This window comes from Anaerotruncus massiliensis (ex Togo et al. 2026) (assembly GCF_900199635.1).
Classification (GTDB): domain Bacteria; phylum Bacillota; class Clostridia; order Oscillospirales; family Ruminococcaceae; genus Anaerotruncus; species Anaerotruncus massiliensis.
In genome coordinates this window covers 1,291,017-1,405,730 of record NZ_LT962687.1, presented here as the reverse complement: position 1 = coordinate 1,405,730, position 114,714 = coordinate 1,291,017, and the positions used below count along the sequence as shown (strand labels likewise).

101 protein-coding genes and 1 pseudogene (2 of these 102 running past the window's edge) are annotated in these 114,714 nt (G+C 63.8%); 44 read left to right on the top strand and 58 right to left on the bottom strand.

The features are described 5' to 3' along the window. The 7 genes in view from cbiE to cbiD are tightly spaced (at most 22 nt apart) and all read right to left on the bottom strand, a layout consistent with a single transcriptional unit that may run on beyond the window. Nucleotides 1–1,172, bottom strand: the 5' portion of a protein-coding gene (gene cbiE, locus C1A13_RS07060) for a precorrin-6y C5,15-methyltransferase (decarboxylating) subunit CbiE (RefSeq protein WP_101550507.1). 22 nt of this gene lie to the left of the window's left edge; the window shows 1,172 of its 1,194 coding nt (coding positions 1–1,172); its start codon is at nucleotides 1,170–1,172; its stop codon lies beyond the left edge, outside the window. A gap of 22 nt (nucleotides 1,173–1,194) precedes the next feature. Continuing rightward, complete coding sequence (gene cobK, locus C1A13_RS07055) at nucleotides 1,195–2,442, bottom strand: precorrin-6A reductase (protein ID WP_101550505.1); 1,248 nt, start codon at nucleotides 2,440–2,442, stop codon at nucleotides 1,195–1,197. After that, nucleotides 2,435–3,166: a precorrin-3B C(17)-methyltransferase gene (gene cobJ, locus C1A13_RS07050; RefSeq protein ID WP_101550503.1), complete on the bottom strand. Its 732-nt coding sequence runs from the start codon at nucleotides 3,164–3,166 to the stop codon at nucleotides 2,435–2,437. Before cobJ ends, cobK begins: the two co-directional genes overlap by 8 nt. Continuing rightward, the gene (locus C1A13_RS07045) at nucleotides 3,163–4,197 is read right to left on the bottom strand and encodes a cobalt-precorrin 5A hydrolase (protein ID WP_101550501.1); all 1,035 of its coding nucleotides are present in this window, start codon (nucleotides 4,195–4,197) and stop codon (nucleotides 3,163–3,165) included. The genes cobJ and C1A13_RS07045 overlap by 4 nt, the downstream gene beginning before the upstream one ends. Next, a complete protein-coding gene (gene cobM, locus C1A13_RS07040) occupies nucleotides 4,194–4,949 on the bottom strand; it encodes a precorrin-4 C(11)-methyltransferase (protein WP_101550499.1) in 756 nt (251 codons plus the stop codon). The genes C1A13_RS07045 and cobM overlap by 4 nt, the downstream gene beginning before the upstream one ends. A 7-nt stretch (nucleotides 4,950–4,956) precedes the next feature. Beyond that, a complete protein-coding gene (gene cobI, locus C1A13_RS07035; protein WP_101550498.1) occupies nucleotides 4,957–5,643 on the bottom strand; it encodes a precorrin-2 C(20)-methyltransferase in 687 nt (228 codons plus the stop codon). Next, entirely contained in the window at nucleotides 5,640–6,782 is a 1,143-nt protein-coding gene (gene cbiD, locus C1A13_RS07030) for a cobalt-precorrin-5B (C(1))-methyltransferase CbiD (RefSeq protein WP_101550495.1), read from the bottom strand. The genes cobI and cbiD overlap by 4 nt, the downstream gene beginning before the upstream one ends. A 172-nt stretch (nucleotides 6,783–6,954) precedes the next feature. Here cbiD and C1A13_RS07025 point away from each other — a divergent pair, with 172 nt between their 5' ends. The 9 genes from C1A13_RS07025 to C1A13_RS06985 all read left to right on the top strand — a co-directional run bounded on the left by C1A13_RS07025 (nucleotide 6,955) and on the right by C1A13_RS06985 (nucleotide 14,743). Beyond that, nucleotides 6,955–7,443: an amidase domain-containing protein gene (locus tag C1A13_RS07025; RefSeq protein WP_101550493.1), complete on the top strand. Its 489-nt coding sequence runs from the start codon at nucleotides 6,955–6,957 to the stop codon at nucleotides 7,441–7,443. 140 nt (nucleotides 7,444–7,583) lie between these two features. Then, on the top strand, nucleotides 7,584–7,955 hold the full coding sequence (locus C1A13_RS07020) for a GntR family transcriptional regulator (protein WP_101550491.1): 372 nt from the start codon (nucleotides 7,584–7,586) through the stop codon (nucleotides 7,953–7,955). Continuing rightward, nucleotides 7,956–8,657, top strand: coding sequence for an ABC transporter ATP-binding protein (locus tag C1A13_RS07015; RefSeq protein WP_101550489.1), 702 nt, complete (start codon nucleotides 7,956–7,958; stop codon nucleotides 8,655–8,657). Beyond that, nucleotides 8,651–9,481, top strand: coding sequence for a hypothetical protein (locus tag C1A13_RS07010; RefSeq protein ID WP_101550487.1), 831 nt, complete (start codon nucleotides 8,651–8,653; stop codon nucleotides 9,479–9,481). Before C1A13_RS07015 ends, C1A13_RS07010 begins: the two co-directional genes overlap by 7 nt. A 248-nt stretch (nucleotides 9,482–9,729) precedes the next feature. Continuing rightward, entirely contained in the window at nucleotides 9,730–10,263 is a 534-nt protein-coding gene (locus C1A13_RS07005) for a DUF6323 family protein (RefSeq protein WP_101550485.1), read from the top strand. Then, entirely contained in the window at nucleotides 10,242–11,582 is a 1,341-nt protein-coding gene (locus C1A13_RS07000) for a DUF6179 domain-containing protein (RefSeq protein WP_101550483.1), read from the top strand. Before C1A13_RS07005 ends, C1A13_RS07000 begins: the two co-directional genes overlap by 22 nt. A gap of 156 nt (nucleotides 11,583–11,738) precedes the next feature. Continuing rightward, nucleotides 11,739–11,918 carry a hypothetical protein gene (locus C1A13_RS06995; RefSeq protein ID WP_101550481.1) on the top strand — a complete coding sequence of 60 codons (180 nt, stop codon included), beginning with the start codon at nucleotides 11,739–11,741 and terminating at the stop codon, nucleotides 11,916–11,918. A 207-nt stretch (nucleotides 11,919–12,125) separates the two neighbouring features. Next, on the top strand, nucleotides 12,126–13,316 hold the full coding sequence (locus tag C1A13_RS06990; RefSeq protein ID WP_101550479.1) for a coenzyme F420-0:L-glutamate ligase: 1,191 nt from the start codon (nucleotides 12,126–12,128) through the stop codon (nucleotides 13,314–13,316). 269 nt (nucleotides 13,317–13,585) lie between these two features. Beyond that, nucleotides 13,586–14,743 (top strand): ribose-phosphate pyrophosphokinase, encoded by a 1,158-nt coding sequence (locus C1A13_RS06985; RefSeq protein WP_101550477.1) that lies wholly within the window; start codon nucleotides 13,586–13,588, stop codon nucleotides 14,741–14,743. Between the two features lie 65 nt (nucleotides 14,744–14,808). Here C1A13_RS06985 and C1A13_RS06980 read toward each other — a convergent pair whose 3' ends face one another. After that, nucleotides 14,809–15,915: a DUF362 domain-containing protein gene (locus C1A13_RS06980; RefSeq protein WP_101550475.1), complete on the bottom strand. Its 1,107-nt coding sequence runs from the start codon at nucleotides 15,913–15,915 to the stop codon at nucleotides 14,809–14,811. Nucleotides 15,916–16,141: 226 nt separating this feature from the next. On the opposite strand from C1A13_RS06980, the gene C1A13_RS06975 reads away from it, so the two are divergent. Continuing rightward, on the top strand, nucleotides 16,142–17,452 hold the full coding sequence (locus C1A13_RS06975) for a cation:proton antiporter (RefSeq protein ID WP_101550473.1): 1,311 nt from the start codon (nucleotides 16,142–16,144) through the stop codon (nucleotides 17,450–17,452). 104 nt (nucleotides 17,453–17,556) lie between these two features. Continuing rightward, on the top strand, nucleotides 17,557–17,730 hold the full coding sequence (locus tag C1A13_RS14885; protein ID WP_172439204.1) for a hypothetical protein: 174 nt from the start codon (nucleotides 17,557–17,559) through the stop codon (nucleotides 17,728–17,730). 56 nt (nucleotides 17,731–17,786) lie between these two features. Here C1A13_RS14885 and C1A13_RS06970 read toward each other — a convergent pair whose 3' ends face one another. The 6 genes from C1A13_RS06970 to C1A13_RS14880 form a co-directional block, all read right to left on the bottom strand. Further along, nucleotides 17,787–17,966: a hypothetical protein gene (locus C1A13_RS06970; RefSeq protein WP_101550471.1), complete on the bottom strand. Its 180-nt coding sequence runs from the start codon at nucleotides 17,964–17,966 to the stop codon at nucleotides 17,787–17,789. Between the two features lie 98 nt (nucleotides 17,967–18,064). After that, nucleotides 18,065–19,003, bottom strand: coding sequence for a class II fructose-1,6-bisphosphate aldolase (fba, locus tag C1A13_RS06965; RefSeq protein ID WP_101550469.1), 939 nt, complete (start codon nucleotides 19,001–19,003; stop codon nucleotides 18,065–18,067). A 115-nt stretch (nucleotides 19,004–19,118) separates the two neighbouring features. Then, nucleotides 19,119–20,402: an ABC transporter permease gene (locus C1A13_RS06960; RefSeq protein ID WP_101550467.1), complete on the bottom strand. Its 1,284-nt coding sequence runs from the start codon at nucleotides 20,400–20,402 to the stop codon at nucleotides 19,119–19,121. Further along, nucleotides 20,389–21,138 (bottom strand): ABC transporter ATP-binding protein, encoded by a 750-nt coding sequence (locus C1A13_RS06955; protein WP_276870264.1) that lies wholly within the window; start codon nucleotides 21,136–21,138, stop codon nucleotides 20,389–20,391. The genes C1A13_RS06960 and C1A13_RS06955 overlap by 14 nt, the downstream gene beginning before the upstream one ends. 2 nt (nucleotides 21,139–21,140) lie before the next feature. Then, nucleotides 21,141–22,823 (bottom strand): efflux RND transporter periplasmic adaptor subunit, encoded by a 1,683-nt coding sequence (locus C1A13_RS06950; protein WP_101550465.1) that lies wholly within the window; start codon nucleotides 22,821–22,823, stop codon nucleotides 21,141–21,143. 401 nt (nucleotides 22,824–23,224) lie between these two features. Further along, nucleotides 23,225–24,844, bottom strand: coding sequence for a hypothetical protein (locus C1A13_RS14880; RefSeq protein WP_172439203.1), 1,620 nt, complete (start codon nucleotides 24,842–24,844; stop codon nucleotides 23,225–23,227). 515 nt (nucleotides 24,845–25,359) lie between these two features. Here C1A13_RS14880 and C1A13_RS06940 point away from each other — a divergent pair. The 9 genes from C1A13_RS06940 (at nucleotide 25,360) to C1A13_RS06900 (ending at nucleotide 34,064) form a co-directional block, all read left to right on the top strand. Continuing rightward, nucleotides 25,360–25,668, top strand: a complete 309-nt coding sequence (locus tag C1A13_RS06940; RefSeq protein WP_172439202.1) for a hypothetical protein — start codon at nucleotides 25,360–25,362, stop codon at nucleotides 25,666–25,668. A 40-nt stretch (nucleotides 25,669–25,708) separates the two neighbouring features. Then, complete coding sequence (locus C1A13_RS06935; RefSeq protein ID WP_101550459.1) at nucleotides 25,709–27,721, top strand: V-type ATP synthase subunit I; 2,013 nt, start codon at nucleotides 25,709–25,711, stop codon at nucleotides 27,719–27,721. 1 nt (nucleotide 27,722) lies between these two features. Next, nucleotides 27,723–28,205 (top strand): V-type ATP synthase subunit K, encoded by a 483-nt coding sequence (locus C1A13_RS06930; protein WP_101550457.1) that lies wholly within the window; start codon nucleotides 27,723–27,725, stop codon nucleotides 28,203–28,205. A 46-nt stretch (nucleotides 28,206–28,251) separates the two neighbouring features. Further along, a complete protein-coding gene (locus C1A13_RS06925) occupies nucleotides 28,252–28,836 on the top strand; it encodes a V-type ATP synthase subunit E (protein ID WP_101550455.1) in 585 nt (194 codons plus the stop codon). A gap of 22 nt (nucleotides 28,837–28,858) precedes the next feature. Next, nucleotides 28,859–29,830, top strand: coding sequence for a V-type ATPase subunit (locus tag C1A13_RS06920; protein ID WP_101550453.1), 972 nt, complete (start codon nucleotides 28,859–28,861; stop codon nucleotides 29,828–29,830). Continuing rightward, nucleotides 29,823–30,143: a V-type ATP synthase subunit F gene (locus C1A13_RS06915; protein WP_101550451.1), complete on the top strand. Its 321-nt coding sequence runs from the start codon at nucleotides 29,823–29,825 to the stop codon at nucleotides 30,141–30,143. The genes C1A13_RS06920 and C1A13_RS06915 overlap by 8 nt, the downstream gene beginning before the upstream one ends. A 79-nt stretch (nucleotides 30,144–30,222) precedes the next feature. Continuing rightward, nucleotides 30,223–31,998, top strand: coding sequence for a V-type ATP synthase subunit A (locus tag C1A13_RS06910; protein ID WP_101550449.1), 1,776 nt, complete (start codon nucleotides 30,223–30,225; stop codon nucleotides 31,996–31,998). Then, nucleotides 31,998–33,377, top strand: a complete 1,380-nt coding sequence (locus tag C1A13_RS06905) for a V-type ATP synthase subunit B (RefSeq protein WP_101550447.1) — start codon at nucleotides 31,998–32,000, stop codon at nucleotides 33,375–33,377. Before C1A13_RS06910 ends, C1A13_RS06905 begins: the two co-directional genes overlap by 1 nt. A gap of 6 nt (nucleotides 33,378–33,383) precedes the next feature. Beyond that, nucleotides 33,384–34,064 carry a V-type ATP synthase subunit D gene (locus C1A13_RS06900; protein ID WP_101550445.1) on the top strand — a complete coding sequence of 227 codons (681 nt, stop codon included), beginning with the start codon at nucleotides 33,384–33,386 and terminating at the stop codon, nucleotides 34,062–34,064. Nucleotides 34,065–34,172: 108 nt separating this feature from the next. Here C1A13_RS06900 and C1A13_RS06895 read toward each other — a convergent pair whose 3' ends face one another. Continuing rightward, on the bottom strand, nucleotides 34,173–34,514 hold the full coding sequence (locus C1A13_RS06895; RefSeq protein WP_101550443.1) for a hypothetical protein: 342 nt from the start codon (nucleotides 34,512–34,514) through the stop codon (nucleotides 34,173–34,175). Nucleotides 34,515–34,698: 184 nt separating this feature from the next. Here C1A13_RS06895 and htpG point away from each other — a divergent pair, with 184 nt between their 5' ends. The 3 genes from htpG (at nucleotide 34,699) to C1A13_RS06880 (ending at nucleotide 39,064) form a co-directional block, all read left to right on the top strand. After that, complete coding sequence (htpG, locus tag C1A13_RS06890; RefSeq protein WP_101550441.1) at nucleotides 34,699–36,603, top strand: molecular chaperone HtpG; 1,905 nt, start codon at nucleotides 34,699–34,701, stop codon at nucleotides 36,601–36,603. 133 nt (nucleotides 36,604–36,736) lie between these two features. Beyond that, nucleotides 36,737–38,077, top strand: coding sequence for an MATE family efflux transporter (locus C1A13_RS06885; protein ID WP_101550439.1), 1,341 nt, complete (start codon nucleotides 36,737–36,739; stop codon nucleotides 38,075–38,077). A gap of 42 nt (nucleotides 38,078–38,119) precedes the next feature. Then, entirely contained in the window at nucleotides 38,120–39,064 is a 945-nt protein-coding gene (locus tag C1A13_RS06880; protein WP_101550438.1) for an L-lactate dehydrogenase, read from the top strand. Between the two features lie 35 nt (nucleotides 39,065–39,099). Here the strand turns inward: C1A13_RS06880 and feoB are convergent, their stop codons facing one another. Next, complete coding sequence (feoB, locus tag C1A13_RS06875) at nucleotides 39,100–41,244, bottom strand: ferrous iron transport protein B (RefSeq protein WP_101550436.1); 2,145 nt, start codon at nucleotides 41,242–41,244, stop codon at nucleotides 39,100–39,102. A 25-nt stretch (nucleotides 41,245–41,269) separates the two neighbouring features. Further along, nucleotides 41,270–41,509: a FeoA family protein gene (locus C1A13_RS06870; protein WP_101550434.1), complete on the bottom strand. Its 240-nt coding sequence runs from the start codon at nucleotides 41,507–41,509 to the stop codon at nucleotides 41,270–41,272. Between the two features lie 177 nt (nucleotides 41,510–41,686). On the opposite strand from C1A13_RS06870, the gene C1A13_RS06865 reads away from it, so the two are divergent. Next, the gene (locus C1A13_RS06865; protein WP_146021697.1) at nucleotides 41,687–42,865 is read left to right on the top strand and encodes a PstS family phosphate ABC transporter substrate-binding protein; all 1,179 of its coding nucleotides are present in this window, start codon (nucleotides 41,687–41,689) and stop codon (nucleotides 42,863–42,865) included. 43 nt (nucleotides 42,866–42,908) lie between these two features. On the opposite strand, the gene C1A13_RS06860 is transcribed toward C1A13_RS06865, so the two are convergent. The 3 genes from C1A13_RS06860 to C1A13_RS06850 form a co-directional block, all read right to left on the bottom strand. Next, entirely contained in the window at nucleotides 42,909–43,721 is an 813-nt protein-coding gene (locus C1A13_RS06860; RefSeq protein ID WP_101550430.1) for a TIGR03915 family putative DNA repair protein, read from the bottom strand. Next, nucleotides 43,700–45,010: a putative DNA modification/repair radical SAM protein gene (locus C1A13_RS06855; protein ID WP_101550428.1), complete on the bottom strand. Its 1,311-nt coding sequence runs from the start codon at nucleotides 45,008–45,010 to the stop codon at nucleotides 43,700–43,702. Before C1A13_RS06855 ends, C1A13_RS06860 begins: the two co-directional genes overlap by 22 nt. A 75-nt stretch (nucleotides 45,011–45,085) precedes the next feature. Then, nucleotides 45,086–45,586, bottom strand: coding sequence for an N-acetyltransferase (locus tag C1A13_RS06850; protein WP_101550426.1), 501 nt, complete (start codon nucleotides 45,584–45,586; stop codon nucleotides 45,086–45,088). 142 nt (nucleotides 45,587–45,728) lie between these two features. Here C1A13_RS06850 and C1A13_RS06845 point away from each other — a divergent pair, with 142 nt between their 5' ends. The 3 genes from C1A13_RS06845 (at nucleotide 45,729) to C1A13_RS06835 (ending at nucleotide 49,366) form a co-directional block, all read left to right on the top strand. Beyond that, nucleotides 45,729–46,994, top strand: coding sequence for a Sapep family Mn(2+)-dependent dipeptidase (locus C1A13_RS06845; protein ID WP_101550424.1), 1,266 nt, complete (start codon nucleotides 45,729–45,731; stop codon nucleotides 46,992–46,994). Between the two features lie 97 nt (nucleotides 46,995–47,091). Next, a complete protein-coding gene (locus tag C1A13_RS06840; protein ID WP_101550422.1) occupies nucleotides 47,092–49,026 on the top strand; it encodes an OPT family oligopeptide transporter in 1,935 nt (644 codons plus the stop codon). Next, the gene (locus C1A13_RS06835) at nucleotides 49,013–49,366 is read left to right on the top strand and encodes a PqqD family protein (RefSeq protein WP_101550420.1); all 354 of its coding nucleotides are present in this window, start codon (nucleotides 49,013–49,015) and stop codon (nucleotides 49,364–49,366) included. Before C1A13_RS06840 ends, C1A13_RS06835 begins: the two co-directional genes overlap by 14 nt. A gap of 78 nt (nucleotides 49,367–49,444) precedes the next feature. Here C1A13_RS06835 and C1A13_RS06830 read toward each other — a convergent pair whose 3' ends face one another. Together C1A13_RS06830 and C1A13_RS06825 are read right to left on the bottom strand one after the other, a co-directional pair. Continuing rightward, complete coding sequence (locus C1A13_RS06830; protein WP_101550418.1) at nucleotides 49,445–49,900, bottom strand: threonine/serine exporter family protein; 456 nt, start codon at nucleotides 49,898–49,900, stop codon at nucleotides 49,445–49,447. Nucleotides 49,901–49,912: 12 nt separating this feature from the next. Then, the gene (locus tag C1A13_RS06825) at nucleotides 49,913–50,668 is read right to left on the bottom strand and encodes a threonine/serine exporter family protein (protein ID WP_172439201.1); all 756 of its coding nucleotides are present in this window, start codon (nucleotides 50,666–50,668) and stop codon (nucleotides 49,913–49,915) included. A 350-nt stretch (nucleotides 50,669–51,018) separates the two neighbouring features. On the opposite strand from C1A13_RS06825, the gene C1A13_RS06820 reads away from it, so the two are divergent. From C1A13_RS06820 to C1A13_RS06810, 4 genes and pseudogenes are all read left to right on the top strand, one after another. Beyond that, nucleotides 51,019–51,282 (top strand): hypothetical protein, encoded by a 264-nt coding sequence (locus C1A13_RS06820; RefSeq protein WP_101550414.1) that lies wholly within the window; start codon nucleotides 51,019–51,021, stop codon nucleotides 51,280–51,282. Further along, nucleotides 51,224–51,871 (top strand): annotated as a pseudogene (locus C1A13_RS15255) (InlB B-repeat-containing protein); the annotation flags it as partial. The gene C1A13_RS06820 and the pseudogene C1A13_RS15255, both read left to right, overlap by 59 nt. Before the next feature lie 381 nt (nucleotides 51,872–52,252). Then, a complete protein-coding gene (locus tag C1A13_RS15105) occupies nucleotides 52,253–53,980 on the top strand; it encodes an InlB B-repeat-containing protein (RefSeq protein ID WP_242970827.1) in 1,728 nt (575 codons plus the stop codon). A 151-nt stretch (nucleotides 53,981–54,131) separates the two neighbouring features. Continuing rightward, nucleotides 54,132–54,689 (top strand): hypothetical protein, encoded by a 558-nt coding sequence (locus C1A13_RS06810; protein WP_101550410.1) that lies wholly within the window; start codon nucleotides 54,132–54,134, stop codon nucleotides 54,687–54,689. A gap of 118 nt (nucleotides 54,690–54,807) precedes the next feature. On the opposite strand, the gene ptsP is transcribed toward C1A13_RS06810, so the two are convergent. The 3 genes from ptsP to nagB are packed head-to-tail and all read right to left on the bottom strand — an operon-like array spanning nucleotide 54,808 to nucleotide 58,370. Then, nucleotides 54,808–56,472, bottom strand: coding sequence for a phosphoenolpyruvate--protein phosphotransferase (gene ptsP, locus C1A13_RS06805; protein WP_101550407.1), 1,665 nt, complete (start codon nucleotides 56,470–56,472; stop codon nucleotides 54,808–54,810). Nucleotides 56,473–56,503: 31 nt separating this feature from the next. Next, nucleotides 56,504–57,607, bottom strand: coding sequence for an N-acetylglucosamine-6-phosphate deacetylase (gene nagA / locus C1A13_RS06800; protein WP_101550405.1), 1,104 nt, complete (start codon nucleotides 57,605–57,607; stop codon nucleotides 56,504–56,506). Between the two features lie 31 nt (nucleotides 57,608–57,638). Further along, nucleotides 57,639–58,370 (bottom strand): glucosamine-6-phosphate deaminase, encoded by a 732-nt coding sequence (gene nagB / locus C1A13_RS06795; RefSeq protein ID WP_101550403.1) that lies wholly within the window; start codon nucleotides 58,368–58,370, stop codon nucleotides 57,639–57,641. Between the two features lie 348 nt (nucleotides 58,371–58,718). Here nagB and C1A13_RS06790 point away from each other — a divergent pair, with 348 nt between their 5' ends. The 7 genes from C1A13_RS06790 to C1A13_RS06765 all read left to right on the top strand — a co-directional run bounded on the left by C1A13_RS06790 (nucleotide 58,719) and on the right by C1A13_RS06765 (nucleotide 63,335). Beyond that, entirely contained in the window at nucleotides 58,719–58,976 is a 258-nt protein-coding gene (locus tag C1A13_RS06790; protein WP_101550401.1) for an HPr family phosphocarrier protein, read from the top strand. Between the two features lie 71 nt (nucleotides 58,977–59,047). Further along, entirely contained in the window at nucleotides 59,048–59,875 is an 828-nt protein-coding gene (locus C1A13_RS06785) for a PRD domain-containing protein (protein ID WP_101550399.1), read from the top strand. Nucleotides 59,876–59,944: 69 nt separating this feature from the next. Then, on the top strand, nucleotides 59,945–61,432 hold the full coding sequence (gene nagE, locus C1A13_RS06780) for an N-acetylglucosamine-specific PTS transporter subunit IIBC (RefSeq protein WP_101550397.1): 1,488 nt from the start codon (nucleotides 59,945–59,947) through the stop codon (nucleotides 61,430–61,432). A gap of 110 nt (nucleotides 61,433–61,542) precedes the next feature. Further along, the gene (locus tag C1A13_RS06775) at nucleotides 61,543–62,019 is read left to right on the top strand and encodes a PTS sugar transporter subunit IIA (protein ID WP_101550395.1); all 477 of its coding nucleotides are present in this window, start codon (nucleotides 61,543–61,545) and stop codon (nucleotides 62,017–62,019) included. 29 nt (nucleotides 62,020–62,048) lie between these two features. Continuing rightward, entirely contained in the window at nucleotides 62,049–62,798 is a 750-nt protein-coding gene (locus tag C1A13_RS06770; protein WP_101550393.1) for a copper homeostasis protein CutC, read from the top strand. 116 nt (nucleotides 62,799–62,914) lie between these two features. Then, complete coding sequence (locus C1A13_RS14875; RefSeq protein WP_158595569.1) at nucleotides 62,915–63,082, top strand: hypothetical protein; 168 nt, start codon at nucleotides 62,915–62,917, stop codon at nucleotides 63,080–63,082. A 61-nt stretch (nucleotides 63,083–63,143) separates the two neighbouring features. Further along, a complete protein-coding gene (locus tag C1A13_RS06765; RefSeq protein WP_121586242.1) occupies nucleotides 63,144–63,335 on the top strand; it encodes a hypothetical protein in 192 nt (63 codons plus the stop codon). A 150-nt stretch (nucleotides 63,336–63,485) separates the two neighbouring features. Here the strand turns inward: C1A13_RS06765 and C1A13_RS06760 are convergent, their stop codons facing one another. Further along, a complete protein-coding gene (locus C1A13_RS06760) occupies nucleotides 63,486–64,466 on the bottom strand; it encodes a Gfo/Idh/MocA family protein (RefSeq protein WP_101550389.1) in 981 nt (326 codons plus the stop codon). 159 nt (nucleotides 64,467–64,625) lie between these two features. Here C1A13_RS06760 and C1A13_RS06755 point away from each other — a divergent pair, with 159 nt between their 5' ends. Beyond that, entirely contained in the window at nucleotides 64,626–65,528 is a 903-nt protein-coding gene (locus C1A13_RS06755; RefSeq protein WP_101550387.1) for a LysR substrate-binding domain-containing protein, read from the top strand. A gap of 60 nt (nucleotides 65,529–65,588) precedes the next feature. Here C1A13_RS06755 and asrC read toward each other — a convergent pair whose 3' ends face one another. The 16 genes from asrC to C1A13_RS06675 form a co-directional block, all read right to left on the bottom strand. Next, nucleotides 65,589–66,623, bottom strand: coding sequence for a sulfite reductase subunit C (gene asrC, locus C1A13_RS06750; protein ID WP_101550385.1), 1,035 nt, complete (start codon nucleotides 66,621–66,623; stop codon nucleotides 65,589–65,591). Nucleotides 66,624–66,638: 15 nt separating this feature from the next. Further along, on the bottom strand, nucleotides 66,639–67,430 hold the full coding sequence (gene asrB / locus C1A13_RS06745) for an anaerobic sulfite reductase subunit AsrB (protein WP_101550383.1): 792 nt from the start codon (nucleotides 67,428–67,430) through the stop codon (nucleotides 66,639–66,641). A 16-nt stretch (nucleotides 67,431–67,446) separates the two neighbouring features. Continuing rightward, nucleotides 67,447–68,481 (bottom strand): anaerobic sulfite reductase subunit AsrA, encoded by a 1,035-nt coding sequence (gene asrA, locus C1A13_RS06740; protein WP_101550381.1) that lies wholly within the window; start codon nucleotides 68,479–68,481, stop codon nucleotides 67,447–67,449. Between the two features lie 178 nt (nucleotides 68,482–68,659). Then, complete coding sequence (gene hemL, locus C1A13_RS06735; protein WP_101550378.1) at nucleotides 68,660–69,934, bottom strand: glutamate-1-semialdehyde 2,1-aminomutase; 1,275 nt, start codon at nucleotides 69,932–69,934, stop codon at nucleotides 68,660–68,662. Further along, nucleotides 69,934–70,917, bottom strand: coding sequence for a porphobilinogen synthase (gene hemB, locus C1A13_RS06730; RefSeq protein WP_101550376.1), 984 nt, complete (start codon nucleotides 70,915–70,917; stop codon nucleotides 69,934–69,936). Before hemB ends, hemL begins: the two co-directional genes overlap by 1 nt. Beyond that, nucleotides 70,904–72,424 (bottom strand): uroporphyrinogen-III C-methyltransferase, encoded by a 1,521-nt coding sequence (gene cobA / locus C1A13_RS06725; protein WP_101550374.1) that lies wholly within the window; start codon nucleotides 72,422–72,424, stop codon nucleotides 70,904–70,906. The genes hemB and cobA overlap by 14 nt, the downstream gene beginning before the upstream one ends. Then, on the bottom strand, nucleotides 72,421–73,305 hold the full coding sequence (gene hemC, locus C1A13_RS06720; RefSeq protein ID WP_101550372.1) for a hydroxymethylbilane synthase: 885 nt from the start codon (nucleotides 73,303–73,305) through the stop codon (nucleotides 72,421–72,423). Before hemC ends, cobA begins: the two co-directional genes overlap by 4 nt. Further along, a complete protein-coding gene (locus tag C1A13_RS06715) occupies nucleotides 73,292–75,046 on the bottom strand; it encodes an NAD(P)-dependent oxidoreductase (RefSeq protein ID WP_146021696.1) in 1,755 nt (584 codons plus the stop codon). The genes hemC and C1A13_RS06715 overlap by 14 nt, the downstream gene beginning before the upstream one ends. 270 nt (nucleotides 75,047–75,316) lie before the next feature. Further along, on the bottom strand, nucleotides 75,317–76,288 hold the full coding sequence (locus C1A13_RS06710) for a carbohydrate kinase family protein (RefSeq protein ID WP_172439199.1): 972 nt from the start codon (nucleotides 76,286–76,288) through the stop codon (nucleotides 75,317–75,319). Nucleotides 76,289–76,321: 33 nt separating this feature from the next. Next, the gene (locus C1A13_RS06705) at nucleotides 76,322–77,170 is read right to left on the bottom strand and encodes a nucleoside phosphorylase (RefSeq protein WP_101550365.1); all 849 of its coding nucleotides are present in this window, start codon (nucleotides 77,168–77,170) and stop codon (nucleotides 76,322–76,324) included. A 27-nt stretch (nucleotides 77,171–77,197) separates the two neighbouring features. Beyond that, nucleotides 77,198–78,130, bottom strand: coding sequence for a pseudouridine-5'-phosphate glycosidase (locus C1A13_RS06700; protein ID WP_101550363.1), 933 nt, complete (start codon nucleotides 78,128–78,130; stop codon nucleotides 77,198–77,200). 6 nt (nucleotides 78,131–78,136) lie between these two features. Continuing rightward, nucleotides 78,137–79,111, bottom strand: coding sequence for an ABC transporter permease (locus C1A13_RS06695; RefSeq protein WP_242970826.1), 975 nt, complete (start codon nucleotides 79,109–79,111; stop codon nucleotides 78,137–78,139). Further along, nucleotides 79,108–80,613: a sugar ABC transporter ATP-binding protein gene (locus tag C1A13_RS06690; RefSeq protein ID WP_101550361.1), complete on the bottom strand. Its 1,506-nt coding sequence runs from the start codon at nucleotides 80,611–80,613 to the stop codon at nucleotides 79,108–79,110. The genes C1A13_RS06695 and C1A13_RS06690 overlap by 4 nt, the downstream gene beginning before the upstream one ends. Nucleotides 80,614–80,694: 81 nt before the next feature. Continuing rightward, on the bottom strand, nucleotides 80,695–81,735 hold the full coding sequence (locus C1A13_RS06685) for a sugar ABC transporter substrate-binding protein (protein WP_101550359.1): 1,041 nt from the start codon (nucleotides 81,733–81,735) through the stop codon (nucleotides 80,695–80,697). Nucleotides 81,736–81,870: 135 nt separating this feature from the next. Then, complete coding sequence (locus tag C1A13_RS06680; RefSeq protein WP_101550357.1) at nucleotides 81,871–82,989, bottom strand: PfkB family carbohydrate kinase; 1,119 nt, start codon at nucleotides 82,987–82,989, stop codon at nucleotides 81,871–81,873. Nucleotides 82,990–83,264: 275 nt separating this feature from the next. Further along, nucleotides 83,265–83,960 (bottom strand): ATP-binding protein, encoded by a 696-nt coding sequence (locus C1A13_RS06675; RefSeq protein WP_101550355.1) that lies wholly within the window; start codon nucleotides 83,958–83,960, stop codon nucleotides 83,265–83,267. Nucleotides 83,961–84,129: 169 nt separating this feature from the next. Here C1A13_RS06675 and rhaB point away from each other — a divergent pair, with 169 nt between their 5' ends. After that, entirely contained in the window at nucleotides 84,130–85,542 is a 1,413-nt protein-coding gene (rhaB, locus tag C1A13_RS06670; protein WP_101550353.1) for a rhamnulokinase, read from the top strand. Beyond that, the gene (locus C1A13_RS06665) at nucleotides 85,529–86,779 is read left to right on the top strand and encodes an L-rhamnose isomerase (RefSeq protein ID WP_101550351.1); all 1,251 of its coding nucleotides are present in this window, start codon (nucleotides 85,529–85,531) and stop codon (nucleotides 86,777–86,779) included. Before rhaB ends, C1A13_RS06665 begins: the two co-directional genes overlap by 14 nt. Nucleotides 86,780–86,874: 95 nt before the next feature. Here the strand turns inward: C1A13_RS06665 and C1A13_RS06660 are convergent, their stop codons facing one another. Further along, nucleotides 86,875–87,858, bottom strand: coding sequence for an AraC family transcriptional regulator (locus tag C1A13_RS06660; protein WP_101550349.1), 984 nt, complete (start codon nucleotides 87,856–87,858; stop codon nucleotides 86,875–86,877). A gap of 20 nt (nucleotides 87,859–87,878) precedes the next feature. Continuing rightward, complete coding sequence (locus tag C1A13_RS06655) at nucleotides 87,879–89,393, bottom strand: response regulator transcription factor (protein WP_101550347.1); 1,515 nt, start codon at nucleotides 89,391–89,393, stop codon at nucleotides 87,879–87,881. 177 nt (nucleotides 89,394–89,570) lie between these two features. On the opposite strand from C1A13_RS06655, the gene C1A13_RS06650 reads away from it, so the two are divergent. Then, on the top strand, nucleotides 89,571–90,605 hold the full coding sequence (locus C1A13_RS06650; protein WP_101550345.1) for a substrate-binding domain-containing protein: 1,035 nt from the start codon (nucleotides 89,571–89,573) through the stop codon (nucleotides 90,603–90,605). A gap of 109 nt (nucleotides 90,606–90,714) precedes the next feature. On the opposite strand, the gene C1A13_RS06645 is transcribed toward C1A13_RS06650, so the two are convergent. The 5 genes from C1A13_RS06645 to C1A13_RS06625 form a co-directional block, all read right to left on the bottom strand. Beyond that, nucleotides 90,715–91,764 carry a substrate-binding domain-containing protein gene (locus tag C1A13_RS06645; RefSeq protein WP_158595566.1) on the bottom strand — a complete coding sequence of 350 codons (1,050 nt, stop codon included), beginning with the start codon at nucleotides 91,762–91,764 and terminating at the stop codon, nucleotides 90,715–90,717. Nucleotides 91,765–91,870: 106 nt separating this feature from the next. Continuing rightward, on the bottom strand, nucleotides 91,871–92,872 hold the full coding sequence (locus C1A13_RS06640; protein WP_101550342.1) for an ABC transporter permease: 1,002 nt from the start codon (nucleotides 92,870–92,872) through the stop codon (nucleotides 91,871–91,873). Continuing rightward, on the bottom strand, nucleotides 92,872–93,831 hold the full coding sequence (locus C1A13_RS06635; protein WP_101550340.1) for an ABC transporter permease: 960 nt from the start codon (nucleotides 93,829–93,831) through the stop codon (nucleotides 92,872–92,874). Before C1A13_RS06635 ends, C1A13_RS06640 begins: the two co-directional genes overlap by 1 nt. Further along, entirely contained in the window at nucleotides 93,828–95,333 is a 1,506-nt protein-coding gene (locus tag C1A13_RS06630; RefSeq protein WP_101550338.1) for a sugar ABC transporter ATP-binding protein, read from the bottom strand. Before C1A13_RS06630 ends, C1A13_RS06635 begins: the two co-directional genes overlap by 4 nt. 203 nt (nucleotides 95,334–95,536) lie before the next feature. Continuing rightward, nucleotides 95,537–97,270, bottom strand: coding sequence for a sensor histidine kinase (locus C1A13_RS06625; RefSeq protein ID WP_101550335.1), 1,734 nt, complete (start codon nucleotides 97,268–97,270; stop codon nucleotides 95,537–95,539). 230 nt (nucleotides 97,271–97,500) lie between these two features. Here C1A13_RS06625 and C1A13_RS06620 point away from each other — a divergent pair, with 230 nt between their 5' ends. After that, a complete protein-coding gene (locus C1A13_RS06620) occupies nucleotides 97,501–101,733 on the top strand; it encodes an InlB B-repeat-containing protein (RefSeq protein ID WP_101550333.1) in 4,233 nt (1,410 codons plus the stop codon). Nucleotides 101,734–101,869: 136 nt separating this feature from the next. Beyond that, entirely contained in the window at nucleotides 101,870–102,751 is an 882-nt protein-coding gene (locus C1A13_RS06615) for a hypothetical protein (protein WP_101550331.1), read from the top strand. Between the two features lie 69 nt (nucleotides 102,752–102,820). Here C1A13_RS06615 and C1A13_RS06610 read toward each other — a convergent pair whose 3' ends face one another. The 9 genes from C1A13_RS06610 to C1A13_RS06570 form a co-directional block, all read right to left on the bottom strand. Next, entirely contained in the window at nucleotides 102,821–106,150 is a 3,330-nt protein-coding gene (locus C1A13_RS06610; protein ID WP_242970825.1) for an ATP-binding protein, read from the bottom strand. Nucleotides 106,151–106,269: 119 nt separating this feature from the next. Next, entirely contained in the window at nucleotides 106,270–106,848 is a 579-nt protein-coding gene (locus C1A13_RS06605) for a sugar O-acetyltransferase (protein ID WP_101550329.1), read from the bottom strand. A 139-nt stretch (nucleotides 106,849–106,987) separates the two neighbouring features. Further along, the gene (locus C1A13_RS06600) at nucleotides 106,988–107,527 is read right to left on the bottom strand and encodes a hypothetical protein (RefSeq protein WP_101550327.1); all 540 of its coding nucleotides are present in this window, start codon (nucleotides 107,525–107,527) and stop codon (nucleotides 106,988–106,990) included. Further along, nucleotides 107,527–107,766, bottom strand: coding sequence for a bactofilin family protein (locus C1A13_RS06595; RefSeq protein ID WP_172439198.1), 240 nt, complete (start codon nucleotides 107,764–107,766; stop codon nucleotides 107,527–107,529). The genes C1A13_RS06600 and C1A13_RS06595 overlap by 1 nt, the downstream gene beginning before the upstream one ends. Nucleotides 107,767–107,942: 176 nt before the next feature. Beyond that, the gene (locus C1A13_RS06590) at nucleotides 107,943–109,400 is read right to left on the bottom strand and encodes a hypothetical protein (RefSeq protein ID WP_101550323.1); all 1,458 of its coding nucleotides are present in this window, start codon (nucleotides 109,398–109,400) and stop codon (nucleotides 107,943–107,945) included. Between the two features lie 26 nt (nucleotides 109,401–109,426). Continuing rightward, nucleotides 109,427–110,653, bottom strand: a complete 1,227-nt coding sequence (locus C1A13_RS06585; RefSeq protein ID WP_101550321.1) for a hypothetical protein — start codon at nucleotides 110,651–110,653, stop codon at nucleotides 109,427–109,429. Between the two features lie 69 nt (nucleotides 110,654–110,722). Then, complete coding sequence (locus C1A13_RS06580) at nucleotides 110,723–112,984, bottom strand: InlB B-repeat-containing protein (RefSeq protein ID WP_101550319.1); 2,262 nt, start codon at nucleotides 112,982–112,984, stop codon at nucleotides 110,723–110,725. 445 nt (nucleotides 112,985–113,429) lie between these two features. Then, complete coding sequence (locus C1A13_RS06575) at nucleotides 113,430–114,281, bottom strand: tyrosine-type recombinase/integrase (protein ID WP_101550317.1); 852 nt, start codon at nucleotides 114,279–114,281, stop codon at nucleotides 113,430–113,432. A gap of 264 nt (nucleotides 114,282–114,545) precedes the next feature. Beyond that, nucleotides 114,546–114,714, bottom strand: the 3' end of a protein-coding gene (locus C1A13_RS06570) for a hypothetical protein (RefSeq protein WP_101550315.1). 2,750 nt of this gene lie beyond the right edge of the window; only the last 169 of its 2,919 coding nucleotides appear in the window; its start codon lies off the right edge, out of view; its stop codon occupies nucleotides 114,546–114,548.

Here is a 114,714-nt window from a genome sequence, read left to right as displayed (position 1 = left end):
AGGACCCACACGGGGTTCTGGGCCTGCATCATGTGGTAATGCCCGGCTTCCCGCACGCGGGAGACCGAAAGCTGCACCGCGTCGGGCTCCCTCAGGGAAAGCCGCCCGAAGCAGCCGAGCGCCTCCGTGACCGTCTCGAGCGTGACGGCGTTCACGACGATCCGCGCGCCGGGATTTTTTTCGAGCGCCGCGCCGACGATCTCCGCGAGGTTCCCCGACGAGCCGCCGACGAAGACGGCGTCGGGCGCGGGAAGCTCCCCCAGTACGCCGGGCGCGCTCCCCGCCACCGGGCGCAGGTTCCAAAGGCCGAATTTCGCGCGGTTTTGTTCGATCAGCGCGAGCGCATCCGGCTCCCGTTCGACGGCATAGACCGCGCCTTCCCCGAGCACCCGCGCGATCTCGACGCTCACCGAGCCGGTGCCGGCGCCCACGTCCCAGACGGTCATCCCCCGCCGCAGGCGCAGCTTCGCGACCGAGACGGCGCGGACCTCCTCTTTGGTCATCGGCGTCCCGCCGCGCAAAAACGCGCCGTCCGGCAGGCCATGGGCCGCCGGAAGCGGCCGCGCGTCCGGGTTCCGTACCAGCATGACGCTCAGCGGGTCGAACGCCCGTCCCGCGAGCTCCGCCGCGTTCCCGCCCGTGACGCGCTCGTCCGGGTAGGAGAGCCGTTCGCCGACCTCCACCCGCACCGCGCCGAGCCCGGCTTCCCGAAGCCGGGCGCAGAGCGCGCCGGGGCTGTTTTCGCCGCCCGTCAGCGCGAACACCTTGGGGCTGGACGCGGCGATCCCGCAGAAGTCGCAGTCGCGTCCATGCAGGCTCACGACCCGCGCGTCGTCCCACGCGGTCCCCAGCCGCGCGCAGAAATACTGCAAGCTGGAGATTCCCGGAAGAAATCGGATTTCGGCCTCCGGCAGCAGGGCCCCGAGGCTTCGCGCCGCGCTGTAAAACCCGACGTCCCCCGAGACAAGCACGCCCGCGGGGCCCTCGTGCGCGCGGACCGCCTCGGCCATCCGCGCGGGCGAGGAGGCCTCTATTTTCTGCGCGGCGCCGGGAAACGCCTCCAGCAGACGCCGCGCGCCGACGAGCACCCGGCAGCTTTTCGCCGCGTCCAGCGCCTCCCCCGTCAGCAGGGCGGGATTCCCCACGCCCATCCCGATCACGTAAACTTTCACCGCGTTCCCCTCCTCTCGCCGTTCATTCCCGATGGTCCGCCTCCGGACCGGGCAGGATCTGGTCCAGCCGCCCGGAAAGCTCCCGCGCGATCTCCCGCGCGCGCTTCTTTTCGTCCACGCCCGCCGACACGCCGACGACCACGCCGCCGCGCCGCAGCAGGGCGGGCAGATAAAAATCGCACAGCTCGGGCGAACCGGGCACGTCGGCGGGAATCCCCGCCGCGCGCGCCTCCTCACAGATCGCCTGGTCGACGTCGGGGTTGTCGGTCGCGGCGATCACGATCCGGCATCCCGCGCAGTCCCCCTTCATGTAGGCGCGCCGCACGATCTGCACGCCGAGCGACTCGAGCTCGGCGGACGGCTGCGGCGTGATCACCACAAGCCCCGGACAGAAGGGCAGCAGCGCGGCAGCGCTCGAGAGGGCGGCCGCACCGCCCCCGAAGAGCGCGATCTTGCAGTTCGACAGCCTGGAGAAGAGCGGGAAATACGCCGCAGGTTCCGCTTCCGCGTCCGCCGGCCGCAGGGCAAAGTCGCGGGTGAGCGCCTCCACCGCGTCCTCGTAGGGCAGACCGCTCTCCTCGCGCGGCCTGCCGATCACGACGGCCACCGCGCCCGCGTCCCGCGCCGCGCCGAGCTTTTCGGAAAAACCGCCCGCGTCGCCCGACTCCTTGGTCACCAGGATCGACGCGCCGATCTGACGCATCGTGGCCCCGTTCATCTCGCGGGAGAAGGGCCCCTGCATCGCAATGACGTTCTGCACCCGGAAACCCAGAGCGAGGCACCGCTGCACCGATTCGACGGTCGGCAGCACCCGCGGGTAGATGCGCTCCTGGTAACCCGGCACCCGCACGAACGCGTCCAGCTCCTTGCTGCCGGTGGTGAGCAGCACCTTGCCCGTCGTGGCGGCGAGCACCTCCGCCGCGCGCTCGGCGCTCTCGACATAGACGCAGCCCTCAGGCGTGTTCGACGGCCGGGAGAGACGCAGGTACCGGGTATCGGTCGCCGCGCAGGCGGCGCGGATATTTTCGGTCGCAAGGGCGGCATAGGGGTGGGTCGCGTCGACCACGCAGTCAAACCGCAGCGATTGAAGCAGGGAGGCCATTCCCTCCGCGTCCAGTCGCTCGGCAAAGACCTGCACCCCCTCGGGGAGCAGGGTCTTTCCATATTCGGTGGCGACCCCCGCGCAGACGTTCGTCCCCTCGCACCGGCTGAGAAACTCCACCAGCCGCCTGCCCTCGGTGGTCCCGGCAAACACAAAGAAATTAGGCATCCCGGTACCCCCTCGGCGTCACCATGCCGCCGCTCAGTTTCTTGGTCTGGGAGTTGCCGACAAACACGGTCGTGAACATATCCGCCTGCGCCTCCCGCAGCTCCCCAAGGGTCAGCACGCGGGCGGACTCCCCCGCCCGCCCCGCGTTGCGCACAAGCCCCGCGACCGTTTCGGGCGCACGGCTGCGCAGCAGGATGTCGCACGCGCGCCGCAGGTAGCCGGCGCGGCGGCGGCTCGCCGGGTTGTAAAGGCAGATGCAGAAGTCCGCTCTGCCCGCCGCGTCGAGCCGCCGTTCAATCAGCTCCCACGGGGTGAGCAGGTCGCTGAGCGAGATGACCGCAAAGTCGTGGATGAGCGGCGCGCCGAGCAGCGCCGCGCCGCTGCACGCGGCCGTCACGCCCGGCACCACCTCGATGTCGATGGGGTCGTACCCCTGTGCGAGCTCGTAGACGAGCCCCGCCATGCCGTAGACCCCGGCGTCCCCGCTCGACACCACCGCGACGGTCCTGCCCCCGCAGGCCGCCTCCAGCGCCATGCGGCAGCGCTCCACCTCCCCGCGCATCGCGGTGGCGAGGAACGCCTTTTCCGGGTAACGGGCGCGGATGAGGTCGACATAGGCCGTGTAGCCCACGATGACCTCGCTCTCTTCGAGCGCCGCGCGCGCGCGGCCGGTCATATTCTGTTCGTCGCCGGGGCCCAGCCCCACGACATAGAGCTTTTTCATCCTGTTTCCTCCCCGAACCCGCAGGTCCAGCGGTCCACCGCGGCAGCGGCCGTCACGCCGCCCGCAGCATGTTTTTTCATGATGACGCGCCCTTCCCGCGACGCGTAAAGCGCCGCGCGTTCGCAGACGTTGTCCACGCCCACCGTCCCGCGCACGAACTCCGACGGTGTGAACTCCCCCTCGAGGGCGGAAAGCGCCTCCGCGGAGGCGGCCGCGAGCGGCAGGCCGTACCTTTCGCAGAACGCCAGGATACAGGGTTCCTCCGCCTTGCGGTCGATCGTCGCGAGCTGGCGGACCGCCGCGAGCGGAATCCTGGCATCGCCGAGCGCCTCGAGGATTTCCCGCTCGAACATTTCCGCGGAAATGCCCCTGCGGCAGCCGGCCCCGACCGTCACGACGCGCGGAAAGGCGTGCAGGGTGCGCAGAAAGGGCTCCTTTGCCGCGTCGAGCGTGACGCAGATTCCCAGCGCGGCGGAGCCGTCCGCCAGCCCAGCGGGAAGCGCGCCCGCAACGGGAAAGTCGCACGCGAAGCCGACCGTCTCTCCGGCAAGCAGCGCTGCCGAAACCTCCTTGGCGAGCGCCCGCTCACCGAGATGGAGCGAACGCTCCGCCGCCCACACATCCACGGCGAAAATCCCGGCGAGGTCAGTGGCGGTGGAGACGACCGGCGTTCCGCCGGCCGCATCGGCGACCCTGGCCGCCAATGCGTTCGCTCCCCCGGCGTGCCCCGACAGCAGCGCCACGGCGTATTTTCCCCGTTCGTCGACCGCGACGACCGCCGGGTCGGTCAATTTGTCCCTGACGAAGGGCGCGACCGCACGCACCGCGATGCCGCACGCGCCGACAAACACGATGCCGCCGGCGTGGGAAAACGCCCTTTCCGTCCAGTCGCGCAGGCTCCGTCCGGGGTCCCCCGCGCGCCCGAAAACCGCGACCTCGGGCGGGGGGCTCCCCGCGTCCGCGAGAGCTTTCGCCAGCCGGTTCGCCAGCTCCGCGCCCCGTCCGGTAAACGCCGCGATCGCGAGCTTCATTGTTCCGCCTCCCGAAAGCCGTGGGAAAAGGCGGGGTCGTAGAGCTTTGAGCGGTCGTACTGTTCACCGAGGAACTCCCCGACGAGGATGAGCGCCATACGGGAAATGCCGTTTTCCTCCGCCATCGCGGGCAGGTCTCCGACCGTGCCGGCCACGCATTTTTCATCCGGCCACGAGGCCTTGTAGACGATCGCGGCGGGCGTGTCCTCCCGGTATCCGCCCGCGAGCAGCCGCTCCCGCAGCGCGGGCAGCAGGCCCGCGCTCAAGAAGACCACCATCGTCGCGCCATGGGCGGCGAAGGAGGCGATCTCCTCCCGTTCGGGCACCGGCGTGCGGCCCGCCATCCGGGTGATGACGACCGACTGGGAGACGCCGGGCAGCGTATATTCCACGCCGAGCGCAGCCGCCGCGCCGCTGAAGGCGCTGACCCCCGGCGTCACGTCATAGGGGATGCCCGCTTCCTTCAGCAGGTCGATCTGCTCCCGGATTGCGCCGTAGAGCGCGGGGTCGCCCGTGTGCAGGCGCACCGTCGTCTTCCCGCCGGCCTCGGCGGCCCGCATGACCGCGAACACCTCTTCCAAAGTCATCCCGGCGCTGTCATGGATTTCACAGTCCGGCTTGACAGCCCCGAGCAGGGCGGGGTTCACAAGGGAACCCGCATAGATTACGACATCCGCCTCGGACAGCAGCCGGTGTCCCCGCAGGGTGATCAGGTCGGGCGCGCCGCAGCCCGCCCCCACAAAATGCACCATCAGGCCGTCACTCCTTTACCACGATGATCGAAAGGTAACCCGCGTCCTCGGGCGCGTCGGCAAGCGAGCGGTAGGCCCGTTCGCCGGAAAGCCCGCAACGCTCGACCATCCGGGCGTCAACGCCGCGCCCGGCGAGCAGCCGCCGCACCTCCCCGAAGTACTTCCCCGATTTCATCAGCACCTTGGTCCCCGGCAGGCCGAGCGCCTCCTCCAAGCCCTCGTAGGGCGCGGGGATGATGTGCAGGGGCTTTGCCGCGTCGGTGAGCGGCTCCCCCAGACGGGCGGCCGCCGCGCAGAAGGAGGGCACCCCGGCAATCATCTCCACCGGAAAGCCCATTGCCTTTACACGCTCATGCAGGTAGCCGTAGGTGGAATAGACGGTCACGTCCCCGATCGTCAGGAAAGCGACGTCCCTTCCCGCGCGCAGATACGCCGCCAATGACTCCACCGCGGCGGCGCGGGCGGCCTCGAGCCTGTCCGGGTCGCGCGTCATCGGCATCGAAAGCTCGACGAGCTCCTTTTTGCCGAGTTCGGGCACCGCGTTTTCCGCGATCCCAAGCGCGACCCGCTCCGCGCCGTCCGACGAGCGCGGCACCGCGATCACGCCGCAGGCGCGGATCACCTCCACCGCCCGGACGGTAATGAGCCCCGGGTCGCCCGGCCCGACGCTCACGCCATAGAGTGTCCCGTTCATTTTGCCGCCTCCGTTTCCCTCAGCCGTTCCAGCATTTCTGCCGCTCCCCCGCTCTGCCCCAGGATTCCCCGCGCGTTGGTGTAGATCACCAGTTCCGCCAGAAGCTCCCCGGCGCGCCGTTTGACCTGCTTTTCCGCCCGTTCCGTCACCGAACGCATCACCGGGGACAGAAGCCCCGCCGCGTCCAGCAGGTCGGCCGCCGCGTCGGTCGTGGCGCAGCCGAACAGTTCCCCGATCAGCGCCGAATCCGCACCGGCCAGCGCGGCGTGCGCCGCCAAAATCTCCATGCGCGCGTCTGCGACGCGGGAGTGCGTCTGGAAGATGCCGCCCGCGAGCTTCACGAACTTGCCGAGATGACCGACAAGCAGCACCCCCTCAAAGCCGAGGACGGCGGCGCAGTCGAGCGTCTCGCCTACGAAGTTGCTGCAGAGCACCGCGCGGGAAGCCCTCAATCCGAGCGCGTCCCGCGAGAAGTTCTCCCCATAGCTGCCGGGGGTCACGAGCACGGGGCCGTTTCCCGCCGCGCGAAGCACCTTCAGCTCGGCCCGGATCGTATCCACGAGCGCCGCCTCGCTCATCGGCTCGACAATGCCCGTCGTCCCGAGGATCGAGATCCCCCCTTCGATCCCAAGCCGCGGATTGTAGGTCCGCGCCGCGATTTCGGCCCCGCCGGGGACCGAAATCACGACCGCTGCCCCGGCACGGCAGCCGCGCTCTTCGAGCGCGCCGCGCACTTCGTGCGCGATCATCAGCCGCGGGACGCGGTTGATGGCTGCCGCGCCCACCGGCTGCTCGAGGCCCGCGCGGGTGACCCGCCCGACCCCCTCGCCGCCGTCGACCACGATCTCCTCCCCGCCGAGGCGCACCTCGGCGCAGACGAGCGCGCCGTCGGTCGCGTCGATATCGTCGCCCGCGTCCTTGCGCACGGCGCACCGGGCAAAGCCCTGTCCCAGCACGCAGCCCTCCACCGGCAGGTCGAGCCGGACGCCCTCCGGCGTCCCGATCTCCACCCGCGCGGGGGCCTCCCCCGCCAGCAGGGCGATGGCGGCGGCCTTCGCCGCCGCCGCCGCGCAGGAACCGGTCGTATAGCCGCACCGCAGGCGTTTCCCGCCGCTCAGCACATATCGGTCGAAGCCCACGGCGCGTCCCTCCTTTTTCAATCGGCCCGGAACATCAAAAAAACCATCCGGCGGCAGCTTGCTTTCGGATGGCACGGTCCTGCCAACTGGATGCGTTTCGTCGTTTAAATTTTAAAGGAATCCCGGCAAAAAGTCAACTGCATATACTGTACCATGGAAAGGAGCGATCCCTATGCCCACCCAGATCCCCTACGACCGGTCCAAGGCCGCCGCCTATGCCGAAAAATGGGCGTTTTCCCGCAATCCGCGCTACATCAGCTTCGACGGCATGGGCGGCGACTGTACCAGCTTCGTCTCCCAGTGCCTCTACGCGGGCACGGGCGTCATGAATTTCACCCGCGATACCGGCTGGTACTACAATTCCGCCTCCGACCGCGCCGCCGCCTGGAGCGGCGTGCCCTATCTCTACCGCTTTCTGACGGGCAACCGCTCGGTCGGGCCCTACGGCCGGGCGGCGGCGCTCGAGGAGCTGGAGCGGGGAGATCTCATCCAGCTCGGCGACGCGTCGGACAAATGGTACCACTCCCTCTTTGTGACGGAAGTCACAGGGGACGACATCCTCGTGTCCACCCACACCTTCGACGCCTACCGCCGCCCCCTCTCAAGCTATGTCTACGCGCAGGCGCGCGGCATCCATATCGAGGGGGCGCGCCGCTGGTGAGCGCTTCCCCCGGAACCCCGCCCCGTTTTCGCGGGGCGGGGTTCTTCTTTTTCCAAATTAGGGGTTGACAAATTGGAAATGGTATCGTATTATTGTGTTAGGTTATTAATACAATTCTATCGGGACAGGAGCTGAACACAATGACGTGGGAGCTGAAAAATGACCGCCCGATCTATGCGCAGCTGATCGAACAGATCAAGCTGCGCATTATCTCCGGATTCTACCGCCCGGGAGAACGCCTGCCCTCCGTTCGGGACATGGCCGCCGAAGCGGCCGTAAACCCCAACACGATGCAGCGGGCGCTCTCCGAGCTGGAACGGGACGGGCTGCTCTATACCCAGCGCACGAGCGGCCGGTTCATCACGGAGGATACGGGGCTGATCGAGGCGGCAAAAAAAGCCCTCGCACAGGAACAGATCGACGCCTTTTTCCAAAAAATGCGCGCGCTCGGATTCACCACGCCCCAGACGGTGGCGCTTGTGGAATCCGCTGCGGCCGAGGAGGTAAGATAAGTGGACACCATACTGGAATGCCATGGGCTCACCAAGTTCTACGGAAGCGGAGTCTGTGCGCTCAATCAAATCAACCTGAACGTCGGGCGCGGCCGGATCGTCGGCCTGCTCGGGCCCAACGGCAGCGGCAAAAGCACCTTTATGAAGCTCGCGTACGGCCTGCTGACCCCCTCCCTCGGAGATCTCTCGATCGCGGGTTTCCCGGTCGGGCCGGACACCAAGGAGGTCGTCTCCTACCTGCCGGAACGCACCTACCTCAACGACTGGATGAAGGTCCGCGACCTGATCGCCTTCTTCCGGGATTTCTACACAAATTTCAACGAGGCCAAGGCGTATGACATGCTCAGCCGCCTGAACATCAACCCCAACGACCGGCTCAAGACGATGTCCAAGGGCACCAAGGAGAAGGTCCAGCTGATCCTCGTCATGAGCCGGGAGGCCCAGCTCTACCTGCTCGACGAGCCGATCGGCGGCGTCGACCCCGCGGCGCGCGACTACATCCTGAACACCATCCTGGGCAACTACAATGAAAACGCGACGATCATCATCTCCACCCACCTCATCACCGATATCGAGCAGGTGCTGGAGGACGTCATTTTCATCAGCCGCGGCGAGATCATCATGGTTTCCTCGGTCGATCAGATCCGCGAGGAAAAGGGCATGTCGGTCGACGCGCTCTTCCGGGAGGTATTCAGATGCTGAAAAAACTGCTCAAATACGAAATCCGCGCCACCGCGCGGCTCTTCCTGCCGGTGTTCGGCGCGATCCTGCTCCTTGCGATCCTCAACAACATCTTTTTCAACTTCAACGACATCCCCGACTTCGCGGCCGTGCTGACCATGATGCTCTACGTCATCCTCATCATCGCGCTCTTCGTGCTCGTCTATGTCGTCATGATCCAGCGGTTCTACAAGAACCTCCTGCGCGACGAGGGCTACCTCATGTTCACCCTGCCCGTCCGGACCTGGCAGCTGATCGCCAGCAAGCTGATCGTCTCGATCATGTGGCTGGCCATCTGCACCTTCGTCACCGTCCTGTCGGTCTTCATCATGGCGTTCAGCCTAGATCTGCTTCGGGAGATCCCCGAATTCCTCCGCCAGTTGTCCGATTTCCTGGCGCACTATGTCGGCATCAGCGAGGTCACCCTCTTCTTCGAGTTCGTCTTCCTGATGCTCATCGGCACGATCGGCAGCGTGCTCATGATCTACGCCGCCATCTCGATCGGCCATCTCGTCGGCAAGCACCGGGTGCTCACCGCCTTCGGCGCCTATATCGGGCTGAGCATCGTCGAGCAGATCATCACCAACCTCTATTTTTCCCTGGTCGGGCGCATCTACGACCATACGATCCCCTACGGCAGCTACGGGGCCTACCAGTTCGGCTACGGGGCCTACGATTTCGCGCGGGAATTCGTCGGCGCGATGCATATGATCGTGATCCCGACCCTCATCATCACGGTCATCTTCTCGGTCGTCTACTTTATCCTGACCAACTACATCCTCTCCCACAGGCTCAACCTCGAATGATCTCCCCCTCTCACAAGAAGCGCCGCATCCGGTGGATGCGGCGCTTCTTCAGTTTGCGGCCCTTCCGCCCGGCAGATGTCCGCCCAAAAGGCGATAAAAACAGCCGGGCGGCTGCTTGACATCCCGCCCGGCTTGTGTTATGATAGTCTTTGTTGAATTTTTCTGAAAAATCATAAATTTTTCCTTCTACACCATAGCACACTCCCCGGGTTTTGTCAAGTACCAATCTGTAAAAGGAGCTGAATGGCATGAGCGGACTTCTCTCCCTACTCAGCCGGCAGGACGACGCGCTGATCCGCCGCGACGCCGACGAACTGCTTCGACTCAACGACCTCACCCGCCCCTACGGCCTGTCGCTGACCCACGAAGACGCCGTCGCGCTGCTCAAGGTACGGACCGACGCGCTTAAAAACAGCCGCCGCATCGAGGTGGGCCCCGGCGTGCTCGAAAAGCTCGCCGAAGCGTTCTGCGATTCCGCCTACGTCGACGGGCAGAACTATGCCGACACCCTCTGCGCGCTGACCGAGCTCTTCTACTACCTCAAAAACGACACGCTCGATTCCCTGCCCGACGACGAGCTGATCGCCGTGATGAAGCAGTGCTTTGACGGCGACTGCGAGGGTTCGCTCGAACTGCTCGCGGGACGCGACATGGAAACGATGGCGCGCAACGTGCGCGCCTACGGCAGCGTCGAGGCGCCCCTTGAAACGGACAAGCCCGCCGGGGAGGCCGGCGATTACGCGGTGGAGGAGGACGAACAGTGGAGAACCGTTCGCTTTTAAGCGGAACCCCGCTCGACGGGATCGATTACGGCGTCTACACCGCCTCGCTCATGCGGCGGGCGGCGGGCGCGGGCCTGCTGGACGAACGCGCGCTGGCCGCGATGCAGGAGGGGCTGCTGGGGCTCCTCCGGTCGCAGATCGAGGAGATTACGCGCGGCGAGAGCAGCTCCGTCCCCGCGGAGACCGCCGACCAGCTGATGGACGATATCGGCTACTGCATCGACGTGGCGCTCAAACACGCTCCGACCCCGCAGGAGAGCCTCGCGCTGCTCCGGGAACACTCGATGGACGCGCTCTACCGGATGGGGACCGGGCTTCTGGACCGGGAGGAGCGCGCCTGCGAAGGCCTGCTCTCCCGGGTGCGCGCGACCCGCACCCCCACCGTCAACGAGGGCTACCGGATTTTGCTCGACGTCACCTTCCCCCAGTACCTGCGGGACTGGAAGGTCCGCAGGCACCCGGGCGACTTCGTCGTGCTCACCGAGTACCCGCTCGCGCGGGAGGTCTCCGCGAGCGGGATCTTCGGCGTGCGCGAGCGGCTCGAGTCGCTCGCGCTGGAGAACCGCTTCTGCGGCCGGTTCGCGCCGGTGCTGGACGGCCTGCTGCGCGGCTGGGCGCGCCAAAACCGCACCTCCCCCGCCGAGGCCTATGTGAACCTCTTTACGATCACGCTCCAAAACCTGCTGCTCGCCCGCCTGCTCGGCCGGGAGGACGCGGCGCTCGGCGCCGGGGAACGCGCCGGGCTGGAGGAGCGGCTTCGCCCCCTCGCCGCCGAACAGCGCGCGGCGCTGCTGCTGCGGGCCGCGGAAGGCCTGATCGATTCCTGCGCCTTTGAAAACGCCCGCCTCAACGATTATATCCGCGAGGGGGCCGCGCGTTTCGCCGGGGAAGTCAACCGCGCGGGCGGCGCGCTCACCCCCTTCGCTGTCGTCGCGGAGGAGGACGCGCCGCTCCTCTTCATCGATGGGGAACGCCTTGACAACGACGCGTTCAGCGCTGTCGCCGACGAGGTGCTCCTCTGCGACGACGCCGCGCGCAAGGCGCGGATCATCCGGGAGGAGCTGCGCAGCCTCGACGACCTCTGCGACCTGCTCGGCGCAGGGTGCGTCTTCGACGACGAATACGCGGAAATCTTTTCCTCCTTTGACGAGGCGACCGCCGCCCTGCTGCTCGGCCGGATCCGGGCGGTGTGGGAGGAGAGGGCGCTGCGCCCGCTCGACGAAATCGAATGGCAGGAGGCGTTCGCCGATTGGTTCAACCGGCTCGGCGCCGATTGCCGGGAACGCATCCGCGCCCTGTCCAAAACGCTCGCCGGTTGAACCGGCGGGCGTTTTTGTCTTTTTTGCGACAATCGGACTTCCGAATTTTACATAATACGCTGAAATTTCCCTGATATTACTTGTTCTGGAATCCAAAGCGTGCTATACTGACACTCCTGCTCTGCGCACAAAATGGAGGAAAGGAAGTGTCAGGCGATGCATTACGTCATCCGGATCCAACGGCAGGGCGACAGCCGCTATCTCTTCAACACGCGGATTCTTCTGAACGATATCGCGCTTGCCAAGCCCTTCTCCACCACCAATATGGCCAGGCGTTACTTCAGAAAGTCGGATTTTTGCGGCGAAGAATTCAGCGTGGTGCAGGTGGAGCCCTGACGGGCCGCTGAAAAGGACGGTTGATTCCGTCCTTTTTGTTTTTTTGGCGGGAGGCGCAAATTTTTTTCCGCTTTTTTGCAGAATCATTGTATCTTACGGCGAATTCCTGTATAATGGGGATTAAGGTACGGCCTTCCCGCAGGGAGGGCCGCCGCGCCGTTCCGGCGTGCAAACCGGCGGATCAGCCGCCATCGGAGGGATTCACTCATGTCAAGAATGATCGGTACCACTGTCCGGGGCGTGCGCGCCCCGATTATCCGGCCGGGGGACGACCTCGCGCAGATCGTCACCGATTCCGTGCTCGAAGCCGCCGCAAGCGAGGGCTTTTCCTTCCACGACCGCGACGTCGTGGGCGTGACCGAGGCGGTCGTCGCCAAGGCGCAGGGCAACTACGCCTCCACCGACGACATCGCGGAGGACGTCCGATCCAAATTCGGCGACCACCCCATCGGCGTGATCTTCCCCATCCTCAGCCGCAACCGGTTCGCCATCTGCCTGCGCGGCATCGCGCGCGGCGCGAAAAAGATTGTGCTGATGTTCAGCTATCCGAGCGACGAGGTGGGCAACACCCTCGTTTCGGAGGAAAAGCTCGAAGCCGCCGGGGTCAACCCGTGGGCCGACGTGCTCGACGAGAAGCGCTACCGCGCGCTCTTCGGGGAGAATAAGCACCTGTTCACCGGCGTGGACTACGTCGAATACTACGCCTCCCTCATCCGCGAGGAGGGGGCCGACGTGGAAATTATCTTCGCAAACCGTCCCACCGCCGTCCTCGACCATACGAAGCACGTCCTCTGCTGCGACATCCACACCCGCGAGCGCACCAAGCGCCTTCTGCGCGCGGCGGGCGCCGAGACGGTCTACGGCCTCGACGACATCCTCTCCGCCCCTGTCAACGAAAGCGGCTTCAACGCCGATTACGGCCTGCTCGGCAGCAACAAGTCGACCGAGAGCCGCGTCAAGCTCTTCCCGCGCGACTGCGCCGCCTTCGCGCACGACCTGCAGCGCAAGCTGAGCGAGGCGACCGGCAGGCAGATCGAGGCGCTCGTCTACGGCGACGGCGCCTTCCGCGACCCGGTGGGCAAGATCTGGGAGCTCGCGGACCCGGTCGTCAGCCCTGGATTCACCGAGGGGCTCAGCGGCCTGCCCAACGAGGTCAAGCTCAAATACCTCGCGGACAACCAATTCCGCGACCTCTCGGGCAGCGAGCTCAAGCAGGCCGTCTCCGAGTACATCCGCAACAAAAAGGCCGACCTCAAGGGCACGATGGAGACGCAGGGCACCACTCCCCGCCGCCTGACCGACCTGATCGGCAGCCTGTGCGACCTGACGAGCGGCAGCGGAGACAAGGGCACGCCCATCGTCCTCATCCAGGGATATTTCGACAATTTCGCCGACTAGAAAAAACCGGCCGGGACCGCACGTGCGGTCCCGGCCTTTTTCTTCCTTTAAAGCGGCGCATGACGGCAACGGACAAATCTCTCCCGAGCAGAGATCGAAATTTGTAGATATTACCCATTTTTTAGATTCTGGGATGAAAAGCGTATACAATCCTGAAACGATCATGTATAATCAAATTGTATTTTTTCGACCCGATTTTGCATAATTCGGGCCGCAGATAAGGATCGGCGGTCCCTTTGGGGACCGCGGAACGAAAAGGAGCGTTATGAATGGCAGGGCAGATTGATGCGGAAGACATCTTCCGGTCGGGTGACCGGGTGGCGGAACTTGGGCTGATCAGCCTGACCGGCGCGCGCGAGCTGACCGAGAAGATCGACGCGCACCTCGTGAAATGGGCGGAGGGCAGCCCCCTTTACAAGGAAAGCTACATCGTCGAAAGCGAATGTCCCCGTTTTTCCTCCGGCGACGGCAAGGGCCTTATCAAGTCGACCATCCGCGGGGACGACCTTTTCTTCATCGTGGACGTCGGCAACTACAGCTGCAGCTATAACATCTTCGGACACCAGAACTCCATGTCCCCCGACGACCATTTTCAGGACCTGAAGCGGCTGATCCAGGCCGCCAGCGGCAAGGCGCACCGCATCACGGTCATCATGCCGATGCTCTACGGCAGCCGCCAGCACCGCCGCAACTACCGGGAGTCGCTCGACTGCGCCGTGGCGCTCCAGGAGCTCCAGAACATGGGCGTCTCCAACATCGTCACCTTCGACGCGCACGACCCGCGCGTGCAGAACGCGGTCCCCCTCATGGGCTTCGACAACGTCTCCCCCTCCTACCAGGTCCTCAAATGCCTGCTGCGCAGCATCCCGGACATCCGGCTCGACCGCGAGCACCTGATGGTCGTCAGCCCCGATGAGGGCGCGATGAGCCGTAACATGTACTACGCCTCCGTGCTCGGCATCGACCTGGGCATGTTCTACAAGCGCCGCGACTACGCCCGCGTCGTCAACGGCCGCAACCCCATCGTGGCGCACGAGTATCTCGGCAACTCCCTCGAGGGCAAGGACGTCTTCATCGCGGACGACATCATCTCGTCGGGCGAGTCGATGCTCGAGGTCGCGCGCGAGCTGAAAAAGCGCAACGCTTCCCGCATCTTCGCCTACGCCGCCTACGCGATCTTTACCAACGGCCTCGACGAGTTCGACCGGGCCTACGAGGAGGGGCTCCTCTCCGGCGTGTTCGGCACCAACCTCACCTACCGTTCTCCCGAGCTGCTCTCGCGCGAGTGGTTCCACGAGGTCGACGTCTCCAAGTATATCGCCTACTTCATCGCCGCGATCAACCACGACATGTCGGTCAGCGCGATCATCGACCCGCACGAGAAAATCCGCCAGCTGCTTCTCAAGCGCGGCTACCGCGCCCAGTGACGGCGGCCTCCCCGGCTTCACGAAACAATAAAAGCCTCCCGCAGTATGCGGGAGGCTTTTTCCTGTTATTCGATCTCGACCAGCTCGTATTCCGCGCTTCCCATCCCCATTTTGACGGCCTGCTCGATGCCGACCCGCCAGTTGGTGTCGGGGTGCAGCGCATGGAAGTGGTCCTTTTCTTCCGCGCCCCGCCTGGCAAGCAGGCTGTCGGGAAGGACCGGCTGCCCGTTGACCGCGTCGGCGCAGGCGGTGTCGAGCGCCACCGGGTCGAAGGAGGCGAAGATGCCCACGTCGGGCACGATCGGCACGTCGTTTTCAGGGTGGCAGTCGCAGAAGGGGGACACGTCGAGCACCAGGCTGACGTGGAAGCCCGGACGGTCCTTGACGACCGCCCAAGCGTACTCGGACATCTTCCTGTTGAGGATGTCGAACGCCTCGTCCTGCGCGGCCTGCACCGCGTCGGCCGGGCAGACGCCGATGCAGCGCCCGCAGCCGACGCACTTGTCGTGGTCGATCTGCGCCTTTTTTCCGGGGAAGGAGATCGCGCCGTGCGCGCAGTTCTTAAAGCACATGCCGCAGCTGACGCAGAGGCTCCGGTCGACGAACGGCTTGCCCGCCGAGTGCATTTCCATCTTGCCCGCGCGGGAACCGCAGCCCATGCCGAGGTTTTTGATCGCGCCGCCGATTCCGGTGCACTCGTGCGCCTTGAAGTGGGTGAGGCTGATGACGATGTCCGCGTCCATCACCGCGCGGCCGATCTTCGCCTCCTTCACATATTCCCCGTCGATCGGGACGATCTGCTCGTCGGTGCCCTTGAGCCCGTCCCCGATCAAAATCTGGCAGCCGGTCGAAAAGGGGGTGTAGCCGTTTTCATAGGCCGCCTCGATGTGGTCGAGCGCGTTCTTGCGCCGCCCGACATATAGGGTGTTGCAGTCGGTCAAAAACGGCTTGCCGCCGTTTTCCCTGACGATGTCCGCGATCACCTTGGAGAAGTTCGGGCGCAGGAACGCGAGGTTGCCCGGCTCCCCGAAGTGGATCTTGATCGCCGTGTATTTGTTCTTGAAATCGATCGAATCGATCCCCGCGGCCTTGACGAGCCTGCGGAGCTTTTGCAGCAGGTTCTCCTCAAGCGTGGTGTGCAGATTGGTATAATAGACCTTTGAGGGTTTCATTCAGCCTTTTCTTCCCTTCCATATTTTTCTTATCACACTATAACATATCCGGCGCGCGATGAAAAGAGGGCTTCCGCAATTCATCGACAAATTAGCCAAATTCATCCGCGATGTTATACATTTCTTGACCAGATTTCATGTTGCAAATTGCCTCCGCAAGGACTATACTGGGTGATGTTTTTTAAAAATCGCCCGGGAGGGCTCTTGTGGAAGGGAGGGGATTCCCGTGGAATCCTACAATTTTTTATTCAGCGTGGCGATCATCCTGCTGAGCACCAAGCTGCTCGGCATCCTGACCAAGCGGATCGCCATGCCGCAGGTGGTCGGCGCCCTGCTCGCGGGGCTGGTGCTCGGCCCTGCCATGCTCGGCGTCCTGCATGAGACCGCCTTCCTGGACCAGTGCGCCGAGATCGGCGTCATCGTCCTGATGTTCACCGCCGGGCTTGAAACCGACATCGCCGAGCTCAAGCGGTCGGGGCGCGCCTCCTTCGTCATCGCGCTGTGCGGCGTGCTCGTCCCGCTCGCCGGCGGATTCCTGCTTTCCTGGTTCTTCAACCGCGGCGGCGAAAATTTTTTGCAGAACCTCTTCATCGGCGTCATCCTGACGGCGACCTCCGTGAGCATCACCGTGGAAACGCTCAAGGAGATGGGCAAGCTCTCCACCCGTTCCGGCAACGCGATCCTCGGCGCGGCTCTCATCGACGACATCCTCGGCATCATCGCGCTGACCCTTATCACGAGCGTCTCCGACCCGAGCGTCAACATCGTGGCCGTGCTCGTCAAGATCGTCGCGTTCTTCGCGCTGAGCCTCGCCGTCGGCGTCCTGCTGCACAAGCTGATCGAAAAATGGATGACCGGGCATGACGACAAGCGCCGCTACGCGGTGATCTCCTTCGCCTTCTGCCTGCTCTACGCCTTTGCGGCCGAACGGTTTTTCGGCGTGGCGGACATCACCGGCGCCTATATCGCCGGGCTCATCATCTCCAACACCACCAAGGTCACCTATGTCGCCACCCGCTTTGAGACGGTATCCTACATGCTGCTCTCCCCCATCTTCTTCGCAAGCATCGGCACCAAGGTGGTCCTGCCGCAGATGAGCACGGCGATCGTTCTCTTCTCCGTCCTGCTCGTGCTCTGGTCGATCGTCTCCAAGGTGGTCGGCTGCGGGCTCGGCGCGAAGCTCTGCCGCTATTCCAATGAGGAGTGCAGGCGCATCGGCGTGGGCATGATCTCCCGCGGAGAGGTCGCGCTCATCGTCGCGAACAAGGGGATCTCCTCCGGACTGATGAAGCAGGACTTCTTCGGCCCGGTCGTGATCATGGTGGTCGTGACGACCATCGTCACGCCGGTCCTGCTCAAGCTGGTCTACCGCGAAAAGGAGAAAACCTACAGCGATCTCGCCACCAGCCCGCTCGTCGAGCAGTACGAGGAGATCAAGGACTTCGATCTCGCGGTGCAGCGGATGATCGACATCAACGACAACCTCCGCGAAAAGGGCAAGCGGCGCGAAGAGCGCGAAACCGCCTCCAAAAAATAACAGCTGACAAAAAAGGCCGGGCATGCGCCCGGCCTTTTTCCTATCCAGAAATTGCTCACATGGAATCGCAAATTCCGCGCAAGCTATCTGCGGAGGTGATTTTCATGCAGGATTATCCGAACTTCTTTTCGTTCGGGTTCGGCGCGGACGTGACGATGGCCGGCTATTTCGACGCGCTCCCGCTGGAGGTGAAGCTCGCGATCAACGAGCATGCCGGCGAGATCCACTCGATTGAGGACATGCGCCGGTTCGCCCAGCGGATGATGGCCGAAGGGTAGCGCCGGCTTTCCATAGATCAAAGCGGCGGGGCGGGCGCCCCGCCGCTTCCTTTCCCTCAGCGGGGCAGCGGGCGGCCGTATGGATCGGTGCGGAAATACTCCTGCTCCTCAAAGATGCTCCGCGGCCCCCTCTGAAAGGCGTGCACGCCGGGGGTATTGATATTGGTCGGCCAGTTGCGCCCGTGGTGCCGCATCGGGGTCTGGACCGGACGCGGACCGTAATAGTACGAAGCCATGCGCTCACCTCCTGCCCCATCCTATGCGCGCCGGGCGCGCCCTGACGCAAAAAAGCCCGGCGGACGCCGTCCGCCGGGCTTTTCCGGGTGAAAACCGCTTACGCCTTTCCGGCGCAGCCGAGCACTTCAGTGATCTTGTGGGAGACCATCTCCTTGACCGCGGTGCGCGCCGGGGTCAGGTACTGGCGCGGGTCGAAGTGGCTGGGGTTCTCCGCCATGTACTTGCGGATGGCGGCGGTCATCGCCACGCGCACGTCCGAATCGATGTTGATCTTGCAGACCGCCATCGTGGCCGCCTGGCGCAGCATCTCCTCGGGGATGCCGATCGCGTCGGGCATCGCGCCGCCGAACTGGTTGATGACCTTTACGAGGTCCTGCGGAACGGAGGAAGCGCCGTGCAGGACGATCGGGAAGCCGGGCAGGCGGCGGCTGACCTCTTCGAGGATGTCGAAGCGCAGCTGCGGCTTCTGGCCGGGCTTGAACTTGAAAGCGCCGTGGCTGGTGCCGATGGCGATGGCCAGCGAGTCGACGCCCGTCTTGCTGACGAACTCCTCGACCTCGGCGGGGTTGGTGAACTGCGCGTCGTCCGCCGCGACGTTGACGGCGTCCTCGATGCCGGCGAGCTTGCCCAGCTCGGCCTCGACCACGACGCCGCGCGCGTGGGCGTATTCGACGACCTTGCGGGTCTCGGCGATGTTGTCCTCGAAGGCGCGGGAGCTGCCGTCGATCATGACCGAGGTGAACCCGCCGTCGATGCAGGATTTGCAGATCTCAAAATCCGCGCCGTGATCGAGGTGCAGCGCGATGGGGATTTCGGGGCAGTCGACCACGGCGGCCTCGACCAGCTTGACCAGGTAGGCGTGCTTGGCGTATTTGCGCGCGCCCGCTGAAACCTGAAGGATGACCGGCGCTTTCAGCTCGGAAGCGGCCTCGGTGATCCCCTGGACGATCTCCATGTTGTTGACGTTGAACGCGCCGACCGCGTATCCGCCCTCATAGGCTTTCTTGAACATTTCGGTGGTAGTGACCAACGGCATAAAAAAACAGCTCCTTCCAAAATATCGGGTTGCCTGAACATCTCTATTATACCATGTTGTCCGACCGGCGCAATTCCAAAAAGGACGGGCTTTTGCCCGTCCTTTTTGGTAAGTTTTATTCGTAGCGCAGCGCCTCGATCGGGTCGAGCTTCGCCGCCTTGTTCGCGGGATAATATCCGAAGAAGACGCCGATCGCCATCGAGAAGGTGACGGCCACCAGCACGACGACCGGCGAGGGCCAGCTCGGCGCGCCGAGCACCACCGAACCGAGCCGTCCGAGCGTGGTTCCGAGCAAAACGCCGATGACGCCGCCGATCAGGCAGATGATCATCGATTCGACGATGAACTGCACGCGGATGGCGCTGTTCTTGGCGCCGAGCGCCTTGCGGGTGCCGATCTCGCGGGTCCGCTCGGTCACCGACACGAGCATGATGTTCATGACGCCGATGCCGCCCACCAGCAGGGAGATCGCCGCGATGACCGAAACCGCCATCTTCATCGTGCCCAGGGTGGCCGTCATCTGGCCGATCATGCTGTCCATGTTCTGGGACTCGATTTTCACATATTTGTTGTCCCGGTAGAAGGAGCGGTTGATATACTCCGTGGAACGGTCCGCGAAGTCCTGCACGTCCACGCCCGCTTTCGCCTTGACCTGCACGGCATAGTAGCCGTCGACGTTCTTGGCCTCCGCGCCGCCGTCCTTGGCGATCTGCTTGGCCACCCCCACGGGGATAAACATCTGCCGGCTGGTGTCCCCCGCCATGCTCGCCATCATGCCGGAGATCTGGTAGTCATAGACCCCCACGACGTTGAAGGTATAGAGCCCCGCGGTGAGCCGCACTTTAATTTCCTGCCCAAGCGCCTGCTGCGGGGAGACGCCGGGCATCAGCTTTTCAAGCATGCCCTTGGAGACCACCGCCACGTACTTTTCCCCGCTGACCTCCCGGTCGTTGAGGTCGTGCCCGGCGATCGGGGTGATGTTCTGGATGCCCAGGGCATCGGCGTTGACGCCGTAAACCCATGCGTCGGTCTGGCGGCGGCCCACCTGCGCCCGGCCGTTGCCCGCGTTGACGGTGACGGCCCAGTTTTCGATCTCGTCGGCAAACCGTTCTGTGTAGAGGCTGAGGATGTCGTCATTCAAATAGTCTTCCGCTTCATAGCTGCGGTTATAATTTAAAGCCCCGTTTTCATCCGGTTTGTCGGACAGGAAGAGCTGAAAGGAATTCGCGCCCATGTCGTTGAAGACGGCGGTGACCGAATTGGTCATCGCGTCGCCGACGGTAACGATCGTGATGACCGAGCCGATACCGATGATGATGCCGAGCATCGTGAGCAGCGCGCGCATCTTGTTGGCGCGCAGGCCCGCGACCGCCAGGGAAATGTTTTCAAACAGCTGCACGCGGCATCCCCCCTTTCTCGGTACGGATGATCCGCCCGTCGCTGATCGTAACGATCCGTTCGGTTTCGGCGGCAAGCTCGGGGTTGTGGGTGATCAGCACGATCGTTTTCCCCTCCTCCCGGTGCAGGCGGTGAAAGAGGTCCATGACCATATGGCCCGTCTGGGTGTCGAGCGCGCCGGTCGGCTCGTCCGCCAGGATGATCGCCGGATCGTTGGCCATCGCGCGCGCGATGGCCACGCGCTGTTTCTGTCCGCCCGACAGCTCGCTGGGCTGGTGCTTCATCCGGTCCGCCATGCCGACGATGTCGAGCAGTTCCTTCGCGCGGCGGCTGCGGGCCGAAGCGCCCATGCCCGAATAGAGCATCGGAAGCTCGACGTTGCGCAACGCCGAGGTGCGCGGGATGAGGTTGAAGGTCTGGAAGACGAACCCGATCTTGCAGTTGCGGATCTCCGAAAGCATGTTGTCGGGCACGTCGCGCATCGGCACCCCGTCGAGGGTGTAGCTTCCTTCGGTCGGCCGGTCGAGCGCGCCGATGATGTTCATCAGCGTCGACTTGCCGGAACCGGAAGCGCCGACGATCGAAACGAATTCCCCGCGGCCGACCTGCAGGTCGATGCCCTTGAGGATTTCCAGCTCATTGGGCTGGCCGATGTAAAAGCGCTTGTAGATCCCCTGCATGTCAATGATCAGGCTGCCGTCCGGCATGGGGCTCCAGGCAAGTTTTTCGTCGCTCATGCTCAGCCCTCCATCACGGCGCCCGCGGGAGCCGCGCCGCCCATGCCGGCCGCCAGCGTGACGGGCATGCCGGGAATGACCGTGCTCGCGTCGGAGAGCACCTGGTCGCCGTCCGCAAGGCCGTCGGAAGAAATTTCGAGGTAGAAGTCGGTCTCCATGCCGGTGGTCACGGGAACGGCGGTCGCGATCATCGCGCCCTCCTCGTTCGGTTTGGCGACATAGACCACGCTCTGGCCCTGCGCGTCGGTGCCCACCGCCTCAAACGGGACGGCCCAGACGTTCTCCTTCTTCTGCGTGACGATGTTGAGGCGGACGTTCATGCCGACGCGCAGCCCGGTGGAAGCCGGATCGTTGATCGAGACCTCCGTCTCGAACTCAACGCCGCCATCCGTCCTGGTGGAGCCGTCCGACGCCTTGACCGCCGTCGGGTAGATGCGCCCGACCGTCCCCTCGAAGACCTCCTCGCCGGTCGCGTCCGACTTGATCTCGGTGGGCATCCCCTCCTGGACCGTCGCGACGTCGTACTCCTTGAGTGCGGTCTTGATGACCAGGTCGTCGGTGTTCTCGACCACAAAGAGCAGCCCCGCCGCCGGGACCCCCTCCTTGGCGTAGACCGCCGTCACCGTGCCGGAGATCGGAGCGGTAACCGTCGACTCGCTGAGATCCTTTTGCAGCTTTTTGAGCGAGATCTGCTGGGAGGTGAGGTCGCCGTCGATCTCCTGCCCCTTGATGCTTGTTTCGAGGTTGTCGAGATTGCGGTTGACGCTGTTTTCAATCGCGTTTTTGTTGGCGAGCGCGTTCTCATAAGCGATGCGCGCGGAGCGGTACTCCTTGCTGTAGCTGCTCAGGTCGCCGCCGTACTCGTTGTCGTTCTTCTGCCACTCCTTGAGCGCCTCATCGTAAGCCTTCTCCGAACGGTCAAGCTCATCGATGACGTCCTGCGGGATCGGGGTGCCGTTATCCTTGTGTTCCCGCTCGGCGATCTGGTATTTCTTTTCCGCGTCCTGGTATTCGTTGCGCGCGCGGTTGAGTTTTTTCTCAAGGTTGTTCATGACATCGTCCGCGTACTCGAGATCATCCTTGTGCTCGTTGAGGTCGCGGCGCGCATCGTTCAGGTTCTGCTGCGCACTGCGCAGGGCGTTCTCCGCCGCGATCAGCTCCGCGTCCACGTTGTTGGAGATGTCGCTCTTGGCATCCTCGAGCTTCTTCTGCGCGTTTTCCATCGCGTACTGGTTCTGGCGGGAAATCTTGCTGATGACCGCCTGCTGTTCCGCGATCGACAGCTCGAGATCGGAGGTGTCGAGCTGGGCGAGCAGGTCGCCCGCCTCCACGTGGTCCCCGACCTTTACCGCAACGGTGTTCACCGTGCTGTTGAGGGTCGTATGTACATAGGAAGCCTCCGCGCTTTCCACCGTGCCGGTCAGGCTGATGCTGTTGACCAGCTCGGTCTTCTGCAAGGCGGTGGACATGACCGGAGCCATCGCCGGCGCGCTCGCAAACAGGAACTTCCATCCGATCGCACCGACCACCACGACCGCCACCACTGCGATGGCAATCCGCTTCTTATGGGATTTGCGCTTGGTGAAGCGTGCGATGTCCTGATTCACCCCGGCGGTCGAATTCGGCGCCTCCTGTTCCGCGCCCGCCGCGGCAGATTCCGGATTTTTCTTTTTTATCCCAAGCATTCCTCATAACTCCTTCGTTCAAGAATCTTTTTCCGCCGGGCGCCCGCCCGGCTGCCATGAAACTCCGTTGATACAAACGACATTCCCCGCCGTTTGGATTCAGACATGTGAAATTATTTCCGCCTATTGTATTAACATAACGGTACAATAATACAGTATTGCTAAAAAAATGTCAACATCTATTTCACACAAAAAGAGCATACCGGACGGTTCTTACTGATTTTGCAACAGTTTTCTTACAATTCTCTTACTTTTTCACACAAAAAGCGGAGCGGCCCGCGCAGATGCGCGGACCGCTCCATGCTATAGGGGGTGAGGGTGTGAAGATGTCATTCTAAATTCCGGACCCCGGACTCTGTCTTCAATATAGCACAAACTTGCGGAAAGTCAACTGTTTTCGCCTATCTTCCCCTCCTGCGCCGCGCTCCCCAGATGGCGAGCGTCAGCACGCAGGAGAGCAGGGCCGCCGCCGCCACCGCGGCCGCCGCGAATAACGCCAGCCCGAAGGGGTTCTCCTCGCCGCCGGTCGGCTCCTGCGGCTTGGCGGGCTGCTCCTCGGAGGATGCGGGCGGGTCGTCCTCCTCCGCCGCGATCTCCACGTCCGGAAGCGGCTCCTCCTCAGGGGGCTCGGACACGCTCACGGCGGATTCTGCCGGGGCGGAAGACGCGGCCGGAGGCGCGTAAACGGGCGCGGCCGGGACGTAAGCCGCCGGCGGCCGGGCCACGGGGGGCGCCGCCGGAACGGCGGGAGCCGCCTCACCGGAGGCGGGCGGATCGTCGAAGCGGTCCCCCCGCTCATAGAGGGAAAGCAGATTGTTCATCGTGTAGTAGTCGCGCGAAACGGGGATGGAGACGACCTCCTCCCCCCGGATCGTAACGCTGTCCCCGCGCGAGGGGCTCAGCACCAGCATGACACGGCGGCCTTTCAGTTCCCGCAGCAGGTCGGCGGGGATCTCGGTGCGGGCGCCGATGTTGACGCGCAGGCGGTCGCCCTCCTTCGCGTCGTGGACCGCGTCGATCACCGGCTCCCAAAAGGAGGTGACGACGTAATCCCGGCCGGTGTTCCGGGAACGATAACGGTACCAGTCGTCGTCATCATCGTCATCGTCGTCCCGGCCGGAGGAGCGCTCCCGGTAGAGGCGGAACCGGCCGAGGGTGCTGGTCGTAAAGGCGAGATAGTCGCGCGAAACGCTCGCGGAGATCTCCCCGTCCGTGCTTTTCAGGTAGTAATCGCGGGAACTGCTGATATTGCCGGGAAGTGCGACGTATATGACGATCGGCGCGGGCAGTGAGGCGGAGCCGCCGTCCACCTCCAGTTCAAACTGGAGCACCGAGCTGCCCGACGGCTTCTGCTGGTAGAGCTTCACCGTGCGGTTCCCCCCGGTGGCGGCCGCCACGCCGTAGGCGTGGGAACCGCGCGGGATGCGGTTGCTCGAAACGCCGTCGTCGCGCACGTCGACCGTCGTCTCATGGGTGTACCCGAAGCGCTTGCAGTACTCCGCGTCGAGCTTTTCGAGCGTCGACCGGGAGAGCCTGTCCTGCTCGCGGCCGCTGAGCGCGCGCATCGCCTCGGCGATGCGGCGGACCTCGTCGTCCGACCGATCGGCGATGCCGCGGACCGCGTCGGTAATCGCGGACGCGGTGTCGTAGGCGGGGTCGGGTGATTCCTTCGGCATAACGGTGACGGCGACCGCCTGCCGCGCTTCTGAATAAACCTTCCCGTTTTGCTCGGCAGGCTCCGGCGTAAAGATGACCGTATAAGATCCGGAATCCGCTTGCGTAAGAGATTGATCATAGGGGACTCCGGGCGCCCAGGCAAAACGACCCAGCACGGTATCATTCCCGTCCCTCGCGGTGAACGCGATATCCGCGAGCTTGTTCCCCTCCTCCAGCGTCTTTTCCGTCGGAGAAACGGCCGGTTCGACCGCATCCTCCGCGAACGCGGGCAGCCCCGCGCACGCGAACAGCAGGGCCAGCACGGCGGCCAGCCACCGGTACCCTATGCGTCGGCCTCTGATCATCCCGTCTCCCCCGATCTGTCCATACAGATTGCGAAAACCGTCTCGTTTTCCGACAATCCGGTAAATCTGTCTAATTACGGCCCCGGCGCGGCATGCTATGATTGACGCGGGCCGCCTTCTACCGCCATTTTACTACGGATTCCCTTCCCGTTCAACCCCAAACGGTTTTTTCTTCCATTGTGTTTCTGCAAAATAATAAATTATTATTTTTCACAAAATTACTTCCGATAACACCTTGATTCTGTTGCCTTTATATAGTACAATATCAGTATGTTTTTTCCTTTTTTATTGTAATAATGTGGCCAACGGGCTGGGAAATGCCCGATCGCGTGCCAGCGGCCCAATTTGTGGAAAGATAATAAAAAATTATCGTATTTTTTCTCCAGCGGGCCGCGCTTTGTTGATTCTTCCTAAAAAAGGCGGTATACTATACAAGATATCCCAACGACGTTTACCCGGCCATGGGGCCTTCCATACACGGATCAAGTAAAATCAGATAAGTGGGTGGTGATACTATGGAACAGGAGACCATTCGGGCTGTCCGCGAAGCGGAGCTTGCAGCCGAACAGATCGAACAGGAGGCGGCACGCCAACGGGAGGAGATTCTCTCGCGCGCGAAAGCCGACGCCGCCGAAGCGGTCGGCCAGGCGGTCGCCGGGGCGAAAGCCGCGGCGGACGCGGCGCTTGCCGAAGCAAAGCAACAGGGCGAAGCCATGCAGAGCGAGGCGCTCGAATCCGTCAAGAAGGAAATCGCTTCGCTGCGCGCCAGCGCGGATGCAAAGGGGGCCGAGGTCCGTCGCCTGATTCTCTCCGAGCTGATCTGATCCCCCTGCCCAATTTCATGAAAAAGGAGGCATCCGTTTCATGGCGGTGCTGCAGATGCAGCGCATCAGCATATGCGCGCTGAAAAAAGACCGCAAATCCATTCTTGAAACCCTGCAGCGGCGCGGCGTCGTCGAAATCTCCGACCTGGCCCTGCAGGACAGCGTCTTTGAAAAAGCCGACACCTCCGCCGTCCGATCTCAGTTCGAGAAGGACCTCTCCGCCGTCAATCAGGCTCTGGAGGTGCTCGACGCCTATTCCCCCGTCAAGTCCTCCCTGCTTTCCTCGCTCGAGGGGCGCGGGCCGCTGACCGCCGATGAGTACGCCGCGTTCGGCGAACGCGCCGACGACGTGCTCGCACAGGCGCTGCGTCTGAACGCGCTCTCGAAAAAGATCTCGGAGAACCGCGCGGAGATCCTCAAGCTCGAGACCCAGCTCGACGCGCTCGTCCCCTGGCTCGGGCTCGACGTCCCGCTTCGGTTCACCGGGACGCGCTCCACGGCGGCGTTTATCGGCTCCTTCCCCGAGGACCTCTCCCTCGACGAGGTTTATTCCCGGATCGCCGGACAGGCCCCCGACGCGACGGTCAACGTCGATCTCGTCAGCCATTCGCAGGACCAGACCTGCGTCTTCATCGTCGCCCCGCGCGCCGAGGCGGCCGCGGTCGACGAGGCGCTGCGCGCCATCGGCTTTACCCGGCCCGCCTCCCCGCCCGCCGAGAGCCCCGCCGAGCGCAAAAAGCTGCTCGAAGCGGAGACCGCGCGGGCAAACGAGGCGATCGAAGCCGCCCGGACGGAGATTGTCTCGCGCGGCGGCGACCGCCCGGACCTCAAACTGCTGGCCGATTACCTGCGGCTGCGGGCGGAAAAATACGACGTCATCGGGCGGCTCATGCAGTCGCGGCGGGCGTTCATCCTCTCCGGCTACGTCACCGCGCGGAACGCCCGGCCGCTTTCGGAGGAGCTCTCCTCCAAATTCGACGTGGCCGTCGAGCTCACCGCTCCCGGCCCCGACGAGGACGTGCCGGTCGTGCTCAAGAACAACCCCTTCTCCACCCCGGTCGAATCGGTCGTCGAGAGCTACAGCCTCCCCGGCAGGCACGAGATCGACCCGACGACCATCATGTCCTTCTTCTATTACATCCTCTTCGGCATGATGCTTTCCGACGCGGGCTACGGCCTCGTCATGACGATCGCCTGCGCGGTCGTGATCCTCAAGTACAAGAACATGGAGCCCGGCATCGGCAAGATGGTCAAGATGTTCTTCTGGTGCGGGCTGTCCACCACCTTCTGGGGATTCATGTTCGGCAGCTTCTTCGGGGACGCGGTCGCGGTCATCTCGTCGACCTTCTTCCACAGCGACCTGGCGCTGCGGCCCATCTGGTTCGAGCCGGTCAGCGAGCCCATCCGCCTGCTGACCTTCTCCTTCCTCATCGGCATCATCCACCTCTTCGTCGGGCTGGGGCTCAAGTTCTACCAGTACGCGCGGGAGGGGAAATATTACGACGCGGTCTGCGACGTCGTGTTCTGGTACCTGCTGGTCGGCGGCGGCATCGTCTATCTGCTGACCATGCCGATGATCACCGAGATGCTCGGCATCCCCTTCCAGCTTCCGCCGATCGCCGCGACGGTTGCGGCGTGGTGCGCGCTCGCAGGGCTCGTCGGGATCATCCTGACGGGCGGGCGGGACTCCAAAAACCCGTTCGCGCGGCTGGCGCAGGGGCTTTACAGCGCCTATAACGTCACCGGCTACCTCAGCGACATCCTCTCCTACTCCCGCCTGCTGGCACTCGGTCTCGCGACCGGCGTCATCGCGCAGGTCTTCAACAAGATGGGCAGCATGGCGGGCGGCGGCATCGTCGGCGCGATCATGTTCATCGTCGTATTCCTGATCGGGCACACGCTGAACATCGGCATCAACCTGCTGGGCGCCTACGTCCATACCAACCGCCTGCAGTTCGTCGAGTTCTTCGGCAAGTTCTATGAGGGGGGCGGCCGTGCGTTCACGCCGTTCGCCGCCCATACGAAATATTACAAATTTAAGGAGGAAATCTGAAATGAGTTCTTTGGGAATTGCTTTTGCGTTGCTTGGTGCGGCCCTCGCCGCTTTGATGGCTGGGATCGGTTCCGCGATCGGCGTCGGCATGGCCGGCGAGGCCGCGGCTGGCGCGGTCACCGAAGACCCCAACCGCTTTGGTAAAGTCCTGATCCTTCAGCTTCTCCCCGGTACGCAGGGCATCTACGGCCTGCTGATCGCCTTCATCACCCTCACCCAGATCGGCATCCTCGGCGGCGACCCCAACATCTCCCTCGTCAAGGGCCTGCTCTATTTCGCCGCCTGCATGCCGATGGCGTTCGTCGGCCTCTGGTCCGCGATCCGTCAGGCGCGCGCCTCCGTCGCCTCGATCAGCATGATCTGCAAACGCCCCGAGACGTTCGGTAAGTCCATGATCTTCCCGGCGATGGTCGAGACCTACGCGATCCTCGCCCTGCTCGTTTCGATCCTCTCGATCTTCGGCGTCGGCGGCCTGAGCCTGTGATCCCCGGCGGAATGTTCCGCACTTTCAAAGTAAGGAGAATTCTGCTATGACCGGACTAGAAAAAATTGTACAGCAGATTCGGGACGAGGCGCAGCAGGCCGCGGACGCGGTCGTCGCACAGGCGAAGGAGGAGGCCGGGCAGCTCGCCGCGAAGGCGGCGGAGGACGCGCGGACGCAGTCCGGCGCGATCCTGGCCAAATCGAAAACCGACGTGCAGAACCATCTGGCCGCCGCGAGATCCGCCGCCGAACTGGCGCAGCGCCGCGCGGTGCTCGCCGCCAAGCAGGAGATCATCGGCGAAGCGATCGAAAGCGCCCGCCAGTCGATCTACAAGCTCCCCGATTCCGATTATTTCGCGCTGATCCTCAAGATGATCAGCAAGTTTTCCCTCCCGCAGGAGGGCGAGCTGCTCTTCTCCCCCGCCGACCTCGGGCGGCTGCCTGCCAGCTTCGAGACCTCGCTCGCGAAATCCGCGAACGGAAAGCTCACCGTCTCGCGGGAGACCCGCGACATCGACGGCGGCTTCGTGCTCAGCTACGGCGGCATCGAGGAGAACTGCTCGATCGAGGCGCTCTTCTACGCGGCGCGCGAGCGTTTGCAGGACCGGGTCCAGGAGCTGCTCTTCTCTTAATTCGCGCAAAGGAGGTTAGGCAATGTCCGATTCGTTATATACCTATGCCGTTGCGCGTATCCGCTCCAAGGAGCTCTCCCTCCTCAACTCACAGGCGATCGAACAGCTGCTCGCGGCCAAAAGCTACGACGAGTGCATGCGCCTGCTGGCCGACCGCGGCTGGGGGGACGGCGAGCCCGGAATCGGCGCCGAGCGCATGCTCGCGGCCGAGCGGGAGAAGACCTGGAGCTTGATCGGGGAGCTGGTGGAGGACATGTCGGTCTTCGACGTCTTCCTCTACGCCAACGACTACCACAATCTCAAGGCCGCGGTCAAGCTGGTCTGCACCGGCGAAGAGGACTTCGGCATCTTCATTTCACACGGGACGGTCGACTATCGCGCGATCCTCGACGCCGTGCGCCAGAAGGAATTCGGCCTGCTGCCCGAGGCGATGCGCGCCCCGGCCGAGGAGGCGTATACCGCCCTCTCCCAGACCCGGGACGGCCAGCTCTGCGACATCGTCATCGACCGCGCCGCGCTCGAAGCGATCGAGCGCGCCGGGCGGGAGAGCGACAGTGAGCTGATCGCCAAATATGCCGAGCTCACCGTCGCGGCGGCGGACATCAAGACCGCCGTGCGCTGCCAGAAGACGGGCAAGTCCCTCGAATTTATCCGCCGCGCGCTGGCGCCCTGCCGGTCGCTCGACGTCTACCAGCTCGCGCGCGCGGCCGCCGACAGCCTCGAGGCGGTCAGCGACTACCTCTCCACGACCGACTACGCGGCCGCCGTCTCGGCGCTCGAGCAGTCGCCCTCCGCGTTCGAGCGGTGGTGCGACAACGTGATCATCGAGTCGATCCGCCCGCAGCAGTTCCAGGCGTTCGGCATCGGGCCGCTCGCCGCCTATATCCTCGGGCGGGAAAACGAGATCAAGTGCGTGCGGATCATCCTCTCCGGCAAGCTCAACGATTTGCCGGAGGCGTCGATCCGGGAAAGGATCAGGGAGATGTATGTATAGGACAGCAGTCATGGGGGACCGGGACAGCATCTACGGTTTCGCGGCGCTCGGCCTGGACACCTTCCCGGTCACCGACCCGGTCGAGGCCGCAAAGCAGCTGCGCAGGCTCGCGGAGGGCGATTACGCGGTGGTCTACGTCACCGAGGCGCTCGCAGCCCAGCTCGAAACGGAGATCGACCGCTACCGCGCCCAGCGCCTCCCCGCCATCATCCCCATCCCCGGCGTCTCGGGGAACACCGGCATGGGCATCCGGAACGTGAAAAAATCGGTGGAGCAGGCAGTTGGCTCCGACATCATCTTCGGCGGCAACTGACCGCCGGCAAAATAGGGCTTTCGCGGACCCCGCCGCTGCGGGGCCTCCGAAACCGGAATAGAGCAGGTGAAAGCAAGCTATGAGCAAAGGTACGATCAAAAAGGTGGCCGGCCCGCTGGTCATCGCCGAGGGGATGCGCGACGCCAACATGTTCGACGTGGTGCGCGTTTCCGGGCAGCGCCTCATCGGCGAGATCATCGAGATCCACGGCGACGAGGCGTCGATCCAGGTCTATGAGGAGACCTCCGGCCTCGGCCCCGGCGAGCCGGTGGAATCGACCGGCGTGCCGATGAGTGTCGAGCTCGGCCCCGGCCTCATCTCGAATATCTACGACGGCATCCAGCGCCCGCTGGAGGAGATCCGCGCGAAGATCGGCAACTCACTCGCGCGCGGCGTCGAAGTCCCCTCCCTCGACCGGGAGAAGAAATGGCACTTCACCCCCGTCGTCCGCCAGGGCGACGCGATTGTCGCGGGCGACGTGATCGGCACCGTGCAGGAGACCGAGATCGTCCTGCACAAGATCATGGTCCCCGTGGGGGTCGTCGGCACGATCAAGTCGATCGAAGAGGGCGACTACAACATCACCGAGACGGTCGCCGTCATCGAGACGGCCAACGGGACCGAGCAGCCCCTGACGCTGATGCAGCGCTGGCCGGTCCGCCGCGGCCGCCCCTACAAGGAAAAGCTCTCCCCCGACATGCCGCTGGTCACCGGCCAGCGCGTCATCGACGCCCTCTTCCCCATCGCCAAGGGCGGCGTGGCCGCCGTCCCCGGTCCGTTCGGCTCGGGCAAGACGGTCATCCAGCACCAGTTGGCGAAATGGGCAGAGGCGGACATCGTCGTCTACATCGGCTGCGGCGAGCGCGGCAACGAGATGACCGACGTGCTCAACGAGTTCCCCGAGCTGAAGGACCCGAAAACGGGCCGCAGCCTGATGGAGCGCACCGTGCTGATCGCGAACACGTCGGATATGCCCGTCGCGGCGCGCGAGGCGTCGATCTACACCGGCATCACGATCGCCGAATATTTCCGCGACATGGGCTACTCGGTCGCGCTGATGGCCGACTCGACCTCCCGCTGGGCGGAAGCCCTGCGCGAGATGTCCGGCCGACTCGAGGAGATGCCCGGCGAGGAGGGCTACCCCGCCTACCTCGGCAGCCGCCTCGCGCAGTTCTATGAGCGCGCCGGCCGCGTCATCACGCTCGGTTCCGAGGGCCGCGAGGGCTCCCTTTCGGCAATCGGCGCCGTTTCCCCTCCGGGCGGCGACATCTCCGAGCCGGTCTCGCAGGCGACGCTGCGCATCGTCAAGGTCTTCTGGAGCCTCGACGCCCAGTTGGCCTACCAGCGCCACTTCCCCGCCATCAACTGGCTGACAAGCTATTCCCTTTACACCGATACCACCGAGAAATGGTTCAACGAGAACGTTGCGGCCGAGTGGTCCTCCCTGCGCCAGCGGATGATGCTGCTGTTGCAGGAGGAATCGGAGCTGCAGGAGATCGTCCAGCTCGTCGGCATGGACGCGCTGTCCGCGCCCGACCGCATCAAGCTGGAGGCCGCGCGGTCGATCCGTGAGGACTTCCTGCACCAGAACTCCTTCCACGATGTCGACACCTACACCCCGCTGCCCAAGCAGTTCACGATGATGAAGCTCGTGCTCGACTATTACGACGCGGCGGTCGAGGGCCTCTCCAAGGGCATCCCGGTCGATTCCCTCGTCAACCTGCCGGTGCGCGAGCAGATCGGCCGCTTCAAGTACATCCTGCCCGACCAGATCGGACCGGAGTACGAGTCGATCCAGCGGGAGCTCGCCAGCGAGATCGCCGAGCTCGCGGCCAAACAGAAGGAGGAGTTCTAATGCCGAAGGAATATCGTACCATACAGGAGGTCGCAGGCCCCCTGATGCTGGTCCGCGGCGTGGAGGGCGTCACCTTCAACGAGCTGGGCGAGATCGAGCTTGCCAGCGGCGAAAAGCGCCGCTGCAAGGTGCTGGAGATCAACGGCAGCGACGCGCTGGTCCAGCTCTTCGAGTCCTCGACCGGCATCAACCTCTCCAACTCCCGCGTCCGCTTCCTCGGGCGCAGCATGGAGCTGGGCGTCTCGGAGGATATGCTCTCCCGCGTCTTCGACGGCCTCGGCCGCCCGATCGACGGCGGCCCGGAGATTCTGCCCGAGAAGCGCATGGACATCAACGGCCTGCCGATGAACCCGGCGGCCCGCAGCTACCCGCAGGAGTTCATCCAGACGGGCATCTCCGCGATCGACGGGCTCAACACCCTCGTCCGCGGCCAGAAGCTGCCCATCTTCTCGGCGTCCGGCCTGCCCCACGCCCAGCTTGCAGCGCAGATCGCGCGCCAGGCGAAGGTGCGCGGCACCGACGAGCAGTTCGCGGTCGTCTTCGCCGCGATGGGCATCACCTTCGAGGAGTCCAACTTCTTCATCGAGTCCTTCCGCGAGACGGGCGCGCTCGACCGCGCCGTGCTCTTCATCAACCTCGCGAACGACCCCGCCGTCGAGCGCATCGCGACCCCGCGCATGGCGCTGACCGCGGCCGAGTACCTCGCGTTCGAGAAGAACATGCACGTGCTGGTCATCCTCACCGACATCACCAACTACGCCGACGCACTGCGCGAGGTTTCGGCCGCCCGCAAGGAGGTCCCCGGACGCCGCGGCTATCCCGGCTACATGTACACCGACCTCGCCTCCCTCTACGAGCGTGCCGGACGCCAGAAGGGCAAGACCGGCTCGATCACGATGATCCCCATCCTGACGATGCCCGAGGACGACAAGACCCACCCGATCCCCGACCTCACCGGCTACATCACCGAGGGACAGATCATCCTGTCGCGCGAGCTCTACCGCAAGGGCGTCACCCCGCCGATCGACGTGCTGCCCTCCCTCTCCCGACTGAAGGACAAGGGCATCGGCGTCGGCAAGACCCGCGCCGACCACGCGAACACGATGAACCAGCTCTTCGCCGCCTATTCCCGCGGCAAGGACGCGAAGGAGCTGATGGTCATCCTCGGCGAGGCCGCGCTGACCGACATCGACAAGCTCTACGCCAAGTTCGCGGAGGCGTTCGAGCAGGAGTACGTCTCGCAGGGCTATGACGCCAACCGCGACATCGAGGAAACCCTCGACATCGGCTGGAAGCTGCTGCGCATCCTGCCGCGCAGCGAGCTGAAACGTATCGACGACAAGTTCCTCGATCAGTATTACGGCCAGCAGGAGGGGTGATGCACCGTGGCAAAAACACAGGTGAACCCGACCCGCATGGAGCTGACCAGACTCAAGAAAAAACTGGTCACCGCCACGCGCGGCCACAAGCTCCTCAAGGATAAGCGCGACGAGCTGATGCGTCAGTTCCTCGAGCTGGTGCGGGAAAACAAGGCCCTGCGCGAAACCGTGGAGGCGGGCATCGCCGCCGCCAACAAGAATTTCGTGCTGGCGCGCGCGGGCATGGACGACGAGGTGCTCAACGTGGCGATGATGGCCCCGATGCAGGAGGTTTACCTCGAGGCGTCGGAGCGCAACGTCATGAGCGTCGAGATTCCCGTCTTCGAGTACAAGACCCGCTCGGGCGACGAAAACAACATCTATTCCTACGGCTTCGCCTTCACCTCCTCCGACCTCGACGGCGCGATCAAGTCCCTCTCGGACATCCTGCCCGACCTGCTGCGGCTGGCCGAGGTGGAGAAGTCCTGCCAGCTGATGGCGGCCGAGATCGAGAAGACCCGCCGCCGCGTCAACGCGCTCGAACACGTCGTGATCCCCGAGCTGCGGGAGAACATCAAGTACATCACGATGAAGCTCGACGAGAACGAACGCAGCACCCAGATCCGCCTGATGAAGGTCAAGGACATGATGCTCGAGGAAGCGCACCACTACAAGGAGCACACGGGCCAGGCCTATACCCAATCCTAAACCACAAAAAGGACCGCCGTAAGGCGGTCCTTTTTTATCCTCATTTGATCAGCCGGACTCCCGGGCGGCGGACGGTCAGCGCTGCCGCGGCCAATGCCGGCCGGCGTTTCACACGGCTTCCCCGTCAAACGGGCAGGCGCGGGGAGCCGGCGTTTCCGGCGTGTCCCGCACCGGCATCTGCGCGATGTCGACCGGCTCCGCCGTGTCGTAGACGGGCGTCAGCTCCGCGTCAAAGCCGTGGGAGGGCAGCTGCCCGGCGGCGGGAGCGCACAGCTCGAGAACCCGGCCGTCGCCCGTCACGCGGATCGGGCGGTCGTCGGGCAGCAGGCGCATCTCGACCGTCTCAGCCGGCGGCTCGGGCGGCCGGGCGGTCAGCGCCGGGGAAGCGGCAAGCAGTGTCAGCGCCGCCGCGATGCAGGCAAACTTCAGCAGATGATTGATCCGGCCCATGCCGGTCCCCCCTTTTTGTCCTTCTATAAGATGAGTGGAGGAAAGAGCGCGTTTTACTGCCGAAAATGTTCACAATTTAGACTTGATTTTTCCTGCGACTTATATTATAGTATAGTTAGCACTCAAATAGATTGAGTGCTAACTTTTCGTTTTTAATGAAATTCTGATAGAAAGGTCTGGTTTCATGCGCACCAAGCAGTTCAAGGCCGAGAGCAAACGGCTGCTCGAATTGATGATCAACTCGATCTACACCCACCGGGAGATCTTTTTACGCGAACTGATCTCCAACGCCTCCGACGCGATCGACAAGCTCTACTACCACTCCCTTTCGGAGAATCTCACCGGGCTTTCGAGGGACGACTTCTCGATCGAGTTGGCCCTCGACAAGGACGCCCGCACCCTTACGATCACGGACAACGGCTGCGGCATGACGAAGGACGAGCTCGAAAGCAACCTCGGCACGATCGCCAAGTCGGGCTCCCTCGCCTTCAAGCAGGAGGAGGACGGCGAGCACAAGGAGGACATTGACATCATCGGCCAGTTCGGCGTCGGGTTCTATTCGGCGTTCATGGTCGCCTCCCGCGTCACCGTCTACAGCCGTCCCTATGGCTCGGACGAGGCGTGGAAATGGGAGAGCCGCGGCGTCGAGGGCTACACGATCGAGCCCTGCGAAATGGACGGCCACGGCACAAAGATCGTGCTGACCCTCAAGGAGAACGAGGGGGAGGAGAACTACGACGAATTTCTCGACCCGCACCGCGTCTCCGCGCTTGTGAAACGGTACTCCGATTACATCCGCTACCCCATCCGCATGGACATGCCCGCCCGCCGTCTCAAGGAGGGCTGCCCCGAGGACAAGCCCGAATACGAGGACTACACCGAGCACGAGACCCTCAACAGCATGGTGCCCATCTGGAAGAAGAACAAGTCGGAGCTGAAGGATGAGGACTACAACAATTTCTATAAGGAGAAATACTTCGACTTCGAGGACCCGGCGCTCGTCATCCACAGCTCCACCGAGGGCGCGGCGACCTACAACGCCCTGCTCTTCATCCCCGCCCGCGCCCCCTTCAACTACTACTCCCGCGACTACGAGAAGGGGCTCCAGCTCTACGCCTCGGGCGTGCTCATCATGGACAGGTGCGCCGACCTGCTGCCCGACTGCTTCAGCTTTGTAAAGGGCCTCGTCGACTCGCAGGACCTCTCCCTCAACATCTCCCGTGAGATGCTCCAGCACGACCGCCAGCTCAAGGTGATCGCCGGGCGGCTCGAAAAGAAGATCCACTCCGAGCTGCTTTCGATGCTCAAAAACGACCGGGATCAATATGAGAAATTCTGGAAGAACTTCGGCCTCCAGCTCAAGTTCGGCGTCTACAACGATTACGGCGCCAAGAAGGACCTCTTGCAGGATTTGCTGCTCTTCCACTCGTCGAGCGAAGAAAAGCTCGTCACCCTGTCGGAGTACGTCGGCCGCATGAAGGAGTCGCAGAAATACATCTACTACGCCTGCGGCGAAACGGTGGAAAAGATCGGCCTGCTGCCCCAGACCGAGCTGCTCCGCGACCAGGGCTACGAAATCCTCTACCTCACCGACGACGTCGACGAGTTCGCGCTCCGGATGCTTTTCAAGTACGAGGACAAGGAATTCAAGTCGGTCGCCGACAAGGACCTCGGTTTGGAGACCGAGGAGGAAAAGGAAGAGATCAAAAAGCAGAACGAGGAGAACAAGGACCTGCTCGGTTTTCTGCGGGACGCCCTTGACGGAAAGGTCAAGGAGGTGCGCCTCTCCAGCCGGCTCAAATCCCACCCTGTCTGCCTCTCGAGCGACGGCATGGTTTCGCTCGAGATGGAGAAGGTGCTCAGCGCGATGCCCGGCGAGCAGAAGCCCAAGGCGGAGCGGGTGCTGGAAGTCAACGCCTCCCACCCCGTCTTCGCGGCAATGCGGAAGCTCTACGCGGACGAGGGCGGCCGCGACCAGCTGAAACAGTACGCCTCCCTGCTCTATTCGCAGGCGCTGCTCATCGAGGGGATGTCGATCGACGACCCCGTCGCCTTCTCCAACGCCATCTGTGACCTCATGTCAAAATAACGAACCACGGGCTTACAGCGGACAGCATTTTTGTGCTGTCCGCTTTATTTGTGCGATGTGCTGAAAATCCATTGACTTTTTTCGTGCAGGTACTATAATGACTCCGTTATTATGATGTGAACAGGGGACGCTTATGGATCAAAATGTCAATTCGCGCGGGTACCTCTTCCAACTTACCTGGCCGATCTTCGTCGAACTGGTCCTCCAGATGCTCGTCAGCAACGTCGACCAGATGATGGTGGCCCGCACCTCCCCCACCGCCGTCGCAGCGATCGGCAACGCCAACGTCATCACCAATCTGCTGCTCATCTCCTTTTCGGTCATCTGCATGGCGGCGACCATCCTGATCACCCAGTACATCGGCGCGGGCAGCACCGAGCGGGTCGCCCAGACCTACACCGTTTCGCTCGTGGTCAACGTCACGCTCTCGCTTGTCATCTTCGTCGCCCTCACCTTTTTTTCCACGCAGATCTACGGGCTGATGGGGGTCCCGGCGGAACTGATGCCCGAGGCGGGCGCCTACCTGCGCATCATCGGCGTCGGCATGCCCCTGCAGGCCATCCACCTGACCTTCGTCGCCTTCTTCCGCGCGCACGGCCTCACCAAGCAGACGATGTTCATCTCGATCGTCATCAACCTTTTGAACATCGCCGGGAACTTTGTCCTCATCGGCGGCATGGGGCCGATCCCCATGCTCGGCGTCGCGGGCGCCGCCATCTCGAGCGACCTGTCCCGCCTGGTCGGCGTCGTCATCGTCATCTGGCTCTTTAAGCGCACGATCCGCACCCCCGTCGACTTCCGGAACCTGCGGCCCTTCCCCGTCGACCATCTGAAGCGCCTGCTCAAGATCGGCATCCCCTCGGGCGGCGAGTCAATCTCCTACAACCTGACCCAGATCGTCATCCAGACGATGTGCAACTCCCTGCCCATCTACGTCATCACGGCGCGCGCCTACTCCAACATGTTTGCGATGCTCTCCTACATCTACGGGTCCGCGATCGCGCAGGCCACCCAGATCATCGTCGGCTACCTGATGGGCGCGCGAAAAGTCGAGGAGACCGACCGCCGCGTCAACGCGACGCTGCGCGCCGCGATGCTCGTCTCCTTTGTAATCTCGCTGCTGCTCTTCCTGCTCTGCGAGCCGCTCTTCGGGCTCTTTACAAGCGACCCGCAGGTGCTCTCCATGTGCCGCACGATCATGGGCATCGAAATCCTGCTCGAGCTCGGCCGCGCGGCCAACATCGTCCTATTCCGCGCCCTTCAGACGGCGGGCGACATCCGCTTCCCCATCTGCCTCAACGTCACCACCGTCTGGACGGTCGCGGTCGGCGGCGGCTACCTGCTCGGCGTCGTCCTCGGGCTCGGGCTGCCCGGCATCTGGATCGCCATGACCTGCGACGAGTGCTTCCGCGGGCTCGTCTCCTTCCTGCGCTGGCGCAGCGGAAACTGGCGCTCGAAGCATCTGCTCGACTGATTGGGGCATACTAGGGAGAAATGATTCTCTCGAGGTGATCCCATGAAACAGCATATCAGCAAGGTCGCCATAATCGGGGCGGGGCTCGTCGGCTCCTCCACCGCGTTCAGCCTTTTGACGCAGGGGCTCTGCGACGAAATCCTGCTCGTCGACCGCGACGCCGAGCGCGCCCACGGGGAGATGATGGACCTGCGGGACGGCATCGACTATCTCGGCCGCAACATCCGGGTGACGGCCGGCGGATACGCCGGCTGCGGCGACGCGGACATCGTCGTCATCACCGCCGGGCCGCCGCCCCGCGAGGGCCAGACCCGGCTCGACACCCTCGGCCTCTCGAAGGAGATCGTCCGCTCGATCGTCGGGCCGGTCATGGAGGCGGGCTTCTCAGGCATCTTCCTCATCGTCTCCAACCCGGTGGACCTCATCGCGCAGGACGTCTGGAAGCTCTCCGGCCTCCCCAAAAGCCAGGTGATCGGCACCGGCACCGCGCTCGACTCCGCCCGCCTCAAGGCGCTCCTCGGCGGGCTGGTCGGCGTCGACCCGCGCAGCGTCCACGCCTTCGCGCTCGGCGAGCACGGCGACAGCCAGATGGTCCCCTGGTCGCGCGTCACCGTGGGCGGCAAAACCTTTGCCGAGGTCCTGCGGGACAATCCCGGCCGCTTCGAGGGGGTCGACCTCGACCGGCTCGTCCACGACACCGTCCAGGCGGGCTGGGAAATCCTCAAGCGCAAGGGCACGACCTACTACGGCATCGCCACCACCGCCGCGGGCATCATCAAGTGCATCCTGCACGACGAAAACCGCATCATCCCCGTCTCCACCCTGCTCGAGGGGGAGTATGGGGAATACGGCGTCTTCTGCGGGGTGCCCGCGGTCATCGGGCGCGGCGGGGTCCAGGAAATCGTCCGCCTCCCCCTCACCGGCGCCGAGGAGGAAAAATTTCATGCCTCCTGCGAGGTCCTGCGCGGCTTCGTCAAGGACCTGTGAAAAAGCGTCCCGCTTGAATGCGGGACGCTTTTTTGTCATGCCAGCCCGAGCAGCCGGGCCGCGCCCGCGACGAGGAAGCAGACGATCATGCCGATCACCGTCGGCACGAGGAAGGAGACCGCCGTCCACTTCCAGCTCTGCGTCTCCTTGCGGATGGTCAGGCAGGTCGTCGAGCAGGGCCAGTGCATCAGCGAAAAGAGCATTGTGCACACCGCCGTCAGCCAGGTCCAGCCGTTGTCGACGAGCAGCGTCTTGAGCTGTGCGAGATTGTCGAAATCGAGGATGCTCCCCGTCGCGAGATAGGCCATGATGATGATCGGCACGACGATCTCGTTGGCCGGGAACCCGAGGATGAACGCCATGAGGATCACACCGTCCAGCCCGAGCAGCCGCGCGAAGGGATCGAGGAAGCCCGCGCAGTGGGCCAGCAGGCTCATATCCCCGACGGTGACGTTGGCCATCACCCAGATGACGAGCCCCGCCGGCGCCGCGACGGCAATCGCGCGCCCGAGCACGAAGAGGGTCCGGTCGAAGATCGAGCGGACGATCACCTTGCCGATCTGCGGACGGCGGTAGGGCGGCAGCTCGAGGGTAAAGGAGGACGGCACCCCCTTGAGGATCGTGCGGGAGAGGAGCGCCGACACCGCAAAGGTCATCAGCACGCCGAGCACGATGACCGCGGTGAGGATCAGGGTCGAGACGACGGAGGAAAACGCGCCCATCGCGCCCCCGACGAAAAACATCGTGATGATTGCGATAAGGGTCGGGAACCGCCCGTTGCAGGGAACAAAATTATTCGTGATAATCGCGATCAGGCGTTCCCGCGGCGAATCGATGATGCGGCAGCCGGTGATCCCCGCCGCGTTGCATCCGAAGCCCATGCACATGGTCAGGGCCTGCTTGCCGCACGCGTGGCAGCGTTTGAAGCCGCGGTCGAGGTTGAAGGCGATGCGCGGCAGGTAGCCGGAGTCCTCCAGGAGGGTAAAGAGCGGGAAAAAGATCGCCATCGGGGGCAGCATGACGGAAACGACCCATGCAAGCACCCTGTAAACCCCTTCGACCAGCAGGCTGTTCACCCAGAGGGGCGCGCCCATCCAGACGAAGAATTCCGTCAGGCGGTCCTGCACCCAGAAGAGGGCGTCCGCCAGCAGCTGGGAGGGATAGTTCGCGCCGGTGATCGTCAGCCAGAAGACGACGGCGAGCATCAGGAGCATCACCGGGATGCCGGTGGCACGGCTGGTGAGGATACGGTCAAGCCGGCGGTCGCGGTCGTTGTAGCCCTCCCTGCGGAATGTCACGACGTCCGAACAGGTCTCCTCGGCGTGGAGGACAATGGAGGAAACGATGATGTCCCGCAGCTTTTCAATGGAGAACCCCTGCCCCGCCAGCAGAGCGCGCGCCCGCTGAAGCGCGGACGCGACGCCGTCGTTGGCGAGGAGGTTGCATCTCTGATAGCTTCCCAGCGCTTCGATCAGCTGGGTATCGTCCGCGAGCAGCTTGAGGGAGATCCAGCGGGCGGGGATCCCGCCCGTGCAGAGCGGTTCCACGGCGGGCGCGAGCAGTGCGAGCGCGTCCTCCACCGCCTGCGGATACCGCAGGCGGACCGGCTCGCAGCGGTCGCTCTCCACCACACGTCCCACGGCGTCCATCAGCTCGTCGAGTCCCTCCCGGCTGCGCGCGCTCGCGCCCACGACCGGTACGCCGAGGTTCTCCGAGAGCTTTCCAAAGTCGATTTCGATGTGTTTTTTCCGCGCCTCGTCCATCAGGTTCACGCAGACGACGACGCGGTCGGTGATCTCCAGCGTCTGGAGGACGAGGTTCATGTTGCGTTCGAGGCAGGTCGCGTCACACACGACCACCACCGCGTCGGGGTCCCCGAAGCAGATGAAGTCCCGCGCGACCTCCTCCTCCACCGAATGCGCCATCAGCGAATAAGTACCCGGGATGTCCACCATGATGTACTCGCGGCCTTTGTGGGTATAGCGCCCCTGCGCGTTCGTGACCGTTTTGCCCGGCCAGTTGCCGGTATGCTGGTTGAGCCCGGTCAGCTCGTTAAAAACCGTGCTTTTTCCGACATTCGGGTTGCCCGCCAGCGCGATGACCCGTTCGCCCGCGCCCCTTTCGATGACAAAGCCGCTGTCGACCGCACGTTTTCCCGTGGAACCGGATGTTAAGCCCACTGAAATCTCCCCCTATGTCGTCGTTTTAGTTGCAGCGCACCAGTATGTTTTGGGAATCCTCCGAGCGCAGCGCGATGACCGCCCCGCGAATGTAATAGGCGACCGGGTCCCCGGCGGGGCTCTTTTGCAGGCACTCGACGTCGGTCCCCTCAATCAGTCCGATGTCCTGCAGCCTCCGCCGCATATTTCCGGTGGTAAACAGGTCGATGACCCGTGCGACGCGCCCTTCCGGCACGCGGTTTAAAGGGATCATATCTTGGTTCATGGTTTCTTCTCCAAATCTATCTGAATTTCGGGGGCTTTGTGGATTGCCCCCTATTAGCCTATTCTCCTCGATGTGGGAGCGTTCCTGATTTTTCACCCGCGTCTCCAGGCTTGCCGCCCGTCCGTTTTTCTGGTAATATGGAGTCGTTCCAAGAAACCTGTGAATGGGGGCCCTCCTGTGAACGATTCCGGTCGAAAACCATCCGCCGTCTTGCAGACGGCGGCCATCCTGCTGCTCGTGTTCGCGGCCCCGATCGCCGCGCTCTATCTTTTCCTGCTGACCCTGGCCACCGGTTATTCCGTCCTCTTCGCCCTGCTGCCGATCGCCGCAGCCGTATTCTGCATCCTGCTGATTCTGCTGCGTCCGGGCAGGGCCCGGAGGAATGTGGGGATCGTCTTCGCAGGGGTCGTCCTGCTTTCCGCCGTCTGCCTGGGCGTCCAATTCGCACACAACGCCTACGACCGCTACCTGACGGTCGAAGACGGCGCGCCCTTCGACACGGCCGATTACCTGCCCTTCGCGCAGGATTCCAAGGTCGCGCGGCTGGATGGCCCGGCAAGCCTGCGGCTCGGCGAGCCGCTCCCGGTGGTGGACGGCGCGACCGCCCTGTTCCCGGTCTATTCCGCCTTTGTGGGCGCGGTCTATCCGTCCGACATTCTCCCGCTCGGCTCGGCGGACGGCCCCTTCCAGTTCCACAACACGATCGGCGGCTACGCTCTGCTCGCCAAAGGCGAGGTGGACGTGATGTTCGGCGCGTACCCGTCGGAGGAACAGATCGGGGAGGCCCGCGCGGAAGGCCGGGAACTGCGCTTCACGCCGATCGGCCGGGAGGGGTTCGTCTTTTTCGTCAACCGTAATAACCCCGTCGAAAGCCTCACCTCGGAGGAGATCAGGGGCATCTATTCCGGCGGGATCACCAACTGGAAGGAGGTCGGCGGACGCGACGAGCCGATCCTCGCTTTCCAGCGCAACCAGGGCAGCGGAAGCCAGAGCGCGCTGGTCCGCTTCATGGGGGACGCGCCCCTGATGACGCCGCCCACCGAGCAGGTCGAGGACCTCATGTCCGGGATCATCGAGCGGACCTCCGACTACCGCAACCACAAGAACGCGATCGGCTTCTCCTTCCGCTACTATGCCGACCAGCTGGTCGGCAACAAGGGCATCAAGCTGCTCGCGGTGGACGGCGTCGCGCCCACGGTGGAGAACATCCGGGCGGGCCGCTACCCGCTGACGAGCGAATTCTACGCCGCCACCACCCAGAGCACCGAGCAGATCGACGCGCTGCTCGAATGGATCCTCTCCCCCGAGGGGCAGGAGCTGATTGAACGGACCGGCTATGCCGGAATCAACCCATAGAGAAGAGGCCCCGCCGGGAACCCGGCGGGGCCTCTTCCATCACCTATTCAAGCCGCAGCGGTGGTCCGGACGGGCCGTCCAGCGGGGCGCGCTCGTCGGCGCGCAGGACGCCCGTCTCGCGGTCCATCTCGAGCATGTTCTTCCAGAACCGCTTGTACATGTGGGTCATCCGGCACTTGGGGTTGTAGCGCCCCTCGATGCCGATGCGGTCGTAATACCGCCGCCAGAGGGCGCGGAAGTTCCGCTCCTGTGCGTCCGCGACGGGCAGCGCCAGCTCGCTCACCGGGCGCACCACCCACTCGTAGGGGCGGTAGAAGAGGGCGAATCCGTGCGTCTTGTCGAAGATCATGAACTGCTCCTCGGGGAAGCGGCCGGTGAAGTGGGGCACGAGACTCTCGAGGATGAGCGCCTTCGGCTCGATGACCGAGACGAGCGCGCCCCCGTAGTCGGCGAACCGCAAAAACTCCTTCATAAGGTGCGCCTCATTGCGCTGGAACCGAACGAGCTTGAAAAACTCCCCCACGTCGGGGTCCGCGAGATTGCCCATGATACGCGGGCCGTGGGCGTAGAGGGCGCGGATAAACCGGTAGGCGCGGTATTCCCGGCCCTCCAGGCAGGAGCACCAGCCGTCGCGCACCCAGGCGGCGGCCTCCGGGTCGAGCTTCAGAAGAGAACGCCACACCCGCGCCGCGTGGGCCTCGTCGGAGACGACCGGGCGCGACGGGTAGAGGGTGGGCGTGCCCTCCGGCAGGATGTCGAAAGGGACCTCCCGGCGGGTGTAGCTCTCGTAGACGCAGCAGAGCGTCCCTTCCAGGCTCTCCTCACAGAGGTAGACTAGATCTGTCCGGTCAGGCACTGCACCACGTCCTCCCTGTTTGGATTGCGGTCAAAGAGCGAAAGCTGCTCGGGCGCCTCCTCCGGCAGCCGCGCCCGCTCGTAGTCCCGCTCGGAGATGAGCGCGCGCAGCACCGCGTCGGGGGTGACGACGAGACCCTCCGCCATCTTCCCCGAGCAGAGCAGGAAATATTGCGCCCTTTTCAGCACCACGCCGATGCGCTTGAGCCCTTCGAAGGTGAGCGTGCTTGTCCGCCGCGCGGCCACGATCCGCTGGGCGCTCTTGACGCCGACGCCCGGCACCCGCAGCAGCATCTCATAGGGGGCGCGGTTCACCTCGACGGGGAACTGGTCCATGTGGTTGATCGCCCAGTTGCACTTGGGGTCGACGAGCGGGTTGAAGCTCTGGTGCCCCTCGTCGAGCAGCTCGGAGGCGTCGAAGCCGTAGAAGCGCAGCAGCCAGTCCGCCTGGTAAAGCCGGTGCTCCCGCAAAAGCGGCGGCCGGGTGTCGAGGGAGGGCAGCAGCGCGTCCTCCTGCACCGGCATGTACGCTGAAAAAAACACCCGCTTGAGCCCGTATTTCCTGTAGAGCCCCTGGGTCAGCCGCAGGATCTGGAGGTCGCTGTCGGGCGTCGCGCCGATAATCATCTGGGTGCTCTGGCCCGCGGGCGCGAATTTGGGCGCGTGGCGGTAGCGCACGAGGTCGGAGGAGTTCTCCGCGATGCCCGTCTGGATGAGCCCCATCGGGCGCAGAATGTCGGCCTTCGACTTGTCGGGCGCGAGCCGCCCCAGGCTCTGCTGGCTCGGCAGCTCGATGTTGACGCTCATACGGTCGGCCAGCAGCCCGAGCCGCGCGATCAGCCGGTCGTCCGCACCGGGGATCGCCTTGGCGTGGATGTAGCCGCCGAAGCGGTATTCGCCCCGCAGGATCTCCAGCGCCTGGATCATCCGCTCGCAGGTGTAATCGGGGTTTTTGAGGATGCCCGACGAGAGGAAGAGCCCCTCGATATAGTTGCGGCGGTAGAACTGGATCGTCAGTTCGGCCAGCTCGCGCGGAGTGAACGCCGTGCGGCGCACGTCGTTCGAGCGGCGGTTGACGCAGTATTTGCAGTCGTAGACGCAGGAGTTGGTCATCAGCACCTTTAAAAGTGAGATACACCGGCCGTCGGAGGCGAAGCTGTGGCAGATGCCCGCCTTTACGCAGCTTCCGATGCCGCCCTTCTCCCCCTTGCGGTCGACGCCCGACGAGGTGCAGGCCGCGTCGTACTTGGCGGCGTCTGAAAGAATTTCCAGTTTTTCCATCAGGTCCATGTGGGTGATCCTCCATAGAACATACGTTCTCTTCCTATTCTACCCCACGCTGCCCCAAAAGTCAACACGCCAAATTTACCCGTTTTCTCCCGAAGCCCCGTCAAATTCATACGCGATCCGCGGGCTGCCGTCCTCCACATGGATGACGCCGCGCCGCGCGAAGCCGTGCTTTTCGATCAGATGCCGCATCGTGCCGTTCCTTTCATGGGTGTCGATCCGCAGGCACTCCATCCGCCCCCGGCAATACGCCACGCACTGGGCGAAGACGCCCTTTCCCGTGCCGTCGCCGGCGACCCGGTGGATCGTGCCGTAGGGCCCGTCATGCTCCCACGCCCCGTTTTCCATCTCCGCATAGGTCGTCTCCTCCCCCAGCGCCAGCACGAACGCGCCGTGGATCTTATCGCCCTCCGTGACGACGTAAAGCTGCCCGCGCCTGAGGTCTTCCTCGAGCAGCTCCCGACGCGGATAGGAGCTCCCCCACTGCGCCGGGTTGCCGTTTTCCGCCATATACCGTCGGGCCGCCGCGTAAATCTCCAGAATCCTGCCGAGCTCGTCCGGTTTTGCAGGACGCACCATCGCGTTTCCCCCTCTATCCTTGCTACGGGTATTTTACCGCAAAAGGGCCTTTTGGCGCAAGCGGCTGGAAATGCGGAACGGTTTGTGATATTCTAGGAAAGTACGGCAACCCTAACAATATCCCAACAAAAGGAGCCTGGACATGAAACATTATCCTCTGAATGAAAAACAGTTCCTCGCCGATCTGCGGGGGCTCTTACAGATCAAGAGCGTCAACGGCGGCTGCGGCCCCGTCACCGACGAAGCGCCGCTCGGCAAGGGCGTATACGACGCGCTCGAATACATGCTGGCGCTCGGCCGGAAGTTCGGCTTCCGCACCAAAAACCTCGACGGCTACTGCGGCTGGATCGAGATGGGCGAGGGCAGCCGGCTCGTCGGCATCATCGCCCACGTGGACACCGTCCCCGTCGAGGAGGACGGCTGGCTCGCGCCCCCCTTCGACGGCACCGTGATCGACGGCCGCCTCTACGGGCGCGGCGCCTGCGACGACAAGGGCCCCGCCATGACCGCCCTCTACGCCATGAAGGCGGTCGCGGACAGCGGTCTCACGCCCGGCAAGCGGGTGCGCCTCATCCTCGGCGGCGACGAGGAGGCGGGCGACTGGCGGTGCATGGCCCGCTACCGCAAAACCGAGGAGGCCCCCGACTGCGCCTTCACCCCCGACTCCGAGTATCCCGTCACCTATGCGGAAAAGGGCATCCTGCACGTGCGCATTTACCGCGCGCTCGACGAGGGCGTGAAGCCCCTTTCGATCTCCTGTCCGAACGCCTACAACGTCGTGCCCGCCCACGCGGAAGCGGAGGCCGGCGGCGTCCGTTACGAGGCGGCGGGAAAGGCGTCCCACGCGATGGCCCCCCATCTCGGCGTCAACGCGCTTGTGAAGCTCTGCGACGAGCTGCGCGCCAAGGGGATCGACCATCCCTTCCTCCGTCTTATGGAAAACGCGGGGCCCGAAAAATTCGGCGTCGCATTTTCCGACGAGCCTTCGGGCAGACTAACGGTGAATCCCTCGATCGCCAAGGTGGACGCCCGCTCCGCCGAGCTCAAATGCGACATCCGCGTGCCGGTGACCTTCACCGACGCGCAGGTGGTGGAGGCGCTCGCAAAGGCCGTCGCGCCGTTCGGCTTCTCGGTGGAGAACGAGTTCTTCCAGCCTCCCCTCTACGTGGAAAAGGACTCCCCCCTCGTGGCCACCCTGCAGGCGGTTTACAAAGAGTGCACCGGCCGGGACGACCCGCCCGCCTCGACGGGCGGCGGCACCTACGCGCGCGCCTTCAAAAACGCGGTGGCGTTCGGCGCGCTCTTCCCCGGCGAGGAGGTCACCTACCACAAGACCAATGAAAACTGGGCGCTCGAGTCGATCTGGAAGAACTACCAGATCCTCGCCAACGCGATCGAGGCGCTGTAGGGCTGTCTCCCCTTCCTGACTGTGTACGGCGGGGCAGACGGCCCCGTTCCCCCCTGCGTTTTCGCGGGGGCGTATCCAATCAGGAAGGGGTTTTTTCATGGAAGAAAAACCGGATTTCAAACCCTTTGTACCCGCCGACCGGGTCGCGCCCGAGTTCACCGTCGTCTCGCTGCTGCTCGGCTGCCTGCTGGCGGTGCTCTTCGGCGGCGCGAACGCCTATCTCGGGCTGCGCGTCGGCATGACCGTGTCCGCCTCGATCCCCGCGGCGGTCATCTCGATGGGGATCATCCGCGTGCTGCTGCGGCGGGACTCCATCCTCGAAAACAACATGGTCCAGACGATCGGCTCGGCGGGCGAATCGGTCGCCGCCGGCGCGATCTTCACCCTGCCCGCCATGTTCATGTGGATGAAGGAGTGGGGCGGCAGTGCGCCCTCCCTCGTGGAAATTTCAATGATTGCGCTGTGCGGCGGCGTGCTCGGCGTGCTCTTCATGGTGCCGCTGCGCAAGGCGCTCATCGTCCGGGAGCACGGCGTGCTCCCCTATCCCGAGGGCACCGCCTGCGCCGAGGTCCTGCTCGCGGGCGAACAGGGCGGCTCCAAGGCAGGCACCGTCTTCGCGGGGCTGGGCTTGGCCGCGCTCTACAAGTTCATCGCGGACGGGCTCAAGCTCTTCCCCAGCGAGGTGCACTATGAGATCGGCAGCTACCGCGGCGCGGGCGTCGGGGTCGACGTCCTGCCCGCGCTGCTCGGCGTCGGCTACATCTGCGGGCCGCGCATCGCCTCCTATATGATGGCGGGCGGCGTTGTGAGCTGGCTGGTGCTCATGCCCCTCATTGCCCTCTTCGGCGGGGACGTCCTGCTCTTCCCCGGCCTCAAGCCGATCTCCAAGATGGCGTCCACCGACATCTGGAACAGCTATATCAAATATATCGGCGCGGGAGCGGTCGCCGCAGGCGGCATCCTCAGCCTTGTCAAGTCCCTGCCTCTCATCGTGCGCACCTTCGGGCAGGCGGTCAAGGGCTACGGCGGCGAAAAGGGCACCGGCCTGCGCACCGACCGCGACCTGCCGATGGGGGTCATCGGCGCGCTCGTGCTCATCACCATCGTCTTTATCTGGCTCTTCCCGCCCATCCCCGTCACGCTGCTCGGCGCGGTATGCATCGCGGTGTTCGGGTTCTTCTTCGCGACCGTCTCCTCCCGGCTGGTGGGGCTTGTCGGCTCGAGCAACAACCCCGTCTCCGGCATGGCGATCGCGACGCTGCTCTTCTGCACGATGCTCCTCAAATCCACCGGCAGCGCCGGGCAGGGCGGCATGATGGGCGCGATCGCCATCGGGTCGGTCATCTGCATCATCGCCGCGATCGCTGGCGACACCTCACAGGACCTCAAGACCGGCTATATTCTCGGCGCAACCCCGCGCAAGCAGCAGCTCGGCGAGCTGGTGGGCGTGGCCGCCGCCGCGCTCGCGATCGGCGGCGTGCTCTACCTGCTCGACATGGCCTGGGGCTACGGCTCCACCGAGCTGCCCGCCCCCCAGGCGATGCTCATGAAGATGGTCGTCGAAGGGGTCATGGAGGGCAACCTCCCCTGGACCCTCGTTTTCGCGGGCGCAGGCATCGGCGTCGCCGCCGAGATTCTGCGCATCCCTGTGCTCCCCTTCGCGGTGGGCATCTATCTGCCCATCCACCTCTCCGTTCCGATCATGACGGGCGGCCTCGTCCGCCTGTGGTTTGAAAAGCGCCGGTGCCGCTCCGAAGAGGCGCGCAGGGACACGGTTGAGCGCGGCGTCCTCTACACCTCCGGCATGATCGCGGGCGAGGGGCTCATCGGCATCCTGCTGGCCGTCTTCGCCATCATCCCGGTCGGCAAAGACGCCGCCGGCGAGGCGGTCAGCCTGGGCAGCGCCATCGACCTCTCCCGCCTGACCTCCGGGCTCGGCGGCTGGGCGGCCCTGCTCTCCCTCGCGGCCTTCGGCCTGCTCATCCTCTCCCTGCTGGGCGCGGCCCTCCGCAACCGCCATGACGCGGCGTGAGCGCCGGTCCCGCAACTACCTCGAATTCATTCCGCTGCGCGACCCCGGGCTTCCCTGGCGGGAGCGGGAGCCGGGACTCGTCACGCTGACGGCCGCGCACCGGGGATTTTTCAACCGTGTGGCGCAGCGGTGCTTCGGACGGCCCGCGGCAAGCAGGATCGACCTCGACCGGCAGGGCAGCTTCGTATGGCTCCAAATCGACGGCGCCCGCCCGGTCGGGGAGATCGGCGCGCTGCTGGAAGCGCGGTTCGGGGAGGAGGCCGCGCCGCTCTACCCGCGCCTCGTGCGGTTTATCGAGCTGCTGCGGGAATACCGGTTCATCCGGTGGAATACAGAATGATCCATTGAACTTTGCCCGGATGTCCGCCGGACAAGCGGAAAAAGGAAGGACGCGGCCATGGCCGCGTCCTTCCTTTTATTATGCAGTCTCCCGGCGCTTCCGGCGCTGGATGTTGTTGAGGATCCGCACGCAGGCGGAAACGAGCAGGATGCCGATCGCCAGCGCGCCCGCGATGCCCAGCGTGTGGATGCCGGTGTTCATGAAGTTCATCATATCGCCGTTGATGCAGTATTCCATCGTGTAGTAGATGCCGCCGCCCGGCACCAGCGGGATGAGGCCCACGATGAGGTAGACGGTGGCGGGGGATTTCTGGAGGCGCGCCATGATCTCGGAATAGGCCGCAACCGCAAGGATCGCGGCGAACGACTGGGTGATGTCGTTCTGGAGCCAGCCGCAGAGCAGGTAGACGCACCAGCCGACCGCGCCGCCGAGCGACGCGAGCAGCAGCATCCGCTTGCGCATGCGGATGTTGAAGACCAGGCAGTAGCCGACGCACCCCATAAAGGAGTAGAGGCAGGGCAATAACAGTTCCATCAGATCCCCTCCCTACAGCATCCGCGCGACGGCGAGCGCGGCACCCGCGCCGAGCGCCATCGCCGCGGCGGTGAGCAGCGCCTCGGTGAGGCGGGCCTGTCCGGCAAGGTAATCCCCCGCCATGATGTCCCGCATCGCGTTGGTGATCGCGACGCCCGGGACGAGGTTCATGAGCGCGCCGATGACCATCTTGTCGATGTTCTGTCCCAGTCCCAGCCCCACGGCGGCCACCGCGAGCATCATTGTGACGCCGCTTGCGATGATGTTGACGAAGACGGCGTTGGCCTTCCAGCGTTCCAGCGCAAATACGACAAAGAACATCGCCAGCCCAATGACGGCCGCGCAGCCCGCGTCCGCGAGCGTCCCCCCGAAAAAGAGGGCGAAGGAAAACGCGATCAGCACATACCCTGCGCACCGCCGCGCGGGCGGGGAGCCGCCCAGACGGCGGATTGCCTCCAGCTCGCCGTACGCCTCCTCCAGCGGGACCTCCCCTCGGCAGATGCGCCGGCAGAGGGCGTTCAAAAGGTCGATGCGGTCGAGGTTGGTGCCACGCGCGTAGATACGGCGGGTCTTGCTGACCGTGCTGCCGTCCCCAAGCGTGATCGACACGATGATGCAGGTCGGCACCGCGAAGACGTTCGCCTCCCGCGCACCGTAGGCGCTCACCAGCCGGTAGACCGATTCCTCCACGCGGTAGGTCTCCGCGCCGCTCTCGAGCAGCTCGCTGCCCACGTCCGCCGAGACGTGCAATAGCTCGTTGTAGTCCAAGGCCCTTCCCCTTCCGTACCGAACTGCAAAATCCCGTAACAGTATACCATAGTTCCCCCGCGCAGACAATGGCGCGGCGGAAAAGAGATCCCGTTACACAAAGGTCAATTTCCCAATTAATTGGATATATTGTGTGACTGATCCACATTTTTCGTTCCCGCCAAAAAGCTATAAATCATTGATTTTCTTGGGAAAAATATAAAATTTCTGTCACAAACTAGATAAAATATTGTTTTGTGACTGGCGTGTGATTACCAAATGCTATATTTTGGTTGTTACCAATGGCAAATGCTGGGGTTCTGTTAAAAAAGCCGAACTCCACGGAAATAACAGGAAGGGTGTGGACAAAGATGAGCGATCCGGCGGGAAAACCGATGGACCCCGCTTCGTTCCTCATCCAGGTGCAGTTCCGTCAGAACGCCACCTGGCAGGGCAGTATCCAGTGGCTCGACAAGAAAAAGACCCAGCGGTTTAGAAGCACGCTGGAACTCATTCAGCTCATGGACAGCGCGCTGGATTCGCGGGGCCCGGACGAGAAAGCGGTCGCGGCTTGGAATGATTCGGACGCCGGTACAGTCCCGGCGCAGAAGCAGGAGGAAAAGGAAGATGCATAACATGAAGAAGCTCTTGGCGGCCCTCATCGCGGCTCTGCTCGTACTGACGCTCGTTCCGGTGAGCGCGCTGGCGGCTGCAAACTCAACAGTAACCATTCGCGCCGCACTAATCAATGTCCCCTTTAAAAGTGGAATTACGAAAATAAATGGTTATTCATGTAGCACTAGCTCTGGGAATTTGGTAATTGACTTGGGAAAATACAATGTTAATAACAAAAGTTTTAAACTACCAAAAGCTGAGGATATCTTTCAGATGGATGGCGTCAAATGTACTTATGTTCTGACCAACAGTGGTCAGCGCCAGCCTGGCAGCAGCTTTTCACTTTTTAACGGCGGTAACATATGCTCGTATTATTTCGAGCGGGCTGCAACATCGTATTCTATTACCTATAATAAGAATTGTAATGATACGGTTTCCAACATGCCGTCGGCACAGTCCGGAAGCACGACGGCGTCCTCCATTACGCTCAGCGGTAACCGCCCCACCCGCAGCGGGTATGAGTTTCAGGGCTGGTCGACTTCCTCGGGGAGCACGGCCGCTCAATATCAGCCCGGTGGCTCCTACTCCCTGAGCAACGGAACGTCCCGGACGCTTTACGCGGTATGGAAACAGACCCAGAAGTATCAACTGACCGTCGAAACACTCGTCGACAACGTAAAAGTTGGCGAGGGCACGGGCAGCGATGCTTATGCTGCCGGGACCACCGTTCAAATTGCCCCGGATAAAGCCAAATTCAATACCGACGCGTTCACATATACCTTCCAGGGATGGAGCATAAAAATCGGAAACGGCACCTTTACCAACGCCGGCAGCGAGAGCACCTCTTTCAAGACCGGAAACGCCGCTACCACCATCCGCGCAAACTATCATGCGGAACGAAAGCCCGTCACCCCGAGCACTGCCAACTTGACGGTCATGACCCATATAAACGGCGAGCTTTCCAAAACAGATTCCTATGGACCTTATGATTTGCCATCCGACGGCAACGGTATCGTCATCTACCCGGAAGCCAACAAATCCGGCTTTGATACGGAGAACTATGACTACGAGTTCGTAAAATGGAATAAAGAAAGCGGCAGCGGACATTTTGGAAGTACGGTTGAAAACGCGCCCTTCCGAATTAAGGACGACAGCGTTGTATCCGCCTACTACACCGCCACTCCAAAAGCTGCTGAGACCTTCACCGTCACCTTTGACAGCAACGGCGGCTCCGATGTGGCTTCCATCACCGGCATCGCCCGGGGGAGCACGATCGACAGGCCCACCGACCCGTCCAAAGAAAACTGCGACTTCTCCGGTTGGTACAAGGATGACGGCACTTTCGCCGAAGCATGGAACTTTGGCTCCGATACCGTCACCGAAAATCTCACGCTCCACGCCAAGTGGACTGAAAAGAGCGTTGACCCGCCCAAACCCGAAGTCGACCGGATCACACTCCTCTACGCCTCCGCCGACGGGCAGATCAACGAAACCCACTATATGGACGCCCCGTCAGTCGCCGGCCCGGTGGATCTGTCCGACGCGATCAAGAGCTTCGGCGGCTACCGCTTTGACAGCTTCTCCGTCTCCTCCGAGCCCAAGGAAGCCGCCGACACGGTCAGCCTGATGTCCGCGGAGGCCATTTCGGAGGAAGCTCCCGCCGCCTCCCTCCAGCAGGAGGTCGACGCGCTCAAGGCCGCGCTGGTCAAGGACGGCGTTTACGCCAGCATCGACGAGATCGACGCCGATCTGGACGACTACCGCGATCTCGCCGGACAGATCGACGAGCTCAACGCCAAGCTGAAAAAGCTGGCGCATCAGGAAGAAGACAAGGACGACGCGTTCGATGAAAACCAACAGAGTTCCGACGATCAGCAGGGCTCCGACGACCAGCAGGGCTCCGACGATCAGCAGGGCTCTGACGATCAGCAGGGCTCCGATGACCAGCAGGGTTCCGACGATCAGCAGGGCTCCGATGACCAGCAGGGTTCCGATGACCAGCAGGGTTCCGATGACCAGCAGGGTTCCGACGATCAGCAGGGTTCCGACGATCAGCAGGGTTCCGACGCCCAGCAGGGCTCCGATGATCAGCAGGGCTCCGACGCCCAGCAGGGCTCCAATGATCAGCAGGGCTCCGACGATCAGCAGGGTTCCGATACTCAGCAGGGTTCCGATGACCATCGTGACAGCGACAGCAAGGGCAACGAAAAACCGACCCTTGAGGAGCAGATCGAATCGCTCGAATCGAATATCCAGTCCTACCGCGACGCGCGTTCCGAGCTCAAGCACAAGCTCGGCAGCGAGCTGATCGAGAAGGACGCGGCGCTCCGCTCCGCGGCGTTCCCGGCGCTTCTGTCGGACAATGCGATTGCCGTATCCGCAAACGACGTGGAAGTCAGCGGCAACACCTTCCAGTACGACCCGAGCAACGTCTATACCGTCATCTTCCACTATGTGAAGACCGGCGGAAGCAGCAATCCCGGCGGCGGCGGAAGCAGCGGCAGCGACCGCCCCGATACCCCCTCCACCCCGATCCTCAAGCCTAAGGACGAAACCGTCCCCGAAGGCCTCCTGACGATTGAGGATGAGGAAGTGCCTCTGTCCGCGCTCCCCACCAAGCAGGGCCCCAATACCGGCCGCGGCGGCGAACGCCATGCGAATCTCGCCGCGCTCACCCTCCTGCTCAGCGCCTTTGTCGGGCTGCTCAAGAAGAAATAACGGACTTATGAAAGCCGGGCGCGCGAGGATCGCGCGCCCGGCTTTTTCCATTTTTGTGCACATTTCATATAGACGAGCCCTTTCCTCTGCGGTATACTAGAAAAAATACAGATTATCAGGCCGCTTTGCGGCCAGAAGCGAGGAACTGTTTATGGATTCAACATACCTGCTGGCCTATGGGATGATGATGGTTTTGATCGTCATCGCCTTCATTGTCATCAATCAGGCCCACCAGAAGATCCGGCGGATGTGCGATCCGTTCGGCATCGCCTTTGCCGAGGCCGCCAACCACACCCTCTCCGGGCTGAGCTGCAAGCCCGCCACGGAAACGCTCGCGGACGGCGCCGTCCGGATGCTCCCCTTCGAGCAGCAGTCCCCCGAGATGCAGGAGGTCCTGCGGCGCGGCTGCGACGCCTATGTGCGGGAACGGCACGAGACGATGCAGAACGCCCTGCGGCAGGTTCTGGAAGCCACCAAAGCCAACAGCCGCCAAAACAAGTTCTATTTCGGCGTGCTCAATGAAATCTACCGCGTGAATCTGCTCTTCTTTAACGGCTGCCATGACCTGTCCACCCTCGCGGATGAGGACGACCGTACAGAGTTTGGCCTCTACATCGACAACCAGGATTTCATCCGCGGGAACATCTCCAAGCGGATGACCACCGCCGGGCAGAAGCAGCTCGCCGCGCTCTGGGACCAGCACGACTGACCGGCGTTTCCTGTAAAGCAACTTTACTTAACGCGATTCTTGTAGCAGCTGCAAAAGCGGCCCGCACAGCCATTGAGGCTGTGCGGGCCGCTTCGTTTTACTGCCAAGTGATTTACCTTTACTCCATAAACGCCGCGAGCAGTTTTTCACGGACCTCCGCCACGTTCGTCTCCCGGACGCGGCGGCGCAGCTCGAGCACGTAGGGCGGCGAAACGGACAGCTCGTCGACCCCGATGGCGAGGAAGGTCTCGGTCAGCTCGGGGTCCGCGGCAAGCTCGCCGCAGATGCCCATCCAGATGCCCGCCTTGTGGGCGTTGTCCGCCACCAGCTTGATGAGCCGCAGGATCGCCGGGTGATGCGCGTCATAGAACCGCTCCAGCTTCTGGTTCTGGCGGTCGATCGCCAGGGTGTACTGGGTCAGGTCGTTGGTGCCGATGCTGAAGAAATCCACCTCCGGCGCGAGCCGGTCGCTGATCATCGCCGCCGCGGGCGTCTCGATCATGATGCCCAGCTCGACCTCCTCGGAATAGGGGATGCCCGCCGCCTTCAGCTCCTCCCGCACCTCGGCGGCAATCCGCTTGATCTCGCGTACCTCCCATACGGAGGTGATCATCGGGAACATGATCGCGATGTTGCCGAACGCCGACGCGCGGTAGAGGGCGCGCAGCTGGGTCTTGAAGACGTCCTCCCGCGTCAGGCAGATACGGATGGCGCGGTAGCCCATCGCGGGATTGTCCTCCTTGGGCAGCTGGAAGTAATCCACCTGCTTGTCGGCGCCGATATCGAGGGTGCGGATGACCACCCGCTTGCCGGCGGCCGTCTCCGCGACGGTGCGGTACGCGGCGAACTGCTCCTCCTCGCTCGGGTAGCCGCTGCTCTCGAGGTAGAGGAACTCGCTGCGGAAGAGCCCGATGCCCCCCGCGTCGTTGGCGAGCACCGCGCCCATGTCGGAGGGGCTGCCGATGTTGGCGTAGATGAGCACCTTCTGACCGTCGACCGTGACGTTTTCCTTGCCCCGCAGTTCCTGGAGCAGGCGGCGCTTGTCGTTCTCCTTCTCCCACTTTTCGCGCAGGGCCGCCGTCGTCTCCGCGTCGGGGTCGACGTAAATCTGCCCGCAGAAGCCGTCCACGATGACCTCGCGGCCATTATAGGCCTCCTCCAGCACATCCCCCACGCCGATCACGGCGGGGATGTTCATCGTGCGCGCCAGGATCGCGGTGTGGGAGTTGGCCGAGCCGCGCTTGGTCACGAACGCGAGAATCTTGTTTTTGTCGAGCTGGACCGTCTCGCTCGGCGCGAGGTCGTCCGCCGCGATGACCACCGGCCCGGCCGAGTCAACCCCCGCGCTCTGCACGCCGCAGAGCACGTTCACCAGCCGCTCGGACACGTCCTTGACGTCCGCCGCGCGCCCCTGCATATAGGGGTCGTCCATCGCGGAAAACATCTGCGCGAAGTTATCCGCCGTCACGCCGACGGCGTACTCCGCGTTCACCCCCTGGGAGGTGATGATGTTGGTGACCGAATCGCAGTAGTCGAGGTCCTCGAGCATCATCTGGTGGATCTGGAAAATCATCGCATTGGTCTCCCCCACCTCGACGAGCGCTTTCTGGTAGAGCGCCTCGAGCTGTTCGACGGCCTTTGTCTTCGCGTCCTCGAACCGGGCGATCTCCGCCTGCGGGTCGTCGACGCTGCGTCGGTGGATGTTCTGCTGGCGGCGCTCATAGAACGCCAGCCTGCCGAACGCGATCCCGCCGAACACGCTCTTGCCGTTTAATACTATCATTCCTGCACCTCCCGAAGATTTCCCCGCCGGGTCAGAGCTGTTTTCCCTTCACATAGACCGCACGGATATTCAGCTCCCGGTCGGCCAGCACAAAGTTGGCGAGCTTTCCGGACGCGATCGAGCCCATGCGGCCGTCCTCGCCGATCGCTTTGGCGGGATTGATCGTGGCCATCCGGACGGCGCTCTCGAGCGGCATGCCGAATTTGACCGCGCAGCGCATGCAGTCGAAGAGGTTGGTGGCGGAGCCCGCGATCGTGCCGTCCGAAAGGGTCGCGAGGTTGCCCTTGACGTCGACATGCTGGCCGCCGAGCGAATAGGCCCCGTCCGAAAGGCCGGTGGCCATCATGCTGTCGCTGATGAGCACGACCTTGTCGTCCCCGAGCAGCTTGACGGTCGCGCGCACGACCGCCGGGTGGATGTGCACCCCGTCGCAGATGAGCTCCGCCATCGCGCCGCTGTCCGCCACCGCGCCGACCACGCCGGGCGCGCGGTGGGAGAAGGGCGGCATCGCGTTGTACAGGTGGATGGCGCGGGACGCGCCCCGCCGGAACGCCTCCATCGCCGTATCGTAGTCCGAGGTGGTGTGGGCCACCGCGACGGCGCAGTATTTTTTCGTCTCGTCGATGAACTCCATCGCGCCGGGCAGCTCGGGCGCGACGCAGGCGGTCTTGATCCTGCCGCCCGACGCCTCCCACAGCCGCCGGAACATGCCGATATCCGGCTCGCGCAGGAAGGCGCCGTTCTGCGCGCCCTTCTTGGCGGGGTTGAAGAAGGGCCCCTCCATGTTGACGCCGAGGAACATCGCGCCGCCCCGGTAGGAGTAGCGCGCGGCATTTTGGTAGATCGCGGCGAGCGTCTCCTCCGCCAGCGTCATCGACGCGGGCGAGATGGCGGTCACGCCGTTTTTGCCCTCATAGGCGGTGATCGCGTCGAGCGCCTCGTCGGTGCCGTCGCAGAAATCGTAGCCGTCGCAGCCGTGAAAATGGATATCGATCAGCCCGGGAAGCATGAGCAGCCCCGACGCGTCGACCGTACCGCCGCCCGCCGTTTCGGCGAACAGCTCCCCTTCCACCGCGACGTCCCGCTTTTCAAAGGCGAACCCTTCGGTATAGACCTGTGCGTTTTTGATAATCATCTGGAACCTCCGTCCCCGCGCCGCGGGGCTTTTACAGTTGGATTTTGGCGAGCGCCGCGCCGTCCGCCACAACGGTCACGTCGTTGTGGAGCTGGAGGATCGACGCGGGTACCGCCGGCGTGATCGGCCCGCAGAGCGCCGCGTACATCGCGTCCGCCTTGCCCGCCCCGCTGGCGACGAGCAGAATCTTTTTCGCCTGCATGATCGACTTGATACCCATCGAATAGGCGTAGCGGGGCACGTCGTCCCGGTTCTCGAAGAAGCGGGAGTTCGCCTCGATGGTGCTCTCGGTGAGCGCGACGCAGTGGGTTTCCTTCTCGAACGCCTCGCCCGGCTCGTTGAAGCCGATGTGGCCGTTCGCGCCGATGCCCAGGATCTGAAGATCGATGCCGCCCACGCTCTCGATGACCCGGTTGTAGCGCGCGCACTCCTTTTCGCTGTCCGGCTCCATGCCGTTGGGGATGTGGGTGTTTTCGGGCCTGATGTTGATGCCCTTGAAGAAATGCTCGTTCATGTAGTAGTAATAGCTCTGGTCGCTCTCCCGCGGAAGGCCCTTGTACTCGTCGAGGTTGACCGACTTGACGGAAGAGAAGTCGATATCGCCCTTGTTGTACCAGTCGGTCAGCTGGGCGTAGATGCCCTCGGGCGTCGAGCCGGTGGCCAGCCCGAGCACGCAGTTGGGCTTCATGATCACCTGCGCGGAGACGATGTTGGCGGCCTTGCGGCTCATGTCGTGGTAGTCCTTCGCAACGTATATTCTCATGGTCGGTTCCCCCTTTTTGCTGCGGCCCTGTCCGCGGGTCGCTTAGTTTCATTATAGTGGCTCCATCCGTCTTTACAAGGGCTCTTGTTTAAAAAAAGAATTTTTTAGGGATAAATCCACAATTTTTTATCCATTTTCTGTTATTGTTAACAAAATGTGTCCATAATATTGACAAAATATATCTCAGCTGTTAAACTGAAACCAAACAGAAGATGCAAAGTGATGTTACTGATGCGATCAGGCATAAGCTTTCGGACGATTGGTTGAATTGTTTGGAAAGTTTGTGCCTTTTATTTTTCCCCGATTTTCGCCGGTACATCCGCATCCGCTCAAAAGGAGGATCATTTCATGCAGACCTTTACCTACAAAATAAACGACGCCCTCGGCATCCACGCGCGCCCCGCCGGGCTGCTCGTCAAGTGCATCTCGTCCTTCCCCGCCGCGACCACCATCTCGGTGAACGGCAAGTCGGCCGACGGCAAGCGCCTCTTCGCGCTGATGGGGCTGGGCGTCAAGCAGAACGACGAGATCACCGTCGCCGTCGACGGCGAGCGGGAGGTCGAAGCCGCCGAGGCCATCAAAAAGTTCCTCACCGAAAACCTGTAAGTGCCGCGCCGCCGCAGGGCGGCGCGCGCGGTCGGCTTTCACGGGGGACGGCTTGAAGGAGGGCGCGCGGCATGCACTACAAAGTGCTGAAGGTCTATAACAACAACGTCGTCCTGGCCGAGGAGCCGGGCGGCAAGCAGATCGTGCTGATCGGCAAGGGCGTCGGGTTCGGTGCGCGCAAGGGCGACCTGATCAACGGCGACGATCCGGACAACAAGGTCTTTTCCATCCTGGACGAGAGCGTCAACCCCAGCGAGATCAAACGGCTCAACTACGACATCGAAAAGGTCGAGAAGGTGACCCAGGAGATCGTGGAGATCGCGCGCGAAAAGCTCGACATCACCAACGACAAGCTCTACGACGCCCTCTACGACCACATCGCGTTCGCGATCGAACGCCTCAAGATGGGCCTGCCGATCGACAACCCCTTCATCGGCGAGATCGCCATCATGTGCTCGCGGGAGTTCGAGGTCGCGGAGATTGCCGCCAAGCTCATCCGCAGGGAGGTCGACGTCGATATCGGCGAACCGGAAAAGGGCTTCATCGCCCTCCACCTCTACTCCGCCCGCCGCAACAAGCACATCAATACTGCCATGAAAAACGCCCGGTTCTATAAGCAGGCGGTGCTCGTGGTCGGGCGGTGCTTCGGGCGGACCTTCGACACCAACTCCTCCGCCTGCAAAAACTTCCTGACCAGCCTCAACCGCCTGATCAGCTCCGCGCTGCGCGGCGCCCCGCTCGAGATGCCCGTCAAACAGTATGTCCGGCTGGGCATGGGAGAATACTACCGCGCCGCGCAGGCGGTCTCCGACCTGATGAAACGGGAGATCGGCGCGGAGCTTTCTGAAGACCACAAGGCGTTTCTGGCGGTCCACATCTGCCTGCTGGTCCAGATGTAGATTCCGGCTTTGTCTGTATACGGGGAATTCGCCCCGTACATAATAGATTCTGTTTTAGGAGGTAGACACATGGAAAAAACCACGTTCCTGCAAAAGCTCCAGAAACTGGGTAAAGCGTTGATGCTGCCCATCGCCTCCCTTCCGGTCGCGGCTCTGCTGCTCCGCCTCGGACAGGGCGACCTGCTCAACCTGCCCTTCATCTCGGCGGCCGGTTCCGCGCTGTTCGACAACCTGCCGCTGCTCTTCGCGATCGGCGTCGCGATCGGCTTTGCGAAGGACAACAACGGCGCCGCGGGCCTCGCGGGCGCCATCGGCTTCTACGTCATGAACGGCACCGCGGGCGCGCTGTTCAGCTGGCTGGTCACTCCCGTCGCGGAGGGCGCCACCGGCCTGTTCGGTTCGGTCGGCGGCTTCGCCTGGGCGCAGAGCCTCTACGCCGGCGTCGCTTCGGTCAACATGGCGCACTTCGGCGGTATCATCGCGGGCGTCATAGCGGGTGTCGCCTACAACAAGTATAAGAGCGCCAAGCTGCCCGACTGGCTCGCCTTCTTCGGCGGCCGCCGCTTCGTCCCGATCATGACCGGCCTTTACACGCTGCTTGCCGGTATCGGCTTCGGCTTTGTCTGGCCGTTCATCCAGAAGATGCTTGACACCTTCGCCGGATTCCTCTCCAGCATCGGCGCGGCCGGCGCGGCAATCTATGGCTTCTTCAACCGCGTGCTGCTCTCCGTCGGTCTGCACCACGTGCTCAACTCCTACTTCTGGTTCAACTTCGGTGAGTTTGCCAAGCCTGACGGCACCGTGGTCCACGGCGACCTGACCCGCTTCTTCGCGGGCGACCCGACTGCCGGAAACTACATGGCCGGCTTCTTCCCGATCATGATGTTTGCGCTGCCGGCCGCCGCGCTTGCCATGTACTTCTGCGCGAAGAAGGAGAACAAGGCCGCCATCGGCGGCGCGATGATCTCCGTCGCGATCCCGGCGTTCCTCTGCGGCATCACCGAGCCGATCGAGTTCATGTTCATGTTCCTCGCTCCCGGCCTCTTCGTGATCCACGGCGCCCTGACCGGCGTTTCCATGGCGGTCAGCGTCATGCTCGGCATCAAGATGGGCTTCGGCTTCTCTGCCGGCCTCTTCGACATGGTCCTCAACTGGGGCATTTCCACCAAACCCGCCCTGTCGATCGTCATCGGCCTGATCATGGCGGTCATCTACTTCTTCCTGTTCGTCTTCGTCATCAAGAAGTTTGATCTCAAGACCCCCGGCCGCGAGGAAGACGAGGAGACCGCGGACTTCGGAAAGCTGGCCGACGACATCGGCTTCGACGAGCTGGCCCAGAAATATATCGCGGTCCTCGGCGGCAAGGAAAACATCAAGGAGATCGAGAGCTGCATCACCCGCCTGCGCCTCGTCCTTGTCAGCAACAAGGAGATCGACGAGAAGGACCTCAAGGCCCTCGGCGCCTCGGGCGTGATGAAGGCCGGGACCCAGGTCACCCAGGTCATCGTCGGCATGAAGGCGGAGCTGCTCGTCGACGCGATGAAGAAGTTCCTCTGATCAAAACCGTATCCGTCTTTCGGATATCCCTCTCCGCCGCGGCGGAGAGGGATATCTTGCACTACTATCAAAAGCCCCGGCAGCGGGCAACAGTATAAGGAGAATAGGGTATGCTGAACTTTCTGAAAGGCAAACAACTTGAAATCGCGGCCCCGCTGACCGGGAAGGTGATCCCCGTGACCGAGGTCCCCGACCCCGTCTTTGCGGAAAAGGTGCTCGGGGACGGCATCGCCGTCGACCCGACCGAAGGGACGGTCTACTCCCCCGTCGACGGGACGATCTTCCAGATCGCCCACACCTTCCATGCGATGGGCATCGAGTCGGACGACGGCCTGGAGATCCTCGTCCACCTGGGCATCGACACCGTCAAGCTCGAGGGCAAGGGCTTCCAGAGCTTTGTCGAGGTCGGCCAGAAGGTCAAAAAGGGCGACAAGATCATGGAGATGGACATCGGCTTCATCAGGGAGCAGGGCCTTTCCCCGATGTCCCCCTGCATCATCACCAACCTTGACGCGATCAAGTCGATGACCGCCTGCCCCGGCCCCGCCGAGGGGGGCAGGACGGCGGCAATCACCTATAAGAAGTGAGACCCTCTTCTTCCCCAGGAGGCGTTCCCATGAAAAACCGCGTGTCCATTGAGCTTTGCTGCGGCTCGCTCGAGGACTGCAAACTGGCCGAACGCGTGGGCGCCGACCGGATCGAGCTGGTGTCCGCCCATCTGCTGGGCGGGCTCACCCCCTCCGCCGGCCTCGTCGCCCTGGTCAAGGAGCAGGTTTCCCTGCCCGTCAGCGTCATGGTCCGTCCGCGCGGCGCGGGATTCTGCTATTCCGACGAGGACTTTTCCGTCATGTGCGAGGACGCGCGCCGCTTCTCCCGGATGGGGGCGGACGGCGTCGTCTTCGGCTTCCTGACCGCCGACGGCCGTCTCGATTACGAGCGGTGCGCGCGCTTCCTAGAATGTACCGACGGCTGCGAGACGGTCTTTCACCGGGCCATCGACGTCACCGAAAACATGCTCGACGCCGCGTCGAAGCTCGTCTCCCTCGGGGTGACCCGCGTGCTGACGAGCGGCGGCTGCGCCGACGCGCTGACCGGCGCGCCCGCCATCCGCGCGATGCAGCAGATGTACGGAGACCGGATCCAGGTCCTCGCAGGGGGCGGCGTGCGCGCGGGCAACATCCTGCGCCTCGTCGAGGAGACGGGCGTCTCCCGCGTCCACCTGGGCGGCACCGCGCAGGTTTCCGACCCTTCGACCCTGCTGAACCCGACGTTGAATTTCGGGTCCTCTCTTCCGCCCTCCAACGACTGCTACCTCGCCGTCAATGAAACGACCGTGCGGGGAGTCATGCAGGTGCTCGGGCGGTAGTCATTCCGATTTACTCCCAATTCCATTCTCCGGCCCCCGCCGTTCCCTCCGTTCGGCGGGGGCCATTCATCTGCCCGCCCTCCCCCGCATATAAATCGGTATGGGAGGGATCCTTGATGAACTGTTCCGACTGCCCCGACCGGGAAAGCTGCGGCTGCCGCCCGGAAAACTGCCCCCGCTGCCGTTCCGGCGCGCCCGGATGCGACGGCTGCCTCGCGGTCTTTCTGATCGCGCTCGTCATCTTCTTTTTGCTCTGCATCATCGGCAACCCCTGCCTGCTCTGAATTTCCGTCCCCTGCATGAAGGGCCCCGCCCCGCCCCATACTATAGGGCGAGGTGATGAACATGTCAAAAGTGAACGGGAGCTTCCCCACCGGACTCGACGCCCTGCTCCAGCGGGACGCGCGCGCCAAGCAGTATTACAGCGCCCTGCCGAGCTATGTGCAGGACCTGGTCCACCGCGGCGGGGAACGCATCCAGACGCAGGCCGAGCTGGAACGCTACGCGGGGAACATCCTCGAGGGGCTGTCCAAATAACCGTTTGGAGGCGATGGCCGTGACGGATACCAATCCCGCGCCGCGCGCCCTGCTCGAATGCCAGCGCTTGCTCTGCGGCGGCGAGGATCCGCCCGCATAAAATAGGGGCGCCCGCCGTCCGGCGGGCGCCCTGTTCCCGTTTTATCGCTATTACCGCGTTTCGTCGGCGGGGAAACGGATGCCGCACTGCCGCCGCGCCTCGTCCAGCAGCTCCATCGCGGCGATCGACCGGCGGCGGTGGGGCTCCTCTCCCCGGCCCGTCCCGGCCATCCTGAGGAACGCTTCCAGCTCGTGGCGCATGTCGTGCTCCGCCGTTTCCACCGGCAGGGGCGTCTCCCCGCCGCCCCGCAGGGACAGGCGGAGATCCCCCAGGTGGCTGATGTCCCCCAGGAAGATGCTGCCGTCCTCCCCCTGGAGCTCGCTGCGGTCGTCCATGCCGCTGATCTTCGAGTAGAGCAGCTCGGCGGTCATCCCCCCGTAGGACGCAAGGATGGTGCCCGCGCCGTCCACTCCGTTTTCGAGCTTGACGCAGGCCGCCTGGATCTGTTCCGGCTCCCCGAAAAGGAGCAGCAGCAGGTGCACACAGTAGACGCCGATGTCCATCAGCGCGCCGTTGGAGAGGGAGGGGTTGAAGGCGTTTTCGATGACGCCCGCGCGGAACCGGTCGTAGCGCGAGGAGTATTTGCAGAAGCTGAGCACCGCGCGCCGCACCTTGCCGATCCGCGGGAGCGCCTCGCGCAACCGGTCGAGGGAGGGCAGAAACGCCGGGCGCATCGCCTCCAGAAGCAGCGTGCCGCTTTCATCCGCGGCGGCATACATCTCCCGGAGCTCGCGGGCGTTGGAGGCGGCGGGCTTTTCGCAGAGCACGTGCTTTCCCGCGCGGAGCATCCTCACCGCCTGCGCGCGGTGCAGGGCGTTGGGGCTCGCGATGTAGACCGCGTCCACCTCCGGGCAGGCGGCCAGCTCGTCGAGGTCTGTGAAGACCCGGGGCGCGCCCCACTTCGCGGCGTATTCCCTCCCGCGCTCCCGCGTGCGGGAGCAGACCGCCTCCAGCCGGAACCCCGGGACCTCCCCCGCTGCCGTCAGGAGCCGGTCGGTGATAAAATTGGTGCCGATTACAGCAAATCGCATGACGAGTTCCCCCTGTCAGTCTTTTTCGTTCGCTTCCCTTACACTGTACCTCATTTCCCCGGGAATTCCAATCCCCTCCGCGCAATTTTGCATTGGGATTTGATGCCGGGGCCGAAAGGTGCTATGATAGGATCAATGTACAGAGGGGAGTGACTGAGGTTGTTCGAGGAACTGCGGACCTTTGTGGAGGTGGCGGAGAGCAAAAACTTCACGCGCACGGCGCAGAAGCTGAATTTTTCCCAGCCCACCGTCAGCCAGCAGGTCAAGAAGGTGGAGATCTTTTTCGGCGGGACAAGCCTGCTCACCCGTTCGGCCGTCTCCCGGCAGATCGAGCTGACCGAGGCGGGCGAGGCGGTCTACCGCTGCGCCAAAAAGGTGCTCGGCACCCTGGAGGACACCTTCGGGGAGCTCGACCAAATCCGGCACAGCGCCGCCGTCCAACGCCTCGAGATCGGCGCGAGCATGACGATCGGCGACCATATGCTTCCCAGGGTCCTGGCGGCTTTCTGCGGGCGGTATCCCGACGTGCGCGCGGGGGTGCTGGTCGGCAACACCCGCGAGGTCTGCGACGCGCTCGAGGACGGGCGGATCGACGTGGGGCTCATCGAGGGGCGGGACATCCCCCACAGCTTCCAGCGCACCGACTTCTATACCGACCACCTCGTGCTCGCCGCCTCCCCCGCCCTCGCGGGGGAGCTCGGGGACGCCAGCCCCGGCAGGCTGGGCAAGGTGCTGTGGATCACCCGCGAGCAGGGCTCCGGCACCGAGCAGTACCTCGACAGCTTCATCTCCTCCAACCACATCCGCGTGGAGAACCGCATCGAATACAACTCCAATTTCGCCATCAAGGAGGTCGTCAAGCAGGGGCTCGGCGTCTGCTTCCTCTCCCGGCTCGTCATGCTCGACGAGCTGCGCAGCGGCGAACTGGTCGAGCTGCCCGTCCGCAGCTCCTACACCCGCGATTTTTCCTACATCCTTCCGAATGACCGCCCCCTCCCCGACGCCGCCGGGGTCTTCCTCGACCTTCTCGGCGAGGTCTGCGCCACCTTTTCGGGAGGCTGACCGGCGCCAAAAAAGCCTCCCGCGCGTATGCGCGGGAGGCTTTTTCCGGCAGGCGGCCCATTATTTTCGCGGGCCCGCCTTGGGGTGCTCGGAAAGCGGGATCACGTTGATCTGGGCGCGGTACTCGGTCTCTGTCCACAGGATGCGCTGCGCCACCGTCGCCTCGGGGTTCAGCGTGACGCCCTCGAGCATCATCTCCTTGAACTTGTCGTAGCCGGCCATGTCGATCAGGTGGCCGCCGTGCATATAGACGGGCTGGTGGTCCAGCACCCAGGCGGAAAACTTCTGCCAGTTGCCGATGACCGTGAGGAGGACGTCCTCGGTGACCCAGTTGAGGAAGGTCTTGCCCATGCGGGGGGACTGCTTGCCCGTGCGCCCGCCCACCAGCACGCGGAAGAACTTGGTGGGTCTGCGGGTCCACGCGCCCGCGGGGCAGACGGTCGCGCACTCGCCGCAGCCGACGCAGCAGCAGGTGTCCTTGGCGATCTTTTTGTCCTCGGTGAAGGAGAGCACGCCGGTCGCGTGCTTTTTGCACGCGTCGATGCACATGCCGCAGCCGATGCACCGCTCATAGTGGTAGACCATCTTGGAGATGCCGACGATGCCGAAATCGTTGAAGTGGCCCTTGCCGCAGTCGTTCGGGCAGCCCGAGAGGGACATCTTGATGTGGTAGTGGCTCGGGAAGACGAGCGGTTCCAGCTTGCGGGCGAGGTCCTGGGTGTTGTAGTTGGCGAGGATGCAGTGGGTGTTGCCGATGCAGGCCATGATGTTGCGGGAGCCGATCGTCGGATAGCCCGCGTCGGTCTCCATGTCGACGTCGCACATGTCGCACTCGACCTCTTCGAGGTACTCGGAGATGTAGTCGTTGACCGCCGGGATGTCCTCGTATTTGACGCCCGGCACGTTGAGGGTGTGGCGCATGCCGACGTGGAAATTGCCGTTGCCCCACGTCTGGCAGATATACTGGACCCGCTCGAGGTGCTTCGCGCTGATCATCGAGCCGGGGACCCGCATCTGGAGCATGAATTCGCCCGGCACCTTCGACTGCCGCCAGCAGTTCTTCTGGAGTTTTTTAATGTTGATATCCTGGTTCATCCGCTTGTTCCCTCCTCAATCCAACAGGTCTTTGGCGACCGTATAGTTGAATACGGGGCCTTCCAGGCAGACATAGGTCTCGTCGATGCGGCAGTGCCCGCATTTGCCCACGGCGCAGGACATTTTGCGCTCGAAGGAGACCCAGATCTTTTCGTCCGGGATGCCGAGCTTTTTGCATTCCAGACCGCAGAAGTGCATCATGACGGGCGGGCCGACGATGATCACCGCGTAATCGTCCCCGAAGGAGTCGAACGGCACCTTCGAGATGTGGGTGGTGACGAGCCCCGTCTCCCACCCCTCGCACACCTGGCTGTCGAGGGTGTAGATCGCGCGGAATTTCTCCGCCCAGCGCCTGAGATCGGGGCGGAAGAGGATGCAGTCCTCATTTTTGTAGCCGCAGATGAGGTCGACGCTCTTCACGAAGTCCGGCTCGGCGGCGCATTTGTTGAGCAGGCTGCGCACCGGCGAAACGCCCGTGCCGCCCGCGACGACGACGAGGTGCTTGCCGCGCAGCTCGTCGATCGGCCAGCCCTTTCCGTAGGGGCCGCGCACAAAAAGCTCGTCGCCCGGCTGGAGGGAGAACAACTGGTCGGTCACCTTGCCGACCGAGCGGATGGTGAACTCCATCCACCCCTCCCCGAAATTGCTCACCGAGATGGGGCACTCGCCGACGCGCGGGAGGGAGAGCTGAAAGAACTGCCCGTGCTGGGGACGCATATCCGTCTCAATCCGGAAGGTGTATTCCAGATTGGTCTCCCGGATGATATCCAGAATCTGATGGGGTTTCGGCATGACGGGATTGTTCATCGGTATCCTCCTTCTTTCACTGGCGTTCGGCGGCGACGATCTCTTTGATCGCGGCGGCCATCTTGTTGATGGTGGCGGGGAACGAGATGAACTTCGGGCATCTCGCGCTGCACCGCCCGCAGCCCACGCACATGTGGAAATCGCCGAAACGGGCCTTGTAGTCGTGCACCTTATGTAGGACGCGGTAGCGCATCCGGTCGGCCGCGGTCGTGCGGAACTCATGCCCGCCCGCCATGCAGTCGAAGCCCGCCACCTGGCAGGAGGCCGCCACGCGGCGGCGTTCGCCCGCGTGGGCGTTTTCGTCGTAGATTTTGTCCACCGTGGTGAAGCAGGTGCAGGTGCTGCACGCGACGGTGCAGCTTCCGCAGCTGATGCAGCGGTCGTTGAACTCCTGCCACATCGGGTGCTTTTTGAGCTTGTTGAGCACGTCCTTATTGGGGATCTCGGGGATTTCCACGGTGAAATCGTTTTGCTCGATGAACCGGACCTCGAACGGCTCCTCCCGGTTCCCGGCGAAATGGGGGGCCAGCTCGGGGTCGGGGACCGAGAAGAGCAGGCCGTTTTCGTCGCGCCGGACGGCGGCGGAATAGTCGTTCGTGCGGTTGGCGCCCATCGAGACGCAGAAGCAGGTGTCCCACCCCTCGGTACACTCCATCAGCACAAAGCGCACCCGGTCGCGCACCCGCTGGTAGAACACGTCGGCGATGCCGCCATTCTCCAGGTAGATCTTGTCCTGGTGCTCAAACGCGTTGATGTCGCAGGGGCGCAGGAAGATGAGGAGCTTTTTGGCGCCCGTGCGGCTCTCGCGGTATTCGTCCTCGGTAAAGTAAAAAATGGTCTGGGTGATCGGGCTGACGACCTCCTTGGCCGAAAAGTCCGATTTGCGGTCCCAGACGATCTCCTCGGCCCGTTTTACCCGGTCGTACCGGACAATGTCCGTATCGGAATAACGGCCCTGTTTCTCAAACAGCTTCGGCGCGTAGATCTCATACTCCGCCGACAGTTTCCGGAAGAGCTCGTCTGCCTCCGGATAGCTCAAGCGATATCCCATCTGTTTTCTTCCGCCTTTCCTCGTTGGATGGAGCGTCCCCGGACGGCACGGCTCCCTTTGTGAATAGTATAACATGGTTAACAATATGCTTGCCAATTGAAAAAATGAATCAGGTGGCCAGGGTTTGGCAATGGAAAGGGCCGCCGCGGTTTCCCGCGGCGGCCCTTTCCGGTCCCGTTCAGTTTTTTTCCGTGCGGAAGAAATCCGCGATGCAGGCCGCAAGGGCGTCCACGTCCCCCTCGGTGTGCGCGTCCGAGAGGAAGAGCGCCTCGAACTGGCTGGGCGCGGTGTAGATCCCCCGGTCGAGCAAAAACCGGAAGCAGCGCGCGAACCGCGCGGTGTCGGCCGCCTTCGCCGTCGTGTAATCGACGACCGGGCCGGGGGTAAAAAAGAGGCAGCAGAGCGACCCCGCGCCCGTCACCGCGCAGCCGGGCGCGGCCTCCCGCAGCCCGCCGCGCAGCCTCCGGCCGAGGCTTTCGATATGCGCGTAGACCTCCGGGTGCTCCCGCAGGTAACGGAGCTGGGCAAGCCCCGCCGCCATCGCGACGGGATTGCCGCTGAGGGTGCCCGCCTGGTAGACGCTCCCCACCGGCGCGACCCGCTCCATGATCTCCCGCCGCCCGCCGTAGGCGCCCACCGGCATCCCCGCGCCGATGATCTTGCCGTAGGTGACGAGGTCGGCCTCGACGCCGTACCGCTCCTGCGCGCCGCCGAACGCCAGCCGGAAGCCGGTGATCACCTCGTCGAAGATGAGAGCCGCGCCGTTTTCGTCGCAGAGCCGCCGCAACCCCTTCAAAAAGCCCCCGGCGGGCTCCACCACGCCCATATTGGCGGCGACAGGCTCGACGATGACCGCCGCGATCTTCCCCGGGTTCTCCGCGAAGAGCAGCTCCACGCTCTCAAGGTCGTTATAGGCGGCGGTCAGCGTGTCGCCGGCGCAGGCCGCGGGCACCCCCGCGCTGTCCGGCACCCCCGCCGTCATCACGCCCGAGCCCGCCTTGACGAGCATCGCGTCGCTGTGGCCGTGGTAGCAGCCCGCGAATTTGACGAGCTTGTCCCGTCCGGTAAAGCCGCGCGCCGCGCGCACCGCGCTCATGACCGCCTCGGTGCCCGAATTGACCATCCGCACCAGCTCGACCGACGGGACCGCCCCGCAGACGAGCTCCGCCATCTCCACCTCGCGCTCGGTCGCCGCGCCGAAGCTGAGGCCGTCCTTCACCGCGCGCTCGACCGCCTCGCGCACCACGGGATGGTTGTGCCCGAGGATCATCGGCCCCCACGAGCCGACGTAATCGGTGTATGCACGCCCGTCCGCGTCGTATATTTTCTGCCGGTCGGCACGGGAGATGAAGCGCGGCGTCAGCCCCACCGAGCCGAACGCCCGCACCGGGCTGTTGACCCCGCCGGGGATAACCCTTTTCGCCCGCTCGAACAGTTCCTCCGAACGTCCCATCAGCCGATCCTCCCCTCGTCGATCCAGCCCGCGAGCTCCTTGGCGTAGTAGGTGATGAGGATGTCCGCTCCCGCGCGGAAGACGGATACCGCCGCCTCGCAGGCGACCGCCGCCTCATCGATGAGGCCCGCCTTCCCCGCCGCCCGGATCATCGCGTATTCCCCGCTGACGCTGTAGGCGGCCAGCGGCAGGTCGAACCGCGACTTGACCTCGCGCACCACGTCGAGATAGGAGAGCGCGGGCTTCACCATCAGGACGTCCGCCCCCTGCTCCACGTCGAGGGCCGCCTCCCGGACCGCTTCCCGGACATTGTGGTAATCCATCTGGTAGCCCCGCCGGTCGCCGAAGGCGGGCGCCGAGCCCGCCGCGTCGCGGAAGGGCCCGTAGAAGGCGGAGGCGTATTTGACCGCATAGGACATGATCGGCGTGTCGGAAAAGCCCGCGCCGTCGAGCGCCCGGCGCAGCGCGAGAATCCGGCCGTCCATCATGTCGGAGGGCGCGACCATGTCCGCGCCCGCCCGCGCGTGGGAGAGGGCGGTTTTGGCAAGCAACTCAAGGGTCCTGTCGTTGTCGACCTCCCGGCCGTTCAAAATGCCGCAGTGCCCGTGGGAGGTGTATTCGCACATGCACACGTCGGTGATGAGATAGAGTTCGGGAAAGTCCCGTTTGGCCAGCCGCAGCGCCTGCTGCACCGCGCCCTCGTCGTCCCACGCGCCCGAGCCGCATTCGTCCTTATGCGCGGGCAGCCCGAAGAGCAGCACGGCGGGCACCCCCGCCTCCCGCACCTTTTCAAGCTCCACCTGCAGCATGTCGGGGCTGTAGCGGAACTGCCCGTCGAGCGAGGGGATCGGCTCGGCGATCCCCCGCCCCTCCTTGACGAAGATCGGATAGACCAGCGCGGATTTCGACACCCGCGTCTCCCGCACCAGCCCGCGGACGGCCGGGGTCTTCCGCAGCCTTCTCGGCCTCTCAATAAGCTCCATATCCCTTACGCTCCTTCTCACTCAGTTCCGCCATCCGGTCTGCCATCGCGTCGATTGACGGCTCCCCGGCAATTTCGATCTTCATTCCGTATTCCCGCGCGGCCGCGGCGGTCGATTCCCCGATGCAGACCGCGCGGACCTCCCGGTAATCCCGTTTCCCGAGCGTCTCCGCAAACCCCCGGACGGTCGACGCGCTCGTGAACGCCACATAGTCGATCTCCCCCGCGTCGAGCAGCTCCGCCGCGCGCTTCGCGTCCGGATGGGCGTAACGCGTCTCGTAGAGCGGGAGATCGTCGTAGGAGATCCCCGCCGCGTCGAGCGCGCGCGTCAGCTCGGGCGAGCCCTGCCTCGCGCGGCAGATGAGCACCCGCTCCCCGGCGGCGCGTTCCGCCAGCGCCGCGCCGAGCGCGGCGGCGTAGGCGCGTTCGGGCAGGAGCGCGGGCAGCAGCCCGCGCTCCTCGAGCGCCCCGGCGGTCGACGGGCCGATCGCGGCCAGCCGCACCCCGCCCAGCCGCCGCAGGTCGAAGCGGGTTTCGCGCAGGTGCTCCAGGAAGACGCGCACCCCCGTCGGGCTCGTGAAGACGAGCCAGCCGTATTCGCCGATCCGCGCGAGCGCCTCGTCAAGCGCCGGATTCGGCGCGACCGGCTCCGTCACGATCGACGGCAGCTCCAGGACCTCGGCGCCCAGCGCGCGCAGCTTCGCGGTCATGCGGGAGGCAAGCTTTCGCGGACGGGTGACGATCACCCGCCTGCCGCCGAGCGGGCGCTTCTCCGCCCAGGAGAACCGCTCCGCCAACGCGCAGACCTCCCCCACGACGATGACCGCCGGGGTCCCGACCTCCGCTTCCCGTGCCTTTTGGTGCAGGGTTTCGACCGTTCCAGAAATCCGCCGCTGGCGGGCCGTGGTCCCCCGCTCCAAAATTGCGGCGGGCGTGGCCGGGTCGATGCCGCCGCCGAGCAGTCCCGCGCAGAGCTCCTCCAGCGCAGCGACCCCCATCAGAAAGACCAGCGTGCCGCCCAAGCGGACGAGCGCCCGATAGTCGGTGCGCGCGCCCGGCGATTTTTTCGTGTGGCCGGTGATGATGTGCACCGATGAGCAGCAGTCCCGGTGGGTCACGGGAATGCCCGCGTAGGCGGGCACCGCGACGGCCGAGGTCACGCCCGGCACCACCTCGAAGGGGACGCCCCGCTCCGCGAGCAGCTCGAGCTCCTCGCCGCCCCGCCCGAAAAGGAAGGGGTCCCCGCCCTTGAGCCGCACGACGGTATGCCCCTCGAGCGCCTCCCGCAGCAGGATGCGGTTGATCTCCTCCTGCGGCACCGGATGGTTCCCCGCGTGCTTGCCCACGTCGACACGGCGGGTTTCGGGCGGAATCAGCCCGAGCACCTCCCCGCCCACGAGCGCGTCGTGCACCACCACGTCGGCGGTTTGCAGCAGTTCATAACCCTTGAGGGTCAGCAGTCCCGCGTCGGACGGGCCCGCGCCGACCAGATAGACCTTTCCGCTCATACCCGCCTCCTCATCCGTTCGGCCAACAGGACGCCGAGCTTTTCCGCATCCGTCCGGCTACCGGTTATGCGTTCGACCGTATGGCTCCCGTCCGCCTCCCGGCAGTAGAGGCCGGTCAGCCGAAGCTCCTGCCCGTGAAGCTCCGCATAGGCGGCGATGGGGGAGGAACAGCCCCCGTCGAGCGCGCGCACAAAGGCGCGTTCCGCGAGCCCCGCGGCCCGCGAATTTTCGTCATCGGCGCAGCTGAGGAAGGAGGCGTCCTCCCCCGCCCTCCCCTGCACCGCCAGAATCCCCTGGCCCGCCGCCGGGAGCATTTCATCGGTGGAAAAGACTCTGCTGACGCGGTTTTCCAGTCCGAGGCGCAGGATGCCCGAATAGGCCAGCACCAGCGCGGAAAACTGTCCGCCGTCCATCTTGGAGAGGCGGGTCTGGATGTTGCCGCGCACGCTTTCCACCCGCATCCCGGGAAAAAGGCCCCCCAATTGGAGTGCACGGCGCGGACTCGACGAGCCAAGCGGCTTTTCCGGGTCCAGGCGGTCCGCGCCCTCCGGCAGAACCAGCACGTCGCGCGGGTCGGCGCGGCGGGAATAGGCCAGGATGGGCAGCCCTTCCGGTTGCTCCATCGGCAGGTCCTTGAGGCTATGTACCGCGAAATCGATGCGGCCCTCCAGGAGCGCGCGGTCGAGCTCCTTTACGAAAAGGCCCTTGCCGCCCACCCGGTCGAGCGGGCGGTCGAGAATCACGTCGCCCGTCGTTTTCATCGTCACGAGCTCCAGCTCCCAGTCGGGATGCGCCTGGCGGATCGCATCCATCACCAGTTCGCTCTGGATGACCGCGAGTCTGCTCTCCCTGCTGCCAAAGCGGATTTTACGTCGCCGCATCCGCCGTCACCTCCTTTGGGATCCATTCCTCCATCCGCGTGCGGAGACTGTCCGCCGCGGCCTTTGCCAGCGCGTGGTTCGTCCCGCTGGCGGTCACCCCGACGACGAGCGCGTCCCGCCGCACAACCGCCGGGAAAAAGAAGCCGCACTCCCCCGGCGCGTCGCAGACGTTCGCCGGGATGCCCAGCCGCCGGGCTTCCTCCCCGACCGCGTGATTGGTTTCCCGGTCGTCGGTCGCCGCGAGCACAAGGTCGAAGCCCGCGCAGTCGCCCGCCCGGAAGGCGCGGCGGACGATCCGCGCGCCGAGCGCCTCGATCTCCGGGGAGATGTCCGGCGCGATCACCGTGAGGGAACAGCCGAAGGGGGCGAGCGCCTTCGCGCGGCGCGCCGCGACGCGGCCGCCGCCCACGAGGGCGATTTTGCTGTTCGTCAGATCGACGAACAGCGGAAAACGCGGAGCGTTTTCCGCCCCTCCGGCCGCGGGCCGGGGGGCAAAATCGCCCGGCCCCGCGGGTTCGGCGCGCCCTCCGGCGGCCAGATGCAGCGCGTCCATACAGGGCTGCCACAGCTCGGACGGCAGCGTCTCCCGCAGGCCAAAGAGCAGCCTGTCGACCGTCTTTTCCGCCGAAGCCCGCAGCCGGCCGAGAAGCTCCTCCTCCGCCTCCCCGGAGAGTCCGAGGCCGCTCACCGTCTTTTCCACCCGGCCCATAAAATCCCGGGCGACGAGCTCGCCGGTCTCCCTTGCCGCGGGCACCACCGCGCGAAAGCCGTACCACCGCGCGAATTCCGCAAGGCCGTCCGCGAGGATCTCCCGTGCCCGCATCAGAGCGGCTTCATCGCGGCGGGCGTCCGCCACGCCGCAGATCCCGTCGGTGTCGTAAACCCGCGCTCCCGGCAGGGATGCGATCGCCGGGTCGATGTCCCGGGGCACCGCGAGATCGCAGAATACCTTCGGCCCCGAGAGAGCGGGCCCGACCTCCGCCGCGCGCAGCGTATAGTGTGGACTGGCAGTCGCGCTGACCACCAGGCGCACCCGCGGCAGGAGGGAGAGCCGCTCCTCATAGGAAACCGCCTCCACGCCGTCCGGCAGCGAAACCTCCCCGTGGCGGTAGCGGCGCACCGTCATCGAGACGCGGCACCCGGCCTCCACAAGCCGCCGCGCCGCGAGCCGCCCCATCTCTCCGTTTCCGATCACCAGGCAGGGCGTACCCGCGAGCGGTCCCATGACGCCCTTCAAAAACGCCTCCATCCGCACCGCCACCGACTGGTCCGCCTCCGTCAGGCGGACGGCCGTTTTAACCTTCTTGGCCGAGGTGACGGCCGACCGGAAGAGGGTTTCCAGCACCGCGTCGGCCGCGCCCGCCTCCCGGGCGAGGGAGAGGGCGGTCCCGACCTGGGTCAAAATCTGGTCCTCTCCGAAGACCTGGGATTTCATTCCGCACGCGAGCTGGAAGAGATGTTCCGCCGCCTCAAGGCCCTCGCGGCGGACAAAGCAGTCCCGGTGCGCGCCGGGCTCCGCGCCCCTGAGCGCGCAGAGCAGCTCATAGGGTTCGAGCGAAGCGCGCCCGCTCAACCACAGCTCGGTGCGGTTGCAGGTGGAGAGAAGGACGCACCCCTTTGCGCCAAACTCCCGGCAGGCGCGCGCCGCCGCCTCGGACGCGGCCGAAGCGGTCATCGCGAACCGCTCCCGTACCCCGACCGGGGCGCGGGAGCTGTCGATCCCGGCCATCCGTATTTCCAAACCGACTCCTCCATCCTCCGCCGCGCCCCATACAAAACGCCATCCGGCAGCGCGTCGCTTCCGAATGGCGTGGGACTGTGCGGCAAACAACCATTTGTAATGCCTTAAATTTTATCGGAATCCGGCCCAAAAGTCAAGCTGTACCGCTTTTCCATACAATTATAATATATAGCGCTTTCCATTCGTTTTATGAATGGAAGGCCGGGCGGCCAGGAAAAGAATCAGAGGGAATCCCGCCGGCGGGATCCCCTCTGGATATCCGGTGTGCAATCAGCCGACTCCGGCACACACCTTTTCTTCCATTCCGTCGAACGGCACGGCGCCCTTTTGCGAGATTGCCCGCGCGGCGAGCGCGTTTCCCGCTCGAAGCCAGTCCTCTGGTTTTTCCCCGCGCAGGTAGGACGCGAGAAATCCCGCGTTGAAGGCGTCTCCCGCGCCCGTCGTATCCAGCGGGGTCACCTCGACGGCAGGGACATGCCAGCGTCCGGTTTCGGAGTATCCGCCGCGGATCCCGAGCGCCGACCCCTCCGCGCCCAGCTTGAGCGCGGCGATCGGCACCCTGCACAGCAGTGCATCCAGGCCGGCGCCCGTTTCCCAAACGCCGGTGATCGCCTGCATCTCCCGCCGGTTCGGCAGCAGGATATCGGTTACAGCGAGCGCCTCCCGCAGGGTATCGGGCGGGACATTTTCGATATTTGGGGAGGCGTCGAGCGCGACCAGCCCGCCCGCCCGCCGCGTCATCCCGGCGGCCTCGACCGCAAAGCGCGCCTGCGCCGCATCGGCCAGCAGGTATCCGGAGAGCAGCAGCACCCGGACGGTTTGCAGCGTCTGCCGGAGCGCGGCGGTCAATTCCAGCGGTTCGCCGGCTGCGCCGCGAAAGGATAGCATCGTCCGTTCGCTACGGTCGTCTATGATCGTCACGGTATAGCCGGTGTCGTCGCCGTACTGCATGCAGCTCAGGTCCAGACCTGCGTTCTGCATACGTTCCTCGACACGACGGCCCGCCGCGTCCTTCCCGATCCGTCCGCAGAATCCGCACCGGATCCCCAGCAGCGCGAGGGAAAACGCAGTGTTCGCCGCGGATCCGCCCGGGCTGCAGCTCGACATCAGGATTTTGACGTCCCCGCCCCTCTGCGGGAACCGGTCGACCCAGTACTGGTAATCCATCAGCACGTCGCCGATCGCAAGCACCTCCGGCCCGGCTGTTTTATTCATGCCGCCGGGCGGCGTCTTCAGCCCCATCCTCCGGCCCCCCTTTCCCATTTTGCCGGCGCATCAGCCGCAGTGCGGGCTCCACCATTTCTGCCCGGCCCTTTCCTTCTCCGCGTCGCGCCTGGCGAGGAGTGCAAGCCCCTCCAGACCGACGGCGATCGCATCGTCGATCCCCTGCGATACGCCGACCTTCTGGGTGATCGAGCTGTTGCAGACCGTGCAGATCGAACCGCCGCGCGCATGGAAGAGCTGAGCAAGGGTCAGGATGGCGGCCGTCTCGCGTTCGACGTTGAGCACGCCTGCGTTCACCCAATGCTCGACAACGCCTTCGTTGGGCAGGTACCCCATAACCGGGCGGCCCTGTCCACAGTAGATCGCATCGTTGGAGCGGGTGATGCCGACATGATAGCGGAGGGAACGGGCCTGCGCCGATTCGATCATCGGCAGCATCAGCTCATAGCTGGCGATGGCGGGGTAGCAGGCGTCGATATATTCCTTGGTAAGGCCCTCGTCGCGGACCGCGCCGGAGGTGATGACAATGTCGCCGACGTTGAGGTCGGGGCGCTGGGTGCCCGAGGTGCCGATGCGCAGGAAGGTGTCCACGCCGCCGTACTGCATGAGGTCCACCATTGCGATCTCGGTGTCCGCGCCGCCGCTGCCGGTGGAACAGACGATGATCTGCGCGTCCTGATAGCAGCCGCTGAGGACGGTGAACATCGAATTGCGGGTGATCTCCCTGACGTCGGTCATCGAGTCGGCGATGACGTCCGCCGCATCCTTGGAAAAGCCCAGCGGATCGCGGACCGCCAGGATCGCATACCTGCCCAGTTTGTCTCCGCGCCTGAGTCCCGTCAGGACCGCTTTTCCATCCACCTCAAAGAGGGGCGGCTCGTTTCGATTGATCTTGCTCATAAGAGTCCTTCCTTTCTATTCCATCGGTTATTTCAGCTTTGCCAGTTCCACCGCGATGTTCGACGCGGCGACCGCGTTGTTGAAGACAAGACGGATATTCGCTTCCAGGCTTTCGCCGCCTGTGATCTTCTGGATTGCATCGAGCAGGAAGGGGGTGATCTCCTTGCCCTTGACCCCCCGGCGCTCCGCATCCGCGACCGCCTCGTCAATCTTGCCGTTGATGTAGTCCGCGTCCATCGCGTACTGCTCCGGAATGGGATTTGCCACGAGCATGCCGCCGGGGATCTCCATCTTCCGCTTGGCGTAAAAGGAGGCCGCGATCTCGCCCGGCGTATCCAATCGGTAATCGACCCCAAAGCCGCTTTTCCGCGTGTAGAAGGCGGGCATCTCCGAAGTCTGGTAGCCGACAACCGGAACCCCCTTGGTCTCGAGGTATTCGAGGGTGCGGCCGATGTCGAGGATCGACTTGGCCCCGGCGCAGACGACGAGCACCGGCGTCTGCGCCAGTTCCTCGAGGTCCGCGGAAATGTCCATCGTGTTCTCCCCGCCACGGTGCACCCCGCCGACGCCGCCCGTGCAGAAGACGGAAATGCCGGCCAGGTGCGCGACGATCATCGTCGCGGCCACCGTGGTGGCGCCGTCCCTGCCAAGTGCGTGCAGGATGGGCAGGTCGCGGCGGCTCGCCTTGATGACCTCCGTCCCCTTTTTGCCGAGGTGGATGATCTCCTCCTCGCTGAGTCCCGCTTTGAGCTTCCCGCCGATCACCGCAATCGTCGCGGGCACGGCCCCCTGCTCCCGCACGACCCGTTCGACCGCGAGCGCGGTCTCAACATTCTTCGGGTAGGGCATGCCGTGGGAGATGATCGTCGACTCGAGCGCAACCACAGGCTTTCCCGCCGCCAGGGCGGCTTCGACCTCGGGCGAGCACTCCAAAAACTCCTTAGAAAGCAATGTGCGCATCCTCCTTTATTGTTTCGACCCGGAGTGGGACGAACGGAACATGTCCAGCGCGACCGCGCCGACGATGATGAACCCGAGCGCGACCTTCTGCCAGTAGGCGTTGACCTCCATGAGGTTGAGGCCGTTGTTGATCAGGCCCATGATGAGCGCGCCCGCCAGCGTGTTCATGACGCTGCCCTTGCTCGCGCCGCCGACAAAGACGGCGGCCAGCGCCTGCAGGGACAGGTCCGAGCCGGACGACGGCTGTCCCGACGAGAGCCGCGCGGTCAGCAGCAGGCCGCCCATCGCGCTCATGAGACCCGCGATCGCAAAGACGGCGATCTTGGTCCTGTGCACGCTGATGCCCGACAGGTTCGCCGCGGTCGGATTTTCGCCGACGGCCAGCACATTGCGTCCAAAGGCGGTATATTTTAAAACAAACGCGCCGATCAGGAAGACGATCACCAAAATGATCGACGGGACGGGGATCGGGCCGACATAGCCGCGCCCGAAGACCGCGAAGGAATCTGGCAGCCCGGTGATCGGCTGGCTGTTGGTGAGCAGAAGCACGACGCCCGCCAGCGCATACTGCATGCCGAGAGTCGCGATGAACGACTGCACGCGCAGCTTGGTGACGATGAGCCCCATCAGCGCGCCGACGACCGTACCGGCCGCAAGGGAAATGACCATCGCGAGGTAGATGTTCATCCCGGCCCTCATGATCAGCATCGCGCAGCCGCATCCCGCGAGCACCGCCAGCGAGCTCTGGCTCAGGTCGATCTCGCCGCAGAGCACGACATAGGTCGCGCCGAGCGCCACAACGGCGTTTACACAGATCTGCCGCACCACGTTGATCAGGTTCGCAGGAAGCAGAAATTTTTCGTTGGCAAACGCGAGAAGGATGAAGAGAATGATAAAAACCAGCCATACGCCGAGCTTGTTCCAGGCGTAACTCACCATCTTCCCCGCGGTCAGGTTTCTCTTTTGGGCTCCGCCGCTCATGACGCCGTCCCTCCTACCGCATATTCTGTAATCCGCTGCTGGGAAAAGTCCTTCCGTTCCACCGTCCCGGCAACCTCGCCCTCCCGCATCACGATGATGCGGTCGCTGATCCCCATGACCTCCTCCATCTCGGAGGAGACCACGATGACGGCCTTGCCTTCCGACGCCAGCCGGTTGATGATCTCATAGATTTCCCGTTTGGCCCCCACGTCGATCCCGCGGGTCGGCTCATCCAAAATGACGATCTCCGAATCGGAGAAGAGCCACTTGGCCACAACCACCTTCTGCTGGTTGCCGCCGCTGAGGTAGACGACCCGTTGATTAATCGACGGGGTGGCGATGTGCAGACTCTTCACATAGTCCTCCGAGACCTGCTGCTCCTTCTTCATGTTGAGCATCCGCATCCGCTGGATTTTGCGGATGGCAACCAGCGTGATGTTGAACCGCACCGGCAGCGAAAGCAGTAGCCCCTCTCCCTTGCGGTCCTCGGTGACAAAGCCGATCCGGGACCGGATGCCGTCCCGTGTGGTGGCCATGGCCGCCTCGCGGCCGTTGATGAGAATCCTGCCCGACCTGCGTTTGTCCGCCCCGAAGATGAGGCGCATCGTCTCGGTGCGTCCCGAACCGACCAGCCCGGCGAAGCCGACGACTTCCCCGTGGCGCACCTCGAAGGAGACGTCCCTGACCCGTCTTCCGTCCGAGAGGTGCTCCACCTTGAGGCAGACCTCCCCGATCTCCGCATTCCGCGCGGGGAACTGCTGGGTGAGCTCCCGTCCGATCATCATCGCGATCAGTTCGTCCTTGGTGGTCTCCTTCACCTCACGCGTGCCGATGTAGCAGCCGTCGCGCAGGACGGTCAGCCGGTCGGCCACCCGGAAGATTTCCTCCAGCCGGTGGGTGATGAAGATCACCGCGACCCCCTGCTCCTTCAGCGTCCCGATGATCGAAAACAGGATTTCCGTCTCCCGTGAGGTGAGCGAGGAGGTCGGCTCGTCCATGATGACGACCTTCGCGTCGACGCTCACCGCCTTGGCGATCTCCACCATCTGCTGGCGGGCGATGCTCAGTTCGCACACAGGTCTCCGGACATCCTCGTCTATTCCGAGCCGCTGGAAAAGCGCCTGTGCATCGTCAAACATCTTTTTCCACTGGACGATGCCTCGGGATCTCGGCTGGCGGCCGAGGAAGATATTTTCCGCGACCGTCAGGCTGCCCATCAGGTTGAGCTCCTGGTGGATGATCGAAATCCCAATCTTTTCAGCCGCCTTCGGGGTACCGATTTCCACCTCCCGCCCATTAAAAAGGATGGTTCCTCCATCTTTTTTATAGGCGCCCGAAAGGATCTTCATCAGCGTCGATTTGCCCGCGCCGTTCTCCCCGACCAGGGCGTGGACCTCTCCGCGACGGATGGTCAGGTCGACGTCAGCCAGCGCCTTGACGCCCGGGAATTCCTTGCAGACCCCTTTTAATACGAGCACATTCTCGTCGTAATTTTCCTGCATGGCAATGTTCCTTTCCACAGAACCCGCGGGCCCGGAACGGTTGTCCGTCCCGGGGGGCCGCAGGCGAAGGGAGTTTCGCTCTTATTTGCTTCCGAGGATATCCTCCGTGGTCAGCGCGCCCTGTGCGCAGTAAACGCCCGACTCGTAGGGGGTGGATTTTTCAAAGGTCGCCCCGTTATAGAGATAGTCCTCGATATTCTGGATGGTCTGCTGGGCCATGCCGGCGGGAAGCTGCATGACGCTCGCTATGTACTGGGTACCCTTGTCGATCAGCTCGACCTCTTCATCCTCGCAGTCGAAACCGACAATTTTGACCTCGGGTCGGTTGGCCGCGACGCAGGCATCATACGCTCCCAAGCCCCCCTGCGCGTTCGCCGCAAAGACCAGGTCGAGTTCCGGATAGGTCACGAGCGCATCCTCACAGGAGGTCATGTAGCTCTCTCGGGAATCGCCGAGATACTCATTCACCACCTCCACTGTGAGTCCGCCCTCCTCGAGGCCCTTGACAAATCCGTCGGCGCGGTTGCGGCCGTTGGAGGTCGCCGTGGTGAAGGAAATCATTCTGACGGCTTCTTTCCCCGCCTCTTTCATCTGCCCGGCGGCCCAGTATCCGCCATTGTAGCCCGCGTCGAAATCGACGGTCCCGATGTTGGTCACATAGTCCCCATCGGGCGGCAGAGAACCGGTGTCAATCAGGAATACGGGAATGTTTGCCGCCTTGCACTGTTCAAAGACATCCTGCAGCGAATCGCCGTACCAGCTTGCAATCACAAGCGCGTCAATATCCTTGAGGGTGAGGTCGAGGCAGTCGTTGACCGTCTTTTCCACGTCCATACCCGCGTCGGTATAGACATAGTCCCAACCCTTTTCCTTGCAGGCAGCCTCAAATCCATCGAGCATCTTCACGTAGTAGGGGAACGTCAGCGTGATAATGGAAAAACCAATCTTCAGCTGTTTTTCTTCTCCCGGTGCTGTGTCACCCGTCCCATCCGCTGAAACGGCGTCCGCCGGAGCCGACGGCGCCGCGGGCTGTTCCGCCGCTCCCTTCATCGAGCAGCCTGAAAGCGGCATGACCGCCATGACGACTGCCAGCAGCAGCGCGAGCATTTTCTTTCCGTTCATTCCAATCTCTCCTTTTTATTTCACTTCCCCACCCGGGGAATTGACGCGCCCGGAGGGCCCTCCCGGCCGGGCGTTTCACACACATAGATGTCGGGCCTCATCGCCCGTCCACGTATGGCCGGCCCCACTGCCGGCTCAGAGAAAGTACCTGGTTTTCGACGCGGTGATCTTCCGTGTTCCCTGCATCACCTCCAGCATATATTGTTCGCTGAGCTCCTCATTGACGACCGGTTCCCCCGCTGTGCAGATGCTGGCTGCCGCCAGCCCCGCGCAGGCGGATTCCCGAAGGTCCATCCCGCGCATCCGCGCCCACACGAGCGCGGCCATAAAACTGTCCCGCGCGCCCGTCTTGTTGACGACCTCCGCCGGATAGCCGGGAAGCCGCCAGGAACCGGTCTCGTCCGCACAGTACGCTCCCGACGAGAGAGTGATGTAAACATGTCTGACCCCCCGGTTCAGCAGCTGGCTGGCTGTCTCTGCCACATCAGCCTTTTCATCGGGCTCCCGCCCGAGCAGCAGCTGGACTTCCAGCCGGTCCGCTTTGAGCGTATCGATCCGGTCAAGAATTCCGCGTAGCTTGTGCGCCTTGGCGACCGAGATCGTCTCCGCGAAGAGCGGTACGCGGCAGTTGTCCGCCAGAAAGCGAAGGGCGTCCTCGGTGAGGTTTGTGTCCACCACACAGGTGTGCGCCCGGTTGATAACCCCCATACGCTGTGCGAGCAATGCCGGAGTGAGGTAGTCGTAGATATCCATACTTGAGATGCCCACCACCGGATCCCCCCTGTGGTCCACCACCGAAAGATAGGTCGAAGTCGCGGCATTGACGACCGTGATCGCGTCCTTGACGTCGATGCCAAGGTCGCGGCAGTTCTGCCGAAGTTTTTCCGCGTAAAGATCGTCACCGAAGGCGGTCACCAGCTTAACGTCCAGCCCCAGAAGACGCATGCTGTGCGCCTCGTTCCGCCCCACGCCGCCTGCCGTGTGCTCCACCCTGCCCGGGTTGGAATCGTGCGGCACCACCTCCCCGCTGGCATACCCCGCGATATCCATGTTGATACCGCCGACAACTGCCACGTAGGGGCGTTTTTGTACAACATAACCCTTTCCCTGAATCATGCCTTTCTTCATCAGGTTGGAGATATGGACCGAAACGGACGACCGGGTGATCCCCGCGCGGTCGGCAAGCTCCTGCTGGGACATCATCGGGTTTTCCTCGATCCAGGAGAGCAGTTCCCGTTCCCTGTCGGTTACCATCTGTCCCGCCTCCGATCTAAGCGTTTGATTATTCGCATAACCATTTCCTTATATTTTCATTATAACCAGCACCGTAAAACAAGTCAACATTCTTTTCAACAAATTTCGACATTATATTTCGTGAAATTTACTAAATTTTTAGGAACTTTTACCATGAATTGTATATTTTAATCCTGGTTTTCCAATTGCCAGCATGCTTTCCGCCGTTTACCAGCCTAAGCATTGTGCAAAAAAACGGCTCCCGTAATATGCGGGAGCCGTTTTGCTTTACAGAATCAGGTCTCGTCCACAACCTCGCCCGAGGTGGAAATGACCGTCACCTGCCAGGGGATCCATTTCCCGCTGGCCTGCAGGGCGCGCCGGACGGCATTTTCGATCCCGCCGCAGCAGGGCACCTCCATACGCACCACATGGACGCTTTTGACGTCGTTTTCGCGGAGGATTTCCGTCAGCTTGACGGCGTAGTCCCCCTCGTCGAGCTTGGGACAGCCGACGAGCGCCACGCGGTTTTTCAGAAACCGCCGGTGAAAATCCCCGTGGGCAAAGGCGGTGCAATCGGCCGCGACGAGCAGGTGCGCGCCGTCAAAACAGGGCGCGTTCACCGGAACCAGCTTCAGCTGCACCGGCCACTGGCGCAGCTCGCTTGCCGTTTTTGCTTCGGGCACGGGCGTCTCCCGCCGGGGCCGCTCGATCGTTTTGACCTGACTGCCCGGGCAGCCGCAGGGCAGCGGCTTCTCCGCCTTCGCGGCGAGCACCGCCGCATGGTCGTAGGCAGGTGCTTCCCGCTCCTCAAAGGAGATCGCACCCGTCGGACAGGCGGGCAGGCAGTCCCCGAGACCGTCGCAGTAGTCCTCCCGCAGGAGCTTCGCCTTCCCGTCCGCCATGCCGATCGCGCCCTCATGACAGGCGTCCGCGCACAGCCCGCAGCCGTTGCATTTCTCTTCGTCAATCGTGATGATTCTGCGTTTCACTTCCATCATCCTCCCTTTCTGTCCTCAGGATAACGGATTTTTCGGAGGAAGTCTGTTGTTTTTCCAACAGATTGAAAAAAGGACGCATTTTTTCGAAAACCACGACCTTATCCCGTCCGCAGGCGGCCGGTATAATGAAATTGAGAATCCACATCAAAGGAGGGCGCCTATGACAAGCTATTACGCTGCCGTGGATATCGGCGCTTCGAGCGGCCGGCTGATTCTGGGCTGGCTCGAGGACGGAAAGCTCCGCCTGCGGGAGGTCCACCGGTTCCAGAACCGGCTCGTCAAAACCGGCGGCCATCTCTGCTGGGAGATCGACCGGCTCTTTTCCGAAATCGTGGCGGGCCTCAAACGGTGCGGGGAACTCGGGATGCCGCCGCAGAGCGTCGGCGTCGACACCTGGGGCGTCGACTACGTGCTCCTCGACAAGGACGGCGGTCGCATCGGCGACGCGGTCGCCTACCGCGACGGGCGCACCGCCGGAATGGACGCGGAGGTCGCGAAGCTGATCCCCCCGGAGGAGCTCTACGCGCGCACCGGCATCCAGAAGCAGCCCTTCAACACGATCTACCAGCTCGCCGCGCTCAAAAAGGAGCATCCGGAGCAGCTCGAGCAGGCCGCGCGGCTGCTGATGGTGCCCGACTATTTCCACTACCTGCTCTCGGGCGCGATGAAAAACGAGTACACCAACGCGACCACCTCCCAGCTCGTGAACATCGCTTCGCGCGACTGGGACTGGGAGCTGCTCGACCTGATCGGCGTCCCCAGGCGGCTGTTCGAGCCGGTGTCGGCGCCGGGAACGCCCGCCGGGCGGCTGCGGCCGGAGCTTCGGGCGCAGGTGGGCTTCGACTGCGAGGTCGTCCTGCCCGCCACCCACGACACCGCCTCCGCGGTCATGTCGGTCCCCTGCCCGGACGGCGACGCGATCTACCTGAGTTCGGGCACCTGGTCGCTGATCGGGATCGAGCGAACGACGCCCGACTGCTCGGAAAAGAGCCGCGGCAAAAACTTTACCAACGAGGGCGGCTACGATTACCGCTACCGCTACCTCAAGAACATCATGGGCCTCTGGATGATCCAGTCGGTCAAACGGGAGCTCGGCGGCAAATACACCTTCGACGACCTGTGCGACATGGCGATCGCCGCCGACCGCTTCACCACCCGGGTGGACGTGAACGCCCCCGAATTCCTCGCGCCCGACTCGATGATCGGCGCGGTGCGCGAGGTCTGCCGCAAAAGCGGCCAGCCCGTCCCGAACGACCCGGGCGAATTGATGAACTGCATCTACCACAGCTTGGCCAAAAGCTACGGCGAGGCGGTGCGGGAGATCGAGACGCTCACCGGGCGCGCCTATGAGGACCTGCACATCGTCGGGGGCGGCACCAAGGACGACTACCTCAACCGCCTGACCCGCCAGTACACCGGCAAACGGGTGCACACCGGTCCGACCGAGGCGACCGTCGTTGGCAACCTGCTCGCGCAGATGCTCCGGGACGGCGTGTTCCCCTCCCTCTCCGAGGCGCGCCGCGCGGTCGCAAATTCATTCGACATCAAGGAAGTGAGGAATTACAATGAGTAACCGTTATCAGGAAGCCAAGGAACGCTACGCAAAGCTCGGCATCGACACCGAGGAGGCGATCCGCAGGCTGCAAAACGTCTCGCTCTCGATGCACTGCTGGCAGGGGGACGACGTGCGCGGCTTTGAGGACGCCGAGCTCACGGGCGGCATCCAGGCCACCGGCAACTATCCGGGCCGGGCGCGCACCCCCGAGGAACTGATGGCCGACATCGACGAGGCGCTGCGCCTCATCCCCGGCACCCACCGCATCAACCTGCACGCGAGCTACGCGCTGACCGGCGGAAAGCACGTCCCCAAGAGCGAGCTTTTGCCCGAGCACTTCGCGGGCTGGGTGGAGTTCGCCCGTCAGCGCGGGCTGGGCCTCGACTTCAACCCCACCCTCTTCTCCGACGATATGGTCGTCGACAACCTGACCCTCTCCAGCCCCGACGGGGCGGTGCGCCGCTTCTGGATCGACCACTGCAAGGCCTGCCGCCGCATCGGCGAATACTTCGGCCGCGAGCTCGGAACCACCTGCCTCGTGAACATCTGGATCCCCGACGGCTTCAAGGACGTCCCCGCCGACCGGCTGGGCCCCCGCCGCCGCCTCAAGGAGGCGCTCGACGAGATCTACTCCGAAAAGCTCGACCCCCGGTACATTGCCGACTCGGTCGAAAGCAAGGTGTTCGGCATCGGCGTGGAGAGCTGCACGGTCGGTTCCCACGAGTTCTATATGAATTACGCGGCCAAGAACGGCGTGCTCTGCCTGCTGGACAACGGCCACTTCCACCCCACCGAGATGGTCTCGGATAAGCTCCCCTCGATGCTCCTCTTCTTCGATAAGGTCGCGCTGCACGTGACCCGCCCCGTCCGCTGGGACAGCGACCACGTCGTCCTCTTCGACGACGAGCTGCGGGAGATCGCCAAGGAGATCGTCCGCTGCGACGCGCTCGATCGGGTGATGATCGGGCTCGACTACTTCGACGCGAGCATCAACCGCATCTCCGCCTGGGTGGTCGGGATGCGCAACATGCAGAAGGCCCTGCTCTGCGCCCTGCTGACCCCCCACGGGATGATGCGCGGCTTGCAGGACGCCTCCGATTACACCCGGCTGATGATGCTCGGCGAGGAGCTCAAATTCTACCCCTACGCGGACGTGTGGGCGGAGTTCTGCGAACGCTGCGGCGTGGCCGCCGACGAGGGCTGGTTCTCCGAAATCTCCCACTATGAAAAGGACGTCCTCCAGGGCCGCAACTGACGGTTTCCCACCATCTTTCTTCCTCCAAATAAAGCGAACGGGGAATCCGCATGGATTCCCCGTTCGCCGTTTCTCCCATTCCCAATTCCATTCCCTCAGACCCGCAGGCGTTCGCCCCGGCTGTGTCCGGCGCGGTATTCCCGCGGGCTGATCTGATATTTCTCCCGGAAAAGCCGGTAGAAATAGCTGCTGTTCTCATACCCCACCGCGTAGACGATGTCGCTGACCGGCAGGGTGGTGTCGCAGAGCAGTTCGAGCGCCACCTGGAACCGCTTGCGCTGCTGCATGTCCTTGAAGGTCGCGCCGAACGTCTGCTTGATGAACCGGCTGAGCCCCGACGGCGACTGGTTGAGCATGTCCGCCAGCCCCGCGAGAGTTCCGCCGCGGTAGTGCTCCTCGATGTACTTCATCACCATCGCGGCGATCATGTTTTCATACTGGTTCTCCTCACTCTCCTCGATGCGGTCGGCGAAGTTTAAAAGCTGTAGGAAGAGCAGCCCCATCGTCGTCTGGTTGATCTCCCGCTCGTTGCCCTGGTGGTAGACGAGCGCGTAGACCATGTTTTCCACGAGGTTCTGCACCGGCAGCACCCCCGCCACCTTGAAATGCAGGTACTTGCCGCTGCAGGAGGACTGCCGCAGCACCCCCAGCAGGAACCGCGTGAGCACGTTTTCCCCGCTGATCATCCGGAAGGCGGTGTCGAAGAACTCGGGCAGCACGATGAAGTTGACCCCGATGTCCCCCTCCCCGGTCGGGAGGATCTCATGGTAGGCGTGCTGGTTGAGGAAGAGCAGGTCCCCCTTCCGGAGCACGACCTCCTTCTGTCCGTCGATGATGTGGGTCGTGCTGCCCTCGCACATGTACATGATCTCGATGTAGTTGTGCTTGTGGCGCGGGAACCCGGTGAAGCGGGTGTGGGTGCGCACCCGGAACAGCTCCCCGTTCGCCAGCATCCGGCCGCTCTCGACCGTGAAGCTGTCGCTACCGGTGTAGAGCTTCCGGTCGATGCCCGTGCCGTCGAGGATCTTCTGTTCCTCCGGCGTGATCTCGCGCAGCAGCCGCAGCAGCTCCGCGTCCATCCAACCCCCTCCTTTTCGCGTCAGCCGTCCTCCCCCGCGTCCCGGCCGGGATATTCGGTCGGCCACATGCCCGTCTCCTTTTTAAAGATGCGGGAGAAATAGTACTGGTTCGCATAGCCCACCGCCTGCGCGATCTCCTTGATCAGCATGTCCGGGTGGGCCTTCATCAGCCGGATGGCCATCTCCACCCGGTACTTCGTCAAAAACTCCGACGGGGTCACGCCCCGGTGCCTGCGGAATATTTTGCTGATGTAGTTGGGCACGAAGCCGAATTTATTCGCAAGCATCTCGTTTGAGATCGGCTTTTCGTAGTTGTCGATCAGGTACTGCTCCATCTCCGCGACGACCGCCTCCTGGCTCTTCTTGGCCTCGCCGCCGCTCTGGCGCATCCCAAGGAGGATCTCCGACACCCGTTCGCCGAGGGACGCAAAGTCCATGCTCCCGAGCACCGCCTCGCCGAGGCGCGTCTTGACGTCAAGATAGCTCTCCGAATTGTCCCCGATGCGGCTGTCCCCGATGATTGTCTCGAGCAGGCGCATGAAGTCGAACTGCGTCTGCCCCTCCCGCTCGGACACGGCGAGCATTTCGGCGACCGCGGCGGAAAGCTGCTCCGCGCTGCCCGCGCAGATCGCCTCCACCACCCGGTTGACCGGGAAGCTCGAAAGGGGGATCGCCTTCCCCGGACGCCTGGCGCCGCCCGGCGCGTCCCACAGAAGCTGGGAGGCGCACAGCCGGATCTCCCGGTAGAGCAGGGTGCGCAGGTCGCTGATTGTCTGCGCCACCTCGGAGATCGGCACCGGTTCCACACGCGCCGCGACGGTGATCGGCAGCGGCGTCATTTCCGTCAGCCGGCGGTAGAGCGTTTCGATCGCCGCGCGCGCCGAATCGGGGCTGCGCGTCTCAATCACGACGATCCGCTCGGTCTTGGACTTCCCGGAGAAGGGCAGCACGCTGTCCCGTTCGGGCACGATCGAGCGGAGCAGCTCCTCAAGCTGTACCCCGCGCCAGAACTTCCGCCCCGGCGCGCCGAGGTCGTCGGAGGTCAGCGGCATCGCGCCCGCGTTCACGAGCAGCGTCACGCAGTCGGCCTGCGCGGCGGACGCCTCGCCGTTGCCCTCGATCAGGCCGGAGAGCTGGTCGCGCTTTTTGAGGTAGGCCCTGTTGCGGCAGAGGATCTCCAGCTTGCCCAGCAGGGCGGACATCTTTTCAAACGAGACCGGCTTGAGCAGGTAGTCGAACGCCTGGAAGCGCACCGCCTTCTGCGCGTACTCGAACTCCTGGTAGCCGCTGAGCAGCACGGTGACGACCTCCGGATAGTCCCTCTGGATGTTTTCCAGCAGCTCGAGGCCGTCCATGACGGGCATGCGGATGTCGGTGAACACCACGTCCACCTCCCCGCGCCCGAGGCGCTCGAGCGCCGCCCTGCCGTTGATCTCGGTCCCGACCACCTGAAACGCGTCCGAATAGCGGCAGATCAGCTGTTTGACCGCGCGTGCGATCGGCGGCTCGTCTTCGACGATCAGTACCTTTATCATATCCAGTCCTCCGTCCCTGCTGTCCGGGCACGTCCTCTGCTTCCCATTATATGGCTCCCGCCGCGGGAAAGCAACCTTCCGCCCGCTTGTTGCATCTGCCTTGCGCAAAAGCTATAATAATAACCAGAAAATGAAAGACAACCTGTTATCCATCGACATCTTAAGGGGGATTTACCAATGAAACTCCGCGCCCTCGGCGCCCTTTTTCTGGCGCTGCTCCTCGGCGGCTGCGGCGCCCAGCCGCAGCCCGCGCCCGAAGCTCCCCTGCCCGTCCCCGAGCCGCCCGTCTACGCCATCATCTCCAAGGAAAAATCCAACCCCTATATGCAGAACATGGCGGACGGGTTTTCCGCCGCCTGCCGGGAGCTCGGCGCCGAGGCTCTCTGCATGGGCCCCGACTCCTATACCGCGCAGGCCCAGATCGACATCATCGACGCGCTGATCGACCGGAAGGTGGACGCGATCGTCATCGCGGCCAACGACTCGGACGAGCTTCAGGACGCCCTCCAGCGCGCGATGGACGAGGGGATCGCGGTCCTCTCGCTCGACTCGGCCGTCAACAGGGAGAGCCGCATGCTCCACATCCAGCAGGCCGACCCCGAAAAGATCGGCCGGGTGCTCATCCAGGCCGCCTGCAAGATGGTGGATGGCGAGGGCAAGGCGGCGGTCCTGTCGGCCACGCGGCAGGCCACCAACCAGAACCTGTGGATCGAATGGATGCAGCGGGAGATCGAGCAGAACCCGTCGGTCTACGCGAAGTTTGAGCTGCTGCCCGTGGCCTACGGGGACGACGAGCCCGAAAAATCCCGTGAGGAGACGCTGCGGCTGTTCGAGGAAAACCCCGATCTCAAGGTGATCATCTCTCCGAGCGTCGTGGGAATGCTCGCCGTGGGCCAGACGCTCCAGGAGGAGGAGTCCCCCGTGCTCTTCACCGGGCTGGGGCTGCCCTCCGAGATCGCCCCCTACATCGAATCGGGAAGCTGCCCGTGGATGTACCTGTGGAACCCCATCGACCTCGGCTACCTCAGCGCCTACGCCGCCGACGGGCTCGCGACCGGCCGGATCACCGGCCGGGAGGGCGACAACCTCACCGCCGGACGGCTCGGGCTGCGGGTGGTGGTCGACGCGGAGGACGGCGGCACCGAGCTGCTGCTGGGGGACCCGGTCAAGTTCGATCCGGACAACATCGGCGAATGGAAGTCCGTCTACTAGCCGCCCGAAAAAGCGGCGGCAGGGGCATCGCGGCACTGGGGCCGGGGGCTTAAACAGGTTCAGGGATGGGGGCGTGAAGCCCCCATCCCTTTTTGTGTTCTGCGAAGAATCAGTCGGCGGTGAGGTCGGTGAGGACCTCGCCGTCCTTGCCGATCATCTGGACGGCCGCGAAGATCTCCTTGTTGGTCGCGTCGTCATAGGAGAGGGAACCGCCGGTGCACAGGGTGTTCGCCAGCTCGACGCCCAGAGCGCCGATGCCCTTCGGGTCCTGCGCGACGGTGCCCTGCATGGTGCCGGCAGCAATCGCTTCCAGCGCGCCCGCGTCACCGTTGAAGCCGAAGAGGAGCACGTCGGAACGGCCCGCTTCCTGAAGCGCTTCCATCGCGCCCAGCGCCATCGGATCGTTGGCGGCGAAGACCGCGGCGATGTCCGGGTTGGCGGCGAGGATGTCCTGCATCGCCTCATAGCCCTTGGTCTGGTCGCTGTCGGCGGTGAGCTCCTGGACCATCGTGTAGCCCGCGTCGTTCATGACGTCCTTGAAGCCCTCGGGGCGGCGCGCGGCGTAGACCGCGGAAGCCTCGCAGCGGATGACGGCGTAGTTCTTGCTGGCGGTGCCCGCCGCTTCAAGCAGCTGGAGGGCGTATTTTCCGGCCATCCGGCCGCCGCCGTACATATCGGAAACGATGATGGCGTCCTTATCGGTGCCGCCGTCGCCGATGTCGCAGATGATGACGGGAATGCTCTTCTGCTTGGCGAGCTCGACGATCGAGCTGAGCGCCTCGGGCTTGCAGGGGGAGATCACGAGCGCGTCGACGCCCTCGTCGTTGATCAGGCGGGTCGCGCCGCTGACCATCTCGGTCTCGTCGTTCTGCTGGTCGTGGAGGATGACCTGGATGCCCATCTCCGCGGCCTTCTCCTCGACGCCGGCGGTCATGCTCTGGAAGAATTCCTGCTGGTTGTCGTAGACCGACCAGCCGAATTTGAGGCCGGCGGTTTCAGCCGGGGTCTCGGCGGGCGCTTCGTCGGCGGGTGCCGCGGGAGCCGCGGGGGCCGCCGTGCTCGGAGCCGGAGCCGTGCCGCTGTCGGACGAGCAGGCCGCGAGGGAAATCGCCATTGCAAAACAGAGTACCAGAGCGAGGATTCGGGTCTTCTTTAACATGAATAATCCATCTCCCAATCTTTTCATTTTGTTTTCTCGGTTGATTTCTGCGGATGAACAGGTCATGCCGGGCACGCATCCCTCCTTCTTGGTGAACTGCGCGGCTTCAGGCGCCCGCCGCGCTTCCGCGCCGCCGTTCGTCCAGTTCCCTGCGGGAGCGGGACTTGACCAGAAAGTCGTTGACATAGGCGCGGATGCCGTTGATGGAAAATGCGAATATCAGGATGACGCCCTCGATGATGCGCTGCATATAGCTCTGGATCTGGAAGGCGTCCATTCCGCTTTTGATGGTCGCCAGGAAGATGGCGGCGACCGCGGTGGTGAAGATGCTCCCCTTGCCGCCGACGAGCGCCGTGCCGCCCAGCACGACCGCCGAGATGACGGTGAACTCGAACCCGTCCTTCATGCCGTAGTTGGAGGAGCCGAGGTAGGAGGTGATCATGATCGAGGCGGCCGCCGTGAAGAGGCCGACCATCAGGTAGATGAGGATCTGCGTTCTGGGGATGCTGATGCCCGCGATGCGCGCCGCCTCGTGGGAGTTGCCGATCGCCAGCGTGTGGCGGCCGAGCGCGGTCTTGCGCAGGATGACGGTCCCGATCACGCCGCAGATGATCATGACGATGAAGGGCACCGGGATGCCCGCCAGGTAGCTCGTCGACATCAGCTTGAAGAGCCTGTTCTCGACGACGACCGGCGTGGCGTTCACGATCTGCGCGAGCGCGCGGTAGCCGAACATCATGGCGAGCGTCGCGATGAACGCGGGGATCTTCATCTTCGCGATGAGCACGCCGTTGAAGGTCCCGAGCACCGCGCCGAGCAGCAGGATGAGGATGACCGACGGAAAGACGCCCATCTTCGGGAGCAGCAGGGTGAGCACGCAGGAGCAGAGCGCCACCTGCGAGGCGACCGACAGGTCGAGGTCGCCGCTGATGATGACGAAGGTCATGCCCACGCCGCAGATCCCGGTGAAGGAGGCCTCGCGGACGATGTTCTGGAAGGCCGAGATGTTCCGGAAGTTGGGGCTGAAGGCGATAAGGATCAGCCAGAAGATCAGCAGCGCGTAGAGGATACCCAGTTCGCCGAAATTGATCTGTAATTTCTTTTTCATCACTTCGCCGCCTCCTGGGTAATGATTTTGATTCCGCTGATCGACAGCGCGAAGAGCAGCACGACCGCGATCGCGAGCTTCTGGAACGCCTCGTCGACGCCCAGAATGTTCAGCCCGCTGCGGATGAGCGAGAGGAGCAGCGCCCCGATGAAGGAGCCCCAGATGTTCCCCTTGCCGCCCGAGAGCGCCGTGCCGCCAAGGATGACCGAGGTGATGGCGTCGAGCTCGAACCCGTCCCCGATGATTGCGCTGCCGGTGGCGAGCCGCGACGACTGGAGCACGCCCGCGCAGGCCGCGGTCAGTCCGGTGACGACGAAGACCGCGATGAGGGTGCGGTCGACGTTGATGCCGCTCGCGCGGGCGGCCGCCTCATTGGAGCCGATCGCGCGGGTCTTGACGCCGAAGCGGGTGTGGCGGTAGACGAGGTAGGCGATCACAAAGACCGCGACCACCAGGATCACCTGCACGGGGATGCCGAAGATGCTGGAGGTGGAGAAGATCTTGATCTCCTTGTTTTTCGACATGAGCACCCGCTTGCCGTTGCTGTAGACGAGCGCCGCGCCCTTGAAGGCGAGCTGGGTGGCCAGCGTGGCCACGAAGGTCTGGATATGTAATTTCGTGATGATGAGGCCGTTTACCACGCCGCAGAGCACGCCGACGAGCAGCGCCAGCAGGATGCTCGGCCACATGCCGATGTTGGCGATGTTCATGGCCACCACGCAGGTGACCAGCGAGAGGATCGAGCCGACCGAGAGGTCGAAGCCGCCCGCGCAGATGGCGAAGGTCATGCCCGCCGCCGCGATGCCCGTCGTGGCCGAGCGGGAGAGCACGGTGGTCAGGTTGGATACCGATACGATCCTCGGGTTGAGGGCGAGGAAGACCAGCCCCACGGCCAGCAGGATTGCGAGGATGCCGAAACGGTCCCACCACGCCCAAAATCTTTTCGTCCTGTCGTTCATATGCTGTCACCGTCCAATCTTTCCGAGGTTCCGGTCGCGCACTCCATGATCGTGACCTCGTCCATCTCCGTCTTTGAGAGGTTGCCGGTGATCCGGCCCTGGAAGACGACCAACGTGCGGTGGCAGATGCTGATGATCTCCGGAAGCTCGGAGGAGACCACGATGATCGCCAGTCCCGACTTTGCAAGCTCCTCGAGCAGCTCGTAGATCTCCGCCTTCGCGCCGACGTCGATGCCGCGCGTCGGCTCGAGCATGATCAGCACCTTGCAGTCGCTCGCCAGCGCGCGCGCCAAGAGGAACTTCTGCTGGTTGCCGCCCGAGAGGTTGACGATCCGCTGCGCCGGGGAGGAAAACTTCATGTTCATGCGCTTCTTGTAATTTTCAAGCAGCTCCTGCTCCTTCGCGTCGCTGATGAGCCCGAAGCGGGAGATCGACCGCAGGATGTTCATCGTGAGGTTTTCCCGCACCGTCATCAGCGCGAAGATGCCCGCGCTCTTGCGGTCCTCGGTGACGAACCCGATGCCGTCCCGGATCGCCTGCAGCGGCCCCTTCATCTGGAGCTGCCGCCCGCCGAGGGTCACCGTGCCGCCGTCCGGACGGATGAGGCCGTAGATCGCCTTGACGATCTCCTCCCGCCCGCAGCCCATGAGTCCCGCCACGCCGAGCAGCTCGCCGCTGCGCACGCTGAAGCTCACGTCCTCGAACATCCCGGCGCGGGTGAGGTTTTTGACCTCGAGCACCGTCTCCCCGAGCGCGTGCCCGGAGGATTTGTAGTACTGGTCCACCTCGCGGCCGACCATCAGCTTGACCAGGTCGTTGTGGGTGAGCTCTTCGGTCCTTTTGGTGGCGACGTACTGGCCGTCCCGCAGGATCGAGACCCGGTCGGTCAGATCGAAAATCTCCTTGAGGCGGTGGGAGATGTAGAGGATCGTTTTCCCACTCTCCTTGAGCCGCCGGATGAGGGCGTAGAGGACGTCGACCTCCTGGTTGTTGAGCGCGCCGGTCGGTTCGTCCATGATGATGATGTCCGATTCGTGGGAGATCGCCTTGGCGATCTCGACCATCTGCTGCTGGGAGACGCTGAGCATCCCGACCATGTCGGTCGGTTTGAGGGACAGGTTCATGCTGTCGATCAGCTCCTGCGCCCGCGCGTTCATCGTCCGGATGTCCAGCACCACGCCGTGCACCGGCAGGCCGGACGCGAAGATGTTCTCCGCGACGGTGAGCTCCGGCATGAGGTTCAGCTCCTGGTAGATGACGCTGACCCCCGCCTTCATCGCGTCCTGGATCGAATGGATCTCCTGTTTCTCGCCGCGGATGAAAATCTCTCCGCTGTCCGCCTGGTACATCCCGCCGAGAATCTTCATCAGCGTGGATTTCCCCGCGCCGTTTTCACCGACGATCGCGTGGACCTCCCCCTCTTCGATCGAGAGGCTCACGTCCGACAGCGCCTTGACGCCGGGAAACGACTTGCTGATATTGCGTATCTCGATGATAGCCAATTGTTTTCGCACCTCGCTTTTCTGTCTGGCGGCTATTCCTGCAATCTGCTCCACCTGTTTCTGTTTTTATTGTAATGTTCACCAGTTTATTAGTAAATGAACAATTCAGAACTGTTTGGATACACAAAACAACACAAAAAGGCCCGGTTTCCGTTTACCGGAAACCGGGCCTTTTGTCCGTTATGGAAAGACAGTCCGCACCGTCACTTCGCGCTCCACCTGCCGCTGAGCGTCACGGTCGTGCCCTGCGGGAAATTGCGCGCGATGCGGTATCCGACGCTCTCCCCCGCCGACAGCTTGAGGCGGATGATCGTGTTCACCAGCCCGAGCCCGCCGATTTTGAGCTCGCTGTAGTTGGCGGGCAGATCCTCGCTGTACTGGGCGACCTTGCGCTCGAGCTCGTCGATCTCCCCGTCGGCAAAGCCCGAGCCGTTGTCCGCCACTGAGATACACCAGCGATCCCCCTCGATGCGCGAGGTGATGCTCACCCGCCAGGGGGGCTCCACCTGCTTGAAGGCGTGCTCGAAACAGTTCTCCACGATCGGCTGGATGATCAGCCGGGGGATCGCCATCCCCTCGAGCCGCTCGTCGAGCGAGAGGTCGTAGTCGAAATACTCCTCATAGCGCAGCTTCATCAGCTCGAGGTAGTTGCGGACGTTTTCGATCTCGCTGCCGAGCGTCGCGCCGCCGCTGCTGTAGGAGCTGCTGTAGCGCAGCATCTGGGAGATCCGCTCGCAGGTGTCGGCGATGCGGTCCTCCCCCGCCTCGATCGCCATGCTGCTGATCGTCGAGAGGGAGTTATAGAGGAAATGCGGGTTCATCTGCGACTGGAGCGCGAGCAGGTAGGCCTTCTGCTCACAGGCGACCGAATCGTTCATCTTTTTGAGCATCGACTGGAAGGCGGCGTTGAGCTCCCGCACCTCGTCGATGCTCTCGTCGGGGACGAGGTCGGCCTGGATGGAATCGATCGAGATCTTGCGCACCTCGTCGCTCAACCGGATGAGCGGCGCGGAAATCCGCTTGGAGATGAGGTAGACCGCCAGAATGAGCAGTATGATCGTCACAAGGCTGCCGATAAAGAGGTAGACGGTCATCGAGCGGTAGGGCTGCATCATCGAGCGCCGGTCCTGCGCGAGCGCGACCCGCCAGCCGTACTGGTCGGACAGCTTGGCGGTCACGTAGTAGTCCCGCTCGTCCAGATCGCTGTACGCCCGGCCGGCCGGGAGGATCTGGTTGCCCTCCCCGTCGAAGAGGAAGACGACCGTGTCGGTCAGCACGTCGAGCGCGAGATAGCTCTCGAGCTGGTCGACCCCCTGCTGGATTTCAACGATGCCGTAGACCTCCTTGGAGTAGAAGTTGGTGATCGGCCGCAGCAGGGAGGTGTACCGGGCCTTATAGGTGCCCGACCAGCGGTCCTCCTGGGGCGGGAGCAGCAGATACCCGGCCCGGCCGTCGATCAGCTCGCGCATCTGCGCGCCCACGTCGGTCTCATAGAGCGTCTCGGAGACCCGGCTCTCGGGGTTGACGCTCGCGCCCGCGCTGATGAAATCCCCATGCTGGTTGTAGACGCTGATCCGCCAGATCGGCATGCTCGGGCCGTTGTGGGAGGTCAGCACGCTGGCGATGTCGATGCTGTCCATGATGTTCACATCGAAGTAGTTCTCCCGGCTGGCGTCCTGCTGGAGGCGGTTGAAGATGTTGATGATGCGGGGATCCGATTTGACCTGCTGGGCCATCTGGTCCATCTCCGAGAGGTAGGCGTCCACCTGCGAAACCATCTTGTCGAGCAGCTGCGTCTGGTTGATCGCGGCGGTCTTTTCGCTCACGCTGACCACATACTGGTAGGCCGCGCCCACCAGCACCAGCATGAATACCAGCAGGAAGGCCGAATAGGTCAGCACCAGCCTGCGCAGAAATCCTGTTTTCCGATGTTTCATCCGCTCGCCACCCGCAGTTCCAATTTTTCCGTTTTCCTTATTGTAGCAGAAATTCAAAATTCCGCAATCCGCGCCCCCAAATTTCCATCCGTGACCCGAATTTGGTGAAATCGCCCAAAATTCACAAAATGTTCACAATTGAGCGCGACAAAACGGCCGCAAATCCGCTACTATTAAATCAGAAGGCAAGGATTGACAACAACCCCAAAACCTGACCGGGAGGAACGCTTATGAAACGGCTCCTATCCATGCTGCTCGCGCTTGCGATTTCGTGCAGCTATCTCTCCCTCGCGGCGCTCGCCGCCGAAGGTGAGGACGAGACGCCTAAGGCCACGATCACCTACAGCGTGGCGGAGGGCGGCACCCTGACGATCAACGGCACCCCACACAACGCGGCGGAGGCCGTCACGACGGGACCCGATGGCCTGCCCCTGCCCCACACGGTCACTCTGCCGGAGGGCGTGGACGTGGCCTTTTCCGCCCTGCCCGACGCGTCCCATACGCTGGCCGCCCTGACGGTGACCGGCCTGCCCGTGGGCACGCCCGCCCCCGTCATCACGAACGGCATGGGTACGGTCAAGGCCGTCAACGGCTTGCAGATCCACGCGAGCTTTGACATTCTGACCTACACCGTGGACGTCCGGCAGGCGCCGGGCGGCACGATCTCCGCGTCCGGGCTCGGCGCGAACGGCACGGCCGCGGCCAACGGCAGCGTCACCCTCGCCGCCGCGGCGAATGAAAACTATGAATTCTCCCACTTCCTGGTGGACGGCGCGCAGGTGACCGCCAACCCCTGCACCTTCACGGTCACGAAGGACACCGCCGTTTCCGCCCTCTTCACCGCCAACCCGGTCACCCATTCGGTGACGGTCGAACCTCCCGTCGGCGGCCGCATCCAGGTGAGCGGCATCGACGACGCCGGACTCGTCGCGGACGGCGCGAAGATCACGATCGCCGCCGAGCCCGATGGCAGCCATACCTTCGGCGCGCTCCTGATAAACGGCACGGACGTCGGGAGCGCCACCCATGGGATGGAGGTGCACGGCGACGTGACCGTCTCTGCCACCTTCCCGGAAAAGGCCCCCGAGACCTATTCCGTGTCCGTCACGGCGGGCGCGGGCGGCAGCGCCGCGGCATCCGACGAGACGGGCGCGCCCCTCTCCGGCCCCGTAACGGCCGGTACGCGGGTCACTCTGACCGCACAGGCGGATGAAACGCACACCTTCAGCCACTTCCTGATCGGCGGCGTGCAGATTGCTGAAACCCCCTATACCCTCACGGTGAACGGGGCCGTATCCGCCGAGGCCGTCTTTGCCGAGAAGCCCGCTCCCAACCCCAGTGAAAACTCGAAGCCGGACAATGGCGGCGAGGGCTCCAACGGGATTCCCACCGTACAGGTTTCCGTGAATCAGCCCGCCGCGGGCGGCGCGATCACACAGGTCGCGGCAAACGGGGCGACGCTCGCCTCCGGGGCTTTTCCGGGCGCGCTCCCGCTCAAGGAGGGCGACACCCTCACAATCACCGCCGCGCCCGGCGAAAAATACCAGCTCAAATCCGTCACGGTCAACGACGGCGCGGCGGCGGTCAGCGGCAGCACCGCCAGCTACACCGTCCGGGCCGACGATCTGAAAGGCATCGTCATCGAGTCCGCGTATACCGCCTCCGCGCCGGTCGCGGTGGATTCCTCCGCCGCCACGGGCGCTTCGGTCGCGGTCGGCAGGGGCGGCGCGCCCCTCCAGAACACCGACGCCGTGACCGAGGGCGACGCCCTCACCTTCACCGTCACGCCCGTGGACGCCGGGAAGGCGGTCCAGTCGGTCACCGTCAACGGGAAGGCGGCCGCCAAGAGCGGCGACAACGCGTTCGGTTACGCGGTCACAGCGGAGGACATTCTCAGCGGCGTCCTCAAGGTGGAGGCCGTGCTTGTCTCGACCGACGTGCAGGTCAAATGGAACCCCGCCCCGGAAGCCGGCGTCACCGTCGAGGTTAAACCGGAAAACGGGACCGCCGACAAAAGCGGCGATCTCACCGTTCCCTACAACGCCAGTCTGATCGTCGGCGTCTCCGCCCCCGACGGAAAATCCGTCGAGAAGGTCACCGTCGCGCAGGAGGGCGGGTCGGCTCCGGCGGACTACGTCCCCGGCGCGGACGGCAGCTTCAAAATTCCCTTCGTCCGGGCGGCGGTCACCGCCATCACCCCCACCGTGAACGAGGTCCGGCCCAAGATCAGCTGGGATGCCCCCTCCGCGGGCACGATCGTTGTGAACCCGGGCGGGAGTCCCGTCTCCCCCGGCGGCGACGTGGCCTACGACAGCACAATCACCATTGAGGTGACGCCGCCAGCGGGCCGCCTGCTTGAAAAGGTCGCCGTCACCGGAAACGGCGAGACGGCCCCGAAGGACTACACGCCCAAAGCCGGGGAAAACAAGGTCACGGTCGAGCATGTGAAAGCCGATATCACCGCGCTTTCCGTCGCCTACCAGGACGACCCGGGCAACCCGGCGGTCACCTGGACCGCGCCCGCTTCGGGCAAGGGGACAATCACCGTCACAGCCAAGGAGGGCGGCAGCGCGGTCACAAACGGCGGTACGGTCGCGCTTGGAAGCACTGTCACGATCAAGGTGGACCCGCCGGCCGGTTACTTCCTCAAAAGCCTCGCGGTCGCGGGCGGCGCGACGACGGGCGTTACCACTTACAACCAGTTCAGCAATAGCAGTGTGGACGTAAAGATGGACCGCCCGGTCACCGCGATCACCCCCGTCTTCGCGCAGTACCGGAAGGTGACGCTCGCCGATATCCCGAACGCGACCGTCACGGCGCGCGGCGCCTTCTACCCGAACTCCGACGGTACGGGAAGCACCTTCACGGCCCTCTCGGAAAAGGGCGTCGGCTATGTCTACGCCGAGCTGGGCAAAGATCCCACGGTCACGCTCTCTGTACGGGACATCAGCCTGGGCAGCCAGCTCCAGGTCAAGAATAACGGCAACGGCATCGGTTCCCCGCTCCGTTCGGGCGACTCGCTGGCGATCTCCGTAAACGGGGACCTCGCGCTGTCCGGTACGGTTTCGGCCGTCCCGCTCACGCCCAGCGGCGCCGGAAGGGTCCACGCGCCCATCGCCGTGCAGGACGAGGAGGGCGCGGCGCTCGAGGACAAGGACGGCGACGCCTTCAACATCCGTGCAATCGCCAGCGAGGGCAGGCTGGTGCTGGACGGCGTCACGCCCGGCCAGACCTTCTACATCAAGCTCGGGGAAAACGGCTACGACCTGCCCACGACGCTCGACAGCCGCCTCTCCCCCGCCCCCGTCGCGCTGGCCAGCCAGCTCGCGGACGACGACCTCTTCCGCCTGTCGGTCGACAAGGACGGGGACGGCAAGAGCCTCATCAGCTCGATCACCCAGGTGGATGAAAAGCGGCTCAAGGAGGACGGCGTCCGCGGCAGCTACCTCAAGGTGGTGCTCAAGGATTCGACCGCCACCGAGGAGAAAAAGGCCCGCGCAACCATCACCTTCAAGGCGCGCAAGACGCTCGACGCCTCGAAGGGCGGCCCCTGGCAGGCGGGCGACACCGCGACCCTCGATCTGACGATGTGGATCGAGAACACCAAGAAGAGCGGTTCGGACGAGGACGCGGACGTGGGCGACCGCATCTACATCGACCCCGAATCCAACGAGTACAACACCTTTGTGTGGGGCGACGACCGCGCCGCGCTGGAATACCACGCGGACGACAACGCCAAGGCGTTCTACGCGCGCCTCTCCACCAAGGCGGACATCGATATCTACACCGATTACGGCGACCCGGTGGACGCGGACCTCTGGTTCTACAACTTCATCGGCAACCCGGAAATCCCGAGCACCTCCCGCGCCTGGCTGACGCTGGGCATCCCGTGGGACGAGGACAGCGACTACCATCCCGACCCACGCGACGTCTACATCTACCAGGTGGACAAATACGGCGACCTGGAGGACGTGACCGACCGGTTCACCTACTCGGACGACGCCTACGCCATCGAGGGCTGGACCATCCGGACCCGCCAGCTCGGCACCTACATCATCTCCGACACCGAGCTCGACCTCGACACCGGCTACGAGATGGAGTACGACTGGGACGACGACGCCTACGAGGAGCAGTATAAGGTCAACCCGGTCACCGGCGGCGGCACGCAGGATTACACGCCGGTGACCCTCCCCGTCAACTACGGCGGCAGTACCGGCGGCTCGACGGGCGGCACCGTCTCCGAGCCGGAGCCGGAGGAGAGCAAACCGGACGACGAGGAGGAAGAGGGCAACCGTCAGGTCACCGCCAAGCCGGTCCCCGAGCCGGTCCCCGAGGTCGACGAACCGGAGGAAAAGCCCGCGGGCAAGGGCTTCGCCCCCTGGGCGGTCGTACTGGTGATCGCGCTCATCGCGGCCGGGGCCGGGACGGGCGGCTACTTCCTCTACCGGCACTTCAGCGAATAACCGGCGTTTTGAAGCCCGGGGCCCCGCGGAATTCCCGCGGGGCCTCTTCGCATCCCGGCGCGCCGGAGCTTGCATTCGCGGGCCCCGCATGGTATGATTTGGGCACCAGGAACTTCCAAAAAGGCGGGTGTATTTCATGGGCGGAAAGGTACGGCAGGTTTTGGCGGACGGCGAGCACTCCGAACGGATGAAGCGCAGGGAATCCTTCCTGCTGCGTTTTCCGGACGCGGGCGGGACGGACGGCCATGAGAAGTTCCAGATGCGCTGCATCACCGCGCTGATCGAGTATTACGGGAACTCCGAAGACTACCTGGCGGATTACATGGATATCTGCGACATGCTCGGGCAGGGCTACCGGGAGGAGGCGTTCCACCTCGGCTTCCAAAATTCCAACCTGTGCACCCTCCTGGCGGAGTTTGAGCTGCGGGAGGAATCCGACCTCTATCTCTGGCTGCAAATTCTCGAACGCCTGCTGGACAGCCCGGGACGCGGCGACAAGCAGAAAAAACGCCTCGCCCTCAAAATTGCGGAGGCGCTCAAGCTCTCGGGAATCGGCGCGGCGCTCTGCCGGCTGGAAGGCGGCCGCTACGCCTTCTATCCTGCGACCGAGCCGTTTCTCGACCGGGCGCTCGTCTTCGACGTGCTCGGCTGGCTGGACGCCTACCCGAAGGCGCGGGAGCAGTACCGGGAGGCCCTCAGGCTCCTGTTGCACGGGGACCGCACCCGCAAGGCGATCGACTGCCTGCGGCTCTCGCTCGAACTCTTCTGCAAGCAGCGCTACCAGAACGAAAAGTCGCTGGAAAACCAGTTCTCCCTGATCGGGAGCGAGCTGGCCGACCGGGGGCTGTCGGCCGAGCTGCGAAATCTCTACACGACCCTGCTCGCCTACTACGCCAAATTCAACAACGAGCACGTCAAGCATGACGACTCGGCGAACGCCGCGGAGGCCGATTTTGCGCTCTATCTGACCGGCAGCTTTTTGCGCCTGCTGCTCCTCTCCGACCGGGAGACGCTCTGACCCCAAACCCAAAAGGGCCGCGTGAACAAAAGTTCACGCGGCCCTTTTTTCACCCACCGGGCGGCCTGTTCAGCCGATCCAGCGGTGCAGGGTCTCGAGCAGCCGGTCGATCTCCAGCGGCTTGGTCACATGCTCGTTCATGCCCGCCTGCCGGGCGCGGTAGACGTCGTCGGCAAAGGCGTTGGCCGTGAGCGCGATGATGGGGATGTCCGCGGCGTCCGGCCTCCCCTCGCCGGCCAGCCTCCGGATCGCCTTCGTGGCCTCGTAGCCGTCCATGACGGGCATCTGGATGTCCATCAGGATGAGGGCGTAGGCGCCCGGCGGATGGGAGGCGAAGAGGTCCACCGCCTGCCTGCCGTTTTCGGCGCAGGCGATCTCCAGCCCGGCCATACCCAGAAGCTCCCGGGCGATCTCCCGGTTGAGGTCGTTGTCCTCCACCAGAAGAAGCCGCGTGCCGGGAGGGAACGCCTCCCCCTGCCGCGCCGGAGAGCCGGCGCAGGATCCCGCCTCCCGCGCGTCCTCCCCCGCCAGCTTGAGGAAGATGGTCACGACGAACCGGGTGCCCTTGTCCGGCTGGCTCTCCACCCGGATGGTTCCGTTCATCATCTGTACCAGATTGTGGGTGATGGCAAGGCCCAGCCCCGTCCCCTGGACCCCGCTCACGCGGGCGTCCTTCGCCCGCTCGAACGGGGTGAAGAGCTTATCGAGGAACTCGGGCGGCATACCGATGCCGTCGTCCTCCACGGTGAATTCAAAGCAGCCGACCCCGCTGCGGCCCGACACCCGTTCCTCCGCCGTCAGGGAGATATGGCCGCCCGTCCCGGTATATTTCACCGCGTTGGACAGCAGGTTCAGCAAGATCTGCTGGACCCGCATGAAATCCCCGTGGACCGCGTCATGGCGCAGGTCGGAGCGCAGGACGATCTGCTGCTCCTTGCTTTCCGCGTCGGAGCGGATAATCTGCATGACGGTGTTCAGCGTGTCGCTGACCAAGAAGGTGTTCTCGCTGAGGCTGACGTTGCCCGACTCGATCTTGGACATGTCCAGAACCTCGTTGATGAGTCCCAGCAGGTGGTTTCCCGATATGCGGATCTTCCCGAGGCAGTCGGCGAGCTTGTCCGGGTCGCCCAGCTGCTTTTCCGCGATGGAGGTCATGCCAAGGATGGCGTTCATCGGCGTGCGGATGTCGTGGCTCATCCGGGAGAGGAACTCCGACTTGGCGTGGTTCGCCCGCCGGGCGCCCTCGTACGCCTCCTCCAGCGCCCGCTTGGCCGCCTGGTCCTCCGCCTGACGCTCCAGCTCCCGCCGCTTCTCCCCGCTGATGTTGCGCAGGGTGACGATGGCGGTCCTGGTCTCCGCCCCCTCCGTCGAAACCGGGTGGATCTCCAGCCGCAGCCAGGGCGACGCGGTGCCGTCCGACGCGTTCCGGTGGAACTCCGCCTCCGAGTGGCCGCTGATCCGCGAAAATTCCCCGAGCAGGCGCTCCCGGTCGCACAGCCGCGCCACGCGGGGGCGGTCGCCCTCCGCCACATGGGGGAGCAGCCGTTCGCACAGGTCCCCGGTGAAGCTGCCGGTGCGCGGAAAGGCCATCGCGTCGCTCGCCTGCGGCAGACGCACGGCGTAGTACTCGTTCGCGGTCAGGTTGACGTAAAAGATGCTCACGTACATGCCGCTGATCGCCTGCAGGGCCGACTGGCTCATGTGCAGGCGTTCGCTGTTTTCCGAAAGCGTCTCCTTCATGCTGTGGATGTCCCGGATCGTGCCCACGACCCGGCTGAGCCGCCCCTCCCGCAGGATGGGACGGCTGCTCACCCGGTGCCAGCGGTAATCGCCGGGGGCGGCCCCGGGCGTGACGACCCGCATCTCAAACATTTCGCCCCGCCCGTTGCAGATGTTGTCGAGCGTGGCTGGCACGTCCTCCGGGTGGATGAACGTTTCGTCCCGCAGCCTCCGCGAATAGTCGCGGATCTCCCGGCGGATGATCCCCTGCCCGTGCTGCGGCTCGTAGCTGATGAAGGTGTCGGAATCCACAAGGTACTCGAACAGCGTGTCGGAGCTGGACTCCATGGCCACGCGGTACATCTCCTGCTCCTGCTCGAGCTGCTGCTGGAGGGCCCTGCGCGGTGTGATATCGATCATAGTGCGCTGGATGACCGCGTCCCCCTCCTCCGTTCGGCCGACGATCATGTTGGTGCCCTCCAGCCAGTGGACCGAGCCGTCGCGCCAGCGCGCACGGTATTCCCGGTCCTGGCGGTCCCCCACCTCGTGCAGCAGCAGGTAGGTCTTCCGCAGCATGACGCGGTCCTCCTCCAGCACCGAGCCGAGCACGCCGCCGTGCCAGTCGCGCAGGCCCTCCTCCATGCTTCCGTATCCCAGCAGGGAGAGCGCCGCCCGGTTGAGGGAGATCAGGTCGCACGCCCCGCCTTTGCGGCGGACGAAGCGGATGATCCCGCAGGGGACGGTGTCGTAGATGCTGGTGAGCAGCGCGGTCTGCTCCCGGAGGCGCTGGGAGTCCTCCTCGGCCTGGGTCACGTCGAGGTAGAGGCTGTTGACCATCCAGTTGCCTTCCGCGTCCCGGGCCTTCTTCCCGCTGTCGATGATCCATTTGAGGCTGCCGTCCTTGCAGCGCACCCGGTAACGGGTGGAATAGGAGAGCCCGCCGTCCCGGAACGCCTCGGCGCAGTCAGCGAGCGCGTGCGCGAGGTCGGGCGGATAGACGGCGCCCACGGCGCTTCCGCCGCTGGCCTCCATAAATTCCTCCACCGTGTATCCGAAGAGCGCGGCCGCCTCCCGGCTGACAAAGGCGAAGGAGTAGGTTTCGTCGTCCCGGCTGATCTTCAGCCCGCCGGCGATCGAGCTCATGACCACTTCCATCTGGCGGTTCTGCTGGACCGTCTGCGCCTCCAGCGCGGCAAGCCGCTCCTGTACGAAGTCGTAGGACTGGCGGCCGATCTTTTCGGGGAAGAGCTCCTCCTCCACCATCTCCTGGTAGGGGTTGGAGCAGTGGATGTGCGCGCAGCGCAGGCCGTCCGGCGTCTCCTGGAAAACAAAGGTCACCCGCTGGTGCACCTTCAGGTACATCTTCACGCCGGGCGCGGTGGTGATCCACATCCGCCCCGTCACCACATAGACCCCCGGCGCCGGCTCGATCACGTCGTATTCCTCGTCCCGGATGTCGCAGCGGGGGATGGCTCCGCCGAACCGCCGGAACATCTCCGCCGCCGCGCCGCGGTCGGCGAGGTACTGCTCCTCCCCCGCGCCCAGCCAGGTGAACTGCGGCGCAAAAAAGGAGGCCACGCCCCCGGCGTCGCCGTCGCAGTAATGCATGTGCATCAAGCGGCTGGCGAGGGCCTTGGCCTCCTCATGGCGCCGGACATGCGCGTCCCTCTGATTTTCCAATGCCTCCCGACCTTTCCTCCGCGGCTGAAAAGCGGATATCCTTTCCCATGATACTTGATTGTTTCCCGCCCGTCAAGGGAGCCGGGCGGGAACCGCGTCCGCGCTTTGCGGGGAACGGTCTACCGTTCGGCCTCCCCGTCCCTGCCGAGGAACTTGATCAGCCGGGCCGGATTCCCGCCCATCACGGCGTTGGGCGGCACGTCCCTCGTCACCACGGCGCCCGCGCCGACGATCGCGTTTTCCCCCACGGTGACGCCGGGCAGCACGATCGCGCCCGCCCCGATCCAGACGTTCCCGCACAGGCGGATGGGCCGCGAAACCGTGCACCTGCGCATCGCCGGGTCGGCCGCGTGGTTGGTCGTGATGAGGCTGACGTTCGGCCCGATGAACGCGTCGTCCCCGATCTCGATGCCGCCGCGGTCCATAAAGGTGCAGCCGGTGTTGATGAAGACGCGGCGGCCCACCCGGATGTTCCTTCCGAACCCTGCGTAAAAGGGCGGGCAGAGGCGCAGCGTCTCGTCGATCGGCGTCCCGGTGAGCCGTGCGAACCACGCGCGCACCTGCTCCGGGGTGTGATAGCCCATATTCAGCTCCGCGGAGAGCCGGTGGGCCTCCCGGATGATCTCATTGATGACCCCGTAATCGGGGTCCTCCAGCGAGACAGGAAGTCCCGCGCGGTCCCTCTCCAGAATATCCATCTCTTCCGCCTTCCTTCCAGGGGCCCCTCCCCGTTTTCTCCAGCTTATCACATCCGACCAACCGTTTCAATCCATTTCGCAGGGCGCGGGAAACGCAGAAAAGGCCGCATGGATCGAAATCCACGCGGTCCTTCGGCGGTCATTCCCCTGCGGGGCGGCTGCCGCGGAGAAGCCGTTCTCCGTCCACAGGCCGCCTTGCGACCCATCTGCCCGGTTTGTCCATCCGTTCCAGCGTCTCCAGAAGCATTTCGCCCAGCTCCAGCGCGCTTCGGAAGTTCACCCTGCGCCTGCCCTCGGGCCACTCCACGCTGCCCTGCCAGGTCGCGTTCTGGCGGAAGAGCACCCGGATATAGAACCGGGTCCTGGCGGAGAGGATCTTCTTGAGCTCGCCCGGCTCCCAATACCGCACCAGAGAGGATTTCGGCAGGAAGACGGGGGGCTTGGCCGCCATGTTGTCCAGGTCCCGCCCGGACAGCCAGCGGCGCTCGAACGTCGCCTGCGGGTGGTCCAGCGCGTCCAGAATCTGGTCGATGCGCAGGAAGAGGTCCATGAACCCGTAAAACGGGATGTAGGACTCCAGATAGCAGTTGAACAGCCGCCCCTCCGGGACGCCCAGCTGGTAGGCGTCCACCCCCACCACCATCAGGGCCGCGTAATCCGGCAAACCGTCCTTTTTCATCACAGGCTCCCTCCCTGAGCTTTCGTCAACGCGGCGCCCGGCCGCAGGACGACCTGTCCCGCCCGCAGGCTCCCGGTGACTCTCGCGCCCGGATGCAGGAGAACGGTCCCCTCGGCCGAGATCTCCCCTGCAACCTCCCCGTACACCTCCAGCGCCGGGCAGGCGATGTTTCCGCGCAGCCGGGCGCGCGCGCCGATGATGCTTCGCCTTTCCCAGTTGATGAACGCTTCCTGTTCCACTGCGGACGCCTCCCTGATTCATTTTTGTCATGCGGGCGCCGTTCTGCGCCTGGGGGAAATGCCGGCCGGGCGGCGCGGCAAGAGGGCGCGCCGCGCCGCCGGCCGGTCATTCCGCACGGCCCTCCGCCATTGGACAGAGACTTGGAGAGACGGCGGAGGGGCCTATCCATATGGGCTCAGGCCCTTGAGGAAAGCATGATGCCGGTCGGGACGCGCAGGGGCCTGCCGGCCTCCTCCCGCGCCTTTGCGGCCGCGGCCGCGTCGGCAGAGAAGACGTAGGTCCCGAAGGTGCGGTCCTTCGCGGTGAACATCAGGTCACCCCCGTCGTTCCCGGTATAGCGGAATTCAGCGGTGACATCCTCCAGCGTGTCTTCATCGATCAGCTGGTAAATCCGGATCTCCTCCGGATCGATCAGCTCTTCGCCGTCGCGGCCGACGAACGGATTGGCCAGCTCCAGCTTGACGCGGGTCACGCCCGTCATCGTCGGCTTGCCGGAAAACGCATAGACGCAGGCGTCGGTATCCGCGAACCGGCCGTCCAGGATCCCGGAATCCCAGCGGGTGGAGAGCTTGGCGTAGAACTTGCCGGGGTCGCTGTCGCCCAAAAAGGTGGCGCGCGCGATGGTGCCGCCGTCGTTCTCCCAGGTGATCTCGTTGCCGTCATTTTTGGAGGGCTTGACCATCAGCCCGCGGTCGCCGGCGGCAAAGTCCGCGTCCGCGTCCACCACGAGGTTGTTGATCCACAGCCGGTCGCTCTCAAGGGTGATCTTGGTGCCCTTGGGGATCACGTCGACGCCCGGGACGAGGGTGGTCACATCCTCGGGAAGCCAGTAACTCTCGGGGGGATAGAGCCCGAACCAGGCGTTGCCCCAGGCGGCCTGCGCCCCCCTCAGGTCGATGTCCTTCTTGGCCTTGATCTCGAGCTTGAAGGTCACGCCGGCCTCCTTGTCCTGCTGGAAATCCTTCAGCCGGACCTGCGCGTAGTAGGAGCGGTCATGCGCGTTCATGCCGGGGCCGGCGGCATAGCCCGGCAGGCCGTCCGTCGACGGGTCGGTCAGGAATTCGATGTCCGCCGCGTCAAACTCCCTGTCGACGAGCTTGATCGACTCGATGTATTTCGCGTTGTCGCCCTTCTTGATTCTCACGTCGAGGTAGTCGTCATAGTCGAAGATCGACCGCCCCTCCAGCGTGCCCGCGGCGTCCTGCAGGTCCCCGACGGTCGGGAAGTCCGACTTGAGGTAGACCCAGAAGGGGTTGAGGGTCAGGTAGAGCGTTTCGCCGGGCTTGATCAGGTCGTTCAGCCGGTCGTTGGGTGTGTAATAGTCGCCGTTTACCCCCTCGGCATAGTGCCAGCCGGCGTTCAGGGTGTCCTTGGCCGGGTCGTAGCCCGGGTCGCCGGCGTAGACGACGGTGTCGAGGTGCCCGGATTCGTGCTTGGCGTTGTCCGCCTTCTCCACGATGACCCTCCGGCCGATCGTCCAGGGGTTGCCGTCCGTGTACTGGGAATCGTTGATCGCCCCGGTAAAATAGCCGAGGGCTTCCTTTTCGGCGCTGGCGCCGCCCGCGGCCAAGGCGGGGACCGCCGCCGAAAGGGCGAGCGCCGCCGCCAGTGCAAGGGATAAGAGCTTCTTCATGAGAGTTCCTCCTTCAATAAAGTCGGTCAGCGCCCGGTGTTCGGGATTTCCTTTTCATCCGCGGGCTCTCCTGCGGGCGCCTCGCCGGCCAGTGTTTTTTCAACGAAGATGTAGGTGCCCAGCGTGCGGGTTTTGAGGGTGAAGACGTCGTTGCCGTCCTCGTCCTCGCCGTGCCGGAACGCCGCGGTCGCGTCGATCAGCTCGCCGTCTTGAACCTCATAGATGCGGATGTTTTCAAGGTCCGCGGTCAGCTCCTCCTCGTCCCAGTCGTAGTAGGGGTTGTAGAGGGTGAGCGTGGGGCGGATGGTCGAGGAGATGGACGGGTTCCCGACGAAATCGAAGATGAATGCGTCCTGGTCGGCGAACAGCTCGGCGTAATCCCGGTCGTCCCACCTGGTGGACAGCTTCGGATAATACTTTTTGGTCTCGGAATCCGCGTAGAATTCGAGCTTTGCGATCGCATGGTTCTCATTTTCCCAGGTGACCGTGTTGTCCTCGTTCCTCTCCGGCTTCACCACGTACCCCCCCTGTCCGGCCATCCAGTCCTGGTCGCCGCCTCGCTCGGTGCGGTTGCCGATATAGATCGCGCCTTCGAGCGAAGCGCCGGGGACGGTGCCCGCGCCGGGGCCGTTTTTGAGGGCGGAGGCGGAGATGACGTACTTGGTGCCCTTGCTGATGCCGTTTATGCCCGAGGAGCCGGCGGTCCCGTTCTTCGACTCCACGAGCCTGCCGCCGGACTCATACACCATGTCGCACCTCGCGGTGAAGGTGAATTCGGGGGAGAGCTTGTATTCCGCGTCGGTGTAATCGTCCTTGATCACGATCTTGACGGCACGGTCCCTGTCCGCCCCGCCGGTGACCCGCTTCTCGGCGATGGACATCGATTCGATGATCTTTTTGTCGTCGTCTCCCCTGCCCGCCTTGAATTTGAAAAGGTCCTTGTCAAAGAACGCCTCCAAAAGGGCCTCCCGGCCCGCGCCGCTCCAGCCGGCGAACAGGCCGCCGCCGTCCTCCGGGAACTGGCCCGCCGCCAGGTCGCCGGGGTCGATGTCCAGGGTGTCCAGGACCAGATAGACGGTGGTGTTGGGGACGCCTTCGCCGTCCGGGTTTTTGGCGACGGTCTCGCCGTCGTCAAAATAGATGGCGCCGTTGACGGTGGAGATGTGCACCTCGTCGGCCTTGGCGGCCAGAGCCGGGACGGCCGCCGAGACGGCCAGCAGCACGGCCAGCACGCCGGATAATAGCTTTCTCATAGGGTTTCCCTCCTGTTATTGTTCTGGGCCGCCGCGCGGAACACCGCGCGGCGGTCCGTGCAGATATGGTTACCTCCTGCCGGGGCGCTTGGGAGGCGCGGGAACAACCGGCGATCCCCCGCCGGAGGACGAGGGCGCGTACTGCGCGGTGACCGTCTTGTTGCCGGTGACGGGGGTGTCCCTGTCGACGGAAGCGCCGCCTTCATCCACCCAGCCGATGATGTCGCCGTCCGTCGGCAGCCGGTCGCCGAGGCTTTCGCCATCGGGGACCTTGACCCTGGTCGTCCCGCCGTTGGTCACGATGGTGACGCTCCAGACGTTCTGGACGGCGGCGCCCTTGTCAAAGACCGCCGTGATCGTCATGTCCCCGTTCACCGGGAGCGCGGCGAGCGCGTCATCCTGGACGTCTGCCGCCCCGTCGCCGTCAACGTCCCAGCCCTTGAACTCGTAGCCGTCGTTCGGCTTCGTCCCGGGCGCGCTGAAGCCGCCCTCCGCGTCGCCGAGGACCGCGCTGCCCGCCCTGTCCAGAACGGCGAAGGCGTCCCTTCCGCTGATCGAGCCGTTGGGCCCGGAGGTAAACTTCACGTTGTAGGCGGGGACGTAGACCGGCTTGACGGTCAGTTCTCCGGAGACCTCAGCGTTTTTCAGGGACTCGTTGTCCGCGTAGTCGGCCGCGCCGTCGCCGGTCGTATCCCAGCCGACGAACGCGTAGCCGGAATCCGGCTTCGCCTCCGGAAGGGTCTTGCCGTCCTTCTTGATCTCGACCGCGTCGCCCAGCCTGTCGCTGCCCGTCTTAATCACGGTGAATTGCTTTTCACCGGAAAGGGTCCCGTGGTCGGCGTCCTCGAACCTGACGGTGAAGCTGCTCTGGTCCTCGTCGGGGATGCCGTCCCGGTTGAAGTCCTCCTTCCAGATCGGCTTCACGGTGATGGAGGTCCCGGTCATCGTCTGACTGCCGTCGAAGAGGACTTCCGCCCCGTTATCAAACTGCCAGCCGTCGACGACGTACCATTCCTTCTCCGGGTTTCTCGCGGGCCGGTCGCCCTCGGTAATCGGGTCGCCCATCTCCTTGGGAACGTTCAAGCTTGCGGTCTCGCCCTTTTCATTGAAGCCGTCCGGCCATTTCCCGTCGGTGGGGCTGAAATTGAGGCCCGCGGCCCTCTTCTTCCAGACGCCGTAAATGTCGGTCGCCTTGTTGACGGTAAAGCTGTCGCCCTCCTTATAATAGGTGCCGGTGCCGTCCGTCTTGTCGTTCCAGCCGAGGAAATCGTAGTTGACGCTGCCCGCCACGCCGGAGACGTCCGGCGTGGCGCCGACGACCGCGTTGACGGTGTAGGGCGTTCCGGGGTCGATGCCGGTGTCGCTGGCCTCCACGATGGGGTCGGCGTCGGTCGGGAAGTTTCGGATGTAGCGGACCGTGTAGCCCGACATCATGCGGAAATCGGAGAACTCGATGCGGGTCAGGCTGCTGCAGGCATGGCTTTGGTAATCCGCGCCAATGCCGATCCCCGCGCCGGTGTTTTCGATGCCGCCGTCATAGAGCGTCACCGGGGCCTGCGCGACCAGCGAAGTGTTTCCGTCGCCGTCGGAGACTCTCTCGTACTGGGCGTAGGAGGCCAGCAGATGGGTGGGGTCGATCTCCATTTCGATGTGGATTTTGCTGCTGGTGGAGCTCGTATTGTACGCGGGAAGAGACGCCACCCTGCTGACGCCGCTGAAGGAGGTCACCGTGGAGCTCGCGGACATCGCCGCCGCGTTCACCTGCGACGCCTTCAGCAGCTGGACGCTGCTCCCCTTGTTGGCCGGGAAGTAGATGATGTACCCGTCCAGCCTGCCGTTTTCGATCTGTGCATTGACAAAGATCATCGAACCGGACAGGGTGTGCGCGTCAATCCGCGCAAAGTCCAGGTCGAAGCTGACGACCTTCTTGGCGGAGGAGGCGGAGTGATAGATCATGAAGTCGGCCATCGCGTCCCTGCCGTAGCCGGCGAACATCACGCTGGACGAGTTGGCGTCGCCCTTGACCATGATGTGGCGGTCAAAGTTGTGGCAGACCAACAGATCGTTCCCGGACATCACGTCCGTGAAATAGCCCTGCACCCGTTTGCCGTCGGAGTAGCTGTTGTCCGCGGACTGATAGGGGTGCAGGTCGTCGTTGACCGACCCGTCCCAGTTTGTGCCGTAGTGGTCGTAAACGGTCCAGCTTTCGCCCATGTAATCGGTGGGATCGATCACTTCGGCCGAACCCGCCGCAAAGGCCGGAAGCGAGAAGCCGGTCGCGATCATCGCGGCCGTCAGCGCCAGGGAAATCAGTTTCTTGGTAACTTTCAAGTACAACCCCTCTTTCCTGTTTCGTTTATTTGCATGGGATAGCAAACGATAGACTTCGGGTCCCGCCCCGGCGGCGTGCAAACCGGAATTGCGGCGCAGAAGCGGTAACAAAAGAAAAGCACTACATAATCCGTATTATGTGGTGGTTAAACCGGACCCGTCCGAATTTTCCGAAAAAACGAAGACGGGAAGCGCCAGAAGGCGCTTCCCGCGAGCGTTTTTGCCGTTTTCCCGGACAGGGGCATGGACCGAAAAAGTCACACGAATGTGCTTTTTCGGTCTGTTTTGCGTGCTGAAATCAGCGGATCGTTCGGATCCGCTGATTTTTTCTCTTGCTTTTTACGCGAAAATAGGATAAAATAAAAAAATCGGAGGGGAATTTTGTCAATATATGTATATCATCAACCACATAATACGGATTATGTGGTTTTTTTATGTCGATTTGCTACAACACCAGCCTGAGAGAACTGATCCGCCGCTCATGCTCGTATCCGCTGGTCACAGTATAGATGCGGGTGGTCTCCACGCTGCTGTGCCCCAGAATATCCGCCAGGCGGAAGACGTCCTTATCCATCGCGTAGAATTCCTTCGCGAACAGGTGGCGCAGGTTGTGCGGGAAGACCTTCGTGGACTCCACTCCCGCCGACCGGCAGAGGTTTTTCATGTCGTGCCAGATGTTGCTCCGGTCGAGCGGCCGGCCCGCCCGGGTCGCGAACACCGGCCCCGATTCGATCCCCGACCGCTTCATATACGCCCTGAGCGCCTCGCGCAGCTTCGGCGGGAGGAAAATCCTGCGCCGCTTGCCCTTCGCGGACACCTCGACGAGGTTCGCCGCCACCGCCTGCGCGGTGATCCACCGCAGCTCGCTCACCCGGATGCCGGTGGAGCAGATGGTCTGCATGATCAGGGAGAGGCGCGGCTTGTTGCTTTTTTGCGCCGTCTCGAGCAGCCGCAGGTATTCCTCGCGGGTCAGCTCCCTGTCCGTTTCGCAGAACATCCGGCGCTGCCGCCTCAACAGCTTGACGCGGCAGCCGTCCATGCCCGTCGCCGCGAAGAACTTGTTGAGCGCCGCGAGCTTGGTGTTGACGGTCGCCGACGAGCGGTAGGTCTTCACCAGGTGGTCCTTGTAGGCGATCGCCTCCTCCTTATCGACCGGCTCCCCCTTTTGCAGGAAGCCGCAGAAGTCCCGTACGTCTCTCATATACTGCGCGATCGTAAGCTCGCTCTTTTCTTCCGTGACCAGCCGGCGGCGGAATTCATCCAAAAGCTGATCCGTTATTCTGTATCTGCCGATCATTGATCTTCACTCCTCCACTGATGATTTTTACTAGAATGTCCAGTTGTCGGCATGTTATTTCGGCGTTTGATTACAGAATCGTCGGGTTTTGTCCGTTCGGTTTTTTCTCATTATACCAAGGCCGGTCAAGGCCGCCGCCCGCTGCCGGGCCCGCGCGCGGACAGGATATCGGGGCATCCGCTGCTTCCGTCCGGAGGGCAATGACAGAAAAAGGCGCCCGCCATGGGGGACCCATGGCGGGCGCCTTCTATGAAAACGCCGCTGTCATCTTCCGGTATTCGGGATTGCCTTTTCCCGCCCGGCAGGCTGTTCCGCGGACGCAGCGGCGGTTCCCGCCGCCGCGTCCTTCAGCTCGTCAAAGGAATAGAACACCTTGTTCCCCGCGACCGCCCCCATCAACGCGCCGTCCAAAACCAGGACGCCGCCGGGATAG

Excerpts from the sequence above, each read along its gene's own strand:
- C1A13_RS06970 (WP_101550471.1), bottom strand. The coding sequence starts at position 17,966 with ATGGCTTCGTACTATTACGGTCCGCGTCCGGTCCAGACCCCGATGCGG.
- C1A13_RS06645 (WP_158595566.1), bottom strand. The coding sequence starts at position 91,764 with ATGTTAAAGAAGACCCGAATCCTCGCTCTGGTACTCTGTTTTGCAATG.
- nagA (WP_101550405.1), bottom strand. The coding sequence starts at position 57,607 with ATGATTATCAAAAACGCACAGGTCTATACCGAAGGGTTCGCCTTTGAA.
- C1A13_RS06910 (WP_101550449.1), top strand. The coding sequence starts at position 30,223 with ATGAGCAAAGGTACGATCAAAAAGGTGGCCGGCCCGCTGGTCATCGCC.
- C1A13_RS06785 (WP_101550399.1), top strand. The coding sequence starts at position 59,048 with ATGCACTACAAAGTGCTGAAGGTCTATAACAACAACGTCGTCCTGGCC.
- C1A13_RS06590 (WP_101550323.1), bottom strand. The coding sequence starts at position 109,400 with ATGAAGAAGCTCTTATCCCTTGCACTGGCGGCGGCGCTCGCCCTTTCG.
- C1A13_RS06700 (WP_101550363.1), bottom strand. The coding sequence starts at position 78,130 with ATGCGCACATTGCTTTCTAAGGAGTTTTTGGAGTGCTCGCCCGAGGTC.
- C1A13_RS06585 (WP_101550321.1), bottom strand. The coding sequence starts at position 110,653 with ATGAGAAAGCTATTATCCGGCGTGCTGGCCGTGCTGCTGGCCGTCTCG.
- fba (WP_101550469.1), bottom strand. The coding sequence starts at position 19,003 with ATGCCGTTGGTCACTACCACCGAAATGTTCAAGAAAGCCTATGAGGGC.
- C1A13_RS06840 (WP_101550422.1), top strand. The coding sequence starts at position 47,092 with ATGGAAGAAAAACCGGATTTCAAACCCTTTGTACCCGCCGACCGGGTC.
- C1A13_RS06995 (WP_101550481.1), top strand. The coding sequence starts at position 11,739 with ATGCATTACGTCATCCGGATCCAACGGCAGGGCGACAGCCGCTATCTC.
- C1A13_RS06880 (WP_101550438.1), top strand. The coding sequence starts at position 38,120 with ATGAAACAGCATATCAGCAAGGTCGCCATAATCGGGGCGGGGCTCGTC.
- C1A13_RS06710 (WP_172439199.1), bottom strand. The coding sequence starts at position 76,288 with ATGGGGCTGAAGACGCCGCCCGGCGGCATGAATAAAACAGCCGGGCCG.
- hemC (WP_101550372.1), bottom strand. The coding sequence starts at position 73,305 with ATGCGGCGACGTAAAATCCGCTTTGGCAGCAGGGAGAGCAGACTCGCG.
- C1A13_RS06955 (WP_276870264.1), bottom strand. The coding sequence starts at position 21,138 with ATGAGCGACGAAAAACTTGCCTGGAGCCCCATGCCGGACGGCAGCCTG.
- C1A13_RS06775 (WP_101550395.1), top strand. The coding sequence starts at position 61,543 with ATGCTGAACTTTCTGAAAGGCAAACAACTTGAAATCGCGGCCCCGCTG.
- C1A13_RS14880 (WP_172439203.1), bottom strand. The coding sequence starts at position 24,844 with ATGATCAGAGGCCGACGCATAGGGTACCGGTGGCTGGCCGCCGTGCTG.
- C1A13_RS06770 (WP_101550393.1), top strand. The coding sequence starts at position 62,049 with ATGAAAAACCGCGTGTCCATTGAGCTTTGCTGCGGCTCGCTCGAGGAC.
- C1A13_RS14885 (WP_172439204.1), top strand. The coding sequence starts at position 17,557 with ATGCAGGATTATCCGAACTTCTTTTCGTTCGGGTTCGGCGCGGACGTG.
- C1A13_RS06790 (WP_101550401.1), top strand. The coding sequence starts at position 58,719 with ATGCAGACCTTTACCTACAAAATAAACGACGCCCTCGGCATCCACGCG.
- C1A13_RS06820 (WP_101550414.1), top strand. The coding sequence starts at position 51,019 with ATGAGCGATCCGGCGGGAAAACCGATGGACCCCGCTTCGTTCCTCATC.
- C1A13_RS06640 (WP_101550342.1), bottom strand. The coding sequence starts at position 92,872 with ATGAAAAAGAAATTACAGATCAATTTCGGCGAACTGGGTATCCTCTAC.
- C1A13_RS06855 (WP_101550428.1), bottom strand. The coding sequence starts at position 45,010 with ATGGACCTGATGGAAAAACTGGAAATTCTTTCAGACGCCGCCAAGTAC.
- C1A13_RS06850 (WP_101550426.1), bottom strand. The coding sequence starts at position 45,586 with ATGGTGCGTCCTGCAAAACCGGACGAGCTCGGCAGGATTCTGGAGATT.
- asrB (WP_101550383.1), bottom strand. The coding sequence starts at position 67,430 with ATGAACAATCCCGTCATGCCGAAACCCCATCAGATTCTGGATATCATC.
- cobA (WP_101550374.1), bottom strand. The coding sequence starts at position 72,424 with ATGAGCGGAAAGGTCTATCTGGTCGGCGCGGGCCCGTCCGACGCGGGA.
- C1A13_RS06650 (WP_101550345.1), top strand. The coding sequence starts at position 89,571 with ATGAAACTCCGCGCCCTCGGCGCCCTTTTTCTGGCGCTGCTCCTCGGC.
- rhaB (WP_101550353.1), top strand. The coding sequence starts at position 84,130 with ATGACAAGCTATTACGCTGCCGTGGATATCGGCGCTTCGAGCGGCCGG.
- C1A13_RS06760 (WP_101550389.1), bottom strand. The coding sequence starts at position 64,466 with ATGCGATTTGCTGTAATCGGCACCAATTTTATCACCGACCGGCTCCTG.
- C1A13_RS06830 (WP_101550418.1), bottom strand. The coding sequence starts at position 49,900 with ATGGAACTGTTATTGCCCTGCCTCTACTCCTTTATGGGGTGCGTCGGC.
- C1A13_RS06690 (WP_101550361.1), bottom strand. The coding sequence starts at position 80,613 with ATGCAGGAAAATTACGACGAGAATGTGCTCGTATTAAAAGGGGTCTGC.
- C1A13_RS06765 (WP_121586242.1), top strand. The coding sequence starts at position 63,144 with ATGTCAAAAGTGAACGGGAGCTTCCCCACCGGACTCGACGCCCTGCTC.
- C1A13_RS06935 (WP_101550459.1), top strand. The coding sequence starts at position 25,709 with ATGGCGGTGCTGCAGATGCAGCGCATCAGCATATGCGCGCTGAAAAAA.
- C1A13_RS06870 (WP_101550434.1), bottom strand. The coding sequence starts at position 41,509 with ATGAACCAAGATATGATCCCTTTAAACCGCGTGCCGGAAGGGCGCGTC.
- nagB (WP_101550403.1), bottom strand. The coding sequence starts at position 58,370 with ATGAGAATATACGTTGCGAAGGACTACCACGACATGAGCCGCAAGGCC.
- C1A13_RS06600 (WP_101550327.1), bottom strand. The coding sequence starts at position 107,527 with ATGAAAAAGGACGGTTTGCCGGATTACGCGGCCCTGATGGTGGTGGGG.
- htpG (WP_101550441.1), top strand. The coding sequence starts at position 34,699 with ATGCGCACCAAGCAGTTCAAGGCCGAGAGCAAACGGCTGCTCGAATTG.
- ptsP (WP_101550407.1), bottom strand. The coding sequence starts at position 56,472 with ATGATAGTATTAAACGGCAAGAGCGTGTTCGGCGGGATCGCGTTCGGC.
- C1A13_RS06895 (WP_101550443.1), bottom strand. The coding sequence starts at position 34,514 with ATGGGCCGGATCAATCATCTGCTGAAGTTTGCCTGCATCGCGGCGGCG.
- C1A13_RS07045 (WP_101550501.1), bottom strand. The coding sequence starts at position 4,197 with ATGAAGCTCGCGATCGCGGCGTTTACCGGACGGGGCGCGGAGCTGGCG.
- C1A13_RS06810 (WP_101550410.1), top strand. The coding sequence starts at position 54,132 with ATGGATTCAACATACCTGCTGGCCTATGGGATGATGATGGTTTTGATC.
- cobK (WP_101550505.1), bottom strand. The coding sequence starts at position 2,442 with ATGCCTAATTTCTTTGTGTTTGCCGGGACCACCGAGGGCAGGCGGCTG.
- nagE (WP_101550397.1), top strand. The coding sequence starts at position 59,945 with ATGGAAAAAACCACGTTCCTGCAAAAGCTCCAGAAACTGGGTAAAGCG.
- cobI (WP_101550498.1), bottom strand. The coding sequence starts at position 5,643 with ATGAACGGGACACTCTATGGCGTGAGCGTCGGGCCGGGCGACCCGGGG.
- C1A13_RS06940 (WP_172439202.1), top strand. The coding sequence starts at position 25,360 with ATGGAACAGGAGACCATTCGGGCTGTCCGCGAAGCGGAGCTTGCAGCC.
- C1A13_RS06705 (WP_101550365.1), bottom strand. The coding sequence starts at position 77,170 with ATGAGCAAGATCAATCGAAACGAGCCGCCCCTCTTTGAGGTGGATGGA.
- C1A13_RS06985 (WP_101550477.1), top strand. The coding sequence starts at position 13,586 with ATGGCAGGGCAGATTGATGCGGAAGACATCTTCCGGTCGGGTGACCGG.
- C1A13_RS06660 (WP_101550349.1), bottom strand. The coding sequence starts at position 87,858 with ATGGACGCGGAGCTGCTGCGGCTGCTGCGCGAGATCACGCCGGAGGAA.
- cobJ (WP_101550503.1), bottom strand. The coding sequence starts at position 3,166 with ATGAAAAAGCTCTATGTCGTGGGGCTGGGCCCCGGCGACGAACAGAAT.
- cobM (WP_101550499.1), bottom strand. The coding sequence starts at position 4,949 with ATGGTGCATTTTGTGGGGGCGGGCTGCGGCGCGCCCGACCTGATCACC.
- hemL (WP_101550378.1), bottom strand. The coding sequence starts at position 69,934 with ATGGGACGTTCGGAGGAACTGTTCGAGCGGGCGAAAAGGGTTATCCCC.
- C1A13_RS06920 (WP_101550453.1), top strand. The coding sequence starts at position 28,859 with ATGTCCGATTCGTTATATACCTATGCCGTTGCGCGTATCCGCTCCAAG.
- C1A13_RS06575 (WP_101550317.1), bottom strand. The coding sequence starts at position 114,281 with ATGATCGGCAGATACAGAATAACGGATCAGCTTTTGGATGAATTCCGC.
- C1A13_RS06915 (WP_101550451.1), top strand. The coding sequence starts at position 29,823 with ATGTATAGGACAGCAGTCATGGGGGACCGGGACAGCATCTACGGTTTC.
- C1A13_RS06925 (WP_101550455.1), top strand. The coding sequence starts at position 28,252 with ATGACCGGACTAGAAAAAATTGTACAGCAGATTCGGGACGAGGCGCAG.
- C1A13_RS06835 (WP_101550420.1), top strand. The coding sequence starts at position 49,013 with ATGACGCGGCGTGAGCGCCGGTCCCGCAACTACCTCGAATTCATTCCG.
- C1A13_RS06605 (WP_101550329.1), bottom strand. The coding sequence starts at position 106,848 with ATGGATATTCTGGAGAGGGACCGCGCGGGACTTCCTGTCTCGCTGGAG.
- C1A13_RS14875 (WP_158595569.1), top strand. The coding sequence starts at position 62,915 with ATGAACTGTTCCGACTGCCCCGACCGGGAAAGCTGCGGCTGCCGCCCG.
- C1A13_RS06635 (WP_101550340.1), bottom strand. The coding sequence starts at position 93,831 with ATGAACGACAGGACGAAAAGATTTTGGGCGTGGTGGGACCGTTTCGGC.
- asrC (WP_101550385.1), bottom strand. The coding sequence starts at position 66,623 with ATGAACCAGGATATCAACATTAAAAAACTCCAGAAGAACTGCTGGCGG.
- C1A13_RS06695 (WP_242970826.1), bottom strand. The coding sequence starts at position 79,111 with ATGAGCGGCGGAGCCCAAAAGAGAAACCTGACCGCGGGGAAGATGGTG.
- hemB (WP_101550376.1), bottom strand. The coding sequence starts at position 70,917 with ATGGAGCTTATTGAGAGGCCGAGAAGGCTGCGGAAGACCCCGGCCGTC.
- asrA (WP_101550381.1), bottom strand. The coding sequence starts at position 68,481 with ATGGGATATCGCTTGAGCTATCCGGAGGCAGACGAGCTCTTCCGGAAA.
- C1A13_RS06680 (WP_101550357.1), bottom strand. The coding sequence starts at position 82,989 with ATGGTAACCGACAGGGAACGGGAACTGCTCTCCTGGATCGAGGAAAAC.
- C1A13_RS06845 (WP_101550424.1), top strand. The coding sequence starts at position 45,729 with ATGAAACATTATCCTCTGAATGAAAAACAGTTCCTCGCCGATCTGCGG.
- C1A13_RS06980 (WP_101550475.1), bottom strand. The coding sequence starts at position 15,915 with ATGAAACCCTCAAAGGTCTATTATACCAATCTGCACACCACGCTTGAG.
- C1A13_RS06685 (WP_101550359.1), bottom strand. The coding sequence starts at position 81,735 with ATGAACGGAAAGAAAATGCTCGCGCTGCTGCTGGCAGTCGTCATGGCG.
- C1A13_RS07010 (WP_101550487.1), top strand. The coding sequence starts at position 8,651 with ATGCTGAAAAAACTGCTCAAATACGAAATCCGCGCCACCGCGCGGCTC.
- C1A13_RS07005 (WP_101550485.1), top strand. The coding sequence starts at position 9,730 with ATGAGCGGACTTCTCTCCCTACTCAGCCGGCAGGACGACGCGCTGATC.
- C1A13_RS06625 (WP_101550335.1), bottom strand. The coding sequence starts at position 97,270 with ATGAAACATCGGAAAACAGGATTTCTGCGCAGGCTGGTGCTGACCTAT.
- C1A13_RS06655 (WP_101550347.1), bottom strand. The coding sequence starts at position 89,393 with ATGATAAAGGTACTGATCGTCGAAGACGAGCCGCCGATCGCACGCGCG.
- C1A13_RS06990 (WP_101550479.1), top strand. The coding sequence starts at position 12,126 with ATGTCAAGAATGATCGGTACCACTGTCCGGGGCGTGCGCGCCCCGATT.
- C1A13_RS06615 (WP_101550331.1), top strand. The coding sequence starts at position 101,870 with ATGGGCGGAAAGGTACGGCAGGTTTTGGCGGACGGCGAGCACTCCGAA.
- C1A13_RS06905 (WP_101550447.1), top strand. The coding sequence starts at position 31,998 with ATGCCGAAGGAATATCGTACCATACAGGAGGTCGCAGGCCCCCTGATG.
- C1A13_RS06930 (WP_101550457.1), top strand. The coding sequence starts at position 27,723 with ATGAGTTCTTTGGGAATTGCTTTTGCGTTGCTTGGTGCGGCCCTCGCC.
- C1A13_RS07025 (WP_101550493.1), top strand. The coding sequence starts at position 6,955 with ATGCCCACCCAGATCCCCTACGACCGGTCCAAGGCCGCCGCCTATGCC.
- C1A13_RS06620 (WP_101550333.1), top strand. The coding sequence starts at position 97,501 with ATGAAACGGCTCCTATCCATGCTGCTCGCGCTTGCGATTTCGTGCAGC.
- C1A13_RS07020 (WP_101550491.1), top strand. The coding sequence starts at position 7,584 with ATGACGTGGGAGCTGAAAAATGACCGCCCGATCTATGCGCAGCTGATC.
- C1A13_RS06950 (WP_101550465.1), bottom strand. The coding sequence starts at position 22,823 with ATGCTTGGGATAAAAAAGAAAAATCCGGAATCTGCCGCGGCGGGCGCG.
- C1A13_RS06885 (WP_101550439.1), top strand. The coding sequence starts at position 36,737 with ATGGATCAAAATGTCAATTCGCGCGGGTACCTCTTCCAACTTACCTGG.